Here is a 112775-nt window from a genome sequence, read left to right as displayed (position 1 = left end):
GAACCGATCTCCCGGCGTCGGGCCCGCTCGTGCTGGCCGGATCCCTGCTGACCGAGCCGACGGTGCTGGCCGGACTGGTGCGCGCCGAGCTGGGGGAGCAGGCCGGTGCGGACCCCGCTTCGGGCGGCTGGCTGCTCGCCGGCGACGGCGCGGCGGGGGCCGCCGCTCTCGCGCTCCGGGCCGCCCTGCCGGCAGGCGATCCGCGCGCCCTGGACGCCCACCGCAGGCTCATCGCACAGCGGCTCGGCTCATAGGGGGCGCGATGAGTGGCCGAAAAACGGACAGATCGCAGCATACACCACTAATAGCGAAGATCGGGCAGCGAGCGGACGGCTCGGCGGGGTCGGCGGGCGAGTTGGGCCGGCTCGCGATGACCGTGCTCCAGCCCGGCTTCGAGGGCACGGCTCCGCCCGACTGGCTGCGGAGGGCACTGGCCGAGGGCCTGGGCGGGGTGGTGCTGTTCGCCCGCAACATCGCCGATCCGGCGCAGACGGCCGAACTCAGCGCGGCGCTGCGCGCGGACAACCCCGAGGCGATCGTCGCGGTCGACGAGGAGGGCGGCACGGTCACCCGGCTGGAGGCGGGCACCGGCAGCTCCTGGCCGGGGAACCTCGCGCTGGGCGTGGCCGGCGACGTCCGGCTGACCGAGCGGGTGGCCCGCCAGATCGGCCGGCTCGTCGGCGCCGCCGGCATCACGCTCGACTACGCCCCCGTGGTGGACGTGAACGCCGATCAGCTCAACCCGGTCATCGGCATCCGCTCCTTCGGGGCGGACCCCGAGGAGGTCTCCCGGCACGCCGTGGCCTGGATCAACGGGCTGCAGGGCGCCGGGGTGGCGGCCTGCGCCAAGCACTTCCCCGGTCACGGCGCCACCCGCAGCGACTCCCACCTGGAACTGCCCACCGTCGAGGCGCCGCGCGAGGTGCTCGACCTGCGTGATCTGCCGCCGTTTCGCGCCGCGATCGAGGCGGGGGTCCAGGCGATCATGTGCGGGCATCTGCTCGTGCCGGCCCTCGACGAGGTGCCCGCCACGCTGAGCCGCGCCGTGCTGACCGGGCTGCTGCGCGATGAGCTCGGCTTCGAGGGCATGCTGGTGACCGACGCGATCGAGATGCGGGCGGTCGCCGCGCTCCACGAGCCCGGCGAGATCGCCGTACGGGCCCTGGCCGCCGGGGTCGACGCGATCTGCGTGGGCCGGTCCTCGCCGGGCGGCGAGAGCGTGTACGAACTGCGCGACGCCATCGTCGAGGCGGTCCGGGAGGGCAGGCTCGCCGAGGAACGGCTGACGCAGGCGGCGGGCCGGGTGCGCCGCCTCGCCCGCTGGCACGCCGCCCAGGCGAACGCCCGCGCCGCGGCCGCCGCCGACGCCGACGAGGGGCTGGGAGAGGCCGCGGCCGCGGCGGCGCTGCGCATGACCGGTGCGGCGGCCCGGCCGGTGCTGCGGGCGGCGCCGCTGGTCGTCCAGATATCGGCCCGGCTGACCGAGGCGGTCGGGCCTACCGTAGGATCCCGCAGGGCGGGCCTGGCCGCGGCGATCGCCGAGATCCTCCCGGGGACGCTGCGGGCCGAGATCGGCGAGGGGGACGGCCTGCCCGATCTCGCGGCTGCGGCCGGGCGGCCGGTCGTGCTCGCCGTCCACGACGCGGTGCGGCACGCCTGGATGCGGCGCCTGGTCGCGGAAGCCGTACGGGCACGCCCGGACACGGTGGTGGTGGAGACCGGGGTGCCGGGACCGCCCGCCGGGGCGGTGTACCTTGCCACGCACGGCGACTCGGCCGCCTCGATGCGCGCCGCCGCCCGCCGGCTGACCGGCGACGCACCGGCGTCGTGACCGGATCCCCCCGAAATCCACCCTGCACAGAGCCGTCTGGCGAAGGAGTTCCATGAGCGCGCGCCCCGACTCGTCCCCGGAGACCTCCGGCGCGTCCCAGCGGGCCTCCGGCCGTCCGGGCAGCCTGGTGGCCACCGTACGCGCGGTGCTGCCGTCGCTCACGCCCGCCGGTAGGTCCGTCGCCAGGCTCATCCTGGACGACCCGGCGATGGTGGCGGGCAGCACGATCACCGAGCTGAGCACGGCCTCGGGCACCAGCCAGGCCACGATCGTCAGGACCGCCCGGGCCCTGGGCTTCACCGGATACTCCCAGCTCCGCCTGGCGCTGGCCGCCGCCTCGGCGCGCGAGCGGCCGGACCGGCTCGTGCCCGGCGACCTGGCGCCGGACGATCCGCTGGCCGACGTCATCGCGAAGGTGACGCGGGCCGAGTCCGACGCGCTCGCGGACACGGCGGCGCAGCTCGACTCGGCGCGGCTCGGCGCGGTGGTCGAGGCGCTGACGCGGGCCCGGCGGGTCAGTGTGTACGGCGTGGGCGCCTCCGGCCTGGTGGCCGCCGACATGGCGCAGAAGCTGCTGCGGATCGGGGTGCACTGTCACGCCTTCACCGACGTGCACCTGGCGCTGACGGGGGCCGCGCTGTCCGGCGCGGGGGACGTCTCCGTCGGGGTGAGCTGCAGCGGGGAGACGCCCGACGTGCTCGAACCGATGCGGACGGCGCGCGCGGCCGGCGCCGCGACCGTGGCGATCACCAACAACCCGCGGTCGACGCTGGCGGCCACGGCCGATCACGTGCTGGTCTCGGCCGGCCGGGAGACGGCCTTCCGGCCGGGGGCGCTGGCGAGCCGCATCAGCCAGCTGCTGATCGTCGACTGCGTCTTCGTGGGTGTCGCCCAGCGTGCCTTCGAAGCGTCGGACGGGGCGCTGCGGGCGACGAAGGCGGTGCTCGATCGGTTTCTGAACGATCAACGTGGACGATCTCGCGCGACATATTCCCAGGTAAACCAGCTCGGTAAAAATTAACTCCGTATCTTGCTGCGCGGGCGGAAAAAATTGACGTCGCCGCTGGAGCGCCCGTATCGTCCAGGCAATCGGGAACCAGGAGCAGCCCATGAAGCGACTCGCAGCGATCGTGGCTCTGGCGACGTTCGCCACCGCCACCGCCTGCGGCACTACCGGGACCACCGGCACTACCGGGAACACGGGGGCCGCCCACACGGCGGGCGGCGGTGTCTACACCACGATCGACGGCAGCAAGCAGATCAACGCCAGCGCGCCGATCAATCCGTTCAACCCCGTGGGGTCGGTCTTCGCCGGCTACAACGGGATGGCGCTCGCCTGGCCGAAGAACGACCCGGTCGATCCCAACCGGTTCTACCCCGGACTGGCCGACAACTGGACCACGACGCCCGACCAGTCGGAGGTCGTCATCCACCTGCAGCCGGACGCCAGGTGGTCCGATGGCAAGCCGGTGACCAGCGAGGACGTCAGAGTCTCGATCGGGCTGGCCTACACCCAGGGCGGCACGGCGTACGCGCTCGACCCCAGGGCGGCGGGCGCGGCGGCCGACATCCAGGTCGTCGACGCGAAGACCATCAAGATCACCCAGGGCGCGAACCGCAGCGGGATGTTCCTCAGGAACCTGCTGTCGACCGTCGTCGTGCCCGCCCACGTCTTCGGCGGGCTGCTGCCCTCCGACTTCTGGCAGACGCTGAAGGTCGCCCAGGACGGCGCGGGCCCGGCGGCCGAGACGGCCAAGGCCGAGATCACCGGGCTCGCCGAGAAGGTCATCGCCTTCACCCCCGAGCGTGACGTGTCCGCCGGGCCGTTCGTGCTGGAGCGGGTGAACCCCGGCGCCGCGCTGCTGAAGCGCAACCCCTACTTCTACGACAGCGCCGCGATCGTGCCGGACAAGGTGAAGGTGCTCAACTACACCGGCAACGAGCAGATCTGGAACTACCTGATCGCCGGCAAGCTCGACAACGCCCCGTTCACGTCGGTGCCCTCCGCCGTGATGGAGCGCATCCGCGCGGCCGGCGGCAGCAAGGTGATCAAGGGCTACTCGCCCGTGGCCACCTCGATGGCGTTCAACCAGTCGCACAAGCCGTACGACAACGTGCACGTGCGGCGGGCGCTGGCCTATCTGATCGACCGCGCCCAGGTCACGAAGATCGCCTCCCCCGAGGGCGGCACGCCCGCCGTGACCACCTCGGGCATCCACGCCAAGGCCGCCAGGGCCTGGCTGGACGGCGGGTTCGACCGGCTCGACCCCTACCGCGTGGACGCGGCCAAGGCCGAGGCCGAGCTGCGGGCCGCCGGGATGACCAAGCGGAACGGCCGGTGGGCCCTGCCCGGCGGCAAGCCGTGGAAGGTGCGGATCCACGTCCCCGCCTCGTTCTCCGACTGGGTGGCCGCGGCCAAGTCGATCAGCAGCCAGCTCGGCGACCACGGCATCGACGCCACCGTGGTCACCGCAGCCGACTACACCCTCTATCTTGGAGAACTGGCGGACGGCAAGTACGACGTCGCGTTCTGGCTGATCGGGCTGGGGCCGTCGCCGTACAACATCTTCCAGCGGTTGTACGGCCAGGCGAACGGCTGGCAGATGTTCGGCGGCCGGCTGTCGCACGTGCCCCCGGGCACCCAGGGCAACTGGATGGGCGGCCCGGAGACCGTCGAGGCGGGAGCCGACGGCACGGTGAACCCGGGCGAGCTGACCAGCAGGCTCAGCTACACCGGCCCGGAGGAGCGCAAGCGCATCGTCGGGGTCCTCGCCCGGCTGACCAACGAGCAGCTGCCGGTCATCCAGCTCTGGGACTACGTCAACACCCAGTTCGCGAACACCTCCCGGTACACGGCCTTCCCGCCGGACGACCACGACGCGCTGCGGCTGTCGTCGGGCGTGTGGATGCAACTCGGGATGATCAAGAAGAGGCAGGCATGACGGCAACGCTCCGGGTACGCGCCCGGTCGAAGACATCGCCGACCTCGTCGGCGTCGCCGAAGGCGGTCGTCCGGCGCGTGGCGGGCCACGTCGCACGTGGCCTGGTCATGATCTGGGTCGTCGCCACGATCAGCTTCGTCATCATCCGGGAGATCCCGGGAGACCCGGTGCGCGGTCAGTACGAGAGCCTGATCCAGAAGGGCATGTCGCCCGAGCAGGCCGAGCGGGCCACGGCCGTGCTGTACGGCTTCCTGCCCACGGGCAGCCTGTGGGAGCAGTACCTGGGGTACATGAACTCGCTGCTCCACTTCGACCTCGGCCGCTCGCTCAGCACTCCGGGCGTCGAGGTGACCACGCTGATCGGCTCGGCGGCCCGGTGGACCGTGCTGCCGGTGCTGGCCGGCACGCTGCTGAGCTTCCTGCTCGGCGTCATCATGGGCGTCTACGCGGCGATCAAGCGGTCGGGCCGGCTCGGCGACGTGCTCGCGCTGTCGGGTTCGCTGCTGCACGGCGTGCCGGTCTACGTCATCGGCCTGCTGCTCACCGCGATCTTCGCGACGCTGTGGCCGATCATGCCGTCGGGCGGCCCGGTCGACGTCGAGCACGTGCCCGGGCTCAACCCCGGATACCTCGGCTCGCTGGCGCACCACGCCGTGCTGCCGGTCGTGACGTACACGCTGGCCAGCTACGGCGGCTGGATCCTCGCCATGAAGTCGAACGTGGTCGCCGTGCTCGGCGACGACTTCATCCTCGCCGCCGAGCTTCGCGGCCTCAAACGCGGGATCGTGTTCCGCTACATCGCGCGCAACGCGATCCTCCCGCTGTTCACGATCCTCGCCCTGTCGATCGGCATGCTGTTCGGCGGGTCGATCTTCATCGAGCAGATCTTCAACTACCCCGGGCTCGGGCTGCTGCTGGTCGGCAGCATCAGCAGCCGTGACTACGCGCTGATGGGCGGCACGTTCCTGGTGATCACGATCGGCATCGTCGTCGCCAACATCGTCGCCGACCTGCTCTACACGGCCATCGACCCCCGGGTCAGGAGCGGAGGGTCGGCATGAGCATCATGATCAACGCCCAGGAGGCGGCCGGCCTCCAGTCGGCCCCCGGCGGCCCGCCGGGCGTCACCCGGGCGACACTGCGCCGCAACTTCTGGCGCGGGGTTTGGCGGGTGCTGCGCCGCAAGCCGAGCCGGATGCTGGGGGTCGTCATCGTCGCCGGCTTCGCCGTGATGGGCGTGGCCGGACCGCTGCTCTACCCCGAGCACCTGCCCAGGGACGACGAGGCCCTCTACGCCCCGCCCAGCCTGCGGCATCCGTTCGGCACCGACTTCGAGGGCACCGACGTGCTCGCGCTGGTCGTCACGGGAGCACGCTACGTGCTGCTCACCGGCCTGGCGACCGCGGTCATCACGGTCGCGCTCGGCACGCTCATCGGCCTGTTCGCCGGCTTCCGGCGCGGCCGCTGGGACACCGTGCTCATGCGGATCACCGACGTCAACCTGGCGATCCCCGGCCTGCCGCTGCTGCTCGTGCTGTCCACCGTGTGGAAGTTCGAGAGTCCGCTGGAGATGGGCCTGGTGCTCGGTCTGCTGGGCTGGGGCGGGGTGGCCCGTGCCGTACGGTCCCAGACCCTGTCGCTGCGCGAGCGTGGGTTCATCGAGGCCGCGCGCGGCCTCGGCCTGCCCACGACCCACATCATCGGCCGGGAACTGCTGCCCAGCATGGCCCCCTACATCGCGATGAACATGCTGATCGCCGTCACCGGCGCCGTCTACGCCCAGGTGGGCCTGTTCTTCCTCGGCGTCCTGCCGTTCGAGTCGAACAACTGGGGCGTGATGCTGAACCTGGCCGTGTTCAACGGCGGGGCGCTCACCACCCCGGCGGCGCTGCCGTACCTGATGGCTCCGCTGCTCGCGATCCTGCTGCTGACGCTGGGCATCGTGCTCATCGTCGACGCCATGGACGAGATCTTCAACCCCCGCCTGCGGGAGGAGTAGCCATGTCCCCCGATCCGACCGCACCGACCTCCCACGCGCATTCGGCGCCGGGCGTCCGCGTGCGCGGCCTCACCGTCGTCTACAAGACCCCGATGGGCGAGCTGCCCGCCGTCTCAAACGTCGATCTCACGCTCGCGCCCGGCACGATCACCGGTGTCGTCGGCGAGTCCGGCTCGGGCAAGTCGACGCTCGCGCTGTGCCTGCTCAACGCCGTGCAGCCGCCCGGCAGGATCGCGGCGGGCAGCGTCGAGATCGACGGCCTCGGCGACGTGGTCGAGCTCGGCGGCGAGGAGCTGCGGCGGGCCCGCGGCCGGCACGTCGGGTACGTCTTCCAGGCCGCGCAGAACTCGCTCAACCCGCTCAAGACGATCGGCAAGCAGCTGCTCGACCTCGGCCGTTCCCACGGCGTGGCGGACCTGCGTGCGCTCGTACGCGACGCGAAGGACCTGCTGGCCCGCATGGGCATGGACGGCGCCCGCGTGCTCGACTCCTACCAGCACGAGCTGTCGGGCGGCATGCGCCAGCGCGTCGGCATCATGCTCGCGCTCGTGCTCAACGCCAGGGTCGTCGTGCTCGACGAGCCGACCACGGCCCTCGACATGATCACGCAGGCGACGATCCTGCGGATCGTCCGCGAGGTCCACGACGAGCGGGGGCTCACCACGCTCGTCATCACCCACGACGTCGGCGCGGTCGCCGAGGTCGCCGACGACCTCGCCGTGATGTACGGCGGGCGCGTGGTCGAGCACGGCCCGGTCAAGGAGGTGCTCGGCGACCCCCGGCACCCGTACACCCAGGGCCTGATCCGGGCGATTCCGCGCCTGTCGGGGGACATCGGCGAGGCGCGGGCGCTGCCGGGACGGCCCCCCACACTCGGGACCCTCCCGGCCGCCGGGTGCGTGTTCCGCGAGCGCTGCGACCGGCGGATGGACGTCTGCGACACCGTCGAGCCCGTCGCGCTGACCCGTGACGGCAGGACGGTCGCCTGCCACGCCGCGGCGGAGGACGCCGACCGGCGGCTCACGGCCGCCCGTCGTAAGGAGTTCGCTTGATCACCGGAACCGGCATCACCAAGACCTTCAAGCAGCGCGGGAGCGTGCTCGGCGCGCGCGAGGTCCGGGCGCTTCGCGGGGTGGACTTCGCCGTCGAGGCGGGCGGAGCGGTGTCGTTCATCGGGGAGTCCGGCTGCGGCAAGACCACGCTCGGCCGGATCATCGCCGGGCTGGAGACCTACGACTCCGGTGAGATCGTCATCGACGGCGTGCCGATGTCCGGGCTCGGCCACCGGCGGCGGCAGCCGTACTTCCGCCGGATCCAGCTCATCCACCAGGACCCCTACTCGGCGCTCAACCCCACCAGGACCATCCACCAGACGCTGGAGGCGCCGCTGGCGCTGCGCGCGAAGCAGACCGGCCGGCCGAGGTCGTGGGTGGACGCGCGGGCGACGGAGCTGCTCTCCCTGGTCGGCATCGACCCCGGTTACGTGCTGCCGAGATATCCGCACCAGCTGTCGGGCGGCATGCGCCAGCGCGTGGTGATCGCCCGGGCGCTGACGATGGACCCCGAGGTGCTCGTCGCCGACGAGGCCGTGTCGATGATCGACGTGTCGCTGCGGCTCGGCATCCTCGCACTGCTCAAGGACCTGCGCGTACGGCTCGGCGTCGGCGTGCTGTTCATCACCCACGACATCGCCACCGCACGCTACATCGGAGACGACAGCGAGCTGTACGTGCTCTACCGGGGCCAGGTCGTCGAGCGCGGGCCGACCGAGACGATCATCACCCGGCCGGTGCATCCGTACACCCAGTCGCTGCTGTCGGCCACCCCGGTCCTGCACGGGCTGGAGCTGCCCGGGGCGGAGCGGGTCGTGCCGACGGAGGCGCTCGACCCGGGCGGGAGCGACGAGGGCTGCCTGTTCGCGCCCCGCTGTCCGTTCGCCACTCAGCTGTGCGTCGAGCGGCGGCCCACGCTGAGCCACGACGGCACGACCCTCCAGGAGCACGCCTGCCTCCATCCCCGGGTCCGCAGCGTGATCCCGGTCGACGCGGTGAACCGCGCGGAGCCGGGCACGGAGCAGAGAACAGGCACGGAAGCGGACACGGGAGCGCGCGGATGAGCGGCCGGAGCCCGGTAAGGGTCGATTCGGTGCGGCCGGACGCCGCCGGCGTGGCCGAGACCGCTGCGGCCGCGCTGTGGGCGGACGCCGAGGAGGCGCCGCTGGTCGTGCGGCGGCTCGCCGACCCGCCCGGGGGGCGCCGGTGGACCGCCCTGGCCACCCCTGACCTGGACGGCGTGGTGCTCACTTCGGTCGGCGGCGTCGTCGACGGAGGCGGCGTGGCCGGTCATGTGGACCTGCTCGCCGTCCACCCCGGCGCGCAGGGCCGGGGCGTCGGCCGCGCGCTCGTGACCGCCGCCGAGGAGTGGCTGCGCGCGCAGGGCGCGACCGAGGCGCGCTTCGCCGGGAACCCGCCCTGCTACGGCTGGCCGGGCATCGACGTGCGCTACACCCCGGCGGCCTGCCTCGCCGAGAGCCTCGGCTACGAGCGCTACCGGATCGCCTGGAACATGACCGCCGACCTGCCGGTCTCCGCCGAGGCGGAGGACGCGGCCGACCTGGCCCGGCTGGCCGCCGCCGGCGTCGCCGTACGTCCGGCTCCGGCGGGGGAGCGTACGGCGGTCGCCGACTTCGTGCGGCGGCAGTGGAACGACGCGTGGGCCTGGGAGGCCGAGCAGGCGGAAGGCTGCCACTACGCCGAGCGGGACGGGGAGATCCTGGGCTTCGCCGCGTGGGGCAGCCGGCCGATGTGGTTCGGCCCGATGGGCACGGCCGAGGCGGCACGCGGGCTCGGCGTGGGCCGGGTGCTGCTGCGGCGGTGCCTCGACGACCAGGCGGCGGCCGGGCAGCGCAGCGCGCAGATCGGCTGGGTGGGCCCGATCCGCTTCTACTCGCGGGCGGTGGCCGCGCGGGTCGAGCGGGTCTTCTGGCTCTACCGCCGCCCGCTCGGCTGACGGTGACGGGCCGTGGAGCTACGTGTACATCAGCTCGGCGTGATCGCCGGGCCGGCCGGGCGGACCGCACAGATCGCGCGGGTCCCGGCCGGCGGTCAGGGCCAGGCGCAGCGAGTCGGCACCCCACAGCAGGTCCAGGAACGGCTCGCAGGTGAAATCGTCCGGATGGAGCGTGCGCAGCACGTGCAGCATGGACACGCCCGTGAACACCGGCCGCAGCGCCGCACGGTCGGTGACGTGCAGCTGGACGCCGCGCACGGGCGTGCCCGCGTGCTTGCCGAAGACCGGGGCGAACCACGTGTCGCGGAACCGGACGCCGGGCAGGCCGAGCGCGTTGAGCGCCTCGGCGAAGCGCCCGTCCACGTACGGCGCGCCGATCAGCTCGAACGGCCGGGTCGTGCCGCGGCCCTCGGACACGTTCGTCCCCTCGAACAGGCCGGTCCCCGGATAGACCAGCGCGGTGTCCGGTGTCGGCATGTTCACCGAGGGCATCACCCACGGCAGCCCGGTCTCGTCGAAGTACCGCTCGCGCCGCCAGCCGGCCAGGGGGACCACCGTCAGCTCGGCGCCGATCTCGCGGTTGGCGAACCGGGCGATCTCCCCGGCGGTGAGGCCGTGCCGGATGGGCAGCGGGGCGCGGCCGACGAAGCTCGCGAAGGCGGGGTCGAGCGGCGGGCCCTCGCTCACCGCCCCGCCGATGGGGTTGGGCCGGTCGAGCACGGCGAACGGCAGCCCCACGCGGGCCGCCGCGCCCATGAGATCGTGCATCGTCCACACGTAGGTGTAGAAGCGGGCGCCCACATCGCTCATGTCGAACGCGAGGACGTCCACCCCGGCCGACGCCACCAGCTCGTCGAGGGCCGCGCCGGTCCGCTGGTAGGTGTCGAACACGGGCAGGCCGGTGGCGGGGTCGGCCACGCCGTCGTCCCCGCTCTCGCCGGAGCCCGCCTGGCCGGTGCCGCGCAGCCCGTGCTCCGGGCTGAACAGCGCGGTCACCCGGAAACCCGCGCGCAGCAGCGCCGGTGCGGACGGAGTCAGATCGGGCAGGACTCCGGTGGGGTTGGTGACGAGCCCGATCCGCCCGCTCAGGGCCCGCTCGCCACGGGTACGGCCTGCGACCAGTTGCTCCAGGCCGGTACGAACGCCAGTCATCTGGACAGAGCTCTCCGAATCTGAGGCCATCATGACGGAACCGATGCCGAATTCCATGACGAATTCCACCACGGAATCACTCGCCACTCTCGCCACCGAACAGAGCGATCCCCGCTACAGCGGGATCGACACGCTGCCGACCGAGGACATCGCCCGTCTCATGAACGCGGCCGACGCCACGGTGCCGGTCGCGGTGGGCCGTGCCGTACCGGCGATCTCCGCCGCGATCGACGGCATCGCCGAGCGCATGATCCGCGGCGGCCGCCTGTTCTACGTGGGCGCCGGGACCTCGGGGCGGATCGCGGTGCTCGATGCCTCGGAGTGCCCGCCGACCTTCGGCACCGATCCCGAGCTGGTGCAGGGCGTCATCGCGGGCGGCGAGGCCGCGCTGCTGCGTGCCGTCGAGGGAGCCGAGGACGACGCGGCCGCGGGCGCCGCGGTGATCGGGGAGAAGGGCGTCGGCCCCGGCGATTCCGTCGTCGGGATCTCGGCGAGCGGGCGCGCGCCCTACGTCGTGGCCGCGGTCCGGGAGGCACGCCGCGTCGGCGCGCTGACCGTGGGCCTGGCCTGCAACGCCGCCACCCCGCTGACCGGCGCGGCCGACCACCCCATCGAGGTGATCGTCGGGCCCGAGGTGGTCGCGGGATCGACCCGGCTCAAGGCCGGCACCGCCCAGAAGCTGGTCCTCAACATGATCTCCACGATCACGATGATCAGGTCCGGCAGGACGTACGGGAACTACATGGTCGACGTGGTGGCGAGCAACGCCAAGCTCGTCGACCGGGCCGCGCGCATCGTCGCCGACATCACCGGAGCCGGCGTCCCCGCCGCCCGCGAGGTCCTGGAGGACGCCGGGCGCGACGTGAAGACCGCGGTGGTGATGATCAAGCGAGGGCTGGCCGCCGACGACGCTCGGGCGCTGCTCGCGGCGTACGGCGACCGGCTGGCCCCCGCGCTGGCGGGCGCGGCCCCGGGCGCGCGCGGCGATGCTTGAGCAGATCCTGCGGGCCGCCGTGCCCGCGGTCGCGTCGGCGGCCGTCGCGACGATCGCCGTGGACGGCCGGACGGCTGCGGCCTGCGCCGTCGGCGAGGCGGTCCGCTACGCCGACGCCTCCGAGCGGATCTCGGCGGACCGGCCGCCGGTCACGCTCGGCTCCGTCTTCGACATCGCCTCGATCACCAAGCCGTTCACCGCGCTGGTGCTGCTGTCCCTGGTCGCGGAGGGACGGGTGGACCTGGACGAACCGGTCGCCACATGGCTGCCGAGGCACTACGGCGAGCGCCCGCAGATCACCCTCCGGCACCTGCTCACCCACACCTCGGGCCTGCCGGCGAGCCGCCGCGTGGAGCGGGAGCCCGTCAGGCTCCGCTGGGAGCTGGTGCTGTCCACCCCAGCGGAGCGGCCGCCGGGAGCGCACCTCTACTCCGACGTCGGAATGATCACGGCCGGGAGGGTCGCCGAGATCGCGGGCGGTGCGCCGCTCGACATCCTCGTCCGGGAGCGGATCACCGGCCCGCTCGGCCTCGCCGACACCCTCTACCGCCCCGGCCCGTCGCTGCTGCCCAGGACCGTCGCCACCGAGTACAAGGCCGACCGGGGGAGCGGCTGTGTCAGGGGAGAGGTGCACGACGAGACCGCGCACGCGCTCGGCGGCGTCACCGGGCACGCCGGGCTGTTCTCCACGGCCGGAGACCTGCTGCGGTTCGGCGAGGCGCTGCGGACCGGCGGCGTCGGAGCCGTGCCCCCGGACCTGGTCGCCGAGATGGTCCGCGACCACGCGGTGCCCGGCGTGGTCTACCGGCAGGGGCTCGCCATGCGGATCGGCGACCCGGCGATCGTCGGGCCGCTGACCGACGCCTTCGGCCACTCCGGCTTCACCGGCACGTCGCTGGTCGTCGATCCCGGGCGCCGTCTCACGGTCGTGCTGCTCACCAACAACGTCCACCCGGTGCGGGGACGGCCCGGCATCAGGGAACTGCGCACGGCCGTGGCCGACGCGGCCCTCCGGCTCACGTAGCTCCCGGGACGTCGGTCAGTTGAACTGGAACGATCGCTTGGCCAGGCCGTACCAGAAGCCGTCGATGACCGAGCGCTGCTCGGCCAGGTCGTCGACGGCGGCGCCGAGGGCGACGAAGAGCGGGGCGAAATGCTCGGTGCGGGGGTGGGCGAGCCGGGCGGCCGGGGCCTTGTGCAGGAAGTCGAGGACGGCGTCGACGTCCCGCGCGGCGATCGCCCGGTCGATCCAGTCATCGAACTCCGCCGACCAGGAGGGCACCGGCTTGGAGTTGGTGTAGTCGGCCAGCCGCAGGTTGTGGGTGGTGAAGCCGCTGCCGACGATCAGTACGCCCTGGTCCCTGAGCGGCGCCAGGTCACGGCCGAGCCGGAACAGCTCGCGGGAGTCGAGCGTGGGCATGGAGACCTGCAGGACGGGGACGTCCGCCGCCGGATACATCTCGACGAGCGGCACGTAAGCGCCGTGGTCGAGGCCGCGCTCGGGGTCGTCGTGGGTCGGATGTCCGGCCGAGCCGAGCAGCCTGCGCACCTCCTCGGCGAGCGCGGGGGCTCCCGGCGCGGGGTAGCGGACCTCGAAGTACCTGTCCGGAAAGCCCCAGAAGTCGTACACGAGCGGGACGGTCCGGGTGGCGCCCAGCGTGAGCGGGGCGTCCTCCCAGTGCGCCGAGACCATCAGGATCGACTCCGGCCGGGGCAACTCGGCCGACCAGCCGGCGAGCTGCCGCTTCCACAGGGCGTCGTCCGCCAGTGGCGGCGCTCCGTGACTGAGGTACAGGGTGGGCATTCTCGCCATTCCGGGTCCTTCCGCAGTTGAGCCGTCAAGCCGGATCGGTGCCCGTTGCAGCAAAGTTGAAGGTTCAACTATTCCTGGAGCTACCGTACGTCCCTGCCGTGCGGGGTGGTCCAGTCGATCAGGGGCCCGGCCGGGACGATCCGCGACGGATTGATCCGCGGGTGGGTGCCGTAGTAGTGGCGCTTGATGTGGTCGAAGTCCGTCGTGCCGCCGAAGGCCGGGATCCGGTAGAGGTCGCGCGCGTAACCCCACAGGTTCGGATGGTCGGCCAGGCGGCGGAGGTTGGCCTTGAAATGGCCGAAGTAGACCGCGTCGAAACGGGCGAGCGTCACCCACAGCCGCACGTCCGCCTCGGTGATGTGGTCGCCGAACAGGTAGCGGCGGCCCGCCAGGCGCTCGTCGAGCTCGTCGAGCATGGCGAACAGCGCCGTCACGGCCGTGTCGTACGCCTCCTGGCTCTCGGCGAAGCCGCACCGGTACACCCCGTTGTTCACGGTCGTGTAGACACGCTCGTTCAGCGCGTCGATCTCGCCGCGCAGCGTCGCCGGATAGAGATCGACGCCGGGTGTCGCCCAGGCGCCGAACCGGGTGGCCAGGTCGATGCTGATGTCGGGGAAGTTGTTGCTGACGATCCGGCCGGTCACGCGGTCCCACAGCACCGGCACCGACACGTGGCCGTCGTACCCCGGCTCGGTCGCCTCGTACGCCTCCCGGAGCAGCCGGAAGCCGTTGACCTCGTCGGGGCCGTGACCCGGGCCGTGGCGGAAGGCCCAGCCGCGGCCGTCCCGGACGGGGTCGACGACGGACATGGTCACGACGTCCTCCAGCCCCAGGAGCGACCGCACGATCACCGACCGGTGCGCCCACGGGCAGGCGAGCGACACGTAGAGGTGGTAGCGGCCGGGCTCGGCGGGGAAGCCGCTCCTTCCGTCGGCGCTGATCCGGCCCTGGAAACGGTAGAGCGGGCGGACGAAGGAGCCGTCGGGACGGGTGGCGGCCTTGACCGTGTAGTCGCCGTGGGCGGCGAAGTCCACTGGGCTCGCGACGGGGGCTGTCAGCGTCATCGGCGGCGTCCTCTCCTCGGGATGTCGAGTCCTCGGATGTCGAGCCGAGGTTAACCCGCCGCACCGTCAGGCATCATCCCGCTGCCAGGTCACGACCAGCTCGTTGCGCTGGCCGAACCGCTCGAGGTGGCGGCCGACCACGTCCTCCACGACGGCGAGCGACTCGGCGTCTTCCGCCTCGGCCCGCATCACGAGCCGCTCCGGCTCCGGGGTAAGCACCGCCGTGCCCTTGGCGAAGGCCAGGCGCCGGACCCCGTCCGGCAGTTCCTCGACCTCGAGCTTCCGGCCCAGGTGGGAGGCGAGCTGCTTCGCGTATCGCTCGGCGGATTCGGTGGCGACGAAGGCAGTGGAGCTGGGCAAGGTACCCCCATCTGTCGGCACTTCAGGCGGTCATATCCGTCTAATAGGCATGACCGAATCCGACCGTACGCCATGTCCGGAGATTTGTCCTGTTGTGCGATTGGGCGCCGGCCCGCCGAGCTGCGTCGCCGGCGACGAACGCCTCAGCACACCGACGAGCTCCGATCAGGCCGTGCCGTTCAGTGTTCGGCGGTGGGTGCGTGGAACTCCGCGGGCCGGGTTCGTCCCAGCATGCCGAAGCGCATGGTCGCCAGGCCGAGGGCCAGGATGATCGCACCGGTGACGACGTTGTTCGCGATCGTCCCCGCGGTGTTCGCCCCGCCCCGGATGACCCACGGGGCGATGATGGTCCACAACCCGATCACGGGTGCGATCCAGGAGATGCCGTGGGTGCGGCCGAACGCCGAGCTGTAGGCGAGCGCCAGCATCGCGATCACGAGGCCCGTGACCAGGTTGTTGACGGCGATCGGGCGGTTCTGGAATCCGACGATCCATGGTGAGAGCGCGAGGTAGAGGCCGCTCAACAGGGTGAGACCGTCGGTCAGCTGCGCCGCGGGGTTCGCGGCCGCGGCCTCGTAGCGGGCCCGCAGTTCCATGATGTCGGGGTGTGTTCCGATATCGGCGCTATGCGGCATCTTGCACACCATCCTTCCGAGTGCGGATCTAAGGCCAGGCTACGCCCAACTCATCCCCTTCTTCCCAATTTGGGGGTTTCTGATTGGCGGGCGGGGAGTGACCTCCCTCACCTGATGGGCGCCCGCGTTTAGGTCCTTCCGGTACGGCAAGGGGTCCTTTTCATCGCCGAGCCGTGATGAGGAGGAACGGATCATGAGTACCGAGGACAAGTTCCGCAACAAGGCCGAAGAGGTCGGCGGCATGGCCAAGGAGGGGATGGGCAGGGCCACCGACGACGAACGGCTGGAGGCCCGCGGCCGGGCCGAGCAGAGCGAGAGCAAGATCAAGCAGGCCGGTGAGAAGGTGAAGGACGCCGCCGGCAAGGTGAAGGACGCGTTCACCGACTGACCCGCCCTATCGCCGCTCCTGCCCCGTCTCCCCGGTTCTCGCCGGGTGATCAGGCGGCGTGGGGATCCCGGACGGCGGAGGGGGCGAGGGACGCCGGTGTCGGGGGGTGTTCCCGTACGGCGCCCCCGGGACGGGGCGTCGTGGCCGGGGAAGACGGGCTCAGGCCGTCTGGGCGAAGTCGACCCGGAGGCTTGACGTCACGAGAGCCTGGACGAGTCGCATGATCAGCGCTTCCAGGAGCATCAGGGCCGCCTTGGCGAGAACGGCGGCAATGAAGTCAGACATGAGACACCTTATTAGGACGAAGCTGCGTGCAATGGGAGCATGACGCAGAAACCTCGCATATGGGCGTAGGTGAGGTTACCGTACGGTGAACACTGCATAACGCGCCGGAGATCGGATTTCGATCACCGTCTCCGGGCGATGGGGGAGGGCCTTCTCGTCCATCCGTACGTCGTCCCGATGGGGTGTGCGCGGCCGGGCGGACCGGGTCGATCCGGTCCGTCCGGCCCCTCTGGTCCGTCTGTTACGTCACCTTCCGGTGCTCTTGGTGCGCCCCGCCGTGGTCGCCGACTTGCCTGTGGTCTTGGGTTCCGCCTTCGCCGACGCCCGCTGAGCGGCCCGCGTGGCGGCCTCCCGGGCCGTCTTCTCGCCCGCCGGGGCCGGGGTCGCTCCCGGTGCGGCGGCGCCGGGTGGCGCCGGGGCCTCCGGTCGTGGCGCGCGCAGCGGAGACCATCGCTGCTCCTGCGCCCGGGTCCGCTGGGCGATCATCGTTCCGGCGCCGATCGCCGCGGCCACCGGCCAATCGATCAGACCGAACACCGCCAGCGCGCCGAGCCCTCCGTAATATGCGAGCCGTTCCGGCGGCGGGAGGAACGTCCGCGCGATGCCGACGGCCTGCCCCACGTCCTGGCGGCTCACATGCGGCAGTCCGATGTGCGGAAGGCGCAGATCCGGCGGACGCACCTGGATGCGTACGAACGGCAGGTTCACGTTGAACTGACGGCCCGCTTCCTCCGTCGCCGCGGGAGTCGCGGTCGCGGCCGGTGCACCGCGGGTCGTCGTCTGGGTCACGGTCATGCTTCCTCCCCCGTATGGCCAAGGCGCCATGGCGGGTCGGGGTGACCGACCCGGGCGGCCCACGGACGCAAAATGACCTTTCTATCCTCCACCGCCGCCGCTTGGGTTGCTCGTGGCGATAACGGTTATTTGCCCACTTTTGCAGGTACCCTTTCGCCGCCGGCCTCCACGGGGAGCCCCGGTCGTATGCGGCCCGGCGGGCCCCGGTCAGCGGGCGGCGGTCTCGGCGAGGGCGGCCAGGGCCGCGCCTCGGGCCCCCGCCATGTCGCGATCCTCCACCAGCCGCACCGTGGCCACCTGACGCTGCTCGTCCCGCAGCAGGGTGTGCTCGCGGACCTTGCCGAGGAACCACTCCCGGAAGTGCGGCGCGGCCTCCACCACGCCGCCGCCCAGGAAGTACGCCCCCGGGTCGGTGAAGTTGGCCGCGATCGTGAACAGCCGGCCGATGGCCATCGCCTGCTGCTCGAAGACCTTGAGCGCGAGCGGGTCGCCGTGCTCGCCGTACCCGCGCAGCAGCTTGGCCGCCTTGCCGATGGGCTCGACCCGGGCGAGCTCGTGCTCGGGGAACCGGGTGAGCCAGTACGGCAGCAGGTTCTTTTCTATGCCCGTCAGCGAGGCCACGCTCTCCGCGTCGCCGCTGAAACCGCAGTTGCAGACGGGGACCGGCTGCCCCTCCTCCAGCAGACCCTGCATCGGGACGTGGACGTGGCCGAACTCGCCGGCCATCCCGGCGGCGCCCTTCACCACCTGCCCGGACTCGATGACGCCGCCGCCGAGACCGGTGCCGACGATCGCCGACACCGACGAGTGCCGTGGCGCGTCGGCGCCGAAATGGACGTGATGGGCGTACAGGGCGGCGGCGTTGCCGTCGTTGTTGTAGACGACGGGCAGGCCGAGCCGTTCCTCCAGCGCGCCACGGAAGTCGAAGCCGTACCACCCGGGATCGACGAAGTTGGTCGCGCCCTTCGTGGAGATCACCCCGTCGGCGCTCGCCGGGCCGGGGGAGTCCAGGCCGACCGCGCGTACCCGCGACCTCGCGACGCCGGTGAGCTCCAGCACGTTGTCGAAGGCGTGGCGGAGCCGGTCGACCGCCACCGCGGGCCCCTCACGCACCAGGCTGGGCGTCTCGACCATCCGGTCCACCAGGAAGGCGCCCGAGGCGTCGAGGACCGTGGCGTTGTTGCTGGTGCCGCCGTTGTCGAGGCCGACGACGACCCAGGGCGCTGAGCCGGCCATGGGACTCCTTCCTTCCGCCCGGTATGTCCAGAGCGAAGACTACGAGAGTTTCCATTGGGTGGCACGGGTTTCCATCGGGCACCAGGGGGCGGCCACCCGGCGGACGACGGGATCAGGGCCATGTGCCGGAGAACATCTGACAATGATCCGAGCCCGGCGAAAGGTGAAACGTTCAGCTCGCGTTCCACGGCACGCGCGCCCGCTCGGCGTCCGGCGACACCACCTGAGCTGCGGTGAGGGCGTGGGCGGCGGAACGGGCCGGCGGAGCCGGCGGACGGGCGCCGTTGACCGGGGGCGGGGATCCGCAGAACGATCTGCGTCCGGGGTGGTCCGCGGCCGGTCGTGGCCGGCGGCGGCCCGCGAACCCGCAGAACAGCCGAGCGAGACAGCCTCCCGACGCACGCAGCCGGGGCGGCACCCGCCGGTGCCGCGCGAATCGAAGACCGCGCGAAACGAACGAGGAAGTGAGGGACGCATGAACGGTTCGCATTCCCGTCCCACACGTGGCCCGCGGCTCGCGGGCTTCGGGGGAGGTTCTCCTCGCGCCCGGGGATCGGGTACGGCGGCACGCGGGTGGCGCGGCGTGATCGCCGCTCTCGCCGCGCTGGCGGCCGGTCTCGCGGTCACGCTCGTGCCCGGGACGGCGGCGGCCGCCTCCGCGTGCGATGTTGACTACTCCACCAACCAGTGGCCGGGTGGTTTCACCGCCCAGGTCAAGGTCACCAACCTCGGCCCCGCGGTCGGCTCGTGGACCCTGACCTGGACGACGGGGCCCGGCCAGCAGATCACCAACGCCTGGAACGCCCAGGTCAGCCAGTCGGGCACGACGGTGACGGCGTCGAACGTCGCCTGGAACGGCTCGCTGGGCACGGGAGGCTCGGCCGACTTCGGGTTCCAGGGGACCTGGTCCGGCAGCCTGGCCGCGCCGACCGGCTTCGCGCTGAACGGCGTGTCGTGCGACGGGACTCCGACGCCCTCGCCGACCCCGACCCCGACCCCGACCCCGACCCCGACGCCGACTCCCACTCCCACCCCGACGCCGACGCCCACCCCGACACCTACTCCCACCCCCACCCCGACACCGACGCCTACTCCGACCCCCACGCCTACTCCGACGCCTCCGGGCGGCTGCGCGGGCGCGGTGGTCTGCACCGGCTTCGAGGACCAGCCGGGCGGCACACCGACCGGTGACTGGCAGGTGGTCACGCCGAACTGTCAGGGGACCGGCACCGCCGTCATCGACACCTCCACCGTCCACAGCGGGTCGAAATCGCTGCGGATCAACGGCGGCGGAGGTTACTGCAACCACGTCTTCGCCGCCACCACCCGTGACGTGTCGGCCGTGGCCCCGGTGGTGTACGGGCGGATGTGGGTCCGGCACACCACGGCGCTGCCGGCCACCCACGTCTCCATGATCACGATGTCCGACTCCCGCGACGGCGGCAGGGACCTCAGGATCGGCGGGCAGAACGGCGCGCTGCAGTGGAACCGGGAGTCCGACGACGCCACCCTGCCCGAGCAGAGCCCGTCGGGAGTCGCGCAGAGCTCCCCGCTGCCCACCGGCAGATGGGTGTGCCTGCGCTTCCAGATCGACACCACCCAGCAGTCGATGCGCACCTACCTGGACGACCAGGAGATCGCCGGGCTGCGCGTGGACGGCGTCCCGACCCAGGACATCGACGCCCAGTGGCTGCGCCGTACCACCGCGCCGCGCCCGACGACGTTCCGGCTCGGCTGGGAGAGCTACGGCGGCGACCAGGACACCCTGTGGTACGACGACGTGGCCCTCGGACCGAACCCGATCGGCTGCTGAACCGGTAAGACCCGGTAAGACCCGGTAAGAACCGACACAGACCCGGCCCCCCGCACCCCCCGGCGCGGGGGGTCGCCCATGCCCGGCGGAACGCCGCCGGGGGAACTTCCCGTCCGCCCGGACGTGTGCCGCCGGTGTGGCGGGTATGGGGACTAGTTCTGCCATACCGAGGACAGGAGGCTTCCGATGGCACAGACCGTGGCGGATGTGATGACGTCCAATCCGGCGACCGTGGAGGCGAACGACACCGTGTCGGCGGCGGCGCGGCTCATGCGCGACAACGACGCCGGCGGCGTCATCGTCACCGACGGCGGACACGTGTGCGGCATCATCACAGACCGTGACATAGCCATCCGCGTCATGGCCGATGGAAAGGGCCCGGACACCCCGGTACGTGAGGCCAGCAGCGAGGAGCTCACGACGGTCTCTCCGGACGCCACCGTCGACGAGGTCGTCCGGCTCATGCGGGAACGGGCCATCCGCCGGGTGCCGGTCGTCCGGAACGACCAGGCGGTCGGCATCGTCAGCCTCGGGGATCTCGCGATCGAACGGGACTCCCGGTCGGCTCTGGGGGACATCTCGGCCGCGCCGCCCAACCAGTGAACCGACGCCGTCGAACAGGAAACGGGCGGATCTCCGCCCGTTTTCGGGTACGCCGGTCCCCGGCGTGATCCCGAACCCGGGAGGGTAGGCATTCGACGGTGCCCGATTCGAGGGCATGGGGGAGATCCCGGCCCGAAGCGGGGCGGGCACGGACATGGGCGGCGAATCCGAAGGGAGAGTCCCATGACCGATGTACGACACCCGATTCCCGAGCTGATGAGGGAGAACGACGTCATCGATCTGCTCGTCCACCAGCATTCGATGATCAGAGATATGTTCGACGAGGTGGCGGAGGCGCCGGACGACGGGCGGGCGGAGGCGTTCCGGCGGCTGGTGCGGATGCTCGCCGTGCACGAGACCGCCGAGGAGGAGATCGTGCATCCCTACGCCCGGCGCAAGCTGGACGGCGGCGCCGCGGTGGTCGCGGACCGCCTGGCGGAGGAACGCGCGGCCAAGCGGCTGCTCGCGATGATGGACAGGAACGGGCCGCAGCACCCGGACTTCCTCTCGAACCTCGACGAACTGCGGATCGCGGTGCTGACGCACGCGCGTGCCGAGGAGCGGTACGAGTTCCCTCGGCTACGGGCCCGAACCTCGGCGATGGAACGCCGGGCGATGGCGCTGGGCCTGCGGGCGGCGGAGGCGATGGCCCCCACCCGGCCGCGCCCCGGGGTGGAGTCCGCGACGCGGAACCTGCTGTTCGGGCCGCCCGCGGCCATCATGGACAGAGCCCGTGACCTGATCATGAAGGCCGTCGGCAGGAAGAAGGACTGACCGGCGGTGGTACGGCCCACGCCCCCGCGGGCGTGGGCCGTACCATTACCGGTCTCCGCCGGTTCCGGGTCCGGCGCTCAGTGGGGCCGCAGGCTGTACATCGGGTGGGTGCCCTCGGACTCCAGGCGGTATTCCCGGCCGGACTTCGCGCGGTTCTCGTCGATGACACGCTCGCTCGGCGGCTCCTGGTCCCCGTGGATCTGGGCCTGCCAGCGCTGGAAGCGCTCGTGCGCCTCCTGGACGTACCCGGTGCCCAGCGTGGTGTAGTCGATCTGGGTGGCGATCACCTCGCGGATGTAGCCCTTGTTCGGCTCGAACGTCACCGGCGCCGGCAGCCGCGGGGCGAGGATCTCCTGCGGCTCCCGTCCGTCGTGCCGGCGCATCATCTCCGCCGCGATCCGCAGGTGCTCGAGTTCCATGTTCAGGTGCAGCTCCCAGATGGCCTTCACCTTGGGATCGGTCTCGGTCTCCATGAACGAGTAGTACAGGTAGCACTCGTTGTACTCGTGGTTGATCAGCTGCTCCCACCACGTCTCGCCCGGGTCGACGAGCGACTCGTAATGCGTGACGTGCTCCTCCTCGATCAGCGCGATCTCCTGGTAGAGCTGCCGGGCGATCGGCTCCATGTACATGGGTCCGACGTTCATGTAGAAGTTCATCGTCTGCTGCTCGGCCGACATGATGGTCAGCGCGTGCAGCTTGGAGATCGGAGCCGCGGTGTTCCTGTCGTACGGCTCGCGCACGTTGTCGATCGGATGCCGCTGGTGCATCTTGGTCGGCCGGCCCGGCATCACCTCGGTGAGCGCGTCGACGACCTTCTCGGCCTTCCGGTGCTCGATCATCTCGAACAGGTTGGCGTACCGATAGAGGTGGTCGAAGTCCTCCAGCAACCCGAACTGGTAGGCCTGTTTGAGGTACGGATCGGGTTCCATCCGGGCGATCCACGCGGTCAGATCGGTCGCCACCTGCTCGTAGGCGAGCGTGGTCTCCAGCACCGAGGCGAGCCCCGGCAGCAGCCAGTTGACCGCCTTCTGCTGCTGCGCCTCGATGAATCGGGTCTCGGCCAGTTGCTGCCGGTCCTCCAGGTCGGGGCAGTGCCGGGCGAGATGACGGTTGAACATGATCGCTTCGATCTCGATGCCGTTCATCGTGATGATCCGGCACCGGGTGTACGGATCGGCGTGATCCGGGTCGATCGGGGTCACGTTCAGCTCACGCCAGTTGCGTAGCTGACGGTCGAGAGGAATTCCTCGTTCCTCCAGCGGATTGAACGTCATCTCGCCTGCTCCTTCCCCCGATAGGACGTACAGGTCCTGCCCGGACAGAGCGGCATCTATCCGGGCATGTCCCTGTTGTCGGCGCAGGGCCTACCCAAGCCTGTGACCTGGGCAAACCTGTCACGAGGTATGGAGGATTCACCAGAGGACATCCGTTATCTTTTCCTTCCTCCACCCCCCGTAGATTTCGATCTCTCGCCAACCCGGCGGATTCTCACCCGGCCGGAGGCGGTGATGCACGACAAGCCGCCGGCCGCCCTGTCAGCGTGAGTCGGGACCGGCCAGACCGGCCCGGCGCAGGGCCTCGGCCATCGCACCACCCGCCGGGGCGGCGCCCGATCCGCGGCCGCTTCCGCCCTGTCTCTGGCCCTGCCCCTGACCTCGCCGCCGGCCGTCGCCCCGGCCCTGCTGCTGCCCGGCGGCCGGACGACCCCGCTGGGCGCCCGGCCCGTTCTGGCCGTTCTGGCCGCGGCCGGTGACCTCGTCGTCCAGCCGCAGCGTGAGCGAGATGCGCTTGCGCTGGATGTCGACGTCGAGCACCTTCACCCGCACGATGTCGCCCGGCTTGACCACCTCGCGGGGGTCCTTGACGAACGAGTGCGACATCGCGGAGACGTGCACCAGCCCGTCCTGGTGCACGCCGACGTCGACGAACGCGCCGAACGCGGCGACGTTGGTCACCACTCCCTCCAGCACCATCCCCGGGGCCAGATCCGCGAGCGTCTCCACGCCCTCCTTGAAGGCGGCGGTCTTGAAGGCCGGACGCGGGTCGCGCCCCGGCTTCTCCAGCTCCTTGAGGATGTCGTTGACGGTCGGCAGCCCGAAGGTGTCGTCGACGAAGTCGGCCGGCCGCAGCGAGCGGAGCACCGAGGTGTTGCCGATCAGCGCACGCAGGTCGCCGGACGTCTTGTCGAGGATGCGGCGCACCACCGGGTACGCCTCCGGATGCACGCTGGACGCGTCGAGCGGGTCGTCCCCGCCGGGGATGCGCAGGAAGCCCGCGCACTGCTCGAACGCCTTCGGGCCGAGCCGTGGGACGTCCTTGAGGCCCCGGCGCGACCGGAACGGGCCGTTGGCGTCCCGGTGCGCCACGATGTTCTCCGCCAGGGTGGCGCCGATGCCGGACACGCGGGTCAGCAGCGGGGCGGACGCGGTGTTCACGTCCACTCCGACGCCGTTCACACAGTCCTCGACCACCGCGTCGAGCGAGCGCGACAGCTTCAGTTCGGACAGATCGTGCTGGTACTGCCCCACGCCGATCGACTTGGGGTCGATCTTCACCAGCTCCGCGAGCGGGTCCTGGAGGCGGCGCGCGATCGACACCGCGCCGCGCAGCGACACGTCGAGACCGGGCAGCTCCTGCGAGGCGTAGGCCGAGGCCGAGTAGACCGAGGCGCCCGCCTCCGAGACGACGACCTTGGTGAGCCGGGGCATGCGCCGTACCAGCTCGCCCGCGAGCCTGTCGGTCTCCCGCGAGGCGGTGCCGTTGCCGATCGCGATCAGTTCGACGCCGTGCTCTGCCGCGAGCCGTGCGAGCACGTCCAGCGACTTGTCCCACTGCCGCTTCGGCTCGTGGGGATAGATGGTCTCGGTGGCGACCACCTTGCCGGTCCCGTCGACGACCGCGACCTTCACGCCGGTGCGCAGCCCGGGGTCGAGGCCCATGGTGGGCCGGGCGCCGGCGGGCGCGGCCAGCAGCAGGTCGCGCAGGTTGGCGGCGAAGACGCGGACGGCCTCCTCCTCGGCGGCCTGCCACAGCCGGGTCCGCAGGTCGATGCCGAGGTGCACGAGGATCCGGGTGCGCCAGGCCCACCGGACCGTGTCGGCGAGCCACCGGTCGGCCGGCCGGCCCCGATCGGAGACGCCGAACCGCTGGGCGATCCGCAGCTCGTAGTCGTTCGGGTCCTCGGCCTCGGGGTCGAGCGTGAGGGTGAGGACCTCCTCCTTCTCGCCGCGGAACATCGCGAGGATCCGGTGGGAGGGCAGCGACGTGAACGGCTCGGAGAAGTCGAAGTAGTCGGCGAACTTCGCCCCGGCCTCCTGCCTGTCCTCCCGCACCTGCGCCACCAACCGGCCGCGGGCCCACATCCGCTCACGCAGATCGCCGATCAGATCGGCGTCCTCGGCGAAGCGCTCGACCAGGATGGCCCTGGCCCCCTCGAGCGCCGCCGCCGCGTCGGCCACGCCCTCCCCGACGAACGCCTCGGCCGTGGCATGCGGATCGAGGTCCGGCTCGGCGAGCAGCCTGTCGGCCAGCGGCTCCAGCCCCGCCTCCCTGGCGATCTGGGCCTTGGTGCGGCGCTTGGGCTTGAACGGGAGATAGATGTCCTCCAGCCGGGCCTTCGAGTCCGCGGCCATGATCTGCGCTTCCAGGGCGTCGTCGAGCTTGCCCTGGGAACGGATGGAGTCGAGGATGGCGGCCCGCCGTTCCTCCAGCTCCCGCAGGTAGCGCAGCCGCTCCTCGAGCGTGCGCAGTTGCGTGTCGTCCAGCATGCCCGTCGCCTCCTTGCGGTAACGGGCGATGAACGGCACCGTGGCCCCGCCGTCGAGCAGGTCGACGGCCGCGGTCACCTGGCTTTCGCGCACGCCGAGCTCTTCGGCGATCCGCTGCTGAATGGACGTCGTCACTATCTTGATCCGCCTTCACATTGAGGTTCGGGGAAGATTCTGCACGCTGCGCGCTCCGAGTGTCGCCTCGCTTGCTTCGATTCGCCTGGTTCCGGTGGCTCGGATTCCGTCCGATGACTCCTCCGAGCCTGCCGTACGGCTCCCGCGCCCGCCGTACGGATGGACGGGGAGGCCGGACGCGACCCGTCGTGTGCCGGGGCGGGTTGAGGGGACGGGGGAGGGGCCGGACGGGGGTGGTGGGGGTGAGGGGAGAGCCCGGCGGTCTCGGACGCCGTGCTCTCCCGTTTCCCGGACGGTCACCGGGAGGTCTCCGCCGCGGCGGAAGGCGGGGTCGAAGGTGCGCTGGACAACGCTGATCGGAGGTCTACGCCTCCGCGGGCAGCGCTGTCGTGGGGTCGGGCACGGCGGGAGCCCGCGTGAACGGGACGGGAACGGCCGGTCGCGACCGTCGTACGGACTCGGCGTGATGCCCGAGATAGCCGGTGGGGAACGTGGTGACGCTGCCGCAGCCGCAGGCCGGGCAGCTCATGCCCGACCACGGGGGCTGGACGGGCGTGCCCTCCCGGGTCCACACCACCACGTCGTTCCCGTGCCCGTCCGACATCCGCCGCACCAGATACTCCTCCTCCCAGACGAGCAGGCAGCGCAGACATTCGAACGGCCACGTCTCATAGGTGCTGAAACCCTCCTGCACCCGACTCACCCCCCGAAGTGTGATAAATCCCCCTTTTGAGTTTCCTCGTGTCGGGGAACTCCCGCAACACGAGGGCGGTCACGCTCGGTAATGTTCTCGTCGCCCACCGTTGGCGGCGATCTGGGGGCGGGGGACGAGCCGGAGGCGGGAGGGAGCGAGGACCGCATGCCAGGCCCCGCCCGGCGGGGCACGGCAGCGGACCGGAGCTTCCTCCCGGTGAAGCGACCGCGCCGAATCGAGCCTTCCTCAGCGGTGCCCGTTACTCGGCAGATGATGCGCTAAGCCAGATCGAGGAGGCCCTCCACCGCGCCGAGCGCGAGGGTCTTGTAGCCCACCGAGTCGAACAGCACGGTGATGCGGTCGCTCTCCCGGCTCATCACGGTCCCGTGGCCCCATTCGGTGTGCCGTACCCCGGCGTGCAGCGGGTAGGGCCCCTCGTCCCCGGTGACCTCGGGGACGGACGCCTCGCCGGAGCGGCAGGTGTCGCACGCCCCGCAGATCCGCTCGTACGGCTCGCCGAAGTATTCGAGCAGGAAACGGCGGCGGCAGCCGGTGGTCTCGGCATAGCCCCGCATCATGGCCAGGCGGGAGTCGTCGAGGCGGTGCCGCATGTCGTCGAGCTCCATCGCGCGGTCGGCCGCCTCGCCCGGCGGCGGGCCGTCGCAGGCGTAGGCGATCCCGCCTCCGTGCGCCACCTCCACCGCGCCGGCCCGCTCCAGCAGATTCACCTGCGCGGCCAGCTTGACCGGCCCCACGTCCAGCAGCTCGCGCAGCCGTGCGGTCGGCACCACGCCGCCCTGCCCATCGCCGCCCCGCTCCCGGACGATCTCGGCGATGCGCCGCATCGTCTCCCGGTCGGCCCGGCCGCCGACGAAGAACTTCCGCAGGCCGAGATCCTCCGTACGGTAGAACAGCACGGCCGAGGCGGGCTCGCCGTCCCGGCCGGCCCGCCCGATCTCCTGGTAGTACGCGTCCAGGGACTCCGGCGGGGCGGCGTGCAGCACGAACCGGACATCCGGCTTGTCGATGCCCATCCCGAAGGCCGACGTCGCGACGACGACGTCCAGGCCGTCGCTCTGGAACAGCTCGTGGATCCTGCGGCGGTCCTTCGCCTTCATCCCCGCGTGGTACGGCTCGGCCCGCCTGCCGTGCTCCGACAGCATCTCGGCGTACTCCTCGGCCTGGCGCCGGGTGGCGACGTAGACCAGGCCGAGACCGTCCAGCGGGTGCTCGGCCAGTGCCCGGCGCTTGTCGCCGTCATCGGTGAACCGGCGGACCTCCAGGTAGATGTTGGGCCGGTCGAAGCCCCGGACGACCTGCTGGGCGGCGGTCATCCCCAGCGACCGGACGATCTCCTCACGCACGGTCGGCGCGGCCGTGGCGGTCATCGCGATCACGGGCGGATGGCCCAGCCGTTCGATCACCTTCCCGAGCCGCAGATACTCCGGCCGGAAGTCGTGGCCCCAGGCGGAGACGCAGTGCGCCTCGTCCACCGCGATCAGCGACGGCCGGGTCTCGGCCAGCCGGTCCACGACCTCCGGCTTGGCGAGCTGCTCGGGCGACAGGAACACGTACTCGGCCCGGCCCGCCGTGACCTGGTCGAGGCCCGCCTCGACCGACCCCGCAGAGTTGACCGCCACCGCACCGCCCGCGTCCGCGGCCAGCAGGCTCATGACCTGGTCGCGCTGGAGTGCGATCAGCGGCGAGATGACGACGGTCGGGCCCTCCAGCAGCAGGCCCGGCACCTGGTAGACGGCCGACTTCCCGCCGCCGGTCGGCATGACGAGCAGCACGTCGCGTCCCGCCAGCAGGTGCTCCATCGCCTCCCGCTGACCCGGCCGCAGCCGCTCCCAGCCGAAGGCGTCGCGGGCCGTGGCGCGCAGCCGTCCCGCCCGCCGGTGAGGCCGCCGTCCGAACCCGTTCCCCGTCCGGCCGCGGGACCAGTGCCCCGACCAGTGCCCCGCGGATCCCCGCCTGACGTTCATCGCCCACCGCTTCCTCAGCAGATCAGCCCTGCTCTACCCGTGGTGGCGAGGTCGAATCCGGGGGCCGGATCCCGGGGGTCGGTTCCGGTGGAGAGGCGGGAGCCCCCGGTCGGTCGGGAGAGGCGGGAGTAGGGTATGACTCTTTTACGGCAAGGCACTCATATCCGGCAATCTCCCATGGCGAGGGAAGATCTCGGGAGGTCATGTGGCGGAATTGCTGGGAGTGGCCGCCTCCCTGGCGGCTGTGGCGGTGCTCGTTACGCTGGCGCTGCTGGTGATCTCGCTCGCCGTGCTGGCCGCACTGGCCATGCTCGTCGCCATGACGATATGGGAGCGCCGCTCCCGTCTCCGGAGTCTCGAGCGGAGATGACGTACGGCCCGCCGGAAGGCTGCGGCGGGCCGTACGGGTCACTCCACAGCGAACGCGGTCAAACGGGCACCCGGGGCTGCGGCATGTCCTCCCGCGCCTCCTCCGATTCCTTAAGCGGCGGCCGCTGCGGGTGCTTCCTGAAGTGCCGCCCGGCCAGCCGCTCCAGGCCGCCGCGCAGCCGTTCCTGAACGCCGGCGATCGCGCCGTGCATGGTCTCCGCGCGCGCCTCGGCGTACAGGGCGTGCCCGTTGACGTCGAGGACGGCCCGGGCCCGGCAGCGCTCCTCCGGGTTGCGTGCGGGCGAGTCGCCGAGGACGACCCGGGCGTAGAGGATGGGCCTGCCGGTGAAGCGGCTCAGCGCGGCGATCCGCTCCCGCGCCTCGGTCACCGCCGCCGCGGGGACCTTTCCGTTCGTCTCCACCTTGACTGCTTCGGGCTTGAGCGTCTCGTTCATGAGGCCAGTCTGCTGATCACCGCTGTCCGGCTGCCAGGGCCGTCCGTCCCACCCGGAGGGTCCTTCCTCTTGCCGGACCAGGGACCGAGGACCCTGGCGGCGGACAATGGAACGGTGAAGGTCATTGTGCTGGCGGACACCCATGCGCCGCGCCGGTGGAAGTCGTGCCCGCCCAGGGTCGCCGAGCACCTCCGGGATGCGGACGCGATCCTCCACGCGGGAGACGTGTGCACGGCCGATGTCCTGGTCGAGCTGTCGGCCTACGCGCCCGTCCACGCGGTGCTCGGCAACAACGACGGCCCCGACGTCGAAGAGTGGGGCGCCCAGCAGACCCTGCGGCTCGACCTGGACGGCCTGACGGTCGCGATGATCCACGACAGCGGCCAGAAGGCCGGCAGGACCGCCAGGATGCGCCGCCGCTTCCCGGACGCGGACCTGGTCGTCTTCGGTCACTCCCACATCCCGATGGACCTGACCGGCGACGGGGTCCGCGTCTTCAACCCCGGCTCGCCCACCGACCGCCGCCGTCAGCCCCACGGCACCCTGGGCGTACTGGAGATCGAGAACGGCCGGTTGCTGGAGGCCCGCATCATCCCGGTGACCTGACCACCGCGACACCCGCGGATCCGACCACCACGTTAGCCGTGATCTTGCGAATTCTCGCAGCACGGCCCCCTGAGCAGGACCTCCTCACCCCGTGATCTTGCAGTTTCTCGCAGTGATATGCGCTGACCGGCGAAAACTGTACTCATGATCTTGCACTTCGCGTCAAGTGCAAGATCATGAATCGAATGAACGCAGGTCAAGTGGCTTGTGTGCGAGAAACTGCAAGATCAACGAAGGGTTTTTCCCACGTCAGAGGGCTGGTGTGCGAGAAACCGCAAGATCACGGGGGTGGGGGTGGGGGGTGGGGGTGGGATGGGTCATGGCTCCAGGCTCTGGGGGATGGAGTCGGACCGGCGGGTGGGGTGCTGGGTGCGGCCGAGGTGGTCGTAGATCTTGACCCAGCGGATGCCAGGGAACTGCTTGAGCGTCGGGATGATCTGGTCGGCGATCGTGTAGGTGGACCCGCCGCTGGTGATCTTCCCGGTGAGGCGGACCCGGGCGACCCCGTCTCGTACGGTCAGCGAGCTGAAACCGGTGGCCCCGGAGCCGACCAGGCGCAGCCCCCTGGCGTACTCGGCCCGGGTCGGCCCGGCGAACAGCCGCTGGAGGGCGCCGCGCGCCGTGGCGGGCGGGATCACCGGGCGGCGCACCGCCACCGTGTACGGCTCCCGCCCCGACGCGAACTTACGCGAGTCGAGCAGGAAGGTCTTCACCGGCACGGTCCGGAACGGCGTCTTGATGTCGATGACCACCCGGTTGGGATGGGTGAGGGTGTACATCCGGTACGACGTGCGCCGCGACAGCCCGATGCCGAAGCCGAGCACCCCCTCGAAGTCACCCGTGTTCACGACCTGGATCACCCCCGGCAGGGCATGGGTCTCACGGGTGGGCCCGTAGGTGACGGCGCCACGGCCGTCGTGCCCGACGGCGTGGCTGAAGCGGACGCGCAGGATCGCGTCGCCGGCCACCCGGACCGGCTTGCCCGAGCCGTCGGCGATCAGCGAGGAGACGTAGGCGGCGCCGCGGTGGGCGGGCAGCGGCCCGCGGAACTCGAAGACCACCCGGTCGAGCCCGGGGTGGTGGGCGGCCCGGATGCCGACGAGGGTCGAGACGGGGCGGGCGGCCGGCTGCGCGGCGGTGAGCATGGGGGCGGCGGGGACGGGGGCGGCGGCAGCGGGCGCCGCCAGGAGCGTGGCGGTGACCGCCAGCGGGACGGTCAGCGCCGTGAGGGGGCGTGCTCGGGACGGGGACATCGCTCCTCCTTCGAGGTTCCCGGGGCGGGGACGTCCGCCGGGGAGATGCCGGTCTGGCATCTGTTTCGATGGTGCGTCGCGAGTATGGCGTTTTGGAGCGGTCCAAGGTGACATTTCGGTGACCGAAAGTCCTCGCTCTCCACGCGGGCGCGGCCTCCCCTGCCGTTCCGGGATTCGTTACGCTGCCCCGGTGGCTGGTGTTGAGGAACCGCGGCACGAGTGGCGGGTGCCATGGCAGGTCGTCGCGCTGAAGATCGCCGGAGCCGTACTGTTCGGAGTGCTGGCGACGATCGGCGACCACCACCAGCTCTTCCTCGCCGGTGTCGTGGCCCTGGGGTTCGCCGTTGTGGCGGTCCGTGATCTCGTCGTGCCCGTACGGCTGTCCGCGGGCGCCGACGGGCTGGTCGTCGCCGGCCTGGCGGGCAGGGAGCGGGTGTCCTGGAACGACGTCGACCGCATCCGGGTCGACTCCCGCCGCCGCTATGGACTGACCACCGAGCTGCTGGAGATCGAAGCGGGTGATCAGGTCCACCTTTTCAGCCGCTTCGATCTCGGTGCCTCGGTGTTCGACGTGGCCGACGAGCTGATGAAATCGCGTCCCTGAGGGCACCGGCCGCGAGCGGCCGGTGCCGAGCGACCGGACCGGCCGGGCCTGCCTGCTCGGCCCGGCCGGTCCGGCCGCCGCTCACCCCGTCGAGCAGGTCGTGCCGTTCAGGGTGAACGCCGAGATCCCGTTGGAGCCGCTGTAGGCGGCCTGGAAGCCGAACATCACCGTGCCGCCGTTCGCGCCGATCGTCCGGTTCCACGAGAGGTTCTTCGCGGTCACCCGCTGCCCGGACTGGACGACCTCCGCGTTCCACGCATTGGTGATCTTCTGGTTTCCGGCGAAGGTCCACTCGAGCGTCCACCCGTCGATCGGTTTCGCCGACAGGTTGGTGATCGTCAGATCCGTGGTGAACCCGCTGCCCCAGTCGTTGAGCCGGTAGTTCACCGTGCAGCTGTCACCCGGAGGCGTCGGCGTCGGCGTCGGTGTCGGCGTGGGCGTCGGGGTCGGGGTCGGTGTCGGTGTCGGCGTGGGCGTCGGTGTGGGTGTCGGTGTGGGTGTCGGAGTCGGTGTCGGTGTGGGGGTGGGGGTGGGGGTGGGGGTCGAGTACGAGAGCCCGAAGCCGTAGTCGAACAGCGCCTGCTTGCCGTCCCCGGCGTTGATCGGCTGCTGGTCCGCACTGCGCATCCAGGTCATGGGCAGCCGGCCGGTCGGCGCGTGGTCGCCGAACAGCACGTCGGCGACGCCCCGGCCCTCGGTGCCCGGCAGCCATGCCGCGACCAGCGCGTTCCACTGGTCGATCTGCCCGGCGATGTCGAGCGGCCGCCCCGAGACCAGCACCACGACCAGCGGCACCCCGGACGCCTTCAGCCGCTGCAGAGTGGCGAGATCGGTCGAGTCGAGGCCCATCGAGCCGGTCCGGTCGCCCTGGCCCTCGGCGTACGGCGTCTCGCCCACGACGGCGATGGCCGCGCGGTAGGAGGAGTCGATGCCGCTGCCGTCACGGTTGTAGGTGACCTGCGTGCCGGAGCCGACCGCGTCGCGGATGCCCTGCAGGATCGTGGTGCCCGGCGTGATGTCGCCGGAGGAGCCCTGCCAGGAGATCGTCCAGCCGCCGCTCTGGTTGCCGATGTCGTTCGCGCTCTTGCCGGCCACGAAGATCTTGCCCCCGGTCTTGGCGAGCGGGAGCACGCCGCCGGAGTTCTTCAGCAGCACCAGGGACTTCCGTACGGCTTCGCGGGCGATGGCCCGGTGTGCGGCGCTGCCGACGGTGGAGGTGAGGGACCGGTCGGTGAGCGGCTTCTCGAAGAGCCCGAGCTCGAACTTCTTCGTCAGGATGCGGCGGTTGGCGTCGTCGATCCGCGACATCGGCACCCGGCCCGCCTGGACCTCCGACTTCAGCAGCGAGACGAACCGCTGGTAGTCGTTCGGCACCATCACCATGTCGATGCCCGCGTTGATCGAGTTGGCGACCTCGGCGGCGGTGAACCCGGGCTGCCCGTCGAGCTGGTCGATGCCCGCCCAGTCGCTGACCACGAACCCGTCGAAGCCCAGCTCTCCCTTGAGCACGTCGGTGATCAGGTATTTGTGGCCGTGCAACTTCACGCCGTTCCACGACGAGTACGACACCATGACCGAGCCGACGCCGCGCCGCACCGCGGCCTGGAACGGCGCCAGATGGAGGGCGCGCAGGTCGGCCTCGCTCAGCTCGGTGTTGCCCTGGTCCCGGCCGCCGGTGGTGCCGCCGTCGCCGACGTAGTGCTTGGCGGTGGCGAGGATCGCGGCGTTCCCCGCGTTCTGGAAGCCGTCGACGATCGTCGTCATCTGGGTGACGAGCGCCGGGTCCTCACCGAACGACTCGTAGGTGCGGCCCCAGCGGTCGTTGCGCGCCACGCACAGGCAGGGCGCGAACGTCCAGTCGATCCCGGTGCCGGCGACCTCCTCGGCCGTCGCCCGGCCGATCCGCTCGACCAGGTCGGGGTCGCGGGTCGCACCCAGCCCGATGTTGTGCGGGAAGATCGTGGCCCCGACGACGTTGTTGTGCCCGTGCACGGCGTCGATGCCGTAGATCATCGGGATGCCGAGCGGCGTGGCGAGCGCCTGCCGCTGGAAGCCGTCGTACATGTCCGCCCATGACGACGGGGTGTTGGGGGAGGGCGCCGACCCGCCGCCGGACAGGATCGACCCGAGCCGGTAGGTCGCCACGTCGGAGACGTTCCTGATCGCCGCCCGGTCGGCCTGGGTCATCTGCCCGACCTTGTCGTCGAGCGACATCCGCGAGAGCAGATCGTTCACCCGCGTGGCCACCGGCAGCCCCGGGTCCTTGTACGGTGCGTCGGCCGCCATCGCCGTGCCGCGGTCGACGGTGAAGACCACAGTGAGCGCGGCGGCGAGCGCCACCGCGAGCGTGGAGATCCACGCGAGCCTGAGCCGGGATGCCATCGGATTCCTTCCTCGTTATCCGATTTCGACGGTAAGATCGCGCAATTCGCCGGTCAAAAGTCCGACCAGCGCATTCCCCCCGACCTGGAACGACATCCGAAACTTTCAGCGGACGGCGCCGCGAGCGCTGATCGGCGTCTTTGCGCGCCGGGTGAGCGGCGGGGCGGCGGAGAAGGCCGCGAAGCGGTCCAGGGGCGACGTTTTGGGGCAGTTTGTAGGCATGGGACAGCAGCTCAGCCCGTTCGACGCCCAGTTCCTCAACTTCGAGACCGCCACCAATCTCGCGCACATCGCGGGGCTGACGATCCTCGATCCGTCCGGCGCGCCCGGGGGCGTCATCAACCGGGAGCACCTGGTCACGCTGCTGCGCGGGCGGCTCCACCTCGCGCCGCCGCTGCGCCGCCGCCTGGTCGGGGTGCCACTGGGACTCGATCACCCGTACTGGGCCGAGGACCGGGAGGTCGACTTCGACTACCACGTCCGCGAGCTCGCGCTGCCGCCGCCCGGTGACGACCACAAGCTCGCCGAGCAGGTCGCCCGCCTGCACGGCAGGCCCCTGGACCGGCGGCGGCCGCTGTGGGAGCTGTACGTGATCCAGGGCCTCGCCGGCGGTCTGGTCGCGCTGTACACCAAGGTCCACCACGCCGCGATCGACGGGGTGACCGGGGTCGAGGTGATGGCGGCGCTGATGGACTTCGAGCCGCGGTCGTGTGACCCGTCCGCCGCCGAGCCCTCCGCCGCCGAGCCGTCCGCGCCCGACGTGGCGACGCTGGCCCCCGGTCCGCTGGAGATGACGGTCAGGGGGGTCGCCCGGGTGCTGGACAACCCGCTGGCCCTGCTGCGCTTCCTCGCGGACGCGGTGCCGAGGCTGGACGAGGTGCCGGTGATCTCTCAGATCCCGGGCGCGGGGCTGGTCTCCCGGCTGATCCGCGGAATCGGCGCGGAACAACTGCCCGGCCTGCCCCGCATGCCGGTGCCGCGCACGCCGTTCTCCGGGCCGGTCTCCCAGCACCGGCGGTTCGCGTTCGGGACGCTGCCGCTCGACGAGATCAAGGACGTGAAGAACGCCTTCGGCCGTACGGTCAACGACGTGGTGCTCACGCTGTGCGCGGCCGCCCTGCGGCGCTGGCTGGCCAAGCGGGACGAGCTGCCCCGCCTGCCGCTCGTCGTCGGCATCCCCATCTCCACCAAGGGCCTCTCGCCGGCGGGGGCGCAGGACGGCGGGCCGGCCAACGAGGTGATCCCGGCGATCACCACGCTGCCGACCCACCTCGCCGACCCGCTGGACCGGCTGCACGCGGTCGGCGCTTCGATGAACCTGGTCAAGGAGCGGTTCTCCGCCGCGCCGGCGACCTGGCTGCTGGAGTTCAGCCAGGCCATGCCCGCCGCGCTGAACGCCCTGGCGGCCAGGTCGGCGTTCCGGCTGGCCTCGGCCCGCGTCCCCGCCATGAACCTGATGATCTCCAACGTGCCGGGGCCGCAGATCCCGCTGTACGTCTGCGGCGCGCGCGTCGTCGCCCAGTATCCGATCTCAGTGATCACCGACCTCAGCGGCGGCGTCAACATCACCGTGTTCTCCTACGACGGCCGGGTCGACTTCGGGATCATCGCCGACCGCGACATGGTCCCCGACGTGTGGGATCTGATCGACTACCTGCGTGACGCGCTGGACGAGCTGACGGCGCTCGCCGGCGAGCGGCGCCCGGCCGCGCGAGAGGGCGGATGACGGCGGGCGGCCCCGGCCCGTCGCCGAGGTCGTGCGACGCGCCCCCGCCCCCGGCCTCCCGCGCCCCGGGCACGCGGGTGGTCAGGCGGAGCCGGAGATCTCCCGCTCGTGTACGCGGGGATCGTCCCGGTCGGCCGTGTAGTCGTCCGGACGGGTGGCGTCCGGGCCGTCCGCCGCCTTGAGCGCCCGCGCGAGCAGCGTTCCGAGCACGGCGACGACCAGGTTGACGATCAGCGCGAGGAACCCGGCGTAGACCGTGACCTTGGTGTCGAGGCCGAGCTGCTCCAGCGGGAACCCCGATCCGGCGAAGTGGGCGTGGGTGGGGCTGGAGATGTTGTAGAGCATCCACAGGCCCGCGCCCATCCCGGCGATCCACCCGGCGATCAGGCCCGCCCGGTGGAACCAGCGGGTGAACAGCCCGAGCGCGACGGCCGGGAGCGTCTGCAGGATGATCACGCCGCCGATGAGCTGCAGGTCGATGGAGAACTGCGGATCGATGAGCAGGATGCACAGCACGGCGCCGACCTTGACGACCAGCGAGGTGATCTTGCTGACCCGGGCCTCCTGCGCGTCGGTCGCGTCCCGCCTGAGGTACTCGCGGTAGATGTTGCGGGTGAACAGGTTGGCCGCGGCGATCGACATGATCGCGGCGGGCACGAGCGCGCCGATCCCGACGGCGGCGAAGGCCACACCGGCGAACCAGTCGGGGAACATCTTGTCGAACAGCAGCGGCACGACCGTGTTGGAGTCCTTGCCGATGGGGGTGACGCCGGCCGCGATCGCCATGTAGCCGAGCAGCGCGATCATGCCGAGCAGGAAGCTGTAGGCGGGCAGCGCCGACATGTTCCGCTTGATCACGTTGCGGTCCCGCGACGCCAGCACGCCGGTGACGCTGTGCGGGTAGAGGAACAGCGCCAGCGCCGAGCCGAGTGCGAGCGTGACGTACTGGACCTGGTTGTTCGCGTTGAGCAGGATGCCGTCGCCCGGCGAGGGCGTGGCCTCGAACTTGGCCTGGGCCTTCGCCAGGATCGTCTCCCAGCCGCCCAGCTTGGCCGGGATGTAGATGATCGCCGCGAGGATCACCACGTAGATCAGCGAGTCCTTGACGAACGCGATCAGCGCCGGTGCGCGCAGCCCCGACTGGTAGGTGTAGGCCGCCAGGATCGCGAACGCGATGATCAGCGGCAGGTCACCCGTCACGCCCATCGTCTTCAGCACCGCCTCGATGCCGACGAGCTGCAGCGCGATGTACGGCATGGTCGCGACGATGCCGGTGATCGCGACCAGCAGCGCCAGCGTGGGGGAGCCGAACCTGGCCCGCACGAAGTCGGCCGGGGTGACCAGGCCGTGCACGTGCGAGACCGACCAGAGCCGGATCAGCACGAGCATCACCAGCGGATAGACGACCACCGTGTACGGCACGGCGAAGAAGCCCATGGCGCCCGCGCCGAACAGCAGGGCGGGCACGGCCACGAACGTGTAGGCCGTGTAGAGGTCGCCGCCGACCAGGAACCAGGTGATCCACGAGCCGAAGCTGCGCCCGCCGAGGCCCCACTCGTTCAGGCTGGCGAGATCGTCGGCGCGCCGCCACCGGGCCGCGACGAAGCCCACCCCGCTGACGAGCAGGAACAGCACCGTGAAGATGACGATCTCGGTGGTCATCGGCCCCTCCGCGTCATGCGGTAGACGACGGTGGTCGTCGTGACGCCGAGGACGATGAAGGCGAGTTGCAGCCAGTAGAACAGCGGGATGCCGAACACGCTGGGCTCGACGGCGTTGAACAGGGGAGTGGCGAGCGGGATCGCGACGGGGATCAGCAGCAGCCAGTACCAGCGGCTGCGGTCGGTGCGGGGCGTGGTCAAACGCACTCTCCAACCGGACGGAGACACTTTGTAGTGTCGCGCGTAAAGTGACGGGGATCACGTTAAATTCGCGAGGATCACAGCGCCGTCACCGAGCGCCGAACGGTCGGGTCGGCGCGCCGAACGACACGCGCCGACCGGCTAGCTAGGTGCGGTAGTGGGGGAGCACGACGGCCGAGGGATGGTCGGGGTCGTGCAGGATCTCCTGGTCCGACGGCACCATCGGGCTGCCCGCGGTCAGCGCGGCGCCCGTGCCGGGATTGCGGGCGATCCGGGGATAGGCCCCGCTCGCCACGTGCACCCGGATCCGGTGGCCCCGGCGGAAGCGGTGCCCCGCCGGCCACAGTTCGACCTCCACCCGGCGCACGCCGTCGGCGTCGGCGGGCACCTCCGGGGTGAGCCTGCGCACCCCCTCGCAGACGTTCATCGACGCGCCGCCGGGGTGGACGTCGCACACCCGCACGACCACGTCGGCGTGCTGGTTGGTCGAGCGGAGGAACAACTCGGCGGTGACCGGCCCGATCACCTCGGTGTCCTCGGTCAGCGCCGCCGAGGTGTAGACGAGCACGTCCCGCCGGGCCTCCAGCCGCCGGTTGTCCCGGGGCGAGGAGTCGCCGATCAGCACCGGCCCGCCGAGGACCGGGGTGGGATGGGCGGGGTCGTAGCGGTACCTGTCCGGCTCCGACGGGACCGGATTGCCGGTGGACAGCCCGAAGCCCGGCTGCAGGTGCCACCGCACCGGCCGCGTCCCCGGCGGCGGCCAGTCGGAGTGGTCGCGCCACTCGTCGGCGCCGGTCACGAACAGCCGCACGGGTGCGGGCCGCAGCCCGGACGGGTCGCCGAGCAGGTGGGCGCGGAACCAGGCCAGTGCGTCGTTGTTGGCGGCCCGCCCGTGCCGTACGTCGGTGTGATGCCAGGGGCCGATCGTCAGGTACGGCCGGCGCCCGGCGGCGCGCATCGCCGCGTAGTCCTTCAGTTGCCACGGCAGGAACACGTCGTACCATCCGCCGGTCATCGTGACCTCGGCCGTCACCCGGTCGACCGTGCCGGAGAAGTCCCTCTTCTGCCAGTACGGCGAGGCCGGATCGGCGTGGTTGGCGAGCAGTTCGCGGAAGAACGGCACCGGGCGGCCCGCCGCCGCCAGGTCCAGCTCGGTGAGCGGCAGCCCGCAGGCGTCCGGCGCGCCCGGCAGCGCGGGCGGCGCGGCGAGCCCGGACAGTAAGGCACGGCGTGCCTTGCGCGGGACGACCAGCGGGGCCACCCCGGGCAGGCGGCCGTCCAGGTGCGCGGTGAGCGTGGTCCAGATCAGCGACGACTCCAGCGCGAACGCCCCGCCGATATAGGCGGCGTCCCGGAAGCAGGAGGCGGTGACCTGGGTGGCCATGGCCTTCAGATCGGGCGTCTCGGCCGCGATGGCCCACTGGGTGTAACCGAGATAGGAGGGGCCGTGCATGGCGAGGCCGCCGCCGTACCAGGACTGGCGGCGCAGCCACTCGACGGTGGCCAGGCCGTCGGCGTGCTCGTCGGCGAGCGGGTCGAGCAGGCCGCCGGAGCCGAACCCGCCGCGGCAGCTCTGCAGGACGACCTGGAAGCCGTGCCGCGCGAACGCCCAGCCGTACATCCAGCCGAAGGGGCCGCCCCGGCCGTAGGGCGTCCGGATCAGGATCGTGGGCGGGCGGACCGCGCCTACGGGGAAGTAGTGGTCGGCGAGGAGGACGACGCCGTCCGACATGGGCACGGGGAGGTTCCGCCTGACCCGCACCCGGTGCGCCGGGTGGCGTCCCGGCCGCTGCGCCGTCCGGGACGTCGGCAGCTGGATCGGCAGCCGGAGCGGCAGGTCGACCATGAGAACTCCTTCGCGCGCCTCCTTTACTCACCGGTAACAGAATATCTATCCGCAGGGCTGCTCCGCCAGTGTGTCCCGTTGCATGATCACGGTGACCGGGGCTAATCTTCAGCCATGCGAGTTCCCGCGACCCTTCAGTGGTGGCGCCGCTGACAGGCGGCGTGGGTTTCGCATTCGCAAGCGCAAATGGACCGGCCGCCCCGAGAGGCGGCTTTTTTCGTTGTCCGCCCCTGGGGCATTCGACGAGATTCGAGCAAAAGGGGCACGACAAGTGGAGATCAGCGGATATACCACCGCCGGCGGCGTCACCGTGGAACGCGGCGTGCGCGAGGTGCCGGAGCAGGCGCTCGAGGAGATCGTGACGGCGCTCGGCGAGCACCGTGGCGGGGCGTTCTCCTCCGGCATGGACTACCCCGGCCGCTACAGCCGATGGGCGTTCGGCTACGTCGACCCCTGCCTTGAGTTCGTCGCGCGAGGGCGGCGGATCTCCGCCCGGGCGCTCAACGACCGCGGCCTGGTCGTGCTTCCCGTGGTCGCGTCCTGCCTGCTCGCCGCGGGCAAGCCGGTCAGCGAGCCCACCGACGGGTTCGTCGAGGTGTACGTCGCCGAGTCCGAGGACCTGCTGCCCGAGGAGCAGCGCAGCCGCCGGCCGACCGTCTTCACCGCGATCCGCGAGGTGATCGCGGCCTTCCGCGGCGACGACCCGCACCTGGGCCTGTACGGCGCGTTCGGCTACGACCTGGCCTTCCAGTTCGAGCCGATCCGCTACCGGCTGACCCGCCCTGACGACCAGCGCGACCTGGTCCTCCACCTGCCCGACCGGCTCGTCGTGATCGACCGGGTCCGCGAGACCAGCAGGGAGTACCGCTACGAGTTCACCGTCGACGGCGTCTCCACCCACGGCCTGCCCCGCACCGGGGAGGCCGTGCCGCTCGTCACGCCCGACCGGATCCCCGACGACCCGCGCAGGGGCGCCTACGCCGAGATCGTCGCCAAGGCCAAGGAGAAGTTCACCAGGGGTGACCTGTTCGAGGTCGTCCCCGGCCAGGTCTTCCACGGCGCCTGCGCCGACCCCGCCGCCTTCTACCGCTCGCTGCGCACCGCCAACCCCGCGCCGTACGAGTTCCTGCTCAACCTCGGCGGCGAGCACCTGGTCGGGGCGTCCCCGGAGATGTACGTGCGGGTGACCGGTGAGCGGGTGGAGACCTGTCCGATCTCCGGCACCATCGCCCGCGGCGCCGACCCGGTCGAGGACGCCGAGGCCATCCGGACGCTCCTGTCCAGCGTCAAGGAGGAGTCGGAGCTCACCATGTGCACCGACGTCGACCGCAACGACAAGTCCCGCGTCTGCGTCCCCGGCAGCGTCCGGGTCATCGGCCGCCGCCAGATCGAGATGTACTCCCGGCTGATCCACACCGTCGACCACATCGAGGGCAGGCTGCGTCCGGGGTTCGACGCGCTGGACGCCTTCCTCACCCACATGTGGGCCGTCACCGTCACCGGCGCCCCGAAGACCTGGGCGATGCAGTTCATCGAGGACCACGAGGAGACGACCCGGCGGTGGTACGGCGGGGCCGTCGGCTTCGTCGGCTTCGACGGCTCGATGAACACCGGCCTGACCCTGCGCACCGCGCAGATCCGCGACGGCGTCGCGACCGTACGGGCCGGGGCCACCCTGCTGTTCGACTCCGACCCGGAGGCCGAGGAGCGGGAGACCGAGCTCAAGGCCAGCGCGCTGCTCGCCGCCCTCGCCGCGGCCGGTCGCCGTCAGGAGCAGGCGGCCCCCGCGCCGGCCGCCGACCTGCCGGGTGAGGGCCACACGGTGCTGCTGGTCGACCACGAGGACTCCTTCGTCAACACCCTCGCCGACTACTTCCGCCAGCAGGGCGCCTCGGTGGTGACGCTGCGGCACGGCTTCCCGCTGGAGATGATCGAGGAGATCGCGCCCACGCTGGTCGTGCTCTCGCCCGGCCCCGGCTGGCCGTCCGACTTCGGCTGCACGGCCCTGGTCGACGCGCTGTACGCCAGGGGGCTGCCGGTGTTCGGCGTCTGCCTCGGCCTGCAGGCCATGGTCGAGCAGGCCGGAGGCACGCTCGAGCTGCTGCCGTACCCGGAGCACGGCAAGCGCGGGCGGGTCCGCCGCGAGGGGGAGAGCGTGCTGCTCGACGGCCTGCCCGAGGAGTTCGTCGCGGCCCGCTATCACTCGCTGCACGCCAAGCGGGCGGGCGTGCCGGAGGGGTTCACGGTCACCGCGTGCACCCCGGACGGGGCGGTGATGGCGATCGAGGACGCCGCCAACCGGCGCTTCGCCGTGCAGTTCCACCCCGAGTCGATCCTCACCACCCAGGGCGGCTCCGGCGCCAGGATCATCGCCAACGTCCTGCGCCTCGCCTCGGCGTAGCGTCCAGAACCGGAATCCCGTACGGACCGTCCATCCGGAACGTCCGTGCGGGATTCCGCGTGGGCTGCCGCGTTCCCGGGATTCCTCCTCCCTCGGGGAGTGGCCGAGATCCTCTTAAAGGATGAGAAAAGCGCAATTCTCGGGCGAGATAATCGGGAGGCGATGACTGCTATAGAGATCAAAAATCTTGTCAAGTCGTTCGGGGCCGTTAAAGCCGTCGACGACGTGTCGTTCAGGGTGGAGGCCGGATCCGTCACCGGCTTCCTCGGCCCCAACGGGGCCGGTAAGACCACCACCCTCCGCAGCCTGCTCGGCCTGGTCACACCCGACTCGGGTGAGGCGCTGGTCAACGGCAGGCCCTACACCTCGCTGAGCGAGCCCCTGACCGAGGTGGGGGCCGTGCTCGAGGCGACCAGCTTCCATCCCGGCCGCACCGCGCGCAATCACCTGCGCATCATGTGCACCGCCGCCGGGCTGCCCGCCGAGCGGGTCGACGACGCGCTCGGCCAGGTCGGCCTCGCCGACGCGGCGAACAAGCGCGTGGGCGGTTTCTCGCTGGGCATGCGGCAGCGGCTCGCGCTGGCCTCCGCCCTGCTCGGCCGTCCGAAGGTGTACATCCTCGACGAACCGGCCAACGGGCTGGACCCCGCCGGGATCGAATGGCTCCGCGGCTTCCTGCGCCACCTCGCGTACGACGAGGGTGCGGCGGTGCTGGTCTCCAGCCACGTCCTGTCGGAGGTCGAGCAGACCGTCGACAACGTGGTGATCATCGCCAGGGGCCGTCTCGTCCGGCAGGGCAGCCTGTCCGAGCTGACCAGCAACGGCGGGGAGGCCGTCCGGGTCCGGAGCGCGAAGGCGGCGGATCTCGCCCCCGCGCTCGAAGCGGCGGGCGCGCAGGTCGAGCTCGTCGACGACGGGACGCTGCGCGTACGCGGCCTGGACGCGGAGGCCATCGGGCAGGTCGCGCTCGACCGGCGGGTCGTGCTGACCGAGGTCACGCAGGAGCGGTCGGACCTCCAGAAGGTCTTCCTCGATCTGACGGAGGGACGATGATCAAGCTAGTCAAGGCGGAGCTGCAGAAGCTCTTCACCACCCGGCTCTGGTGGATCCTGCTGCTCGTCATGCTGCTGCTGGTCGGGGTGTTCCTGGCCATCTTCATCGCGGTCGCCGGAATCGAGAACAACGGCGCGTCCTTCCCCGGCCGGGACACCCCGGAGTGGGCGCAGATGGTCTGGGCGAGCGGCGTGCAGATGGGCTGGATCATGGTGATGGTCCTCGGGGTCGTCATGATGACCTCCGAGTACCGCTACCAGACGATCACCGGCACCCTGCTGACGACCCCGCGGCGCGCTCAGGTGGTCGCCGGCAAGCTGATCACCGGTCTGGTGGTCGGCGCGCTGTTCGCCCTGGCCCTGCTGGTGTTCCAGGCGATCGTGGTGATCCCCACGGTGCTGATCTCGGGGGGCGAGCTCGACCTGTCGGCCTCCCACATCCCGCAGATCAGTGTCGGCATCCTCGTGTCCATGGCGCTCTACGCGCTGTTCGGCATCGGTCTGGGGGCGCTGGTGCGCAACCAGGTCGCCGGCATCGTGATCGCCGTGGTGTGGACCTACATCGTCGAGCCGATCCTGAGCGGGATCCCGGTCCTGCAGGTCGTCGGCAAGTGGCTGCCCGGCGGTGCCGCGAGCGCGCTGATGAACATCGACATCGACACCGGGCTCGGCAGGCCCGACCTGCTCCCCGCCTGGGGCGGGGCGCTGATCCTGGTCGCGTACGGCCTGCTGTTCGCGGCCGTCGCCTCGGCCACCACGGTCCGCCGCGACATCACCTGAGCCGGCTTCGTCCGTACCGGGCCGTGGCGTGCGCCTCGGCCCGGTACGGTGTGCATGTCCGGTCTTAACCGCAACAACGGGGATCAAGGTACATGCGCAGCGTCGAACCCGAGGTCTTCCTCGTCGCCAGACCCGAGCTGGACTACGACGAGCTCGCCCGCTATCTCCAGGAGATCGGCGGCGAGAGCTGGCTGGAGCGGCTGGAGCGGGGCGAGTTCGACGCGCAGAACCTCGCCGAGTTCGCCGGCCGCCTGTGCTACCGCTCGTTCGAGCCCGGGCTGAACCCGAACGTGACCCGTGTGCGCAAGGACCAGGAAGCCTATCTGCGCAACATCCTGGCCAGCGCCCACGGCTCGGTCCTCGAACACCTCAACTTCAGCTTCGTCCTGCACAACGTCTCACGGGTGCTGACCCATGAGCTCGTACGGCACCGCCCGGGCGTGGCGATCTCCCAGGAGTCGCTGCGGTTCGTCCGGCTCTCCGACATCCCGTTCTGGTTCCCCGAGTGGGCGCGCGAGGACGCTGAGCTGATGAAGCGGGCGACCGAGCTGCTCGACCGGATGGAGGAGTTCCAGTCCTGGGCGGCCGCCCACTTCGGGCTGGACGAGGAGGGGGTGCCGTTCGCGGAGAAGAAGCACCGCACCTCGTTCATGCGCCGCTTCGCGCCCGAGGGCGTCGCCACCGGCCTGGTGTGGACCGCCAACGTGCGCACGCTGCGCCACACGATCGAGGCGCGTACGGCCGCCGGAGCCGAGGAGGAGATCCGCCTCGTCTTCGGTAAGATCGGCGAGATCATGAAGACCGAGGCCCCGGCGCTGTTCGGCGACTACGCGATCGAGGACGGCGCCTGGGTCCCCGGCTGGCGCAAGGTCTGATCGTCTGAGGCCGGAAGGAGGCCCGCCCGGCGGGCCTCGCATCCGCGGGGCGGCGGCTCAGAGCACGGCGGCGCGGACGCACAGGACGTCGGGCAGATGCCCGGCGATCCGCGTCCAGGTCTCTCCGCCGTCGCGGGAGCCGTACACCTCTCCGTCCCGGGTGCCGAAGAACACGCCCGCCTCGCTCGCGCACATCGCGTCCCTGAGCACCGAGGAGTACACGGGCTCGCCGGGCAGCCCCACCGGGAACGCCCGCCACGTGGCCCCGGCGTCGTCGCTGCGGAACACGGTGTACTCGTGCCCCAGGGGCGTACGGTCGACGTCGGCGTGCAGCGGGAAGACGTACACGGTGTCCGGCCGCTCGGGATGCACGACGATCGGGAAGCCGAAGTCGGACGGCAGGCCGGCGCCGATGTCGGTCCACGAACCGCCGAAGTCGTCCGACCGGTAGACGCCGAAGTGGTGCTGGAGGTAGAGCCGCTCCGGCCGGGCCGGATGCTGCGCGACCTTGTGCACACACTGGCCGAACTCGGGATACTGGCCGCCTTCCGGCAGGAACGGCGCCCGGATGTTCCTGTTGGCCGGCTCCCACGACGCCCCGGCGTCGAAGCTGCGGAAGAAGCCGACCGCCGAGGCGGCGACGGCGATCCGATCCGGCTCCGCCGGGTGCGGGACGATCGTGTGGAGGCAAAGGCCGCCGCCGCCCGGCTGCCAGCGCGGCCGGGTCGGATGGTCCCACAGTCCCTCAACCAGCGAATAGGTGACCCCGCGGTCCTCCGATCGGAACAGCGCGGCGGGCTCGGCCCCCGCCCAGACCACCTCCGGCTCCGACGGCGACGGCAGGAGCTGCCAGACCCTGGCCAGCGAGGCGCCGGTGCGCTCGGGGAAGGCCACGGGCGGCGTGGCGGCCTCCTCCCAGGTCTTGCCGAGGTCGTCGGACCACATGACGCTCGGTCCGAAGTGTCCGTACTCGATGCCCGCGAGCAGCCTCGGCGTCCCCTCCCGGGTGTCGACGGCCACGGACGGCACGGCGATGGTGGAGAACCGCACGGGTTCCATCTCGTACGGACCGGTTCCGACCGAGCGGGCGAGGAAGAGGCCTTTGCGGGTACCGATCGCGAGCAGGGCTTCCATCGGTTCTTCCTTTCGTCGGCCGTGGTCGCATCGACCATGTCTCGTCGCCTGTGGTCATCGTGCCAGTCAGGAGACCGGCCCGCCCGCCGTTTCCACGGGATGTCCCGGCTCGCTCGGCGCCCCGTCGTGGTGGATGCGGGACGGCGGCACCTGCGACCTCAGCAGGCGCCGTACAGTCTCGGCCACCATCGCGTCGGGCCCGCACACGTAGACCTCGTGATCGGGCCAGGAGTGCAGCCGCTCCATGACGTCCGGCAGCCTGCCCCGCATCCCGGAGAAGCCGGGATCGTCGGAGACCACGGGCAGCACCCGAAGCCGCGGGAACTCCGCCGCCATACGGACGAGGTCGGGCAGGTCGTACAGATCACCGGCGTGCCGGGCGCCGAACAGCAGATGGATGCCCGGACGGCGGCCCGAGGCGATGACGTGCTCGATGACGGCCTTGATCGGGGCCAGGCCCGTGCCGCCGGCGACGCACAGCATGTCCCTTCCGGTGTCGACGGGGACCATCGTGCCTGCCGGGGGCCCGAGCATGACCTGGTCGCCGATCCGGGTGTGCCGCACCAGCGCCGAGCTCACCCAGCCGCCGGGAACCGCCCGCACGTGCAGGCTGAGCGTGCCCTCCGCGCGCGGGGCGTTGGCGATCGAGAACGGACGCCACACGCGCGGCCAGCGCGGCGTCTGCACCGTGACGTGCTGCCCCGGGGTGAAGTCCAGCGGCTGCGCCGGGCGCAGGGTGACGACCGCGATGTCGGGGGTGCGCAGCTCGTGACCGACGACCTCGGCGAGCCACCACGGGGGACGGGTCCTCGCCTCCGCCCGGGCCGCATCGATCATCACGTCGGCGACCATGCCGTACGCCTCGGTCCAGGCGGCCTCGACCTCGGCGGTCCAGGCCTCGGCGGCGAAGTGCCGTACCGTGGCGAGCAGCGCGGCGCCGACGGCCTGGTAGTGCTCGGCGACGACGCCGTACCTGCGGTGGTCGCGGCCGAGCCGGGCGAGGAACGGCGAGAGCGCCGCGGGGTCGTCGAGCGCCCGGACGATCTTCATGAGCGCCCGGAAGACGCGATCGTCGTGCGCGCCCATGGCGGCCGGGAAGAGTGCGCGCAGGCTCGGGTTCTCGGCGAACAACCGTCCGTAGAAATACGCCGAGGCCCGGGCCGCGACGGGCTCGACGAGCGAGAAGCTCTCCTTGACGAGGCGCGCGTTCGGCGACATGAGATCGTGCTCCCACCCTGGTCGTGTTCGGTACACCTCCCTGATTCCGGGTGACGAGCGCCGGCGGCCCCGGCTCGCAGGGCGCTCACCGTGAGTGTGACACCGAAGACATGGAGTCACAACCGGTTCGTCCGCATTGCCCCGGAGCCGGGGCGGGCGCACCGTCGAGATCGCCCGCCGTCCGGGCCGCCTCGACGGCCGGAAGGGGGAGCGGCAATCATCCTCCAGGGGGACCGCCCGGGGCGGGTGCGGCCGGTACGGTTCCCCCATGCGGTGGCGAGATCCGGTGTTCGACGCGCTCTTCGCGGTCTGCGGTGGCCTGCTCGACGTGCCGGTCACCCATGTCGTCGATGGCGGGATCGAGGCCGCCTTCGTCCGGGTGCTCGCCCTGATGGCGATGGTGATCACGCCCGTGGCCTTCGGGTGTTACGTCGTCTTCCGGCGGGCCGGGGCGCGCCGGGCACGTGAGCTCGCCGCGGAGCGGCTGCGCGCCGACCGGCTCGCCGAGCGGGAGCGGATCGTCCTGGAGGTCCACCACATCGTGGCCCAGCACGTCGGCGCCATGGTGCTGCGGGCGAACGCCGCGCGGTACGTCGGGGCGGACGGGCCGGCCGCCGAGGCGCTGGCCGACATCGGCAGCACCGGCAGCCGGGTGCTGGAGGATCTGCGCGGCCTGCTCGCGTCGCTGCGGGATCCCGGAGAGCACACCCCGGCCGGCCCTCCGGAAGACGCGGATCTCGAGGGTCTCGCGTGCCGCCGCCCCGGCTGTCCCCGATACGAGCCGCACCGGTCCGGGGCCCCCGGATCCCCGCTGCGGGGGCCCGGCCGGGCCCCCGCACGGACACCCGGCGGCGCGCGGCGGAGCGCCGGGTAGGGTCTGGGGCGTGACCGCTGCCGAGGACCGGATCTGGACGCTGCCCAACCTGCTGAGCGCGCTCAGGCTGCTCGGCGTTCCCGTCTTCCTCTGGCTCGTGCTGGGCCCGAAGGCGGACGGCTGGGCGATCGGGCTGCTCATCCTCGCCGGGTTCAGCGACTGGCTCGACGGCAAGATCGCACGGGCCTGGAACCAGACGAGCAGGCTCGGCCGCCTGATCGACCCGCTCGCCGACCGGCTCTACATCCTCGCCACCCTCCTCGGGCTGGTCCTGCGCGACGTCGTCCCCTGGTGGCTGGCGCTGATCGTGCCGCTGCGCGACGTCCTGCTGCTGTGGGTCCCGCCCCTGCTGCGCCGCCACGGGTACGGCCCGGCCCTGCCGGTGCACTTCCTCGGCAAGGCGGGCACGGCCGCCCTCATGTACGCGTTCCCGCTGCTGTTCCTCGCCTCCCACGAGGGCTGGTACGCCGATATCTGCGCGATCTCCGGATGGGCCTTCGCCATCTGGGGAACTGGTCTGTATTGGTGGGCGGGGGTGTTGTACGTCGTCCAGGTGCGCCGGCTGATCAGTCCGCGCGCCGGCTGACAGAAGGGGGTGAGGCGTGAAGGCCGTCGTGATGGCGGGAGGGGAGGGCACTCGGCTGCGGCCGATGACCGCCAACCAGCCCAAGCCGATGCTCCCCATCATCAACCGGCCGATCATGGAGCACGTGCTGCGCCTGCTGAAACGGCACGGCTTCACCGAGACCGTCGTCACCGTGCAGTTCCTGGCCGCGCTCATCCGCAACTACTTCGGCGACGGCGACGAGCTGGGGATGACCCTGCACTACGCCACCGAGGAGGTGCCGCTCGGCACGGCGGGGAGCGTGAAGAACGCCGCCGACAGGCTGCGTGACGACCGGTTCCTGGTGATCTCCGGCGACGCGCTCACCGACATCGACCTGACCGACATGCTCCGCTTCCACCGGGAGAACCGCGCGCTGGTCACGATCGGGCTCAAACGGGTGCCCAACCCGCTCGAGTTCGGGATCATCATCGTGGACGAGGACGGGCGGATCCAGCGGTTCCTGGAGAAGCCCACCTGGGGGCAGGTGTTCTCCGACACCGTGAACACCGGCATCTACATCATGGAGCCGTCGGTGCTCGACGAGATCGCCCCCGGGCAGCCCGTCGACTGGTCGGCGGAGGTCTTCCCCAAGCTCCTCGACCGGGGCAGCCGGCTGTTCGGCTACGTGGCCGAGGGCTACTGGGAGGACGTGGGCACCCACGAGAGCTATCTCAAGGCCCATGCCGACGTCCTGGAGGGCAAGGTAAAGATCGACTTCGAGGCGTTCGAGCTGGCGCCCGGGGTGTGGGCGGCCGAGGGGGCCTCGGTCGACCCCGAGGCGGTGCTCAAGGGGCCGCTCTACATCGGCGACTACGCGAAGGTCGAGGCCGGCGCCGAGCTGCGGGAGTACACCGTGCTCGGCAGCAACGCGGTCGTCAAGGAGGGCGCGTTCCTGCATCGCGCGGTCGTCAGCGACAACGTCTACGTCGGCCCCGCCGCGCACCTGCGCGGCTGCGTGATCGGGAAGAACACCGACGTGATGACCGGGGCCCGCATCGAGGAGAACGCCGTCGTCGGCGACGAGTGCGTGATCGAGTCGGAGGCGTACGTGTCCTCCGGCGTGAAGATCTACCCGTTCAAGACGATCGAGGCGGGCACGGTCGTCAACACCAGCGTCATCTGGGAGTCGCGCGGCCAGCGCAGCCTGTTCGGCCCGCGCGGCGTCTCCGGCCTGGTCAACGTCGAGATCACACCTGAGCTGTGCGTGCGGCTGGCCAGCGCCTACGCCACCACGCTGCGCAAGGGGGACAGCGTCGTCACCTCCCGCGACGTCTCCCGCGCGGCGCGGGCGCTCAAGCGCGCGGTGATCAGCGCGCTCAACTCCAGCGCGATCAACGTGATCGACCTGGAGGCCGCCGCCCTGCCGGTCGCGCGGTTCCACACCTCGCGTGAGCACGTCAAGGGCGGGATAGCCCTGCGGACGACCCCCGGCGACCCGCAGAGCGTCGACATCGTGTTCATGGACGAGGAGGGGGCCGACCTGTCCCAGGCGGCCCAGCGGAAGCTGGAGCGGGTCTTCTCGCGGCAGGAGTACCGCAGGGCGTTCCCCGGCGAGATCGCCGAGCTGACCTTCCCGGCCAGGGCCGTCGACGCCTACACCCGCGAGCTGCTGCGCTGCGTCGACATGAGCGGCGTCAAGGACGCCGAGATGAAGGTCGTGGTCGACTGCGCCGGCGGCACCGCATCGCTGGTGCTGCCCAGCCTGCTCGGCCCGGCGGGCGTCGACGTGCTGACCGTCAACAACCGGCTCGACGACGCCTCACCGACCGAGACCCTCGCCGAGCGCCGCCGCGACCTGCAGCGCCTGGCCGAGCTGGTCGCCTCGTCGCGGGCGGCCTTCGGCGTGCGGTTCGACCCGGTGGGCGAGCGGATCTCCCTGGTCGACGAGCTGGGCCGGCTGATCAGCGAGGAGCGTGCGCTGCTCGTGGTCCTCGACCTGGTGGCCGCCGAGCGCGGGGGCGGCCGGGTGGCCCTGCCCGTCACCACGACCCGGGTGGCCGAGATGGTCTGCCGGTTCCACGGCGTGCAGGTCGACTGGACGGCCACGAGCCTGGACACGCTGACCAGGGCGGCGGGCCACCCCGGCACCGTGTTCGCCGCCGACGGCCGCGGCGGTTTCATCGTCCCAGAGTTCGCCCCCACGCTTGACGGTCCCGCGGTCTTCCTGCGCCTGCTCGGTCTGGTGGCGCGGACCCGGCTGTCGCTCAGCCAGATCGACGCCCGCATCCCGGAGGCCAGATTGCTCAAGCGTACGGTCCCCACGCCCTGGGCGCACAAGGGGACCGTGATGCGCTCGGTGGTCGAGGCCGCCGAGGACCGGAGCCTGGACACCACGGACGGCGTGCGGATCGTGGAGGACGACGGGAGCTGGACCCTCGTGCTGCCCGACCCGACGGAGGCCGTCACCCACCTGTGGGCCGAGGGGCACGACATGGACACCGCCCAGGCCCTGCTGGAGCGTTGGGCCGGTGTCGTGGAGCGGGCGGCGGGAGCCCAATGAGGGCGGGCGGGTACGGTCCATGTGTGGCGGGATGGACCTTGAACGTATGCTGGCTGTAGCGTTGGTCAGTCCACGCCCAGCCATGCTTCTTGACCTTGATCCTTGATCAGCGTAAGTTGCGGCATTCGCAGTCCGAGCAAGTCGTGAGAGAGGCCGAGCCGATCGATGCCCAGCGTCTACTGCACGCAGTGCGGTCATGCCAACCCCGAGGATGCCCGTTTCTGTTCACGATGCGGTTCGCCGCTGAGCGTACCGGTGCCCGCCGCGGCCGACACCACCTCGACGATCTCGCTTGAGGCGCTTGAGGCCGAGGCGGGGCAGACCCTGCTGCCGGACCGGTCGGCGGTGGAACGCCTGCCGCCGGGGACGGCGCTGCTGGTCGTCATGCGCGGGCCCAACGCGGGGAGTCGTTTTCTGCTCGACAGCGACCTCACTACGGCGGGTCGCCACCCGGAAAGCGACATTTTCCTGGACGATGTAACTGTGTCCAGGAGACACGTGGAGTTCTACCGGCGCGGCGGTCACTTCACCGTGCGTGATGTCGGCAGCCTCAACGGCACCTACGTCAACCGGGAGCGCATCGAGGAGTCCCCGCTGACGGGTGGCGACGAGGTGCAGATCGGCAAGTTCCGGCTGGTGTTCCTCACGCGTGGCCCTGGAGGGTTGTGATCGTTGAGGAGGGGGGATCATGGGCGCGCAGGCCGTACGGGCGTTCATGAGCATCGGGGAGGTGCTCGCCCTGCTGCAGGGGGAGTTCCCCGACATCACCATCTCCAAGATCCGTTTCCTGGAGGGTGAGGGGCTCATCGAGCCGCAGCGGAGCCCATCGGGCTACCGCAAGTTCACGCACCACGACGTCGAGCGCCTGCGCTACATCCTCACCGCGCAGCGCGACCACTACCTGCCGCTCCGGGTGATCAAGGATCATCTGGACGAGCAGGCCGCCCGTCCGCGCCCCGTGCCGGACGCGGCGGCCGGGGCGCCGCCCGTACGGCTGAGCCGGGAGGGGCTGATCGAGGCGGCGGGAATCGACGAGGAGACGCTCGCCGAGATGGAGAGCTTCGGCCTGGTCGCCCCCGTGGCCCGTCACTACGACGGGGAGGCGCTCGAGGTCGCCCGCAGCGTGGGCGCGCTGGCGAAGTTCGGCCTGCATCCCAGGCATCTGCGGGCCGTCAGGGCCGCCGTGGAGCGGGAGGCGGGCCTGATCGAGCAGGCGGTGGCCCCGCTGATGCGCCGCCGGGCGCCCGGCGCGATCGCGCAGGCGGACGAGACCGCCAGGGAGATCTCCGGACTTATTCAAGAATTGCACAACGCGTTACTTCGTGGCAGTGTTCGCGGCATTCAGGGGCGGTGACCGGCATACCCGGTCGGTCCCGGGTGTTACGTTGAATGCCTGGTGATATGCCGCGACGCTTGAGACGGAGCCGCCCGTGTTGCAGATGGAGGTCGTGGGGGTTCGCGTTGAGATGCCCACCAACCAGCCGATCGTCCTGTTGAAAGAGACGAGCGGTGATCGGTATCTACCGATTTGGATAGGCATGACTGAGGCGACCGCCATTGCGTTGGCCCAGGCGGAGGAGCCGCCGCCGAGGCCGCTGACCCACGACTTGTTCCGTGACGTGCTCGAGGCCCTGGGGGTGCGGTTGCGCACCGTCAACATCGTCGCGCTCCGTGACGGGATCTTCTTCGCCGATCTGGTGTTCTCGAACGGTGTGGAGGTGAGCGCCCGGCCGTCGGATTCGATCGCGCTGGCGCTGCGCACGGGGGCGACGATCTACGCGAGCGAGGACGTGGTCCAGGAGGCGGGTGTGAGCATGCCCGACGACCAGGAGGACGAGGTCGAGAAGTTCCGCCAGTTCCTGGACAAAATCACTCCCGAAGACTTCGGTCGGGCGGGCTGACGTGCTGGTCGATATCGGGAGATTACGCTTCACGACGCGCCGGACAGGGTCGTTGACTGACGATGCGCCCAGTCCTACGGTGCAAGGGAAACCACGGTTGTAATTCACGAACCCCCAGATCAGACCGTGGGATGAGAGAAAGCCGGAGGTCCGCAGTGGCGGTCAGCAGCGGCGAGGGTAAGTCGGCCGGCCAGCATGACCCGGTCCGGCAGTCGGCGCGGGAGCGCGCCGGCGAGCAGGGTCTGCTGTTCGACGAGCGGCCGACCGCGCTGCCCGAGGACATCGGATACCGCGGCCCCACGGCATGCGCCGCGGCCGGGATCACCTACCGGCAGCTCGACTACTGGGCGCGCACCGAGCTCGTCCTCCCGACGATAAGGGCCGCCCAGGGATCGGGGTCGCAGCGACTTTACAGCTTCCGCGACATCCTCGTGTTGAAAGTCGTCAAACGCCTCCTGGACACCGGCGTCTCCCTCCAGCAGATCCGCACCGCCGTACGGCACCTGCGGGATCGCGGGGTCAACGACCTGGCCCAGATCACGTTGATGAGCGACGGGGTCAGCGTCTACGAGTGCACGTCGGCCGACGAGGTCATAGACCTGCTGCAGGGCGGGCAGGGCGTGTTCGGCATCGCGCTCGGCCGGGTCTGGCGCGAGGTGGAGGGATCGCTCGCCGAGCTGCCGGGCGAACGGGCGGAAGCCGCCTCCGACGCGGAGGGAGACCATCCGGCCGACGAACTGGCCCGCCGCCGGAAGGCACGCAAGATCGGCTGACGGGCCGGCGGATGGGCCGGCCGGTTTCCGGGTACCGGTAGAGTGAACGCGGCCGACGACCACGTGCGGGAGAGTCCCCTGACCGCAGGGGCGCCGAAGGAGCAACCTCCCCGGAATCTCTCAGGCATCCGTACCGCACGGACGAGGCGACTCTGAAAAGCGGGCGCACCAGCCAGGTGGCGCCTCACCGAAGGGGAAAACCGGGGCCCGGCGCGGCGATGAACACGCGCGCGAGGCGGCCCGGTGAAGCTCTCAGGTCCGATGACAGAGGGGGAGACCGCAAACGCCTGGTCTCGACCCGCCGGGAGGCCCTGTCATGACTGATAGGTCACAACTTCGCGATCTTTCCGCTCCCCCCTTCGCCACCCGCCACATCGGCCCTTCGGACGCCGACCGGGCGCACATGCTGCGCGCCGTCGGCCACGAGTCGGTCGCCGCGCTGGTGGCGGCGGCCGTACCGGAGGCGATCCGCGCACGGAAGCCGCTCGATCTGCCCGAGGCGGCGAGCGAGACCGAGGCGCTGGCCGAGCTGCGCGCCCTCGCCGGCCGCAACCGGTCGCTCACCTCGATGATCGGCCTGGGCTACCACGACACGATCACTCCCGCTGTCATCCTGCGCAACGTGCTGGAGAACCCCGGCTGGTACACGGCGTACACGCCGTACCAGCCGGAGATCTCCCAGGGGCGCCTGGAGGCGCTGCTGAACTTCCAGACGATGGTGACGGACCTGACCGGGCTCGACGTCGCCGGGGCCTCCCTGCTGGACGAGGCGACGGCGGCGGCCGAGGCCATGACGCTGGCCCGGCGGGCCGGCCGGTCGAAGTCGGACGTGTTCGTGGTGGACGCCGATGCGCTGCCGCAGACCAAGGCCGTGCTGGCGACCCGGGCCGAGCCTCTGGGGATCACGCTCGTCGAGTCCGACCTCGCCGGCGACCTGCCCGAGTGCTTCGGCGTCCTGGTGCAGTATCCGGGCGCGAGCGGCCGGGTGGCCGGCTTCGCCGGCCTGGCCGAGCGGGCGCACGCCGCGGGCGCGCTCGTCGTGGCCGCCGCCGACCTGCTGGCGCTGACGCTGCTGACCGCCCCGGGCGAGCAGGGCGCCGACATCGCGGTCGGCTCCACCCAGCGGTTCGGGGTGCCGCTCGGCTTCGGCGGCCCGCACGCCGCCTACATGGCGGTCCGGGAAGGGCTGCAGCGGCAGATGCCGGGCCGCCTGGTCGGGGTCTCCGTCGACGCGGACGGCCGGCCCGCCTACCGGCTCGCCCTGCAGACCCGGGAGCAGCACATCCGCCGCGAGAAGGCCACCAGCAACATCTGCACGGCACAGGTCCTGCTGGCCGTCATGGCCTCGATGTACGCCGTGTACCACGGCCCCGAGGGGCTCCGGCGGATCGCGCAGCGGGTCCACCGTCACGCGGCCGTCCTCGCCGCCGGTCTGCGTGAGCGCGGGGTGACGGTCGTCCACGAGGAGTTCTTCGACACCGTGCTCGCCCGGGTGCCTGGCCGCGCCACCGAGGTCGTCGCCGCGGCCGAGGCAGCGGGAATCAACCTGCGCCACGTGGACGCCGACCACGTCGCGGTCGCCTGCGACGAGAAGACCGCAGCGGGTCACCTGCCGGCCGTCTGGGACGCGTTCGCCTCCGGCCCGGGGGAGCGCGAGGGGCACGACGCGCTGGACGATCTGGACCGGGTGACGCCCGACGCGCTGCCCGCCGGTCTGCTGCGCACCTCCGCCTACCTCACCCACCCGGTGTTCCACGCCCACCGCTCCGAGACCGCGATGCTGCGCTATCTGCGCCGGCTCCAGGACAAGGACATCGCCCTGGACCGGTCGATGATCCCGCTGGGGTCCTGCACGATGAAGCTCAACGCGGCCACCGAGATGGAGCCCATCACCTGGCCGGAGTTCGCCGGCATCCATCCCTTCGCGCCGATCGGGCAGGCGGCGGGATACGTCGAGCTGATCGAGACCCTGGAGGGGTGGCTCGCCGAGGTCACCGGGTACGACAAGGTGTCCGTGCAGCCCAATGCGGGCTCGCAGGGGGAGTTCGCCGGGCTGCTGGCCATCCGGGGCTACCACCGCTCCCGTGGCGAGACCGGACGCGACGTCTGCCTCATCCCCTCGTCCGCCCACGGGACCAACGCCGCCAGCGCCGTCATGGCCGGGATGCGGGTGGTCGTGGTGGCCTGCGACGCCGAAGGCAACGTCGACCTCGGCGACCTCGCCACGAAGATCGAAAAGCATCGTGACGCGCTGGCCGCGATCATGGTGACGTACCCCTCGACACACGGGGTGTACGAGGAGACGATCGTCGAGATCTGCGAGCGGGTCCACGCGGCCGGCGGCCAGGTCTACGTGGACGGGGCGAACCTCAACGCGCTGGTCGGCCTGGCCCGGCTCGGTGAGTTCGGCGCCGACGTCTCCCACCTGAACCTGCACAAGACGTTCTGCATCCCGCACGGCGGGGGCGGGCCCGGTGTCGGCCCGGTCGCGGTCAAGGCCCACCTCGCCCCCCACCTGCCCCGGCACGTGTCGGCCGCGCCGTACGGCTCGGCGGGCATCCTGCCCATCTCCTGGGCCTACCTCAGGATGATGGGCGGCGAGGGGCTGCGTCAGGCCACCGAGCAGGCGATCCTGTCGGCCAACTACCTCGCCCGGCGGCTCGCGCCGCACTACCCGGTGCTCTACACCGGCCGCGGCGGGCTGGTGGCGCACGAGTGCATCATCGATCTGCGGCCGATCACCAAGGAGACCGGCGTCACGGTCGACGACGTGGCCAAGCGGCTGGTCGACTACGGCTTCCACGCGCCCACCATGTCGTTCCCCGTCGCCGGCACGCTGATGATCGAGCCGACCGAGAGCGAGAACCTGGCCGAGCTCGACCGCTTCGCCGACGCGATGATCGCCATTCGGGAGGAGATCGCCCGCGTGGCGTCGGGAGAGTACGACAAGGTGGACAATCCGCTCAGGAATGCCCCGCACACCGCGGACTGCCTGACCGCGGACGAGTGGCCGCACCCGTACCCGCGTAGCGTGGCCGCCTATCCGATGCCGGGGTCGCGGGAGAACAAGTACTGGCCGCCCGTCCGGCGGATCGACCAGGCGTACGGCGACCGCAACCTCGTCTGCTCCTGCCCGCCCCTGGACGCCTACGAGGGCTGAGTTCCGTACGGTTTTGCGCATGTCGGTCCCGCCCGGCGGCCGGGACGCTAGGATCCTGGTGATCGTTTCCTGTCATCCAGATCCGATGCGAGGCCCCTCGATGACGGCCATCGACCCCGGGCGGCTCGACGATGCCCACCGGCTCGCCCAGGCTCACCAGTTGGCACGGTCCGGCGACCTGGACGGCGCGGCGGCGATCTTCGCCGAGCTGGCCGAGGACCCGGAGTCGCCGGACCGGGCGGAGGCGGGCGCCGGCCTGTCGGCCGTCGCCGAGCGCATGGCGGAGCTGCTGCTGGAGGAGGGCGAGCCGGAGCAGGCGGCGGACGTGCTGGTCCGGGCGCTGTCGGTGGAGGCGGTGGCGGACGCCGCCCGCCTGCGGGTCCTGCTCGGCATCGCCCACCTGGAGCTGGCGTGCGCCGAGTTCGCCGACGCGGTCGAGGAGGGCCGCCGGGAGGGCGCCGACGCCGGCACCGGAGCCCTCGCCATCGAACTGCTGGCCCGGACCCTGCCGCTGCGCGGCCGTGACGGCGACGCCGCCATGGTCTGGCGCTACGGGCTGGACCACCCGGACCCGGCGCTGGCCGAGCAGGTGCGGCTCCGCCTGGGCCGGGACGTCCGTCCGGCCATGTCATCGAGCCAGGAAACCGCGGAGAGCACCCGCTGAGACCTCGCGCGCCCACCCGTGATTCGCGGCTCGTGCGCGTGCACCCGACCCGTCAGCCGATCGGTCAGCGCTGCCTGCGCCGGCCGAGCGCGTAGGCCACGTTCACGGCGATGATCCCGAACCAGACGAGCATCAGACCGGGGCCTCCGGCGGTGGCCCCGGCGGCCCCGGTCAACGGGATCCCCAGGGCGAGGGAGCCGAGGGCCACCCCGACTCCGCTGTCCTTCTTCTCCTGCTGCGGCACGCCCTGCCGCTGGTGCGCCAGCTGGGCCGCGACCTCGCCCCGCACCCGCGCGGCGATCTCCACGTCGAGCTTGTCGAGGAACGAGTCGACCAGGGCGTCCTCGTACTCCGCCCCCAGATCCCGCCGGGCGGCCAGGACGGCGCGCAGGTCCTCACGGGTCGACGGCGCGACCGGCTGCGGTGGTGGCTGGCCCGGTGCGGGCGGGAAGTGCGTCGGCTGCATCTGTGCCGGTTGTACCTGTGTCTGTTGTACCTGTGTCTGTTGTAACTGGGGCGGGTAGGGCGGCGGCGGGGGATAGGGCTGCTGAGGCTGCGGCCAGGCGGGCGGGGGCTGGGCCACGGCGGGGTGGCCAGCGGTCGGGTGGCCCGGCGCGGGCGGCTGCGATGCTGATTCCGGCACGCTGCCATTCTGCCTCTTCCGCGGCTCGGGTGGTCTCCTCCAAGGGGAGGGGCGGCCGCTCCTGCTGAAGGCGGAGGCGATACCGTCGTCCCATGGAGATCGCGACCCCGTACGGCCCGGCGCTGGCCGAGGTGGACGAGGCGCCCGATCCCAGGCTGCTGCTGGTGCTGACCCACGGGTCCTCGGGCGGGATCGACGCCCCCGACCTGCTGGCCGTACGGGACGCCGCACTGAAGATCGGCGGCACCGTGGCCCGGGTCGTCCAGCCGTTCCGGCTGCGCGGCGCGCGGGCCCCCGGCTCGGCGGCGAAACAGGACGAGGCGTGGCTGGCCATCGTGGCCGAGCTGCGTGAGCGCCACCCCGGCCTGCCCCTCGTCCAGGGCGGCCGGAGCAACGGGGCCAGGGTGGCCTGCCGTACGGCACGGGCCGCCGGCGCGACAGGAGTGATCGCGCTGGCGTTCCCGCTGCACCCCCCGGGCAAGCCGGACCGCTCACGCGCGGGGGAGCTCAGGCAGGCGGCGACCCCCGTACTGGTGATCAACGGAGATCGCGACCCGTTCGGCGTCCCGGACGAGGCCGACGCGGCGCGCCTCGTGGTCCTCCCGGGCGAGGGGCACGAGTTGAAGAAAGACCCCGCCCTGGTGGGCGAGGAGGTCGCGCGCTGGCTGCCGGAACTGCTGGAAACGGCCGCGAGGGGCTCAGGCGGCGTTGACGGTCATGTCGGTGGGGCGGTGCGGGGCGATGACGCCGCCGTCGGGAAGTAGTTCGCCGGTGTCCTCGAACAGCACGACGCCGTTGCAGAGCAGGCTCCAGCCCTGCTCCGGGTGCGACGCCACCGTACGCGCGGCTTCGCGGTCCTTCGCTTCGGCACTGGGACAGGCCGGTTCATGAGGGCACATCGCCGGGGCTCCGTGTCTTTCTCGTTCGCTCGCGGGTCGTCATCGGACGGCCGGGTCAGTGATGACCCCAGTGGGCGTTGCCACCGATGTCTTCCTTCCCTACTTCGGGAGATTGAGCGTATGGGGTTGACGTTGTGACACACCGCACACTGGACGACACCAGTCTGCGGGGCGGCCGCATCAGAGCGACATAGTCCGTTCGGGCGGTTTCCGCCGCTCGGAGGGGGGCTCGCACCGCCACCCGATCAGGTCGTGAACCGGCCGGACGTCGACGAACCCCGTCTGGTCGGATCGCCCCCGAACAGGCTGTGGCACACCTGATGTGACCCAGTACACAAGAGTGCCTCACGGACGATAACGGTCCAACCTCGACACGCCGACCGTCTGGTAACTGATTCGTTATCCGCTTCTTAACCGCTTCGTCATCCGCCGAGACCGGCGATGAGGGCGTCGAGCCCCTGCTCGAACTCCCGCTTGCCCTCGGCCGTACGCGCGTTCACGACGTCGGCGTCGGGGTCGGCCCAGCCGGACTGCTGGACCTCGACGGCGACGCTGCCGAGGACGTAGGCGCGCAGGGCCCGCACAGCGGCCGGGGCCGCGTCGCCCAGCCCGGCCTCCCGCAACTGCTCGGTCTGCTCCCCGATGGAGATCAGCGCCGCGCCCTTGGGCGGCTTGACCAGGGCCAGCGACAGCACCCCGGGATGTTCCAGCAGCGCCGTACGGCTCGCGCGGGCCCAGGCCCGGGCCAGATCCTGCCAGGAGGGCGCGGCGCCCGATCCACCGGGGTCGACCCGTACGGCGGTGACGTGCTCGGCGAGCGCGTCCATCAGCGCCTCCTTGCCGCGGGGGAGGTGATGGTAGACGGCCATCGCCTCCACCTGGAGGGCGTCGCCGAGCCGGCGCATGGTCAGCCGGCGCAGGCCCTGCCCGTCGGCGATGTGCAGGGCGGCGTCGATGATGCGTTCCCGGGACAGCGGGACGGGTGGGCGTTTGGCCGGCATGGGGACCACCCTGCCACACGTCACCTTACTTTGTAAACGAGGGTGGACGGGCGGACGCGATGTGCGGGGCTCGCCGGGCAGCGCGTACGCTACCCGGAGGCGATGCGTTCGCCGGATCTGGAGGAGCTGACGATGGCGTTTTTCCGTCCGCGGGTGAGCCGGGAGGCGGAAGTCCGCTACCACGCGGACCTGGAGATCGGAAAGGGCTACCCGGCCCTGCTGGAGAAGGCCCGCGCGGCCGAGCGGCACCTGCACGCGGTGCAGGCCGCCGGGGGGTCGGTGGCCGAGCGGCGTGCGGCCGGCCTCGCCCTCGATCGCGCGCTCACCGAGGCGCTGCGCGCCGCCGAGGCCGGGCAGCGGGCCACGCTCGGGATCAAGGCGTACGACGACCGCATCGTGCGGCGCAAGGCCAGGGCCACCCCCGACGGGGCGCTGTGGACGGCCGAGGTCAGCCGCCTGCGCACGCTGCGGGAGGAGAACAAGCTGGGCCTCCCGAGGGTTCCCCGGACCTACGCGGCGGCCCGCTGAGACCACGGCTGCGCTGCGGCCCGCTGAGAGCACGGCCACGCGGCGGTCCGCTGAGAGGGCGGCCGCCGACACGCGTACGGCCCGCGCCGGGATGGCGCGGGCCGTACGCGTGAGGTGGTCGGGTCAGCTGGCCCAGTCGAGGAGCGGGCGGGTGTTGCTCGGGTGGCGGAGCTTGGACAGCGACTCCTTCTCGAGCTGGCGGATCCGCTCCCGGGTGAGGCCCAGGTGCTTGCCGATCTCGTCGAGCGTGTGCGGCTTGCCGTCGGTCAGCCCGAAGCGCAGGCTCATGATCTTCGCCTCGCGCGGCGACAGGTTGCCCAGGACGCCCTTGAGCTGTTCCGCCAGCAGCTGCCGGTCCACGACCTCGGAGGCCTCGGGGGAGTCCACGTCCTCGATCAGGTCGCCGATGCGGGTCTCGCCGTCCTCGCCGATCGTGGAGTCGAGGCTGATCGGCTGCCTGCTCGTACGGAGCAGCTCCTCGATCTGGTCCGGGGTCTTGTCCAGCTCGACCGCCAGCTCCTCGGGCGTGGGTTCCCGGCCGAGCCGCTGGTGCATGTCGCGCTCGACCCGCGACAGCTTCGACAGCATCTCCAGCACGTGGACGGGCAGCCGGATCGTGCGGGCCGAGTCGGCGAAGCCGCGCTGGATGGCCTGCCTGATCCACCACATGGCGTACGTGGAGAACTTGTAGCCCTTGGTGTAGTCGAACTTCTCGACCGCCCGGATCAGGCCGAGGTTGCCCTCCTGGACGACGTCGAGCAGCGACATGCCGCGGTCGGTGTACTTCTTGGCGACCGACACCACCAGGCGGAGGTTCGCCTCCAGCATGTGGTCCTTGGCGCGCCTGCCGTCCTCGATGATCCACTCGAGGTCGTCGCGCACGCCCGGCGGCGGCTTCTCGCCGTTCTCCAGGGCCGCTTCCAGCTTGTACTCGGCGTACAGCCCGGCCTCGATGCGCTTGGCCAGTTCGACCTCCTGGGCCGCGGTCAGCAGCGTCCGGCGGCCGATCGACTTCAGGTAGGTGTGGACGGAGTCGCCCATCACCGAGGAGGTGTCGTCGAGGTCGACGACCTCGGTCTCCTCGACGTCGGCGGCGGCCTCGGCCGCCCGCTCCGGATCGAGGTCGGCGTCCTCCGTCGTGCCCGGGGCGGCGGCAGCGGCCGTACCGGCGGTCTTGCGCGTCCTGCGCGTCCTGGTGGTCCTCGCGGCCTTGACGCTCTTGACGGTGTCGTCCGCGGCGGCGCCGTCGTCGGTCCGCTCGGCGGGGGCGGTGGTCCTGGGGCTCTCGTCGGCCGGCTGGGGGCGCTCCGCGACCTCGGCGGTCCTGCGGGTCTTCGGGGCGGCCGCCTTCTTCGCGGGGGTCATCCGTGCGGACGTCGTCTTCGGTCCGTCGTCGGCCGCGAGGTCGACGCCGGCCTCGGTCAGCTCACGCAGGATCGTACGGCCCTCGGCGGGGCTGACGCCGGCCTGCGTGAAGGCCTCGCGCAGCTCCGGCAGGGAGAGACGACCCTTGGCCCGCCCTCGCTCCAGCAGTTGGTCGAGAGTCGTCGGGGTCACCTCGTGCCCGAGCGAGGTCGCCACGGAGGTCCGGGGCATGTAGACACCTCCTCCTTGACGGAGTCCGTCATTGTGGGTGCTTGCGATTGGGCGCGGCGGTCTCTCGGCGGCTCGGCGCACCAGTAGCAATAACGCCGTCGCGCCCAGTTTGTTCCCTCACCCCGGACCACCCCCCTCCCGCGGTGATCTTGCGAATGCTCGCAGCCGTACGCGCTCAGCAGGCACGACATCCTCCGTGATCTTGCAGTTCCTCGCACATGTCATGGCTGACCAGCGGAAACGGTATTCGTGATCTTGCATTTACGGAGAAGTGCAAGATCGGCAAATGCCTTCTCGCAGGTCGGAGCGGATGGCTGCGAGTTTCTGCGAGATCACGGACGGGAGGGGCGCAGGTCGGCGGGCATCTCTGCGAGAAACTACAAGATCACGCCCAAGGGGTGGGGTGGAGTGGGGGGAGTCAGTCGATGTCGGAGGGGACGATGATGCTGACCTGCGGTTCTGGCATGGGGTCGGCGTCCCGCATGCGCTGGGTGGTCCAGTAGTCGGAGACCTGGCCGGGGTCGATGTCGAACTCCTTCGACACGACGTCGGGGTCGTCCTGGGTGGCCGGGTGCTCGGTCGCTGGACTCGCGGTCTCCTCGTCGGAGGCCGACGGGGTGGCCCGTCCCGGGCCCTGGTGCAGGACGGTCATCTGGGTCGCGGCCTCCCGCAGGCGGTTGGCCGAGGCCGCCGCGGTGACGGCGACCCCGCCGATGAGGACGGCGCCGACGACGCCTGTGGAGACCAGCATCTTCTGGGCCGGTTTCATCCGCGTCCCCCCTTCGGCACTCGTGAACCACTCCCTGACCGGATAGACGCGCGGTGGTCAGCTTTGGTTCCGCAGGGCGACCATATCCGGTTTTCCGTTCGGCAACAGCGGAATCCGGGACACAAGCCGCACAGTGCGCGGCGCGGCGTAGGCCGGCAGCCGCTCCTTGGCGAAGTCCCGCAGTTCCGCGAGGGTCACCTCCTCGTCCCGGCAGACCACCACCGCCTCGACGATCTCACCCCACTCCGGGTCGGGACGGCCGACCACCACGACGTCCCTCACCCGGGGGTGGCCGGCCAGGACCTCGGCGACGGCGCCCGCGACCACCTTCCGGCCCCCGGTGTTGATCACGTCGTCGGCCCGGCCCAGCACCCGCAACCGGCCGCCCTCGATCGTGCCCAGATCGGAGGCGACGAACCAGCCGTCCTCGAACGGCCGCTCCTCGCGCAGCCGATATCCGGAGAAGAGCACCGGCCCGCGGATCCGCACCCGGCCGTCGTCCCCGATTTTGAGATCTACATTGTCAAGGGGGACGCCGTCGTACACGCATCCGCCGCTGGTCTCGCTCATGCCGTACGTCGTGACGACGCGCGCCCCGGCCGTACGGACCGCGTCGAGCAGACCGGGGGGAGCGGCCGCGCCGCCCAGCAGGATCGTGCGGAAGGCCGCGACGTCGGCCCCGGCGTCGATCATGCGGCGCAGCTGGGTCGGGACCAGCGACACGTGATCGGCTCCCGAGGCGGCGACGTCGCCGGGGGAGAAGCGCGGGTGGATGACCGGCTCGGTCTCGCACAGCAGTGACCGTACGAGCACCTGCATGCCCGAGATGTGCGACGGCGGCAGGCAGCACAGCCACCGGTCGCCCCGCCGGGCGCCCAGCCGGGTCAGCGAGGCCCGGGCCGAGGCGGTCAGCGCCTCGGCCGGCAGCTCGACCCCCTTGGGCGCACCGGTGGACCCGGAGGTCGCGATGATCACGGCGGCGGAGGTCGGCCGCCCGTCCGGCTCACGTCGTACGCCGTCGGAGGTCACGACGTGGGTGGGACGCAGCGAGGCCAGCGCCGCCGCAAGCGCGGGCCTGGGCAGGTCGGGCGAGAGCGGCAGCACGGCCGGCCCGTCGCCCGACAGCGCGAGCCGTACGGCCTCGAACAGTTCCGGACCCGGCGGGATGAGCAGGGCGTGCACCGGCCGGGCCGCGGCCGTGCCGTCGAAGGGTTGCGCCGGGTGGTGTCCGAGACGGGTGAGCACGGTCGTAAGGTTAGTCCGGGCACTCCCGGGAGTGCCCGGCCGGTAGCTGACGTGACTGAGGAGCGAGTGTGGCGAGCGGGGTCGATTGGAAGCGGTCGGGCGAGTACGAGGACATCGTCTACGAGACCGCGGAGGGCATCGCAAAGATCACGATCAATCGGCCCGAGCGACACAACGCGTTCCGCCCCACGACCCTGTTCGAGCTGCGCGAGGCGTTCAATCTCGCGCAGGAGGACACCGAGGTCGGTGTGATCATCCTCACCGGGGCCGGTGACAGGGCGTTCTGCTCGGGCGGCGATCAGAAGATCCGCGGTGACGACGGCTATGTGGACGACAAGACCCACGGCATCGGCCGGCTGAACGTGCTCGACCTGCAGGTGCAGATCCGCCGCTGCCCCAAGCCGGTCATCGCGATGGTCGCGGGCTACGCCATCGGCGGTGGTCACGTCCTGCACGTGTGCTGCGATCTGACGATCGCGGCGGACAACGCCAGGTTCGGCCAGACCGGGCCCAAGGTGGGTTCGTTCGACGGCGGGTACGGCTCCTGGCTGCTGGCCGAGACGGTCGGGCTCAAGCGGGCCAGGGAGATCTGGTACCTGTGCCGCCAGTACGACGCGCAGACCGCCCTGCAGTGGGGCCTGGTCAACGCCGTCGTCCCGCTGGAGCGGCTGGAGGAGGAGACCGTCCAGTGGGCCCGCGAACTGCTGGAGAAGTCGCCGCTCGCGCTGCGCATGCTCAAGGGCGCGCTCAACGCGGTCACCGACGGCGCGGCCGGCATGCAGCAGTTCGCCGGTGACGCCACGCTCATCTACTACATGAGCGAGGAGGCCCAGGAGGGCCGCGACGCGTTCAAGGAGAAGCGCAAGCCCGACTTCGCGAAGTTCCCCCGCCGGCCGTGAATCCCGCGACCGCGCTGGCGACCGTCCTGGTCGACGAGCTGGTGCGTTGCGGGATGACCGACCTGGTGCTCTCCCCCGGCTCCCGTTCCGCACCGCTCGCGCTCGCGGCACACGCCCAGCCGCGGCTGCGCCTGCACGTGCGCATCGACGAGCGGTCCGCCGCCTATCTCGCGCTCGGCCTCGCCAGACGCTCCGAACGGCCGGTCGCCCTCGTGTGCACCTCCGGCACGGCGGCGGCCAACTTCCATCCGGCGGTGATCGAGGCGTCGGAGTCGGGCGTGCCGCTGCTCCTGCTGACCGCCGACCGGCCGCCGGAGCTGCGTGCCACCGGAGCCAACCAGACGATCGACCAGATCAAGATGTACGGCTCGGCCGTACGCTGGTTCGCCGAGATCGGCACGCCGGAGGAGCGGCCCGGCCAGGTGGCGTACTGGCGGTCCCTCGTCTGCCGGGCCTACCAGCGGGCCGCCGGGCCGTACGACCCCGGGCCCGTCCACCTGAACGCGGCCTTCCGCGAGCCGCTCGTCCCCGACGGAGACGTGAGCTGGTGCGAGCCGCTGGCCGCCGAGGGCGACCGCCCGTGGGTGCGGACGAGGGTCGTGCCGCCGGCGCCCGCGCTGCACATCCCGCCGACCCGCCGCGGCGTGCTCGTGGTGGGCGACGGCGCGGCCAACGTCAGGCGGTACGTCGCCGCCGCGGGCATGGCCGGCTGGCCGGTGCTGTCGGAGCCCAACGGCGGCGGCAGGTACGGCGACCACGCCGTCTCGGCCTACCACTTCCTCCTCGGCGACGAGGAGTTCGCGGCGGCCCACCGGCCGGACGTCGTGGTCACCCTCGGCCGCCCGGGGCTGTCGCGGTCGCTGCTGTCGTGGCTGGGCGGGGCCGGGGAGCACATCGTCGTGGCGGGGGACCTGACCCGCTGGCCCGACCCCACCCGCTCGGCCACCCAGGTCGCCCAGGCCGTGGAGATCCCGATCGTCTCGGGCGACGACTCCTGGCTGAGCTCCTGGCGGCACGCCGACTATCTGGCCCGCCAGGCGATCGACCGGGTGCTCGACTCCTCCGGGCTGAGCGAGCCCCGGCTGGCCAGGGACCTGGCGGAGGCGCTGCCCAACGGGGCGTTGCTGCTGTGCGGGTCGTCGATGCCGATCAGGGACCTCGACCAGACCATGCGCCCGCGCCGCGGCCTGCGGCTGATGGCGTCCAGGGGCGCCTCGGGGATCGACGGACTGGTCTCCACGGCCGTCGGCGCCGCGCTCGCCCACAACGGGCCCGCCTTCGCGCTGATCGGCGATCTTACGCTGCTGCACGACCAGAACGGGCTGATCCTCGGTCCGCGCGAACCCCGGCCGGACCTGTGCCTGGTCGTGGTCAACAACGACGGCGGCGGGATCTTCTCGATGCTGCCGCAGGCGGCGCTGGCCGAGTCGTTCGAGCGGGTCTTCGGCACGCCGCACGGCGTGGACCTGGGCCACCTCGCCGCCGCGGCCGACGTTCCGTATACGCTGCTAGAGGACATCGATGAGCTGCCCAGGGCCATCAAGGGAGACGGTCTGCGCATGGTCGAGGTCCGCACCGACCGTCACCACAACGCCGAGGTGCACGCCGCGATGCGCGAGGCCGCACACGCGGCGATGCGGAAGTGACCTTCAGGGGAGCGATCTCGAGGCGGGGTCGTCCCGTGGTCTGATCCGGCATGGTCCCCGAGAGGGATGCCGGGTGACCGGGGCGACGGCACAATGGTCGTGTCCTTGCCCCGCAGAGGAGTGACATGCACGTCGAGGAGTGGCTGCAGACGATCCCGGCCATCTGGGTCTATGTGCTCGTGGGCGGTGTCGTCGGCCTCGAAAGCCTGGGGATCCCCCTTCCCGGGGAGATCGTCCTGGTGAGCTCGGCGCTGCTGTCGGCCAAGGGCGTGGTCAGCCCGCTCATCGTCGGCGTCTGCGCGAGCACCGGGGCCATCGTGGGGGACTCGCTCGGCTATCTCATCGGGCGCAAGGGCGGCAGACCGCTGTTCGACCGGCTCGGTCGGCGCTTTCCCAAGCACTTCGGGCCGGCCCACATCGCCAAGGCCGAGCACCTCTTCCAGCGCTGGGGCGTGTGGGCGGTGTTCTTCGGCCGGTTCGTGGCCCTGCTGCGCATCCTCGCCGGCCCGCTCGCCGGGGCGCTGCACATGCCGTACTGGCGGTTCCTGGTCGCGAACGTCCTCGGCGGCATCGTGTGGGCGGGCGGCACCACGGCGGCCGTCTACTACCTGGGCATCGTGGCCGACCGGTGGCTGAAGGGCTTCTCCTGGGTGGGCCTCGTGGTGGCCGTCCTGTGCGGCGTGGCCGGCACGGTCTGGCTGAAGCGCAAGGCGGCCGCGGCCATGCGGGAGGAGGAGACCCCGGAGCCGGTGAGCGCCCGCTGAGCCCGTCCCACCGGTGACCTCGGATCAGCCGGGGCCTTTTCGATCGGGCCCGGACAGCAGCGCGTCCACCGCCGAGTCCAGCCGCCGCCGGAGCGTCGCCGAGTCCGGGGCGAGCGCGGTGAACGCGAGACCGGGGCCCGGCAGCGCGAACAGAGCCGTGTGCTCGTCGAGGCCGCCGGAGTGCGGGTGCCGTCCGGGCCGCGACTCCACAAGAGTCGCGTCGGCCAGCAGCACGGTGCCCGCGGCGTGCAGGCCCGCCGTGACGGCGGGTCCGTCCCAGCCGGGAGCCTCCGGCCCGACCACGAGTTCCTGGTCGTACAGCACGCGGCCGCCCGCCGTGGCGCGCAGGCGCTGACGAAGCGTGCCGGGCGTTTCGCCGTACCGGCCGAACAGGACCTCCTCCCGCAGCAGCAGACGGGAGTCATGATGCAGGGCGATCCGGATGTCGGTGCGGTGGCGGCAGCCGGCCGCCGGGACGACCGGCTGGGGCAGCCACACGAGCGTGCCCAGCGGGCCGACACGGATGTCGAACTCGGTCCGCGACTCCTCGTCGTACGGGCCGGGCAGCAGCAGCGTCGGGGAGACCTCGCCGAGCACGAGGGTGCTGCGAGCGCCGACGTCGACCTCCAGCCGCAGGCGGTCGCCGCCGAGCGGACCGGCGCCGCCCGCGACCAGATGGACCCAGGCGGCGGTGGCGTCGCGCCGGCTCCAGGCGGCGATCGGCGCCGACGCGCACGGGAGCGTACGGCGGAGCATGAGCGGCCAGGCGGAACGCAGCAGCCGGACGCGGGTGCCGGCCGGCGGATCGGGTTCTGTGGCCAGCCGCGCCGGCTCGGGGATCACCCGGCGTGGCCGGCCGCCGCCAGCCGTTCGCACACCCAGGCAGCGACCTCGTGCGCGGAGGGGTCGTGGACGAGGGACAGGAAGCAGACGGGGCGATCGCCGCGCCTGGCCCTGGCGTCGCGGGCCATCACGGAAAGATCGGCGCCCACTCGGTCGGCCAGGTCGGTCTTGTTGATCACCAGCAGGTCGGCGGAGGTGACGCCGGGACCGCCCTTGCGGGGCAGCTTGTCGCCTCCGGCGACGTCGAGGATGAAGATCTGGTGGTGGACCAGGCCGCGGCTGAAGGTGGCGGTGAGATTGTCCCCGCCGCTCTCGATCAGCAGCAGGTCGAGCGGCGGCAGCGTGCGGACGAGTTCGTCGACCGCCTCCAGGTTCGCGGAGATGTCGTCGCGGATGGCGGTGTGCGGGCAGCAGCCGGTCTGCACGGCGCGGATGCGCTCGGCGGGCAGGACGGCCTCGCGGAGCAGGAACTCGGCGTCTTCCGTGGTGTAGATGTCGTTGGTCACCACCGCCATCTCCAGCCGCCCGGCCAGGTGGCGGCACAGGGCGGCCACGAGCGCGGTCTTGCCCGACCCGACCGGGCCGCCGAGGCCGATCCGCAGTGGCCGGTCGGGCCCGGGCGGGCCGCCGGGACGGCCGCCGCCGTACGCGCGCTCTTCCGCACGGCGGTCCCCGGCGCGGCGGGACCGCCGGTCGTCGTCAGGACGCAAACAGACGCACCTCCCAGCGGGCGTGGGCTTCGGCGAAGACGTCGAGCAGCGGGGCGCCGGGGGAGGGCAACAGCTCGGGTGGTGCGAGCGCGTGCCCGGCCGCCGCATGGGCCAGCTCGTCCAGGTCCGGGGCGAGGCGGACGAGGATCGCGTGGACGGCGAAGGGGTCGAGGCCCAGCAGCCGGATCGCCGCGGTGGCCGGCCCGGTGACCGTCTCGTGCAGGGCCGCTGCCGCCGCCGCGCGGGGGGTGAGCCCGAGTGCGCGTGCGGTCGCGCCGAGCGCGATCGGCTGGTGCGGGCCGCCGGACGGGCCTTCGGCGAGTTCGCCGAGCCCGGGGTGCGGGCGCATGGCCAGCGCGGCGCGCAGGAGCTGACGGCCGAGCGTGCGCGAGGCGGCGCGCAGGGCGGGGGAGGGGATGCGCGCGTCGAGTTCGGCGTCCAGGAGGCCGAACGCGTCGTGCGGGCCGCCGGAGCCCTCACGCGGGGGGAACCGGGCGCAGGACGCGGCGGCGAAGGCGGCGGCGGTGGCTCCGCTGGTGGCGGCGCGGCCCGTCAGGAACGCGGCCAGGGTGGCGGTGTCGTGGACCAGGCCCGCGGCGGCCGCCGCCTCCAGCCCGCCCGAGTGCGCGTGGGCGCCGGACGGGTAGCGGCCGTCGGTCAGCAGCAGCAGCGTGGCGAGGCATGGCCGGCCGCCGCCGGGGTGGCCGGAGTCCGTCGCATGCCCGGCGTTCATCAGAACAGGAAGTATCGCTGGGTCATGGGCAGTTCCGTGGCCGGGGCGTGGTCCACCAGGCGGCCGTCGATGCGGACGCTGAAGGTGTCCGGGTCGACCTCGATGACGGGCAGCGCGTCGTTCTCCGGGAGGTCGGCCTTGGTCCGGCCGCGCATGTCCGTCACGGGGACGAGACGGCGTTCGACGGCGAGCCGGTCGGCCAGCCCGTCCTCGATCGCGGCCGGTGCGACGAACGCCACGCCGGTGGCGGCCGCCGCCCTGCTGTGCACGTTGTACCCGAGGCGCGGCAGCACCGGCTGCGGTGTGGGCACCGCCGCGTTGGGGTCGCCGAGCAGGGCGAGCGCGGCCATACCCGCCTTGTAGACGGCGGAGGGCCGCACCCCGAACAGGGCGGGCTCCCACAGCACCAGGTCGGCGAGCTTGCCCGGCTTGATCGAGCCGATCTCGTGCTCCAGGCCGTGGATCACCGCGGGGACGATGGTGTATTTGGCGACGTAGCGGCGGGCGCGGTGGTTGTCGGCGGGACCGTCCCCCGGCAGCGGCCCGCGCAGCCGTTTCATGACGTGCGCGGTCTGCCAGGTGCGGCGCACCACCTCCCCGAGCCGGCCCATCGCCTGGGCGTCGGACGACATGGCCGAGATGGCGCCCATGTCCTGAAGGATGTCCTCGGCGGCCATCGTCGAGGCGCGGACGCGGCTTTCCGCGAACGCCAGCTCGGCCGGGACGGCCGGATTCAGGTGATGGGCGATCAGGCAGATGTCGAGCTGCTCGCCTGGGGTGTTGACGGTGAAGGGCCGGGTCGGGGTGGTCGAGGACGGCAGCACGTTGGGCTCGCCCGCGATCCGGATGATGTCCGGGGCGTGCCCGCCCCCGGCGCCCTCGGTGTGGAAGGCGTGGAAGTTGCGGCCGGCCACGGTGCGCAGCAGATCCTCGACGAAGCCGGCCTCGTTGAGCGTGTCGCTGTGGATGGCGACCTGCACTCCGGCGGCCTCGGCCACGCTGAGGGCGGCGTCGATCACGGCGGGGGTGGCGCCCCAGTCCTCGTGGCACTTGAACCCGCCCATCCCGGAGCGTAGCTGCTCCCACAGCGCCTCCCGTGAGACCGTGGTGCCCCGGCCGAGGAACAGGACGTTGACCGGCCAGGGGTCGAACGCCTCCAGCATCCGCTCGACCCACCAGCCGGCCGGGGTGGCCAGCGCGGCCTTCGATCCCTCCGTCGGTCCGGTGCCGCCGCCGACCAGGGTGGTGGTGCCGGACTCCAGCGCCACCACCGACATGTCCGGAGACACGAAATGGACGTGGGTGTCGACCGTACCCGCCGTCATGATCTTCCCGTAGCCGCTGACGAGCTCGGTGGCAGGACCGACCACGAGATCCGGATGGACCCCGTCCATGATGTCGGGGTTGCCGCTTTTGCCGATCGCGGTGATCCGGCCGTCCCGCACCCCCACGTCGGCCTTGACGACCCCCCAGTGATCCAGGATCACCACCCCGGTGATCACCAGGTCGGGCGTGCCCTCGGCCCGGGGCGTGTGCGACTGTCCCTGCGACTCCCTGCCGGACTTGCCGCCGCCGAAGACCGTCTCGTCGCCGCCGACGCAACGGTCCTCCTCGATCTCGATGAACAGGTCGGTGTCGGCCAGGCGGATCCGGTCGCCGGTGATGGGCCCCAGGGACGCCGCGTACCGGCGCCGGTCGATCTCAGCCATCGAGCGCACCCCCGCACTCGCCGCGCAGCCCGCGCACGATCCGCCGGCCGCCCAGCGGGACGAGCTCCACCTCCACCGTCGTTCCCGGGTCGAACCGCACCATCGCACCGGCGAGGATGTTCAGCCGCCGCCCCCAGGCCAGGTCGCGGTCGAACCGCAGCGCAGGATTCGCCTCGGCGAAGTGATAGTGCGAGCCGACGCTGATCGGCCGATCCGCCGTGTTGGTCACGGTCATCGGCGTCACCGGGCGGCCGGCGTTGATCGTGACCGGTCCCGGGCCGTACACGATCTGACCCGGCGCCGTCTCCCGATCGCCGGAGTCGGCGCCGGGCTGCACCAGCCCGAGCATCCGCCCCAGTCCCGACGCGGGCATGAGCCCCTCCCTACCCGGCCCCGAGGCTCACCGGATCGGCTCCTGCACCGCGATCAGCTTGGTGCCGTCGGGGAAGGTGGCCTCCACCTGCACCTGGCTCAGCATCTCGGGGACCCCGTCCATCACCTCGTCGCGCCGCAGCAGACCCCGCCCGGCCTCCTCCAGGTCGGCCTTGGTACGCCCGTCACGGGCGCCTTCGAGGAGGAACGAGGCGATGAGCGCGGTCGCCTCGGGGAGGTTCAGCCTGAGCCCCCGTTCCCTGCGCTCCTGGGCGAGCCTGGCCGCCGTGTAGATCATCAGCCGTTCGCGCTCCGGCAGACTGAGGAGCATCGCGTCCTCCCCGCTTCGCCCGGGAGACCGCCCGTGCCTCCCGCCCGCGCGGCGCCCACGACACGTGGGGCCGTCACGCTCGCCCTACCCCCGGGCGGGACGGACAACCACGTCGGCGGGACGGGCGGCGATCTCGGATGCCGCTCCAAGTAGCCTGGGCGTCGTGGCCGAGCCGTACCTGACGATCAAGAACACCATCGAGCACGAGACCGAGGTCCGCCGTTCGCGGTTCATCTGCGCGATCGCGCCGGTGGAGACCGAGGAGGCCGCGCGGGAGTTCATCGCCGAGCGCAGGCGGCGGTACGCCGACGCCACGCACAACTGCACGGCGTACGTCATCGGGCCGGACCTGCGCAAGGCCGACGACGACGGCGAGCCCGGGGGCACGGCGGGCACGCCGATGCTGGAGATGCTCACCCGGCGCGGCTTCGCCGACGTCGTGGCCGTGGTCACCCGCTACTTCGGCGGCGTGCTGCTGGGCGCCGGGGGACTGGCCCGCGCGTACGGCGGCGCGGTGGGGGAGACGCTCGACCGGGCCGAGAGCGTCGAGATGGTCCCGGCGACCGTCGCCGCCGTGACGATCGACCACGCGCACGCCGGGCGGCTGGAGAACGATCTGCGCGCCTCGCCGTACCCGCTGCGCGGCGTGGACTACGGCGCGCGCGTCACGTTCGAGGTCGCGGTGGCCTGCGACGCGATGCCCGGCTTCGAGGAGTGGCTGGCCACCGCGACCGCCGGCCGCGCCGATGTCCGTTCCGGCGGCACGACCCATCTGGCCCGGGCGCGAGGCCGTACGGCGCCGCGCTGATCCCCCCGGGGCGGCTCCGGTGTGGTGGGCCGGTCGCTCAGCCTTCCAGGGCGTACCGCATGACGCGGAACTTCGCCCGGGCCTCGGCGAGCTCGGCGGCCGGGTCCGACCCGGCCATGATGCCGCAGCCGGCGAACAGCCGGGCGCGGCGGCCGGAGATCTGCGCGCAGCGCAGCGCGATGCCCCACTCGCCGTCGCCCCTGGAGTCGATCCAGCCGACGGGGCCCGAATAGCCGGCACGCTCCATGCCCTCCAGCTCCCGGATGACGCGCAGGGCCGCCCCGGTGGGAGTGCCGCCGACGGCGGCCGTCGGGTGCATGGCGGCCACCACGTCGAGCACGGAGGCGCCGTCCGACAGCCGCCCGGTGACCCGGCTGGCCAGGTGCTGCACGTTCGGCAGCATCAGCAGTTCCGGCCGCGCCGGGACGTCGAGCGTTGAGCACAGGGGGGCCAGGGCATCACGGACGGAGGCGACGGCGCAGGCGTGTTCGTGGCGGTCCTTGCCCGAGGCGTACAGCGCGGCGCCGCGGGAGGCGTCCTCGGCCGGTCCCGAGCCGCGTTCCGTCGTGCCCGCGAGGACCAGCGACTCGATCGACCGGCCGGTGTGCCGGATCAGCAGCTCGGGCGTCGCCCCGGTCAGTCCGTCCACGCTGAACGTGTAGCACTCGGGATAGCGGGCGGTGAGCCGCGACAGCAGCACCCGGATGTCGATGTCGCGCTCGGCGACGGCGACGAGGTCGCGGGCGAGCACCACCTTGTCCAGTTCGCCGCCCCTGATCCTGTGTACGGCCCTGGCCACGGCCTGCTTCCACTCCGGGACGGTCAGCGTGCCGTCGCCGTACCGGATGCGGCCCGGCCCGACGCGCGGGGTCACCGGCGCGGACGAGGTCTCGCCGATCGTGGTGAGCCAGGCCCGGCCGTCCCTGCGGGCGAGCACGACACGGGGGACGACCAGCGTGGACCCGGCCGCGTCGCCGTCGAAGGTGAACGAGCCGAACGCCACGGGTCCCGAGCCGGGCACGTCGACCTCGTCGTCGATGTGGGCGAGGTCGAAGAGCGAGCCGAGCCACTCCCTGGCCCGGTCGAAACGTTCCGGGCCCGGTGGGATCACCGTGCGTGCCGCCTCTCCCCAGCCGACCAGACCCTCGCCGTGCCTGATCCAGGCGTACGGCATGACATCCGGCAGGCGGGTAACAAGATCGCCAGGATCGCTCACCGCGACCGTGCGAACCACGAGGGGGCGGATAAGGGCGACACTCACTCAATTCACTTTACGCACGATCTGAACGTGGTTCGTCCCGGACCCCCGGCGGCGGGTCACCCGTCAGGTCTGAGTTGCTTCTGTCAAGTGTCGATAGGAACTCGGTCAGGGAATCGGCGGATTCCGCGAAGGAGATGGAGCGCGTCCACGGTGATCCCTACCTTGGGTCACCCGGAGGTGTTCATGATCAAGAAGATCACGTCGGTCCTGGCCTTTTCCGTGCTGCTCGCGCCGGGGACGGCCCACGCCGGGCGTCCGCGGGCGGCGGCGCCGCCCGCGCCGCCCAGGGTGCTGGCGGCGCTGGGAGACTCGATCAGCGCGGGGTTCAACGCGTGCGGCTGGTACGTCCCGTGCACATCGCGGTCGTGGTCGTCCGGGGACGGCTCCGAGGTGAACAGCCACTACCTGCGCCTGCTCGCGCTCGCGCCGGGGCTGAAGGGGCACAACCTCAACTTCGCGGTGCCCGGGGCGACCAGCGCCGATCTGCCCGAGCAGGCCCGGCGGGCGGCCGACGGCGGGGCCGACTACGTCACGATCCTCGTGGGCGCGCAGGACGTGTGCACGGAGTCGCCGGAGGTCATGACCCCCGTCGACACCTACCGGCGCCGGATCGACGAGGCCCTCGACGTGCTGCGGCCGACGGGGGCGCGGGTCTTCATCGCGAGCATCCCGGACCTGAAGCGGCTCTGGCGGATCGGCAAGGACGACCGCTGGGCCCGCGCGTTCTGGACGATCGGCCGGACCTGCCAGTCGATGCTGGCCAACCCGGAGTCCATGGCGAAGGAGGATCAGGCCAGGCGCGACGAGGTGCGCGACCGGGTGATGGACTACAACGAGCAGCTCCGGCAGGCCTGCCGGCGGTACGGCCCGGCCTGCCGCTACGACGGCGGCGCCGTCTTCGCCTTCCCCTTCACGCTCAAGCTGGTGAGCGGCTGGGACTTCTTCCATCCCAACGAGGCCGGTCAGCGGGCGCTCGCCCGGGTCACCTTCGCCGCCGGCTTCTTCGCGGATGCGAAGGCGTGACCGCCGTGCCGGCGGGCGGCGGTCACAACCAGCCGTGGTGGCGGGCCGTCCTGGCCGCCTCGATCCGGTTGCGGGTGCCGGTCTTGCCGATCGCCGAGGACAGGTAGTTGCGCACGGTGCTCTCCGACAGGTGGAGCCGGGCGGCGATGTCGGCGATGGTCGATCCGTCGGCGGCGGCGGACAGCACGTCACGCTCCCGGCCGGTCAGCGGACTCGGCCCGGTGCTGAGCGCGGCCGCGGCGAGCGCGGGGTCGACGACCCGTTCGCCCCGTAGCACCCGGCGGATCGCGCCGGCCAGCTCCTCGACCGGGCCGTCCTTCACGAGGAACCCCCGGGCCCCCGCCTCCATGGCCCGGCGCAGATATCCCGGCCGCCCGAACGTGGTGAGGATCAGCACCCGGCATGAGGGCAGCCGCTCCCGTAGCTCGGCGGCGGCCGCGAGCCCGTCGCGGCCCGGCATCTCGATGTCGAGCAGCGCCACGTCGGGCCGGGTCGCCAGGGCGGCGGCCGCCACCTCCTCGCCGGAGGAGACCTGGGCGACGACCTCGATGTCGTCTTCGAGGCCGAGCAGCAGGGCCAGGGCGCCGCGCATCATGCCCTGATCTTCGGCCAGCAGCACCCTGATCACGTCTCGTCCTCCCCGCGCGGGACCGTCACACGCAGCAGAAAGCCCCGGCCGGGCAGCCGGTCGGCCGCCAGCCTGCCGCCGAGCGCGGTCACCCGCTCCCGGAGGCCGGCCAGCCCGTTGCCCCGGACCCGGCCCCGGCCGGGCCCGCCGCCGTCGTCGCGGATCTCCAGCACGAGATCGTCGCCCTCGCGCAGCTCGACCGCGCAGGTGGCGGCGCCGCTGTGCCGGATGACGTTGGTGACGCCTTCTCGTACGGCCCAGCCCAGCAGGGCGTCGGTCTCCGGCGTGAGCACCGCGGCCGGGACGCGGACGTCGGCGGCGATGCCGGCGTCGGCCAGCGCCGTACGGGCGGAGTCGAGCTCCGCGGCCAGGCCACGCCCCCGGTAGCCGGTGACGGCTGCCCGCACCTCGGTCAGCGCCTGCCGCCCGATCCGCTCGATGTCGGCGGCCTGCTCCGCCGCCGCCTCACCGTCGCGAAGGGCCAGGCGGCCTACGGCCTCCGCCTTCACGACCATGACCGACAGCGTGTGGCCGAGCAGGTCGTGCAGATCGCGGGCGAAGCGCAGCCGCTCCTCGGCGACCGCGGCCCGGGCCAGGTCCTCGCGGGTGTGCTGGAGCTCACGGATCGCCTCCCACAGCCTGATCATGATTGCCGGGACGATGCCCGACATGAAGATCCCCCACACCAGGGTCAGCGAGTCACCCGGCGGCGAACCGGAGCTCAGCCGGACGGCCAGGCCGGCGGCCACGATGACGAGCAGCGCGGCCGGCAGCTCCCGGCCGCGCACCGCCGTCCCCGTCGCGACGGCCAGCATGATCAGCGAATAGGACCAGTTCTCACCGAAGGCGGCCGTCCCGGCGATCGTGACGACGGCCAGCGCGGGCAGCGCCCGCCACTGGGCGTGCCGCCGCCATCGGCCGGAGAAGGCGAGGGTCACGGTGACCAGATAGAGCGCGACCGCCGCGATCACCCCGGGCACGGCGAGCCACAGCGGCTGCGACCGCCCGTGCACGATGTCCCACACCGGACCGGCCGCCAGGACGGTCATCCAATACATGCCCTTCGCGTCGGGGCCACGTTCGCCCTCCCGCAGCGGGTTCAGCCATTCTGCGCGATCCATCGCCTCAGAGGATTTCACGCCGGACGACCGCCGGGAGTTGCCCGCGTGGATGGTTGACAGTGGGCGAGCGATCTCCCCAGGTCACCCTGCGGGTCGAGCCCGCCGGCCCCAGCGGCGGCTGGTGACCCCTTGCCCGCGGCAATCGTCCGATTAGTCTTGGTTGTGATGGATCATCACGATGCAGGGGGGCTCCGCGATATGGGCGGGACAGTGCGGGCGGTCAGCAGCAGTGGCGAATACACGTTCACCAAGCCGAATCGGAGCAGCATCACGTTACTCGCGGGGATCGGCGTGGAGGGGGACGTGCACGCCGGTGTGACGGTGAAGCATCGCTCTCGCGTCGCGAAGGACCCCACCCAGCCCAACCTCCGTCAGGTCCACCTCATCCACGAGGAGCTCTTCGCCGAGGTCGGCGGGAAGGGATTCCGGGTGGCGCCGGGCGAGCTCGGGGAGAACATCACCACCAGCGGAATCGACCTGCTCGGTCTGCCCGTGGGCACCCTGTTGCGCTTCGGGGACCAAGCGGTCGTGGAGGTCACCGGTCTGCGCAACCCCTGCGGGCAGATCGACGGCTTCCAGAACGGACTGCTGAAGGAGGTCGTCGGCCGGGACGAGGACGGCAACGTCGTCCGCAAGGCCGGGATCATGGGCGTCGTGCGCAAGGGCGGCGTGGTGCGGCCCGGCGACGCGATCGAGGTCGAGCTGCCCGCCGAACCGCACCGGCCCCTCGACCGGGTCTGACCGGCCCGCGCCACGCCGTACGGCAGGCCCGGCCGCGAACCCGGGTGCGGCCAAGGGCGGAGCGCCCCCCGTGCGACCCCGCCCGCTCCTCTGTCCGCGAACAGCGGCCCGGCGGAGATATCGGCGTGCCACACTGCCGGTATGGCAGCCTCGGACCGATCAGTGATCATCGACATCCGGACCCGCCGGGCCGGTGGGAAGCACGGTCCCGAGATATCCGACGGCGCCGATCCGCTGCTGCGCAAGGTCTACGGGCAGATCCTCCGCGACGAGCGGCTGGACCAGGACCGCACGCTCGACGACGTGGCGCGTGCGGTCGGCATGTCCAAGCAGTATCTGTCGGAGGTCGAGCGCGGTCGCAAGGAGCCGTCGTCGGAGATGCTCCGTTCGGTGTGCGACGCGCTCGAGCTGCCGATCGAGCACCTGCTCACCCGCGCCGTCCGGCGGATCACGGCATCGCGCCGGATCGCGACCCGCAGGCCGTCCGGGGCGCCGCGGGTGGAGCTGCTGGCGGCGTGAGCGCTACACCGGCTCGCGTGTGGTGATCAGCTCGTCGGCCAGGCCGTACTCGACGGCCTCACGGGCGTCGAAGACCCGATCACGGGCGGTGTCCCTGCGCAGCCGGGCGACGTCGACCCCGGTGTGGGCGCTGAGGATCTCCTCGGTCTGCGCGCGCACCCGCATCACCTCGGCCGCCTGCAGGGCCAGATCGGAGATGGTGCCCTGACCCTGCGTGTACGGCTGGTGCAGCAGCACACGGGAGTGGGCGAGCATGAACCGCCGCCCGGGCGCGCCGGCGGCGAGCAGCACAGCGGCGGCCGAGGCCGCCTGGCCCATGCAGTAGGTCGCGACCTTCGCCCGCAGGAACCGCATGGTGTCGTAGATGGCGAGCATCGCCGTCAACGATCCGCCGGGGGAGTTGATGTAGAGGTTGATCTCCTGGTCGGGGCTCTCCGCCTCCAGATGGAGCAGCTGCGCCATCACGACGTTCGCGACGCCGTCGTCGATCTCGGTGCCGAGGAAGACGATCCGCTCGTTGAGCAGCCGGCTGAAGACGTCGAACGACCGCTCCCCGACGGGGGTCCGCTCGACCACGTACGGGATCATGTACTGGCTCATGACGAGAACCCCATCGGGTTGGGCGCCGCGTACGGCGCGAGGCTGTGGAAGGAGTCGACGATCTCGTCGATGATCCCGTAGTCGCGGGCCTGCTCCGGGGTGAACCAGCGGTCCCGGTCACTGTCGGCGGCGATCTCCTCGACCGTGCGTCCGGTCTCCGCCGCCAGGATCTCCTCGGACTGCCGCTTCATGTACTCGAGGTTCTCGGACTGGATCGCGATGTCGATCGCCGTGCCGCCGATGCCGGCCGACGGCTGGTGCATCATGATCCGGCTGTGCGCGAGGCTGATCCGCTTGCCGTGGGTGCCGGAGGCCAGCAGCACCTGCCCCATGCTCGCCGCGAACCCCAGCGCGACGGTGACCACGTCGTTCGGGACCAGCTTCATCGTGTCGTAGATCGCCAGCCCGGCCGACACCGACCCTCCGGGCGAATTGATGTACAGGATGATGTCGCGCTCGGAGTCCGCTGTGGCCAGCAGCACCATCTCGGCGCACGCCCGCTCGGCCATCTCGTCGTCGACCTCTCCGGTCAACAGCAGGGTCCGCTGCTGGAACAGCTTCTCGTTCAGCCGATCTCGGTAGCTCATGCTCGGTGAAACACGCATGCCGCCTTTGTACGCGCCGCGTACCCGCCGCCCGCCGATATGTCTGCTGAGGGCAGATCGGGAGGCCGTCGCCCGCGGCTTTCGCCGGCGTCAGCCGGTCCGGCCGGCGCGGCGGTAGCCGTACATCGCGTAGAGGCCGAAGACGACCAGCCAGACGGTCAGCATGGCGACCTCGCGCGCCCCGGGGGCCGCTCCGAACGCGACGTGCCAGGACAGAGACGCGTAGCCGTTGGACGGGGTCCACTCGGCGAGGGCGCGCAGCCAGGACGGGAACCCGCTGACCGGCACCCACAGCCCGCCCACGATGGACAGGACGAGCATGGTCATGAGGTTGGCCATGGCCGCGCTCTGGCCGGTCAGCCGGTAGCCGTTGCCGAGGCCGAGCAGCGAGAACGGGATCGTTCCCGCCCACAACAGCACCACGATGGCCAGCCACCGCCCGGGCGTGAGCGTGACGTGGTTGACCAGCGCCCCGGTGAGCAGCACGGCGGCGATGCCCGGCACGACCCCGACGGCGCCGGTGACGACCTTGCCGGCGATCACCTGGGCCGGGGTCAGCGGGGTGAGGCGGAGCCGGCGCAGCCATCCGGCCGCGCGGTCCTCGGCGATGCCGCTGCCGTTGTTGAACGCGGCGCCGAGCCCGCCGTAGGCCGCCATGCTCACCATCGTGTAGATCGCGGCGTCGTGCTCGTCGCCGGGGGCCAGGCCGAGGTCGGTGAACACGAGGTACATGACGACGGGCATGATCAGGCCGAAGACGACGTAGCCGCCGTCGCGGGCGGTTCTGATCAGCTCAAACCGGATATATCCCAGCATCACATGGTCTCCTCGGCGATGGGGGCGTCTTCCGTGGTGAGGGCGACGAAGGCGTCCTCCAGGTCGGCGGGGGTCACCTCGAGGTTCCGTACGGCTCCCGCCTGCGCGAGGGCCATCACGGTCGCGTCGGGGTCGGCGCTGCGCAGGTGCGCGCGATCGCCCCGGATGTCCAGGTGGCGCACCCCGGGGAGCGCGGAGAGCCAGGCCGTCTCACCGGTCACGGTCACGCTCACGGTCGTCAGCGCCACCACCCGCTTGATCTCGTCGCTGGTGCCGTCCGCGATGACGCGGCCGCGGCCGACCACGATGACCCGGTCGGATCGTTCGTCGGCCTCGTCCAGATAGTGGGTGGAGAAGAGGATGGTCTTGCCCTGGCCGGCCAGGTCGCGCATGCCGTCCCAGAACTCCCGCCTGGCCGTGACGTCCAGGGCCGCCGTCGGTTCGTCGAGGACGACGAGATCGGGGTCGCCGACGACGGCGGTGGCGAACCGCACGCGCTGGGCCTGGCCGCCGGACAGCCTGTCCACCCGCCGATCGCGCAGCTGGGTGATCTGCGCGAGTCGGAGGACCCGGTCGAGCGGCAGCGGTGCGGGGTAGGTGCCGGCCACGAAGGAGAGCAGCTCGCGTACGGTGACCCGCCCGATCAGGCCGCCCTCCTGCGGCATCGCGCCCACCAGGCCCTGCCGTACGGCCTGGACAGGGTCGCGGCCGAACAGGGCGGCGCGTCCGGAGTCGGGCGCCAGCAGGCCGAGCAGCAGACCGATCGTCGTGGATTTGCCCGCTCCGTTCGGGCCGAGCAGGGCGACCGTCTGACCGCGGGGGATGGTGAGCGTGATCCCGTCGACGGCGCGTACCGGACCGAAGTTCCTGGTCACAGAGGAGAGCAGCACGGCCGGGCTTTCGTCGCTTCGCATACTGGAAACGGTAGGAACCGGCCGCTCGCCCGGGTAGATCGATCGATCCGCTCTCCGGCAGGACATTTGTCCTGCCGGAGGTTATTAATCTACATTGTAAAGGCGGCGGATCTTCTAAGGCCGGTGGATGACCTCGAAGTCGGCTCCGCCATTCGTCGACTCGTAGATCGTGCCGTCCATGACGGCGGCGAGCAGGTGCCGGGCGGAGACGGCGGTGAAGGCGACGGCGTGCGCGGGCAGACCGCCCCTGGCCCGCCAGGCCGTCCCATCGCCTGAGCCGGCGACATGCACCCCGCCGTCGGGGGCCACGCCGATGAGATCGCCCTGGTCGGTCACGTCGAGGAACGACAGCAGTGGGGCACCGGCCAGCAGCCGGAACGTCTCACCCGCGTCCCGGCTGACCTTCACCCCCTCGGGGGTGGTCGCGTAGACGGTGTCCGGGGCGTCGGCCCCGGCGGCGAGATCGAGCAGGTCGAGCCGGGCCGCCGAGGTGAGCCTGCCGCCCTCGCCCCGCCAGACCCGGCCGGTCTGCGCGTCGTAGCCGTAGACCCTGGGACCGGCGACCTGGAGGGCGTGGAAGTCGGCCCTGCCGGCCAGCGCCACCTGTTCCCAGGTCGTCCCCGCGTCCGTGGAGCGGATCAGGCCGAGGTGCGGTGCCCGGCCCGCGGCGATGTCGGCCGCCGAGGGGTGGCCGCTGGCGTAGAACGTGCCCGGCCCGGCGACCGTGAAGCCCATGTGGTCGGCATCACTGTCGCCGACGCGGACCAACCGGCCTCCCTCGACGGTGAACAGCCCGAAATGCCCCGCTACGTGGACCTTGCCGGTGGCCGGGTCGACGCCCAGCCCGTGCACATGGCCGACGCCCTGATCGGCCGGTGCGGCGGAGGCGGCCCGGTCGGTGGCGTACGGCGCCGCGGTCTCGCCGTCACCCGCGCCGCAGGCGGCCAGGGTCGCCGTCAGCAGGACCACGGCGGCCGCCCGCGCCCCGCGCCGCCCGCACCTGCCGCGGCCATCGGGAACCGGGTCGAATGTGTTCGTCATGTGAGCCCTCCTTCAGGCCCGGTAGCCGAGCAGGGTCATCATCCCGGCCGCACCGTGGTAGATGTTGTGGCAGTGGATCATCCAGATGCCGGGGTTGTCCGCTTCGAGGTCGGCGCTCACCGTCGCGCCGGGCAGCACGATCGCGGTGTCCTTGCGCACGCCGCTCGTCCCGAGGGCGAAGGTGTGGCCGTGCAGGTGCATGGGATGCCACATCAGGGTCCGGTTCACGAAGGACAGCCGCACCCGCTCACCGGACCGGACGGGTTCGATCACCTCAGGGTCGTACTTCCTGCCGTTGATCCCCCAGTCGTACCTGGCCATGCTCCCGGTGAGCGTCAGCGTGATCGTGCGATCCGGTGCCCTGGCCGGCAGCCGTACGGCGTCGGCCGGGATGAGCCGGTCGTAGGAGACGAGGCGGCCGTCCAGCTCACCGGGCCAGACGTCGGCCTCCGGCGCGCGGGCACCGGCGGCGGTGCGGACCAGCGCGCGGGCCACGGCACGCTTGCCCTCGGCCAGGGCCACCAGCGGAAACACCCCGTCCTTGAGGGTGACCAGCACGTCGTACCGCTCGCCCATGCCGAGCAGCAGAGCGTCGGTGTCCACGGGCGCGACGGGGAAACCGTCGGCGTGGGTCACGGTCATGACGTGGCCGGCCAGCGCGACCCGGAACGCGGTGTCGCCCCCGGCGTTGATGATCCTGATCCGCAGCCGGGTGCCCGGTCTGGCGGCATGAGTTCGCGGCGCCGTCGCGATCCTGCCGTTGACCAGGAAGTGCGGATAGTGGACGTCCCCGGCGTCGCCGCCGAGGAGATCGCTTTCTGCGTTCATCATCATGTGCGGCCACGCCGCCGAGGGCGAGGCCGTCGCGGTGGGCATCGGCATCCCCCCGTGACCCCCGTGACCCCCGTGATCCCCGTGACCCCCGTGACCGCCGGGCCCCGCCATGGAGGTGATCTCGGCCAGCACCTCGTCCGGAGTGCCGGTCACCCCGTCCAGCCAGTCGTCGAGGACGACGGTCCACTCGTCGTCATAGTCGTAGGGCTCGGCCGGATCCTCCACGATGATCGGGGCGTACAGCCCGCGATCGAGCTGGGTGCCATGGTGGGGATGGAACCAGTACGTCCCCGGATGCGACGCGGTGAACTCGTAGACCATCTCCCCGCCGGAGGGGACGGGTGGCTGGGTGACGCCGGGCACGCCGTCGGCGTCGTTGCGCAGCGCGAGGCCGTGCCAGTGCACGGTGGTCTCCTGGGGGAGCCGGTTGGTCAGGCGGGCCCGGACGACCTCCCCGGCCCGGACGCGGATCGGCTCCCCGGGCAGGCGGTCGCCGTACATCCAGGTCCGGACCACCGGGCCGCCGAGGTCGGCGCGGCCCTCACGGGCGATCAGGTGGAACTCGCGCACCCGGCCGGGACGGCGGGCGGCCTCGGCGGCGCCGACCTCGGGGCCGGAGGGCCGTACGAAAGGAGCCTGCTGGGCGGATGCGCTCTGTGTCGGATGGTTCTGCGTCGCTCGGTTCTGTGCGGGCGCGCAGGCGGTGGCGAGGGCTCCTCCGGCGGTGGCCAGACCGGCGCGCAGGAACAGCCGTCGATCAATCGATGACATGGTGGTTTGCTCACGGTTCGCGATAGGGAAAAGGGCAGACGGAAGACCGGGCCGGGCGAAGGCGTGCCCGACACGGTCGCCGGCCTCTATACGCGCAGGACCGCGACGCGGCGTAGTGACAGTGCGAACGGCGCGGCCGGCGACCCCCGCGCCGGGGGCAGCCGCCTGGGCCGCTCGCCCGGACTGCGTACGCCTTCGGGGAGGCGGCCGGGCCCCAGCAGGCGCAGCACCAGGACGACGAGGAGCGCGGCGACCGCGGCCAGGCAGAGGACGACCGGATTCGGCTGATCGGAATCCGTGCCGGAGGTCACGATCGACAGGTGCGCCGAGGTGTGCTCGGCCGCGGCGACCATGTGCTCCTCACCGCCGCCGCCGTGGACGTCATCGCAGTGGGCGCACAGCGCGGGCATCGAGGGGGCGGGGCCGCAGAGGTGGGCGGTGACGTGGCCGAGGCTCACGGCCAGCAGCGCGGCCACGAGCAGCACGAGCCGCGGCAGCATCATCGCCGCCGCCGTGCTCCCCCCGGCCTTCGCGGTCTCAGCGGTCCCTGTGGCCTCCGCGGCCGGCGTGCTCCCCATCCGCACGTCCATCACCCTATCGGCGGCCGGACGGGCTCGGGGACTCAGGGACGAGGTGCGGGCGGAGCGGCTGCCGCGTCGGACGTGATCCGGTGGGGAGTGAGTCGGCCGGGGAACGGCCCGCGGCGGAGCGCGACCAGATCGGCGAGGAGCCGTTCCCACCGTGCGCCGATCACGTCGATGTCGTAGCGGGCGGCGGTCGGCGGTCCCTGGGCGGCCAGCCTGGCGCGCAGATCGTCGTCCTCGATGACCGCGCAGATCGCGTCGGCCAGGGCGTGGATCTTCTGGGGTTTGACCAGCAGCCCGTTCACGCCGTGGGCGATCAGCTCGGCGGGCCCGGTCGGGCAGTCGTAGGCGACGACCGGCAGCCCCTTGCTCATGGCCTCGAGCAGCACCATCGGCATGCCTTCGCGGCGCGAGCTCAGCACGAACAGCGACGCCCTGGCCAGTTCGGCGCCGACGTCCTGGATCGGTCCGGCCAGCAGCACCCGATCGGTCAGGCCGCGCCTGTCGATCGCGGCCTGCAGCTTCTCCTGGCGCGGCCCGGCACCGAAGATCCGCAACGTCCAGTCCGGGTGGCGGGCCGCGACGTGTGCCCAGGCGCGGATCAGCAGGTCGTAACCCTTGACGTGGGTCAGCCTGCCGATGGTGACCGCGGTCTTCGCGGTGAGCGGGGACCGGCCGCCGTCCAGCCGGGGCACCGCGTTCGGGATCCGGGCCAGCACGGCGGGACGTGGCCTGCCCGCGCGTTCGAACGCCCGCTCGTAGGCCTTGAGATCGGCCTCGGTGAGCGTGACGACCGCGTCGAGCCTGCCGTACCCGCGGGTGATCCGGGAGCGCACCGACGGCGGGTGTCCGGAGAGATTGCCGTGTTCCTGCCCGATGGCGATGATCTCCGGCGGGGCGAACCTGGCGGCGATCAGGTTGAGGCCGGGCCGGGTGCCGATGAGCACGCCCCTGCGCCGTGACCGGATGTAGCGGACCAGCTTGAGGTCGGTCCCCAGGGTGAACGAGTGATAGGCCGCCTCGTCCCCGGGGACCAGCCTGCTCGGGAGGCGGGACAGCAGGCCCCGGCGCCGGGACACCCGGTCGTCCAGGTAGCGGATGCGGACACCGGGGGGCACCTGGAAGAACGGCTCCTCGCGAGTCCGGACCACGCTGACGATCTCGACATCATGGTCGCGGGCCAGGTGCCCGGCGAGGTTGAAGACCGTGCGGATGGTTCCGCCCATGCCGTTGGCGTGCAGCAGCAGAATGCGCACCTCGTGGTCGTCCGGCGGCGGCGCGGAGCGGGAACGCCGCCGGTCACGTGCCTCGATCGCCTTCACCAGCGCCCGGGCGGCGGCGCGGCGCACGGAGAAGCGGCGTAGTAAAGACAAGACATGCCCCGTTCATGTCGGCTGAAGATCCCCTCTTCCCTGGGACGCATCCGACAGCTCCCGAGGTTTGCGTGATTCAGATCACATCGCCTCGGGCGGCGATCGCGGCGGGTCGCCCGGGCGGGGCCTCGCCGCGCCGTGTCACAGGAGCGTCAGCTGCTCGGGACCGGGGCGGTGCGGTGGCGAGGGCCGGTCGCCGTGGGTCTGATCGCGGTGGGCCTGGGCGCCGGGGGAGTGGTGGCGGGGGGTGATGCGCCGGGCATCGCGCGGGGTGGCGCGGCCGATCCCGTGGCGCTCGGCGAGCTCGGCCACCTGCCGGCTGATCCGCTCCTGGTAGGCCCTGGGAGCGTACGCGCCCCTGCCGTACAGCTCCAGGTAACGGGGGACGAGCCGGGGGTGCTCGCGCGACAGCCAGGCCAGGAACCATTCGCGGGCGCCGGGGCGCAGGTGCAGCACGATCGGGGTGACGTGTGTGGCGCCGGCCTCCGCGATCCGCCGGACGGTGTCGGACAACATGGCGGGGGAGTCGGCGAGGTAGGGGAGGATCGGGGCCATCAGCACGCCGCACCGGACGCCGTGGTCGTTGAGCGTGGCGCAGACCTCCAGCCGCTTGCGCGGATGCGGCGTGCCCGGTTCGACCTGCCGCCACAGGGCCTCGTCGACGAAGCCGACCGAGACGGCGGTGCCGACGTCGGTCACCTCGGCGGCCTGGGTGAGCAGGTCGAGGTCGCGCAGGATCAGCGAGCCCTTGGTCAGGATGGAGAAGGGGTTGGCCGCGTCCCGCAGCGCGGCGAGGATGCCGCGCATCAGGCGGTAGCGGCCCTCCGCCCGCTGGTAGCAGTCGACGTTCGTGCCCATGGCGATGTGCTGTCCGGCCCACCTGGGTGCGGCCAGTTCCTTGCGGACGAGCTCGGCCGCGTTCACCTTCACGACGATCCTGGAGTCGAAGTCCAGCCCCGCGTCCAGATCCAGATATTCATGCGTTTTCCGGGCAAAACAGTAGACGCAGGCATGGCTGCAGCCGCGATAGGGATTGATCGTCCACTCGAACGGAACGCGGCTCGCGCCGGGGACGCGATTGATGATCGAGCGCGCGTGGATCTCATAGAACGTGACGCCCTGGAACCCCGGGGTGTCGAACGTCCTGGCGACCGCGCCGCGCGCGATCAGCGGCACGGCCTCGCCGTCCCGCTGATCGGAACGTTCCAGACCGTCGCCGCGTCGCTCGTCAGATCCTTGATCGTCAAGGCGTAGGTTGTCCCAGCGCACGACTCCATTAGAACAAGATTTCGAGCCCGATCGCAAGTTTCAACGCGAGGCAAATAGCGGCCCTGGAAACGGCTAACGATCTTGATCGATGGGCAGAAAGTCGGCACACACCTCGCGTTCTGGAGAGTTGCGCCATGGCCTGGTCGCAGGACGAAGAGCGAATGCTTGCGATGATCGAGCGGCACCTCACCGACGAAGACCCCAAGTTGGCTGCCAGGATCGAGTCCTTCAACCAGCGGGTGGAACGGAGGGAGCACGGCGCCCGGCGACGGTCGGCCGATCCGTCCGCCGACGGGGCCGGGAGCCACTGGCCCCGCCGATCCACCGTGATCATCACGTTGAGCTGGGTGCTGATCGTGGTGCTGATCACGGCCCTGCTGATCATGGCGCTCCAGCACAACGCGGCCGCCCTCGCGGGATGACCCGCCGACCGCGGCGACCGGTTTCCGCCGGCGTTCGTCGTCGAGGGGGACGAGTTCTCGTCGGTGATGATCGCGGGGCGTCGCCGAGATCACGGACACGGCGGGCGGTGACCTCGGCCACGCCCCTCTCGTGGACGACGGCCCCGGAGAACGTACCGGTCTATCCGAGGGCCCTGAGGAAGGCGGCCGCGACGGGAGCGGCGACCGCGCCGCCTCCACCACCGCCCTCGACCACGACGGCGAAGGCGAGATCGCCCCGGTAGCCGGCGAACCAGGCGTGCGAGTCGAGCTTGGGACCGGTGCCGAACTCGGCGGTGCCGGTCTTGCCGGCGGTCCCGGACGGCAGCCTGGCGCCGCGCGCGGTGCCCTTGGTCACGACCGCCTTCATCATCGAACGGAGCTGCTCGGCGACCCCGCCGGGCAGCGGCTTGGGCGAGGACTTCTGCTTGAGGGACGGCACCAGCGTGGGCGGACGCCACGACCCGTCGGCGATCGCCGCGGCCACCCCCGCCATCACCAGCGGGCTCGCGGTGATCCTGCCCTGGCCGAAGGACTCGGCCGCGAGCTCGGCGTCGCTGGTGGCCTTGGGCATGCTGCCCTTCGTCGCCGGCACGCCGATGTCCAGCGGCTGGTTGAACCCGAAGTCGCCCGCCAGGTCGTACAGCTTCTGCGCGCCGAGCTTGGCGGCGGCCAGCGGCGCGAACGTCGTGTTGCACGAGTGGGCGTAGGAGTCGAGGAACGACAGCGACCCGAACGCCTCGTGGTCGGAATTGCGGATCTTCAGGCCGCCGACGTTCGCCTCACGGGGGCAGCTCACCGTCGACGACGGGGTGAGGCCGGCGGCCAGCAGCCCCGCCGCCGTGACGGCCTTGAACGTCGACCCCGGCGGATAGCGGCCGTCCAGCGCCCGGTTGAAGCCGCCCTTGTTGTTGACGACGGCGAGGATCTCACCGGTCGAGGGCCGGACGGCCACCAGGGAGGCGGGCTTCTCCAGGTCGCGTACGGCATCGGCCGCCGCCCGCTGCACGCGGGGGTCGAGGCTGGTGCGCACCTCCTCGCCCGGTTTGCCCTTGAGCGTGTGCAGGGTCTCCCGCTCGTCACCGTCGACCGCCTGGATCTCCGTCGTCGGGGTGCCGGCGAGCCGCCGCTGGAAGGTCTCCTGCAGCCCGCCGCGCCCCACCGCGTCGCCCACGCGATAGGCGGCGCCCAGCTTCTTGACGTCCTTGGCGGTGGCCTTGTCCAGGAACCCGACGAGTTGCTGCACAGAACCGCCGTCGTCGCCGTCGTCGATGCGCGCACCGCTCGCGTCGGTGATGGCGCCCCTGGCCGGCCAGGTCGTCTTGATGGCCAGACGGTTGGTCCCGGTCAGCGCGGGATGGACGGCGGACGGAGACCAGTCGACCTTCCAGTGGCGGTCCTCGACCACGAGCTTCAGCTCGCCCTCGTAGGTCCACTCGCCCATGTTCTTCAGCGTCACCGTGGTCGTGTAGGAGGCGGTGGAGCGGTCGTCGACCGGGTCGCTCACGCGCATGCCGCTCACGGCGACCCCCGTCGCGCCGAGGTTCTTCGTCAGCTCGGCATAGGCCGCGTCGAACTTCGGAGCCGGGGCCGCGAGCTCGGCCTTCATGGCCGCGAGATCGCCACGCGACCAGGCGGACGTGAACCGCTGCGCCGTCTCCAGCGGCGTACCCCTGGTGTGCAGCAGGTAGTAGGCGCCCCCGGCCCCGGCTGCCGCCACCACCACGACCGCCGCGGATATGATCACGACCGTACGTCCTCGCGGCACCGCGCGACACCCCCTGAGGTCCGGATCGATCTCCGAGCCTAACGGGACCAGGCGGACATCCGCATCCCGGCGGTGGTCAGGTGGCCGCCTTGACGCTCGCCGCGTACATCGGGACGTACTCCTGCCCCGACAGCCGCTGGATGGCCTCCATGATCCGGTCGGTGACCTCGCGGCGGTCACGCGCCCTGCCGGGGTCGCCGCTGAACGTCATGGGCTCGCCGATCCGTACGCCGATCCGGTGCAGGCGCGGCACGGTGGCCCCGGGCGGCAGCACCTTGTCGCTGTCGATCATCGCGACCGGGATCACCGGGGCGTGGGTGGTCAGCGTGAGCCAGGCCACGCCGATCTTGCCACGGTACAGGCGGCCGTCGGGGGAGCGGGTGCCCTCGGGGTAGATGCCGAACAGATCGCCGGCCTTCAGCACCTCCGCCGCCGAGTCGAGCATGGCCTGGGCGGCCGAGGCGTTCTCCCGGTCGATGGAGACGGTTCCCATGCCGCGCATCCACAGGGCGGTCAGCGGGTTGCCGGTGAAGTATTCGTTCTTGGCCACGAACCGCACCGGGCGGGGCAGCACCGCGGGCAGGAGGAAGGAGTCGAGCACGGACAGGTGGTTGGAGGCGAGGATCGCCGGCCCGTTCGCGGGGACGTTGCGGGCCCCCTCCACCTGTGGCCGCCACAGCAGGCGCATCACCGGAACACTGATGATCTTGCTGGCGCGGTAAAGCACGGGCTCTCCTCGGTCGGGCACGTGCGATCAACCTTAAGCCGCCGCGGACGTCCGTGTGCTGTGGGCCACCTGCAACGCGCCGGGCCGAGATTTGTACGGCACGCCCAACGGGGCGGCCGCGTGGAGGATGAGACGCGAACGCCCCGCGAGAACCAGGTCTCGCGGGGCGTCCGCGCTAAGGCCGATGTGGCGGTCGCCTCCTCGGCGAGAGGCACAACACGGCTCCAGCCGAACGGTATTCCGTGAAGGCGATAATTGCGGCCCGGGGGACACAGACCACATCGACCGGTACCGACTCTAACCGACTCTCGGCCGTTGTTATTCCATCGGTCCCTCATGACTTGGCATATCGCCGGGGAGACTTTCCGGCCGGCCTGGCCGTACGACCAGGCCACCCGGGGGATCGACCGGCCGCGGCGGCTCCGACGGCGCACCGGAAGTTCGACGGAGATTCCGTGCCGATCCGGCTCAATGCAGCTTACGGAAGAACTCGCGGACGTCGGCGACCAGAAGATCTGGGGCCTCCATCGCGAGGAAGTGGCCGCCCCGGCCGAGCTCGGTCCAGTGCACGATGTTGTGGTCGCGCTCCGCCCAGCGGCGGATGGTCACGTCATGGGCGGAGACCAGCACGCCCGTCGGCACCGTCCCGCGCCAGGCCGCCGCCTGGTCGTCCGGGACCTGGTCGTCCGCGCCCGTGTCCCGATCCCCGCCGTACGCCGCGCCGTCCGCCGCGCCGCCCTGACTCCAGTCGGTCGCGGAGATCTCCTCGTAGTAGATCTGCGCGGCCGATCCGGCGGTGCCGGTCAGCCAGTACAGCGAGACGTCGGTCAGGATGCGGTCGCGATCGACGCTGTCTTCTGGCAGCCCCTCCGGGGGGTCGGTGAGCTCCTTGAACTTCTCCACGATCCAGGCGAGCTGACCGACGGGGGAGTCGTGCAGCCCGTACGTCACGGTCTGCGGCCGCTTGGAGTTGCACTGCAGGTAGCCGTCGTTGTGGTTCTGCATCCGATCCCAGCGTTCCTGCTCCACCTCCGACAGGCCGTCCAGCTCGCCTTCCTCGCCGGCGGGGAAGGTGATCAGGGCGTTGACGTGGACGCCGATGACGTGGTCCGCGGCCTGCCTGCCCAGATGCGGGGCCACCCACGCGCCGGTGTCGTAGCCCTGGACGCCGTACCGCTCGTAGCCGAGCCGCGCCATCAGCCGCGCGAGCACCGCGGCCATCTTCGCCGTGTTCATGCCGGGACCGGCCAGCGGCGTGGAGAACCCGAATCCCGGCAGCGACGGAATCACCAGGTGGAACGCGGGGGCGGCGTCGGCGCCGTGCCCGCGGGGGTCGGAGAGCGGGCCGATGACGTCGAGGAAGTCCACGACGCCGCCCGGCCAGCCGTGCAGCAACAGCAACGGCGTGGCGTCGGGCTCGGGGGATCGTACGTGCAGGAAATGGATGTTCTGTCCCTCGACGGCGGTGACGTACTGCGGGTGCTCGTTGAGCGCGGCCTCGTGCGCCCGCCAGTCATAGCCCGTACGCCAGTATTCGGCGAGTTCCTTCAGGTACGCCACCGGAACCCCGCGGCTCCACCCCACGCCCGGCAACTCGTCCGGCCAGCGGGTCCGGGCGAGCCGCGCGGCCAGGTCGTCGAGCTGAGCCTGCGGGACATCGATGCGGAAGGGGCGAATGTGCACGTTATCTGCCATATGCGCGACGCTACGAGCCTGTTAGGACGGGTTCGTTCCTAAGAATTCGGCAATGTTGGTGACATGTTGGAGACTTCGGCACGGCTGCTGCGGCTGCTGTCGCTTCTGCAGACGCGGTGTGAATGGTCCGGCAAGGAGCTCGCCGCCCACCTGGGCGTCACCACCCGCACGGTGCGCAGGGACGTGGAACGGCTGCGCGACCTCGGTTATCCGGTGCACGCCGACCGGGGCACGGCCGGTTACCGGCTCGGGTCCGGCGCGTCGCTGCCGCCGCTGCTGCTCGACGACGACGAGGCGGTGGCCGTGGCACTCGGGCTGCGTACGGCCGTCGGCATCGAGGAGACCTCTTCGCGGGCGTTGGTCAAGCTCGAGCAGGTCCTGCCGCCCCGGCTGCGCCACCGGGTGAACACGCTGCAGACCGCGACCGTCAGGGTCGGCGGCCCCGGACCCCGGGTGGACCCGGACACGCTGATGACGATCGCCGAGGCCTGCCGCCGCCGTGAGCGGCTGCGCTTCGACTACACCGGCGCCAGCGGCGGCCGGTCACTGCGAACGGTCGAGCCGCAGAGCCTGGTCAGCTTCCACCGGCACTGGTACCTCGTCGCCTGGGACGTCGAACGCGACGACTGGCGCAGCTTCCGGGTGGACCGGATGGACCCCCGCACCCCCACCGGCCCGCGGTTCCCGCCCAGGCAGCCCCCCGACGGCGACGTCGCCGCCTATCTGGCGCGGCGGCTCTCCTCGGGCACCTGGCCGTTCCAGGCGACCGTCACCCTGCACGAGTCCGCCGAGTCGGCGGCCGAGCGGGTGTGGCCGGGCATGGGAGTCGTCGAGGCCGTCGACGACCACAGTTGCCTGCTGCATGTCGGCGCCGACACCCCGTCGGCACTGGTCTGGATGATCACTTCGGTGGACGCCGACTTCACGCTCGTCAGCGGCCCGCCCGAGCTCGCCGCCGCCCTCCGCGTCCAGGCCGCGCGCTGCCTGCGCGCCGTACGATCCGCAGTGCCGCCGCACTGATCGCCACCGGCGATGTGCTGTTGGAGGCCCTAACCGGCCTATCGATCAGATTGGGAGCATACCGTGACGTCCCGCCGTACCACCTGACCGCCAGCGTCCCGAACCGAGCAAGGAGGGACATCGTGCGCGCCAGGCCCAGACGACGCCTTGAGCTCGGCGGTGCCACCTCACAGTTCTCCCTTGCGCCAGGCGTCGGCCTCGGCCCACAGCACGTTCTCGTCCGGCACCGGCGGTAGAGCGTGGTCGGCCCAGTCGTGCAGTAGCCGGGCGAGGAGGTCCGCGTGCTCGGGGCGTGCCAGCCCGTGGACGGCGAAGTAGGCGACGATCGGGTGGCCCGGGTCGCAGCGCGCGCACAGGTGCACCTCGCCGACCCCGCGCACCAGGCGGCCCGACGCGTTCGTCCAGGTGTGCGGCAGGCGCAGGACGGCGAGGACCTCACCGGTACGGCAGCGGGGGCAGGTCCCGCCGGAGGCAGGCGTGCGGCTCATACGCCGCCGATCGCAGTGGCTCCCAGCAGTGCCTTGACGTCGCCGTAGAACGCCGGCCCGGGGGTGACCTGGAAGGGGACGAGGTCGAGCAGCAGGTTCTCGGCGTTGCGGCGGTGCAGGCGCAGGTGTACCGGCGCGCCGCCGGGATGGGTGGCGAGGATGTGTTTGAGCTCCCGGACGAGCCGGGCATTGAGCAGACCTTCCTGGATCGAGATCACGACCGGCTGCTCGGCACCGGTCGTGGAGACGTCGAGGAGGGTGATCTCCTCGACGTGGACGCTCACCGTCTCGTCGCGTACGTTGATCCGGCCGCGCAGGGAGATCACGCGGTCCTCGGCCAATGCGTCGCCGTACAACGTGTAGGTCTTGGGGAAGACCAGGCACTCCACGGCGGCGTCATGGTCCTCGAGGGTGACGATCGCCCACGGGTCGCCCTGCTTGGTGACCTTGCGCTGCAGGCCGGAGATGATGCCGCTGATCCTGACCGGCCCGTCCTGCCGTCCGGAGGCCAGCAAACCTGCGATCGTGGTGTCGCGGCCCGCGTCCAGGACGCGTTCGGCGCCGTCGAGGGGGTGGCTGGAGACGTACAGTCCGAGCATCTCGCGTTCGTACGCCAGCAGGGTGGGTCTGTCCCACTCTCCCTGCGGGACGGCGATCGAGAAGGCGCCGCTGTGGCCCTGCTCGCCGAAGAGCGTGTTCTGGCCGTGGGCCTCGTTGCGCTTGACGTCGCTGATCGTGTCGATGGCCTGCTCATGCACCGCGACCAGGCCCTTGCGGGGGTGGCCGAGGCCGTCGAACGCCCCGGCCTTGGCCAGCGAGTCGATCACGCGCTTGTTGCAGACGATGGACGGGACCTTGGTGAGGAAGTCGTCGAAGTCCCCGTAGGGACCCTTGGCCTCGCGGGTGGCGACGATGGCGTCCACCACCGCGGCGCCGACGTTGCGTACCGCGCCGAGGCCGAAGCGGATGTCGGAGCCGACAGCGGCGAAGTCGAGCCTGCTGGCGTTGACGTCGGGCGGCAGCACCTTGATGCCGAGGCGGCGGCAGTCGGACAGGTAGACGGCCATCTTGTCCTTGTCGTCGCCGACGGAGGTGAGCAGGGCGGCCAGGTACTCGCTGGGGTGGTTGGCCTTGAGATAAGCCGTCCAGTACGAGACCAGGCCGTAGCCGGCGGTGTGCGACTTGTTGAAGCCGTACCCGCTGAAGGGCACCAGCACGTCCCAGACGGCCGTGATCGCCTCTTCGGAGAAGCCGCGGCCGCGCATGCCGGCCGAGAACCTGTCCCACTCGGCGTCCAGGACCTCTTTCTTCTTCTTGCCCATGGCGCGGCGCAGCAGGTCGGCGGCGCCGAGGGAGTAGCCGGCGAGCTGCTGGGCGATGGCCATGACCTGCTCCTGGAAGACCACCAGGTGATAGGTGTCGCCGAGGATGGGTTCGAGCACCTCCGCCAATGACGGATGGATCGGCTCGACCTTCTGTTTGCCGGTCTTGCGCAGCGCGTAGTTGGTATGGGCGTTCATCTCCATCGGGCCGGGCCGGTAGAGCGCGTTGACGGCCGCGATGTCGGTGAACGTGGTGGGCTGCATGAGCCTCAGCAGCACCCGCATGCCACCGCTGTCCAGTTGGAAGACGCCGAGCGTGTCACCGCGGGCCAGCAGTTCGTACGTCTTGGCGTCGTCGAGCGGGACTTCGAAGATGTCGATGTCGATGCCCGTGTTGGCGCGTACGTTCGCGATCGTGTCGCCGATCACCGTCAGGTTGCGCAGGCCGAGGAAGTCCATCTTCAGCAGGCCCATGTCCTCGGCCTGGGTGAAGGGGAACCCGGTGACGACCGGGCCGCCGGCCTTGGGCCTGACCAGCGGGATCACGTCGATGAGCGGCTCGCTGGACAGAATGACGCCCGCGGCGTGGACGCCGGTGCCGCGGGTGAGGCCCTCGATGCCGGCCGCGGTGTCGATCACGCGTTTGACATCGGGGTCCTGCTCGTACATGGCACGCAGCTCGGCCGCCTCGCCGTGGCGGGGGTGGCTCTTGCCGTGGATGGCGGCCAGCGGAATCTCCTTGCCGCCGACCGCGGCGGGGAACGCCTTGGTGATGCGGTCGCCCAGCGCGTACGGCAGGCCCAGCACGCGGCAGGCGTCCTTGACGGCGGCCTTGGCCTTGATGGTGTTGAACGTGACGATCTGGCAGACACGGTCCTCGCCGTACTTGCGGGTGACGTAGTCGATCATCTCGTCCCGCCGCCGGTCATCGAAGTCGAGGTCGACGTCCGGCATGGTGATGCGCTCGGGGTTGAGGAAGCGTTCGAAGATGAGCTTGTGCTCGATCGGGTCGAGCTGGGTGATGCCCGTGCAGTACGCGACCATCGATCCGGTGGCCGAGCCCCGTCCCGGCCCCAGGCCGATGCCGTGATCGCGGGCGTACCGGCAGATGTCGGCCACCACCAGGAAGTAGCCGGGGAAGCCCATGGCGTCGATGACCGACAGCTCGTAGTCGATGCGGTCGAGCACCTCCCGCGGCGGGTCGCCGCCGTAGCGGTGGCCGGCGCCGGCGAGGGTCTCCTTGCGCAGCCAGCTCGACTCGGTCTCCCCCTCGGGCACCGGAAAGCGCGGCGTCAGGTCCCGATGGGCGAACACCTCGCCGTAGTCACCGACCCGTTCGGCGATCAGCAGCGTGTTGTCGCACGCGCCGGGCACCTCGCCGTCCCACAGCGCCCGCATCTCACTGGAGGGCTTGATGAAGTAGCCACTGCCGCCGAACCGGAAGCGGTCGGCGTCCGCCAGCCGCTTGCCCGTGCCCACGCACAGCAGCGCGTCGTGCGCCTGGGCCTGGCCCTCGGTGACGTAGTGGGAGTCGTTGGTGGCCAGCGGCGGCAGGCCGAGCCGCCTGCCCAGTCTCAGCAGGTCGTCGCGGACCCGGCGTTCGATGGCCAGGCCGTGGTCCATCAGCTCCAGGTAGTAGTTCTCCTCGCCGAAGAGGTCGCGGTAACGGGCGGCGGCCTCGACGGCCTGCTCGTACTGGCCGAGCCGGAGCCGGGTCTGCACCTCTCCCGACGGACAGCCGGTGGTGGCGATGATGCCCGTGCCGTGCTCGGCGAGCAGCTCGTCATCCATGCGCGGATATTTCTGGACGTGTCCTTCCAGCCAGGCCTGGGACTGGAGCCGAAACAGGTTCCGCAGACCTCGCGCGTCGGCCGCCCACATCGTCATGTGCGTGTACAGACCGCGGCCGGAGACGTCGCCGCCCTCGCCGGTGTCGTCGTTCGAGCGGCGCAGCGCCAGGTTGTCGCTGTAGTACACCGGCTGCCGATGGAACCGGGAGGCCGGGGCGACGTACGCCTCGATGCCGATGATCGGTTTGACGTCGGACCCGCGCGCTGACCGGTAGAACTCGTACGCCCCGTGCACGTTGCCGTGATCGGTCATCGCCACGGCGGACATCCCCTGCCGGGACACCTCCTGTAGCAGCGGGCCGATCTTCGCGGCGCCGTCGAGCATGCTGTACTCGGTGTGCACATGCAGATGGACGAAGGACCCCACCGGCTGACCACCCCTCCTGGTTGTAGGCTCTTGGACGGCTCGCGCAATTCGACCCGAGGGCAGGTGGGGTTGTCCAACAATCGACACGCCGATCCATCACAACCACCGGTTGTCGCTGAAGGTGGAGGGGACCTCGATCTCGGTGCGGTGCGCGCGTTCGTCGCCGTCATCGAGGAGCGGTACTTCAGCGAGGCCGCGGCCCGGCTGGGGATCACCCAGCAGGCGGTCTCCAAGCGGATCGCGCGGCTGGAGTCCGATCTCGGCCTGCGGCTGTGCTCCCGCTCCCGCAACGGAGCCGAGCCGACCGATGACGGCCTGGCGTTTCTGCCGCACGCCCGCGCCCTGATCGGGATCGCCGACCGGGCGCGGGAGGTGCTGCGGGGGCGGCGGCGCGCGCTGCGGGTGGACGTCCTGGACACCCGGCTGGCCCCGGTCATCGACTTGATCAGAACCTTCCACGAGCGGAGCGAAGACGTGGACGTCGAGCTCATCACCTCCAACGGCCTCAGGACCGCTCGCACCACGCTCGCCCGGGGATCGGTGGACGCGGCCTTCTGCCGCGTGAGCGGCCCGCTGGAGGACCTCGGCAGCGTGCCGGCCGACCTGGAGCCGCTGCACCTGCTCGTCGCCCGCGGCCATCCGCTCGCGGGCCGGCAGGCGATCCGTACGGCGGAGCTGGCCGGATCCACCGTGTGGATGCCCGGCAACGCTCCGGGCAGCGAGTGGGCCGACTACTACCGTCTGCTCGGCGCCGCATTCGACATCGGGATCGACACCTCGGGGCCCGACTTCGGCTGGGAGCACTTCGTGGCCGACGTCGCCGCCGGCAGGGGAGTGAGCCTGGTCGGGGAGGGGACGCTCATACCGCGGCATCCGGACACCAGGCGGATCCCGCTGGTCGACCCGACGCCCGTCTATCCGTGCTCGCTGCTCTTCCACCGGCGCAACCGCCACCCGGTGCTGGAGGCGTTCATCGGTTTCGTCGCGGCCCGCCACTGTCGCTTCGACCCGGACCGTCAGTGGCTTCCGGAACCCGACCGGGACTCGTTCAGCTGATCGGCCATCGGCCCCACCCGGAACCCGCCCCCGGCGATTACGGCGGCATCGGCCTTGGGCGCATGACGCACAGAGCGGCCGCCTGGTCGTTACGCACGCATCCTGGCCGCCCGATGCGCCATAGTCGAACGTCACGGACATTTGGGGTAATCCACATTTATTACTCGTATTTTCGTTGAATTAATCGGCGCATGAGGTTGTCATTTATCTACTGGGCATGAGATTATTCAGATAGATTTTCGAATGCTCAGGACTCGCCGGGAGGGAGCTCGTAGAGCGGGGTTCCGTGGAGCCAAAGGGGGGGCGTGTGGGTCTCGTGACGTCGGGACGGTCGAGGCGGATGGCGCTGCGTTTGGCGGAGCCGAGGCCGATCGAGCCGGTGGAGCCGGCCATCCTCCTGGGGTTGTCCGGTCCGGGTACGCTGCCTTCTCGCGATCCTTCCCCGCTGGGGCCGCCTTCGCCGGAAGGGGAGGACCGGGCCGGACGCGGGCGGAAGCACCGGCGGAGGCGGATACAGAGGTGTGGGCGGAGGGCTATCTCTTCGCACGCCGGCCCGGCCGCGCCACTGCGATGAGGGCGGACGACAATGCCGGGACCGCCGCCAGTACGAAGCACAGCGCCAGCGGCAGGCCGTCGACCATGAGACCGACGGCCGCCACGCCCAGGGAGTCACCGATATTGAAGGCGGTGTTCACCCAGGCGCCCGCCTGGGTCCGGTGCTCCGGTGGGACGAATTCGTCGGCGAGGAGATAGGCGGTTGTCAGGGCAGGTGCCACGAACAGGCCGATGAGGCCCGCCATCGCGCCCAGGGCGTAGAGATTGGGCGAAGCCCCGGCGGCGGCGAGGGCGAGACCGAGCACGGTGGACAGCACCGGTAGCCGTACGACCCCGGACACGCGCCAGGAGACCGTGCCATAGGCCAGGCCGCCGACCGCGCTGCCCGCCGACAACGCGGCCTGGGCCCATGCCACCGCGGCGGTTTGATGGTGTCGTTCGGCGAAGACCACCATGAGCAGGCTCAGCGCCCCCAGACACAGACCCACCGCGGCCGACGTCGCGATCGGCAGGGTCAGCGCGCCCGTGCCGAGCCTTCGCCGGGTCGGCACCGGCTCCGCCCCGGGTTCGGCCGGCCGGGTCGACGCCCTCGATGGGGTGCGCAACGCCGGTGACGACACGAAAGCGAAGACGCCGATCGCGATCAAGGCCGCGCTCAGGACGACTCCGGCCGCAGGGGTGGCCAGGGCCGCCAGCAGTCCGGCCAGAAGTGGCCCGACGACGAACACCAGCTCCTCGGCAACGGTGTCCAGGCTGTAGGCGCGCTGCAACGCCTGCCGGTCGGGGAGTAGATCGCTCCACAGCGTGCGCATGACAGGCCCCAGCGGGGGAGCGCAGCCGCCCGCCGCGACGGCCAGAGTTCCCAGCAGCCACCCGGAGGCCCCGGGTTGCCAGGTGAGAGCGGCCAGGCAGACCAGCAGCAGCGCGTACGGGACGGTCAGCGCGGGCAGCACCCTGCGCGGTCCGTAGCGGTCGATCAGCCCGGCCCGCAGCGGGGAGAGCAGGGAGTAAGCGAGCCCCTCAAGGGCGATGACGGTGCCGGCGACGGCGTATGAGCCGGTGGCGGCGGTGAGCGCCAACGTCAGAGACAGGAAGACCATCCCGTAGGACAGCCTGCCCAGCAGTGCCGCGCCGAAGGCACGCCCGGCCGAGGGGAGACGGAGGACAGCAAGGTATGACAAGGGCCGCGTAGGCGAAGACATGGGGATGTTCCTCATGAAAGCAGCGCGGATCACGGCGCTGCGAACAGCACGGACACCGAGGTGCCGCACCTGATCGATGCGGCTGGTCCGGTGTCCTAGGCGCGGGGGAGGAACATGGCCGTTACCCTAGCAGCCGGGCAGTCGTACGGAAGTGCCCGCGGGTGGGAGCATTGATTTGAAGAGCATCTAACTTGACACCTATCGAATTGAGGTTCATGCTTGCGATGTGGCGTTGATTAGATATTCATCTAATCAGGGCGTGGTGACCGCCACCGCCGGTCCGTACAGAGGAGGAGCATCATGTCCCGTGTCCAACTCGCCCTGCGCGTCTCCGATCTGGAAGGCTCGATCGCGTTCTATTCCAAGCTGTTCGGCGTGGAGCCGGCCAAGCGACGTCCCGGCTACGCGAACTTCGCCATCGCAGAGCCTCCGCTGAAGCTCGTGCTCCTCGAAGGCGAGCCCGGCCAGGACACGCGCCTGGACCACCTCGGGGTGGAGGTCGGCGGCACCGACGAGGTCACGGCCGCCACCGAGCGCTTGAAGGAGGCGGGCCTGGCCACCTTCGAGGAGAACGACACCTCCTGCTGTTACGCCCTGCAGGACAAGGTCTGGGTTCAGGGGCCCGGCCGCGAGCCGTGGGAGGTCTATGTGGTCAAGGCCGACGCCGACACCCTCGGCAAGTCCGCAGCGGCGGAGTCGTCCGCGGCCTGCGTCTGCGGCCCGGAGGCCGAACCCGACCGGGCCCGGGCCGCCACCGCGACGGCCGGCGGGAACTGCTGCTGACGGACGCGGATCGCTGCCGAAGACCCTTCGCGGGCGATCGGCTTACGGTCCGCGGCATTGACGACCGGGAGGAGGCTCAGCGGGAGATTCCGGTCGGATGCGGTCGGCACCTCCAGGACGGCCAGGGACTCCGAAGACGACCGGGTCAGCGCGCCGCTGGGGGAATGTTCAGCCGGTCGACGGCCTCGCGGCGGCGGCGTTCCGGACGGCGGTCATAACGTGCGGTGGTGGCGGGGGACGCGTGGCCGACCAGGGCCTGGGCGGTGGCGAGATCGACCCCGGCGTCGAGGAGTTCGCCGATGAACGTGCGGCGGAAGTCATGGGGCGTCCGCTTCGACGTACCGGCCGAGGACAGGCGGCGGGAGACGATGTCGGCGACCGCCTGTCCGGTCATGTGGGCGTGCCGCAGCCGCCCCGCCTTGTTGATCGGGCAGAACAGCGGGCCGGCCGCCCGGCCTCGCACCTCCAGCCACAGCTCAAGCCGTTCGACCGCCTCGGCCGTGAGGTAGACCAGACGCTCCTTGTCGCCCTTGCCGCGCACGCGCAGGGATCTCGCGTCGAGGTCGAGGTCCGCCAGCGTGAGGCCGGCGATCTCCGCCCGACGGCAGCCGGTCGAGTACAGGGCCGCGAGCAGGGCGCCGTCCCGCCTCCCGGCGGGGGAGGGGTCCTCGTCGCATACGGTGAGCGTCGCGGTGAGGATCTCGGCCTGGACGTGCCTCCCGGCGGGCACCCTGGTGTGGGCGTAGGCCGGCAGGTCGGCCGCCCGCTGGAAGTCCTCGCCGCTCATCAGCCCGAGCCGCCACGCCTCCTTGAGCACTCGGCGCAGGGCCACCAGGTGCTTGTTCACGTGTGCCGGCGACCACCCCTGCTCACGCATCAGCGTGCGCAGCTTGACCGTGTGCTCGTACCGCAGCAGTTCCCAGGGCTGGCCCGCTCCGGTGGCCTGCGGGTCGCCGGTGATGAGGCGGGCGATGCGATCGAGGCAGCCCCGCATCGTGCGCCGGGACTCGGGGCTGGGCAGGCCGTCGAGGTACACGTGATAGGGATCTCGTGCTGCCTGCGCGGGGGACTTGCGCTCAGGTACGGCAGGCGGCGTGGCAGGCACGTTCACACCAGCCGATCATAATCTAAATCTACAAAGTAAAGGGTCGGGGATTGGTGATCAAACCCTCCAACATCCCAAACCCCTCACCTGAGCGGCGGCCCGCGCCTCCAACCTGAGTCGAACGGATCACTCTTCCCGCCGAGCATGTCGCGGCACTCGCGGGGGAGAGGCCGGGATGCGGCTGTCGATCCGGTTCTTACGTGTTCACGCGTGCGCTGAACCGCTCGTGAGCGGCCTGCTTGGAGATCCCCATCGCCTCACCCACCTCCGCCCACGAGGCCCCGGCCTCCCGTGCTTGGGTGACAGCCTGGTCGAACAGTGTGCGCTGCCAGCTCTCCACGTGAGACAGCAGGGTGAGAGCGGCGAGAGGGCGCTCGACCGCCAGCTTCACGATCTGCTCGGACAGCAGGTTCGACTTGATCACCAACCAGCTTGGGGGAGCGGCGGCGAGCAGCGCGGGGGCGTGCATGCTCCACCATCGACCCTCCGCCTCCTTGACTCCCTCCGGAGTGGGGGGAAATCGGCGCCGGTCGGTCCATCCGCAAGAACATGCCGCCTGGTAGCCGATGAAGGTCTTGGTGAAGGCGCTGGCGGACGAGGCCGGCTCGCCTCTGGGGAGCACCGGTGCGGCGAAGCCCTCGTGGTCGGGGATGTCGGGAAACCTCAACGTCATAGTCGTCAAGGTTTCCTGACGGATGCCGTGGGCGCAAGAGCCCTGGCGAAATCACGGAGATCATCTCGTCATCACCGAGCGATGATCTCCGTTCCGTACGGTCGTCCAGGGTCGCCCTGAGATCACCGTCGTCGGTTTCCCGGCCCGCAGCACGCTCGGGCCCAGGGCCCGAGCGGTCAGGCCCCTCGCTGCGGTAACGCCCGCCTCGGGCCAGCAACCGTACGGATGCCGGGCCACGCGGACTAGGGTCGTCATTCGTGATCGAGTCTTCCTCCCTGGACGCCACCCGGGCGGCCTACAACGCCGTCGCCACCCTTTACGCCGAGCTGTTCCGCGACTCAGTCGAAGGCATGCCGCTGGACCGCGCCCTGGTCACCGCGTTCGCCGAGTCCGTACGGGCCGCGGGCGCCGGGCCGGTGGCCGACCTCGGATGCGGCCCCGGTGGCGTCACGGCGCGTCTGGCCTCCCTCGGCGTGACCGCCTTCGGCGTCGACGCGTCGCCGGCGATGATCGAGCTGGCCCGTCAGGAGTACCCGGACCTGCGGTTCGACGAGGGTTCGATGTTCGCGCTGGACATCGCGGACGGCACACTGGGCGGCGTGCTCGCCTGGTACTCCATCATCCACACGCCTCCGGAGGACCTGCCGGTGATCTTCGCGGAGTTCGCACGGGTGCTGGCGCCGGGCGGTCACCTGCTCCTCGGGTTCTTCGCGACAGGCGATGACTCACCACACCCGGCCGAGCCGTTCTATCACAAGGTCTCCCTCGCCTACCGGCTCTCCATCGACCACGTCGCGGGTCTGGCGTCCAAGGCCGGCCTCACGGAGGTCGCCCGGCTACGTCGCGAGCCGGGCGAGAACGAGAGGTTCCAGCACGGCCGTCTCCTCGCCCGCAAGCCGACAGAGCCGTAGGTCCGGCCGACAGGTCGACGAACGCCGGATCGGGTGCCGCCGGAGGACGTCCAGGCATGGTCCCGGGAGACGGTGAAACCGGTCCACGTTTTTGCCGTGAACGCCGATCCGGGATTTGACCCTGACGTTGCGTCAGGCTTCACGATGAACACATGACCGACTACTACCAAGCGTTCGATATGAGCCCCGTCCCTCCGCCCGGGCCCGACGTGACACCACCGGAAATCTTCCGGGGCATCTACGGCATGCCGATGTTCGTCACCGTGCCGACATCTGACCTGGCCGCGTCCGTGGACTTCTGGGTCCGCGGGCTCGGTTTCGTCGACCTGTTCACGGTTCCCGGCCAGATCACGCACCTGCGGCGGTGGGCGTTCCAAGACGTTCTGCTCGTCCCGACCGGAGCCCCGCCGGCCCCTCCAACGGTGAGCATCAGCTTCTCCTGCGTACTGAGCCAGGTCGACGAGATCGCGCAGGCGTGCACCGCGCTGGTGCCCGGATGCACGACGGGACCGCGACAGACTCCATGGAGCACCGTAGATCTGGAGGTCATCACACCGGAGAACGCTCGCGTGATCATGACCGCGGCCCGTCTCCTCGACCCTGACAGCGCCGAGGCACACAGCCTCGAAGCAGCCGGCTTCATCATCCCCAAGGGGGGAAGCCGCGCAGATCGGACGCGCATGTCAGACTCGCCGGCGTGACCGACACCGCGATGGACGACACCGCGATGGACGATGCCGCGGGACCCGGCGGGCTGACCGTCGGGGCCGCGGCATCGCACGTGGGAGTCACCGTGCGTACCCTCCATCATTGGGACGCGATCGGGCTCGTCCGCCCGTCCGGGCGAACCTCCGGCGGTTACCGGCTCTACTCGGCGGCGGACGTCGCACGTATCCACCGGGTGCTCATCTACCGCGAACTCGGTCTGCCCCTCGACGACATCGGTGAACTTCTCGATGCTCCGACGGTCGACATGACCGTGCCGCTGAGACAACAGCGCGCCCAGCTCCTCGATCGCATCTCCCGTTTGCGGGCAATGGTCGATGCGGTCGATCGCATGATCGAAGCCGCGAGCGCCGGCATCCTGCTCTCCGCGGAGGAACAGGTCGCGATCTTCGGGCAGCGCTGGAAGCCGTCATTGGTCGCGGGCGCGCGTGATCGATGGGGCGACACGGCTCAATGGGTGCAGTACGCCGAGCGCGCCGCGGGCATGACCCCCGAGGACTGGCGGCAGATCGCCGTCAGCGTCGCAACGCTCGAGGACGACCTGGCAGCAGCCAAGCGCGCCGGTGTCAGGCCAGGTGGTGCCGAAGCCAACGCTCTGGCGGAACGACACAGGGCCTCCATCGGCGCGTACTTCGACTGCACCCCTTCGATGCATGTCTGCCTGGGAAGGAAGTACGCCGCCGATCCCGGCTTCGCAGCCTACTTCGACGCAATCGAGCCAGGTCTGGCCGGCTGGCTCCGTGACATCATCGACGCCAACGCCCGCGATCGAGGCATCGACCCGGATTCGGTGACGTGGACCTGACCCGCATCGAGGCCGAGGCTCTCCCACCCGGCCGTTCTCGTGGTCGTCCGGACCACCGGCGGGCCGGGGTAACGCCCCGAGCCCGCCGGAGCTCGAGCCGGTCGGTGACGCCGGTCAGTGGAACTGCCCGGGCTCGTAGTCGCCGGCCGGCTGCCGGGTGAGGATGTTCAGCCGGTTCACCATGTTCATGAAGGAGACGAGAATCACCAGGGCGGTGAGCTGCTCGTCGTCGTAGTGCTTGGCGGCGTTCGCCCAGACCTCGTCGCCGACCCCACCGGCCGCATCCGCGACCCGGGTCCCCTCCTCCGCGAACTCCAGCGCGGCGCGCTCGGCCTCGGTGAAGACCGTGGCCTCCCGCCACGCCGCCACCAGGTTCAGCCGCACCGGGGTCTCGCCCGCGGCGGTGGCCTCCTTGGTGTGCATGTCGATGCAGACGGCGCAGCCGTTGATCTGGCTGACGCGAAGCGCCACCAGCTTCTGTGTCGTGGCCGGCAGCGGCGAGTCCTTGATCGCCTTGCCCGCTGACATCACGTACTTCACGATCTTGGGGGCGGTCGTGCCGGTGGCGTAGTTCAGGCGCGCGTCCATGTGTGCTCCTCCGTGGTCGTCAGTGGCTACACCCTCTGAGACGAGGCAGCCCGACCCCCTGTGACATGGACGAATGTGACGTGCGTCTCTCTGTAAGCCGAGCCGGCCCCACGTGGTGGACGCGCATCAGATGGATCGGCCTCGTGGGTCGCGCTGTCAGATCACGGACGAGGCGTCCGGTCAGGGGCGGGTTCGGATGTTGACCGTCTTGAGACGGGTGTAGGCGTCGACGCCGGCGTGGCGGGGACCGTTCCAGTCGGGTGAGAAGTGGCGGTTCACATCGACCTCGCCGCAGTCGAGGGCGTCGGCGAAGCGGCAGGCACGTTCGATGTCCCGAGTGAAGACGGTGCCGCTGAGGCCATGAGCGGCAGCGCCGTTCGCGAGGGCGAGCGCTTCCTCCTCTGAGGAGAACGGCGTGGCGGCCAGCACCGGGCCGAACACCTCATGCCGCTCGGTCTCGCCGCCCGGCCGGACCCGGCCGAGGACGGTCGGCGGCACGTACGTGGCCCGGCTGCTGCACGGGACGGACGGTGCGCCGACCACCGTCGCGTCGCCGGACGAGACGGCTCGGGAGACGAGCTCTCGGACCCGGTTCGCGTGGGTCACGCTGATCAGCGGGCCGATGAGCGTGGCGGGGTCGAGCGCGTCGCCGACGCGCAGGTTCGCCGCGGCCTCCGCCACGCCCTTGACCACGTCGTCGTAGACCGGTTCCTCCACGAGGAGCCGATTGCCCGCCACGCGGCCCTCGCCCGTGTTGACGAACGCCGCCATCGTCGCCCAGCGCACCGCCTGGTCCAGGTCGGCGTCCGCGAAGACGATCACGGGGGACTTGCCGCGGAGGTTCAGGTGGGTGGGAGTGCGGTTGCGGGCGGCCGACTCCATGACACGGCGACCGGTCTCGGGACCGCCGGTCAGGCTGACCAGGTCGACGCGGGGGTCGGTGACGAGCTGTTCGCCGACGGTCTCGCCGGAGCCGAGCACGATGTTGAGGACACCCGCCGGGAGCCCCGCGCGGGTCAGGACCCGGCCGAGTTCGACGAGCGTGACGACGGCCTCCTCCGGAGGCTTGGCCACGATCGAACATCCGGCGGCGAGGGCCATCGCGATCCGCCGGCCGCCGGTCATCAGCGGCCCGTTCCACGGCAGCAGTTCGACCACCACGCCCGCCGGCGCGCGCAGGCGCATCGTGAGCAGTTCCGGGCCGCTCCCGGGCAGCGGTTCAGGGGGGAACGCGCTGCGCCGTACATCCCCGGGCATTGCCCGCGCGACCGCCGCGGCGTGGGAGAAGGCGCCCGCGGCCTCGTACACGTCGTTCATGAGCACGCCGCCGATCGCCCTGCCGGTGTCGAGTGCCTCCAACACGGCCAGGCGCCGCGCATCGGCGCGGATCGCCGTCGCCGCTGCCTCCAGCAGTTCGGCCCGGACCGCGGCGGGCATGCGCCGCCACTCGCCCTCGTCATGGCTGCGGCGTGCCGCGGCGAGGGCCGCCTCGACCTCGGCCGCCGTTGCCTCGGCGTAGCGAGCCGGAGTCTCTCCCGTCGACGGATCGACCACCGGGTGAGTGCCGCCCTCCCGGGATTCACGGCCGTCGATGAGCTGGGGGAGCGGGTCGGAGCCGAGCCAGGCGGGGTCGTAGCGCATGGGGCCAGCGTGACCTCCACGGGGTCGGGCGGCATTGTGTCCCTGGCATGGAGTACCTCCGAGTTGTTGTGCTCGGAGGCGGATGACCCGGCTGATCGGTGAACCTAGCGTTCGATCACATGGCACTCGCTCAGGACCCCGACCTCCCCTCAGTGGCGTTTGCGATCCAGTCCCCGACGACATTCCGCTCGGTGCTCGGCGGCGTCGCCGAGCACCGCCTGATATCGACAGCGAAGGAGCCGTTGTGCCCAATCCCGTGATTTTCGTCGATCTTCCGACGCCCGACCCGGAGGCGACGTCGGCCTTCTACGAGAAGCTCTTCGGCTGGCAGGTGAACCGCCGTCCCGCCGGGGAGTTTCACGAGATCCTCCCCGGGGTCAAGCCCAACCTCGGCATGCACCGTGAGGAGACCCCGGTGACCGGGCCGGTGCCGCGTGTCTACGTGATGGTCGACGAGCCGCCGGTCTTCCTCGCCCAGGCCGTGGCGTTGGGGGCCACGGTGCTGTGGGAGGAGACGTACTGGGAGGAGTTCGGCGGTCGCCACGCCGCCTTCCGTGATCCGTGGGGCATGGAGATCGTGCTCTGGCGCGACAAGGGCACCTACTACAACTCCTGACAGATCAGTGAGGGAATGGAGATTCCGTGGCTAACACTCTCGTTTTCGTCGACCTGCCGACCTGTGACATCGAGGCGACGTCGGCGTTCTACAAGGACCTGTTCGGCTGGCAGATCAACGGCCGCCCGCAGGGGGTCTTCCACCAGGTCGTCCCCGGCGAGGGCCTGCACCTGGGGCTGTGGAGCGAGCTGGAGCAGCGGCCGGACCCGGCACCGCGGCCGCCTCAGCGGCGCTCCGGGCTGCAGCCTCGTGTCTACATCCTCGTCGACGCCCCTCCACAGGAGTACCTCAACAGGGCGGTGATCCTCGGTGCCACCGCGCTGTGGGAGCAGACCTACTGGGAGGAGTTCGACGGCCATCACGCGTCGTTCCTCGACCCCTGGGGCAACCAGATCGTCCTGTGGTGGAAGCCCGCAGAAGACTGAGGGCTCCGATGTCGTGTCATCTCTTCGACGGGCCGGCCGGGACCGGGTCGGCCGTCCGGGTCATGGTCTGATCAGGCGGCGGCGCTGCTCCTCGTCGAGAGCGATGTCGATCGCGGTCCACGCCATGGCGGTACCGCCGTCGAGCAGGGCACGATCCGCGGCCGGCCGTACGGCGAACGCCGCGAACTCCTCCTGGTGCTGCCCCACCGGTCCCGAGTCAATCGAGATGAGCGGCTGGATGGAGGGCAGGGCCAGTGAGACGTTGGCCATGTCGGTTGAGGCGGCCGTTCGCTCGTCGGCCGTGGTCACCTCAGGAAATATCCGGCCGAGTGCCTCCGCATTCCGCCGGTAGGACTCCAGGAGAGGCACATCATGGCGGAACTCCGAGTAGGCGGGCGAGGCCGTGCCTATCGACAGCCGCGCGCCGGTCGCGATCGCACCCGCCTCGAAGCAGGCCCGCACCCGTGCTTCCAGAACCGAGAGCTCGGCGAGCGTCCGCGCCCGCACGTAGTAGTCGGCGGACGTGTGCGCGGGCACGATGTTGGGCGCCTGCCCGCCCTCGGTGACGATGCCGTGGATCCGCTGGTCGGCCGGCACGTGCTGGCGGAGCAGGCCGATGGCGACCTGGGAGATCGTCAGCGCGTCGGCGGCGTTGATTCCGTCCTCGGGGCAGGCCGAGGCGTGCGCGGGCCGCCCTTCGTATTCGACGTGCAGCTGCGCCCGGGCGAGCACGGGCGGGTCGAGCCGTTCGCGCGGCGCCGGGTGGACCATCATCGCCGCGTGCACGTCGTCGAACGCGCCGCGTTCGATCATCAGGACCTTGCCGCCGCCGTTCTCTTCCGCGGGGGTGCCCAGCACCTTGACGGTGATCCCGAGGTCGTCGGCGACCCGGGCCAGGGCGAGCCCCGCGGCCGCCGCGGCCGCGGCGATGACGTTGTGGCCGCAGGCGTGACCCACACCGGGCAGCGCGTCGTACTCGGCGCAGATGCCGATCACCAGCGGCCCGCTGCCCGCTGTGGCGACGAACGCCGTGGGCAGGTCGCACACTCCGGTCCGTACGGCGAAGCCCCACGAAGACAGCTCTCCGGCCAGCCAGGCACAGGCCCGCTCCTCCTCGAATCCCAGCTCGGGATTGGCGTGCAGCCGGTGGCTCAGTGCGATGAGACGATTCGCCTCCTGGCCGATCGCCGCCTTCGCGACGGCCTTCATTCGATCACGCATGGCAGAGATTCTCACGCAAATAAGGCTGTCCTAAAAGGGCATTAAGTGATATTAAATATTCCATATTTGTGGCTAACGGGGTAAATACCGGGAGGTCGCGTGGACCATCTGATTGCCCTGGGAAGTCCGGACAGCCCGACGAAGCGGCCGAGCCGCCTGCGCCACCGTGCCCCCGTGACCACCGTCGAGGAGTTCGCGGCCGGGCTCAACGCGCTGGCCCTCGGCGGTGACGGATGGCGGTCGATCCTGGCGCGGATCGCCGAGCAGACCGGCCGGGAGGCCCGCCTGATCGGCGTGCACGGCGGCGTGTTCGGCGCCACCGACGGAGGCGACGCGACGATGAGCCCGGCCGAGGTGGCTTGCGTCTTCGCCGGACCCCAACCGGCCACGGTCACCTTGGCGGACGGATGGACGGCCACGGCCCTGGCCGTGTGGGCCGGGCAGCGCCGGGTGGGCCTGCTGCTGCTCGCGGAACCCGTCGACGATCGGACCCTGACCTACCTCAACGCCTCCACGACGGCCGTGGCGATCGAGGCGGTACGGCGCGACGCGGCGGCCGCGGCGACGGCCGAGACCGCCAGCCGGCTCATCGACGAGCTACGCTACGGCGCGCTGCGGGGCGCCGGCGAGCTGACCCGCACCGCGGCGAGGTTCGGGCTCCGGCTCGACGGGCCGCACGCGGCGGCGGTCTTCGCCTACGACGGGCCCAATCGACGAACGTGGTCCACCGCTTTGTCCTGGCTGGAGATGCCGGTGCGGCAGGAGGACGGCGAAGGCTGGACCGTGCTCTCCGGCGACATCCCCCGGGAGGTCACGCGGATCCGCGTCCGGCTCCAGGGCATGGTCGGCGACGGGACCGTGCTGGCCGCGACCGGGCCCCTGGTGTCGGATTGCCGGGAGACCGCCCGGTCCTTCCGGGACGCCGAGACCGTGCTCGGCCTGCTCAGGCGGAGAGCGGGGGAGGCCGAGCTGCTGCACGCCACCCTCGGCCCGGCGCAGCTGCTGCTCGCCCTGCCTCCAGAACAGCTGAACGTGTTCGTCGAGCAGCAGCTCGGGCCGATCCTCGACCGGCCGGAGCTGCTGCTCACCCTGGACGCGTGGCTGGCCACCCGGGGCAGCCGGGCGGCGGTCGCCGACCTGCTTCATCTGCACCGCAACTCCGTCGGCTACCGCGTCGGCCAGCTCCGCCAGCTGCTCAACGCCGACCCGCTGGATCCGGAGACCGCCCACCGTCTCCGGACCGCGCTGACGGCCCGCGAGCTACTGCACGTTTTCGCCGAGAGAACCTCTTGATTGATCCGGTCTGGCCAACTTATGCTCTGATTGTCAGACCAACAGACCAACAGACCAAGAGGACTTGGGGCGGCCAGATGGGGATCACTCGGATGAACCACGCGGTGCTGTACGTGCGGGACGCCCGCCGGACCGCGGACTTCTACCAGCGATTGCTGGACTTTAAGGTGATCATCGAGGGTCCGGCCGGACAGTACGTCTTCCTGCGCGCGCCCGACTCCGACAACCACCACGACCTGGCCCTGTTCACGATCGGATCGGCCGCCGGCGACTCCCCGGCGGGGCGGAGCACCGTGGGGCTCTACCACATCGCCTGGGAGGTGCCCACCCTGGAGGAGCTGGCCGCGGTCCAGGAGCGGCTGGCCCGCGAGGGTGTGCTCATCGGCGCCAGCGACCACGGCGCGAACAAGAGCCTGTACGCCAAGGACCCCGACGGTCTGGAGTTCGAGGTCATGTGGCTGGTCCCCGCCGAGTTCTGGGGCGAGGAGGAGCACGAGGCGATCATCCGGCCGCTCGACATCCCGGGTGAGCGGCAGCGCTTCGCCGCTCTGATGGGGGGTGGCGGATCGTGACCCGCGCCAGGTTCGGCCCCGTGCCGGCCCGCCGGATGGTCTCCGAGGAGATCCGCGACGCGCTGCTGGAGAGCATCGAAACCGGCGCACTGGCCCCGGGTGCGCGGCTCCCCTCCGAGCGGGTGCTCTGCGAGGAGTTCGGCGTGGCCCGCACCTCGGTGCGGGAGGCGGTGCAGAGTCTGCTCGCGCTTGGCCGCGTGTACAAGGTCGGCAACCGGTTCCATGTCGCGGAGAAGCTTCCGGAGATCAGCTTCGATCCCCGCAAGAGCCGGGTGCGCGAGTTGTTCGAATGCCGCAGGGTCATCGAGGTCTCGATCGCCCGCTTCGCCGCGTCCCGGGCGACCTCCGCTGAACGCGACGAGCTGCTGCGGATCGCCGATTCGTTCACTGAGGAGATGTCGTTGGAGGAGTTCCGCGGTTCCGACCGGCTCTTCCACTGGACCGTCGCCCGTGCCTGTGGCAATCCGACCCTGCAGGAGCTGTACGGCAAGGTCCTCGACGGCGTCTTCGCCTCCGAGGAGTTCCGTACGCTGCTGGACTCCTCCACCAACGCGGAAGCCGTACGTGAGGTGATCGCCGAGGCGTGCGTCGCCCACCGGCGCATCGCCGAGGCCATCCAGGCCGGCGACGAGGACTGCGCGGCCCAGGCCGCCGAGTTCCACCTCAGCGAGGTCGAGCATTCCATGATCGCCCGGATGGTCTGAACCCCCCGACGACGGAGAGAGCATGACCGAACACGTTTGGCGCTTCGACGACGACGCCTTCAAGGAGATCAAGCCGGGCTTCAGACGCCGCATCTACACCGGCGACGACCTGATGCTGACCCTGTGGCGGATCCGCGAGGGCGTCGGCCCCACGCCGTACGACTGTCACCCCGACAACGAGCAGTTCGGCGTCATCATCAAGGGCCGGCTGGACTTCCGCATCGGCTCGGACGAGCGACGGGTGCTGGGGCCCGGCGACGTCTACTGGGCCCCCAAGAGCTTCCTGCACGGGGACAGCCGTTTCATCGGCGACCCCGAGCACGGAGAGACCTGGATCCTCGACATCTTCACCCCGCCCCGCGAGGACTACCGGAACGGATAGGAGACCCCCATGAATCTTGGCAGCCTGCTGATCGGCTCCTCCGCCGTCGAGACGATGAAGGAGTGGTACCGCGCCGCGTTCGACGTCAAGGAGAACGAGATGGGCGCCTTCACGTTCGGCTCGACGCAACTGTTCATCGAGGAACACAGCGAGGTCAGCGGACCGACGAAGGAGCCCGCGCGGGTCATCCTCAACCTGGACGTGGCGGACTGCCGCGCGATCGAGGCGCACCTGAGGACGCTGGGCGTCACGTGGGTGCGCGAGGTGGAGCAGATGCCGTTCGGCCTCATCGGCACCGTCGCCGACCCCGACGGCAACTACGTCCAGATCATCCAGTGGGGCGCCGAGCCCGAGTCGCACAAGGACTGAATCGCCCTCCGCGTGTCCTTTGGAGGCAGGGCGATGAACACTTCGGCACGGGCCGCCCTCGCGATCGTGCCGGCGTCGGCGCCGCCGCTCACCGCCTGCGGTGGCGGCGGCTCCGGAGCCGAGCACGGCGGCTCCGCCACCGCGACCAAAGGGCAGCCGGACGTCATCGGGGATGGGAAGGTCGCCATCGGGGTCATGCGCCCCGGCGACATCCATGACAACGGCTACTACCAGAGCTTCGTCGACGACGCGAACGAGATCGCCCAGGCCGACGGCTGGAAGATCCGCACGATCGACGAGCTCAATCCGGCCGACGCGGTCGACCAGAAGCGCGATCCGGCCGGCCTAACCCGTATGACATGAATCGTCCGGACAGCCCGGACCCTGAAGGGCAGGACACGTGAAGAAGTGGTTCCAGTCCATCCTGGCGATGACCGTCGTGTCAGGTCTGTTTGCGACAGGCTGCGGCAGCACGCTCTCGGCCTCCGCCAGCGGGACGGCCGGTCGCCAACCCGACGTCAACGGCGACGGCAAGGTCGCCATCGGGCTCATGAGC

At 71.2% G+C, this 112775-nt stretch carries 111 protein-coding genes and 1 riboswitch (1 of these 112 running past the window's edge); of the genes, 56 read left to right on the top strand and 55 right to left on the bottom strand.

All coding sequences use genetic code 11. The features are described from left to right. The 9 genes from AP234_RS06485 to AP234_RS06445 all read left to right on the top strand — a co-directional run. Window positions 1-254 carry the final stretch of a BadF/BadG/BcrA/BcrD ATPase family protein gene (locus tag AP234_RS06485; RefSeq protein ID WP_055478605.1) on the top strand. Its footprint begins 784 nt before the window's first position, so the window shows 254 of its 1038 coding nt (coding positions 785-1038); its start codon lies off the left edge, out of view; its stop codon occupies window positions 252-254. A gap of 8 nt (window positions 255-262) precedes the next feature. After that, window positions 263-1831, top strand: coding sequence for a beta-N-acetylhexosaminidase (gene nagZ, locus AP234_RS06480; protein ID WP_083501834.1), 1569 nt, complete (start codon window positions 263-265; stop codon window positions 1829-1831). A gap of 52 nt (window positions 1832-1883) precedes the next feature. Further along, window positions 1884-2852, top strand: a complete 969-nt coding sequence (locus AP234_RS06475) for a MurR/RpiR family transcriptional regulator (RefSeq protein ID WP_083501833.1) — start codon at window positions 1884-1886, stop codon at window positions 2850-2852. 88 nt (window positions 2853-2940) lie between these two features. Then, window positions 2941-4773: an ABC transporter substrate-binding protein gene (locus tag AP234_RS06470; protein WP_055478604.1), complete on the top strand. Its 1833-nt coding sequence runs from the start codon at window positions 2941-2943 to the stop codon at window positions 4771-4773. Next, the gene (locus tag AP234_RS06465) at window positions 4770-5834 is read left to right on the top strand and encodes an ABC transporter permease (protein WP_083501832.1); all 1065 of its coding nucleotides are present in this window, start codon (window positions 4770-4772) and stop codon (window positions 5832-5834) included. Before AP234_RS06470 ends, AP234_RS06465 begins: the two co-directional genes overlap by 4 nt. Beyond that, the gene (locus tag AP234_RS06460) at window positions 5831-6772 is read left to right on the top strand and encodes an ABC transporter permease (protein WP_235557989.1); all 942 of its coding nucleotides are present in this window, start codon (window positions 5831-5833) and stop codon (window positions 6770-6772) included. Before AP234_RS06465 ends, AP234_RS06460 begins: the two co-directional genes overlap by 4 nt. 2 nt (window positions 6773-6774) lie before the next feature. Beyond that, on the top strand, window positions 6775-7824 hold the full coding sequence (locus AP234_RS06455) for an ABC transporter ATP-binding protein (protein ID WP_055478603.1): 1050 nt from the start codon (window positions 6775-6777) through the stop codon (window positions 7822-7824). Continuing rightward, a complete protein-coding gene (locus AP234_RS06450) occupies window positions 7821-8888 on the top strand; it encodes an ABC transporter ATP-binding protein (RefSeq protein ID WP_083501831.1) in 1068 nt (355 codons plus the stop codon). Before AP234_RS06455 ends, AP234_RS06450 begins: the two co-directional genes overlap by 4 nt. Further along, window positions 8885-9781, top strand: a complete 897-nt coding sequence (locus tag AP234_RS06445) for a GNAT family N-acetyltransferase (protein WP_055478602.1) — start codon at window positions 8885-8887, stop codon at window positions 9779-9781. The genes AP234_RS06450 and AP234_RS06445 overlap by 4 nt, the downstream gene beginning before the upstream one ends. A gap of 18 nt (window positions 9782-9799) precedes the next feature. Here AP234_RS06445 and AP234_RS06440 read toward each other — a convergent pair whose 3' ends face one another. Continuing rightward, window positions 9800-10933 carry an exo-beta-N-acetylmuramidase NamZ family protein gene (locus AP234_RS06440; protein ID WP_055478601.1) on the bottom strand — a complete coding sequence of 378 codons (1134 nt, stop codon included), beginning with the start codon at window positions 10931-10933 and terminating at the stop codon, window positions 9800-9802. Between the two features lie 55 nt (window positions 10934-10988). Between AP234_RS06440 and murQ the strand changes: the two genes are divergently transcribed. Both murQ and AP234_RS06430 read left to right on the top strand, forming a co-directional pair. Next, window positions 10989-11927 (top strand): N-acetylmuramic acid 6-phosphate etherase, encoded by a 939-nt coding sequence (gene murQ, locus AP234_RS06435; protein ID WP_083501830.1) that lies wholly within the window; start codon window positions 10989-10991, stop codon window positions 11925-11927. Continuing rightward, window positions 11920-12951, top strand: coding sequence for a serine hydrolase domain-containing protein (locus tag AP234_RS06430; RefSeq protein ID WP_055478600.1), 1032 nt, complete (start codon window positions 11920-11922; stop codon window positions 12949-12951). The genes murQ and AP234_RS06430 overlap by 8 nt, the downstream gene beginning before the upstream one ends. A 15-nt stretch (window positions 12952-12966) precedes the next feature. On the opposite strand, the gene AP234_RS06425 is transcribed toward AP234_RS06430, so the two are convergent. The 4 genes from AP234_RS06425 to AP234_RS06410 form a co-directional block, all read right to left on the bottom strand. Next, window positions 12967-13740, bottom strand: a complete 774-nt coding sequence (locus AP234_RS06425; protein ID WP_055478599.1) for a DODA-type extradiol aromatic ring-opening family dioxygenase — start codon at window positions 13738-13740, stop codon at window positions 12967-12969. An 80-nt stretch (window positions 13741-13820) separates the two neighbouring features. Continuing rightward, window positions 13821-14804, bottom strand: a complete 984-nt coding sequence (locus tag AP234_RS06420) for a glutathione S-transferase C-terminal domain-containing protein (protein ID WP_083501829.1) — start codon at window positions 14802-14804, stop codon at window positions 13821-13823. A 66-nt stretch (window positions 14805-14870) separates the two neighbouring features. Further along, a complete protein-coding gene (locus tag AP234_RS06415; RefSeq protein ID WP_055478598.1) occupies window positions 14871-15164 on the bottom strand; it encodes a DUF2218 domain-containing protein in 294 nt (97 codons plus the stop codon). Between the two features lie 179 nt (window positions 15165-15343). Further along, a complete protein-coding gene (locus AP234_RS06410; RefSeq protein ID WP_055478851.1) occupies window positions 15344-15799 on the bottom strand; it encodes an SPW repeat protein in 456 nt (151 codons plus the stop codon). A gap of 193 nt (window positions 15800-15992) precedes the next feature. Between AP234_RS06410 and AP234_RS06405 the strand changes: the two genes are divergently transcribed. Continuing rightward, window positions 15993-16187 (top strand): CsbD family protein, encoded by a 195-nt coding sequence (locus AP234_RS06405; RefSeq protein WP_055478597.1) that lies wholly within the window; start codon window positions 15993-15995, stop codon window positions 16185-16187. A gap of 159 nt (window positions 16188-16346) precedes the next feature. On the opposite strand, the gene AP234_RS39125 is transcribed toward AP234_RS06405, so the two are convergent. The 3 genes from AP234_RS39125 to AP234_RS06395 form a co-directional block, all read right to left on the bottom strand. After that, the gene (locus AP234_RS39125) at window positions 16347-16472 is read right to left on the bottom strand and encodes a hypothetical protein (RefSeq protein WP_268778015.1); all 126 of its coding nucleotides are present in this window, start codon (window positions 16470-16472) and stop codon (window positions 16347-16349) included. Between the two features lie 246 nt (window positions 16473-16718). Beyond that, window positions 16719-17267: a hypothetical protein gene (locus AP234_RS37805; RefSeq protein ID WP_055478596.1), complete on the bottom strand. Its 549-nt coding sequence runs from the start codon at window positions 17265-17267 to the stop codon at window positions 16719-16721. A gap of 207 nt (window positions 17268-17474) precedes the next feature. Then, the gene (locus tag AP234_RS06395) at window positions 17475-18503 is read right to left on the bottom strand and encodes an ROK family protein (RefSeq protein WP_055478595.1); all 1029 of its coding nucleotides are present in this window, start codon (window positions 18501-18503) and stop codon (window positions 17475-17477) included. Window positions 18504-18978: 475 nt separating this feature from the next. On the opposite strand from AP234_RS06395, the gene AP234_RS06390 reads away from it, so the two are divergent. The 3 genes from AP234_RS06390 to AP234_RS06380 all read left to right on the top strand — a co-directional run bounded on the left by AP234_RS06390 (window position 18979) and on the right by AP234_RS06380 (window position 21693). Continuing rightward, window positions 18979-20316, top strand: coding sequence for a cellulose-binding domain-containing protein (locus tag AP234_RS06390; protein ID WP_083501828.1), 1338 nt, complete (start codon window positions 18979-18981; stop codon window positions 20314-20316). 186 nt (window positions 20317-20502) lie between these two features. Then, window positions 20503-20919, top strand: coding sequence for a CBS domain-containing protein (locus AP234_RS06385; protein ID WP_055478593.1), 417 nt, complete (start codon window positions 20503-20505; stop codon window positions 20917-20919). A 183-nt stretch (window positions 20920-21102) separates the two neighbouring features. Continuing rightward, window positions 21103-21693, top strand: a complete 591-nt coding sequence (locus AP234_RS06380; protein ID WP_055478592.1) for a hemerythrin domain-containing protein — start codon at window positions 21103-21105, stop codon at window positions 21691-21693. 77 nt (window positions 21694-21770) lie between these two features. On the opposite strand, the gene AP234_RS06375 is transcribed toward AP234_RS06380, so the two are convergent. The 4 genes from AP234_RS06375 to AP234_RS06360 form a co-directional block, all read right to left on the bottom strand. Next, the gene (locus tag AP234_RS06375; RefSeq protein WP_055478591.1) at window positions 21771-22970 is read right to left on the bottom strand and encodes a hypothetical protein; all 1200 of its coding nucleotides are present in this window, start codon (window positions 22968-22970) and stop codon (window positions 21771-21773) included. A 261-nt stretch (window positions 22971-23231) separates the two neighbouring features. Continuing rightward, window positions 23232-25598: a Tex family protein gene (locus AP234_RS06370; protein ID WP_055478590.1), complete on the bottom strand. Its 2367-nt coding sequence runs from the start codon at window positions 25596-25598 to the stop codon at window positions 23232-23234. A gap of 364 nt (window positions 25599-25962) precedes the next feature. Beyond that, complete coding sequence (locus AP234_RS06365; RefSeq protein WP_055478589.1) at window positions 25963-26301, bottom strand: hypothetical protein; 339 nt, start codon at window positions 26299-26301, stop codon at window positions 25963-25965. Between the two features lie 269 nt (window positions 26302-26570). Further along, on the bottom strand, window positions 26571-28277 hold the full coding sequence (locus AP234_RS06360; protein WP_083501827.1) for a RecQ family ATP-dependent DNA helicase: 1707 nt from the start codon (window positions 28275-28277) through the stop codon (window positions 26571-26573). Between the two features lie 205 nt (window positions 28278-28482). Here AP234_RS06360 and AP234_RS37080 point away from each other — a divergent pair, with 205 nt between their 5' ends. Next, window positions 28483-28647: a hypothetical protein gene (locus AP234_RS37080; protein WP_160330386.1), complete on the top strand. Its 165-nt coding sequence runs from the start codon at window positions 28483-28485 to the stop codon at window positions 28645-28647. Window positions 28648-28705: 58 nt separating this feature from the next. Here AP234_RS37080 and AP234_RS06355 read toward each other — a convergent pair whose 3' ends face one another. Further along, on the bottom strand, window positions 28706-29101 hold the full coding sequence (locus AP234_RS06355; RefSeq protein ID WP_055478588.1) for an HPF/RaiA family ribosome-associated protein: 396 nt from the start codon (window positions 29099-29101) through the stop codon (window positions 28706-28708). 114 nt (window positions 29102-29215) lie between these two features. Here AP234_RS06355 and AP234_RS06350 point away from each other — a divergent pair, with 114 nt between their 5' ends. Then, a complete protein-coding gene (locus AP234_RS06350; RefSeq protein ID WP_055478587.1) occupies window positions 29216-29707 on the top strand; it encodes a metallophosphoesterase family protein in 492 nt (163 codons plus the stop codon). A 317-nt stretch (window positions 29708-30024) separates the two neighbouring features. On the opposite strand, the gene AP234_RS06345 is transcribed toward AP234_RS06350, so the two are convergent. Further along, a complete protein-coding gene (locus tag AP234_RS06345; protein WP_055478586.1) occupies window positions 30025-30960 on the bottom strand; it encodes an AMIN-like domain-containing (lipo)protein in 936 nt (311 codons plus the stop codon). Window positions 30961-31150: 190 nt separating this feature from the next. Here AP234_RS06345 and AP234_RS37800 point away from each other — a divergent pair, with 190 nt between their 5' ends. Then, window positions 31151-31564: a PH domain-containing protein gene (locus AP234_RS37800; protein ID WP_055478585.1), complete on the top strand. Its 414-nt coding sequence runs from the start codon at window positions 31151-31153 to the stop codon at window positions 31562-31564. Window positions 31565-31645: 81 nt separating this feature from the next. Here the strand turns inward: AP234_RS37800 and AP234_RS06335 are convergent, their stop codons facing one another. Next, the gene (locus tag AP234_RS06335; protein ID WP_083501824.1) at window positions 31646-33946 is read right to left on the bottom strand and encodes a glycoside hydrolase family 3 N-terminal domain-containing protein; all 2301 of its coding nucleotides are present in this window, start codon (window positions 33944-33946) and stop codon (window positions 31646-31648) included. 220 nt (window positions 33947-34166) lie between these two features. Here AP234_RS06335 and AP234_RS06330 point away from each other — a divergent pair, with 220 nt between their 5' ends. Then, the gene (locus tag AP234_RS06330) at window positions 34167-35672 is read left to right on the top strand and encodes a WS/DGAT/MGAT family O-acyltransferase (RefSeq protein ID WP_055478584.1); all 1506 of its coding nucleotides are present in this window, start codon (window positions 34167-34169) and stop codon (window positions 35670-35672) included. A gap of 81 nt (window positions 35673-35753) precedes the next feature. Here AP234_RS06330 and mctP read toward each other — a convergent pair whose 3' ends face one another. The 3 genes from mctP to AP234_RS06315 form a co-directional block, all read right to left on the bottom strand. Next, window positions 35754-37334, bottom strand: a complete 1581-nt coding sequence (gene mctP, locus AP234_RS06325; RefSeq protein ID WP_055478583.1) for a monocarboxylate uptake permease MctP — start codon at window positions 37332-37334, stop codon at window positions 35754-35756. After that, on the bottom strand, window positions 37331-37534 hold the full coding sequence (locus AP234_RS06320; RefSeq protein ID WP_152990270.1) for a DUF3311 domain-containing protein: 204 nt from the start codon (window positions 37532-37534) through the stop codon (window positions 37331-37333). Before AP234_RS06320 ends, mctP begins: the two co-directional genes overlap by 4 nt. Window positions 37535-37679: 145 nt before the next feature. Beyond that, window positions 37680-39380: a CocE/NonD family hydrolase gene (locus tag AP234_RS06315; protein ID WP_200926247.1), complete on the bottom strand. Its 1701-nt coding sequence runs from the start codon at window positions 39378-39380 to the stop codon at window positions 37680-37682. A gap of 271 nt (window positions 39381-39651) precedes the next feature. On the opposite strand from AP234_RS06315, the gene AP234_RS06310 reads away from it, so the two are divergent. From AP234_RS06310 to thyX, 4 genes are all read left to right on the top strand, one after another. Further along, complete coding sequence (locus AP234_RS06310) at window positions 39652-41781, top strand: anthranilate synthase component I (RefSeq protein ID WP_055478581.1); 2130 nt, start codon at window positions 39652-39654, stop codon at window positions 41779-41781. A gap of 162 nt (window positions 41782-41943) precedes the next feature. Continuing rightward, the gene (locus tag AP234_RS06305) at window positions 41944-42834 is read left to right on the top strand and encodes an ATP-binding cassette domain-containing protein (protein ID WP_055478580.1); all 891 of its coding nucleotides are present in this window, start codon (window positions 41944-41946) and stop codon (window positions 42832-42834) included. Continuing rightward, a complete protein-coding gene (locus tag AP234_RS06300) occupies window positions 42831-43613 on the top strand; it encodes an ABC transporter permease (protein WP_055478579.1) in 783 nt (260 codons plus the stop codon). Before AP234_RS06305 ends, AP234_RS06300 begins: the two co-directional genes overlap by 4 nt. A 92-nt stretch (window positions 43614-43705) precedes the next feature. Continuing rightward, window positions 43706-44488 (top strand): FAD-dependent thymidylate synthase, encoded by a 783-nt coding sequence (gene thyX, locus AP234_RS06295; RefSeq protein WP_055478578.1) that lies wholly within the window; start codon window positions 43706-43708, stop codon window positions 44486-44488. A gap of 57 nt (window positions 44489-44545) precedes the next feature. Here thyX and AP234_RS06290 read toward each other — a convergent pair whose 3' ends face one another. Continuing rightward, entirely contained in the window at window positions 44546-45622 is a 1077-nt protein-coding gene (locus AP234_RS06290; RefSeq protein ID WP_055478577.1) for a WD40/YVTN/BNR-like repeat-containing protein, read from the bottom strand. 66 nt (window positions 45623-45688) lie between these two features. Then, complete coding sequence (locus AP234_RS06285) at window positions 45689-46840, bottom strand: globin domain-containing protein (protein WP_055478576.1); 1152 nt, start codon at window positions 46838-46840, stop codon at window positions 45689-45691. Window positions 46841-47108: 268 nt separating this feature from the next. On the opposite strand from AP234_RS06285, the gene AP234_RS06280 reads away from it, so the two are divergent. From AP234_RS06280 to AP234_RS06240, 9 genes are all read left to right on the top strand, one after another. After that, window positions 47109-47714, top strand: coding sequence for a histidine kinase dimerization/phosphoacceptor domain-containing protein (locus tag AP234_RS06280; protein WP_083501823.1), 606 nt, complete (start codon window positions 47109-47111; stop codon window positions 47712-47714). A 10-nt stretch (window positions 47715-47724) separates the two neighbouring features. Continuing rightward, a complete protein-coding gene (locus AP234_RS06275; RefSeq protein WP_055478574.1) occupies window positions 47725-48300 on the top strand; it encodes a CDP-alcohol phosphatidyltransferase family protein in 576 nt (191 codons plus the stop codon). A 16-nt stretch (window positions 48301-48316) separates the two neighbouring features. Further along, window positions 48317-50821, top strand: coding sequence for a sugar phosphate nucleotidyltransferase (locus AP234_RS06270; RefSeq protein WP_055478573.1), 2505 nt, complete (start codon window positions 48317-48319; stop codon window positions 50819-50821). Between the two features lie 165 nt (window positions 50822-50986). After that, a complete protein-coding gene (locus tag AP234_RS06265; RefSeq protein ID WP_055478572.1) occupies window positions 50987-51490 on the top strand; it encodes an FHA domain-containing protein in 504 nt (167 codons plus the stop codon). Between the two features lie 19 nt (window positions 51491-51509). After that, window positions 51510-52175: a transcriptional regulator FtsR gene (gene ftsR / locus AP234_RS06260; protein WP_055478571.1), complete on the top strand. Its 666-nt coding sequence runs from the start codon at window positions 51510-51512 to the stop codon at window positions 52173-52175. A 76-nt stretch (window positions 52176-52251) separates the two neighbouring features. Beyond that, window positions 52252-52722, top strand: a complete 471-nt coding sequence (locus tag AP234_RS06255; protein WP_152990269.1) for a bifunctional nuclease family protein — start codon at window positions 52252-52254, stop codon at window positions 52720-52722. Window positions 52723-52877: 155 nt separating this feature from the next. After that, window positions 52878-53495 carry a MerR family transcriptional regulator gene (locus AP234_RS06250; RefSeq protein ID WP_055478570.1) on the top strand — a complete coding sequence of 206 codons (618 nt, stop codon included), beginning with the start codon at window positions 52878-52880 and terminating at the stop codon, window positions 53493-53495. Window positions 53496-53551: 56 nt separating this feature from the next. Then, window positions 53552-53641: riboswitch (glycine riboswitch) on the top strand. Window positions 53642-53811: 170 nt separating this feature from the next. Next, entirely contained in the window at window positions 53812-56655 is a 2844-nt protein-coding gene (gene gcvP, locus AP234_RS06245) for an aminomethyl-transferring glycine dehydrogenase (protein WP_055478569.1), read from the top strand. A gap of 100 nt (window positions 56656-56755) precedes the next feature. Then, a complete protein-coding gene (locus AP234_RS06240; RefSeq protein WP_055478568.1) occupies window positions 56756-57319 on the top strand; it encodes a hypothetical protein in 564 nt (187 codons plus the stop codon). A gap of 64 nt (window positions 57320-57383) precedes the next feature. On the opposite strand, the gene AP234_RS34665 is transcribed toward AP234_RS06240, so the two are convergent. Next, on the bottom strand, window positions 57384-57785 hold the full coding sequence (locus AP234_RS34665; RefSeq protein WP_055478567.1) for a hypothetical protein: 402 nt from the start codon (window positions 57783-57785) through the stop codon (window positions 57384-57386). A 269-nt stretch (window positions 57786-58054) separates the two neighbouring features. Here AP234_RS34665 and AP234_RS06230 point away from each other — a divergent pair, with 269 nt between their 5' ends. After that, on the top strand, window positions 58055-58726 hold the full coding sequence (locus AP234_RS06230; RefSeq protein WP_235557988.1) for an alpha/beta family hydrolase: 672 nt from the start codon (window positions 58055-58057) through the stop codon (window positions 58724-58726). Here the strand turns inward: AP234_RS06230 and AP234_RS06225 are convergent. Continuing rightward, window positions 58661-58861, bottom strand: a complete 201-nt coding sequence (locus tag AP234_RS06225; protein WP_055478566.1) for a DUF5999 family protein — start codon at window positions 58859-58861, stop codon at window positions 58661-58663. The genes AP234_RS06230 and AP234_RS06225 overlap by 66 nt on opposite strands. A 422-nt stretch (window positions 58862-59283) precedes the next feature. Beyond that, window positions 59284-59862 (bottom strand): TetR/AcrR family transcriptional regulator C-terminal domain-containing protein, encoded by a 579-nt coding sequence (locus AP234_RS06220; RefSeq protein ID WP_055478565.1) that lies wholly within the window; start codon window positions 59860-59862, stop codon window positions 59284-59286. Between the two features lie 132 nt (window positions 59863-59994). On the opposite strand from AP234_RS06220, the gene AP234_RS06215 reads away from it, so the two are divergent. Next, on the top strand, window positions 59995-60390 hold the full coding sequence (locus tag AP234_RS06215) for a hypothetical protein (RefSeq protein ID WP_055478847.1): 396 nt from the start codon (window positions 59995-59997) through the stop codon (window positions 60388-60390). A 123-nt stretch (window positions 60391-60513) separates the two neighbouring features. On the opposite strand, the gene AP234_RS06210 is transcribed toward AP234_RS06215, so the two are convergent. The 3 genes from AP234_RS06210 to AP234_RS06200 form a co-directional block, all read right to left on the bottom strand. Continuing rightward, window positions 60514-61986 (bottom strand): RNA polymerase sigma factor, encoded by a 1473-nt coding sequence (locus tag AP234_RS06210; RefSeq protein ID WP_055478564.1) that lies wholly within the window; start codon window positions 61984-61986, stop codon window positions 60514-60516. Window positions 61987-62404: 418 nt separating this feature from the next. After that, window positions 62405-62755 (bottom strand): hypothetical protein, encoded by a 351-nt coding sequence (locus AP234_RS06205; protein WP_055478563.1) that lies wholly within the window; start codon window positions 62753-62755, stop codon window positions 62405-62407. 57 nt (window positions 62756-62812) lie between these two features. Beyond that, entirely contained in the window at window positions 62813-63937 is a 1125-nt protein-coding gene (locus tag AP234_RS06200; RefSeq protein ID WP_055478846.1) for an AMP-binding protein, read from the bottom strand. 131 nt (window positions 63938-64068) lie between these two features. Here AP234_RS06200 and menB point away from each other — a divergent pair, with 131 nt between their 5' ends. The 3 genes from menB (at window position 64069) to AP234_RS06185 (ending at window position 67309) form a co-directional block, all read left to right on the top strand. Then, a complete protein-coding gene (menB, locus tag AP234_RS06195) occupies window positions 64069-64899 on the top strand; it encodes a 1,4-dihydroxy-2-naphthoyl-CoA synthase (RefSeq protein WP_055478562.1) in 831 nt (276 codons plus the stop codon). Beyond that, window positions 64896-66545 (top strand): 2-succinyl-5-enolpyruvyl-6-hydroxy-3-cyclohexene-1-carboxylic-acid synthase, encoded by a 1650-nt coding sequence (menD, locus tag AP234_RS06190; protein ID WP_055478561.1) that lies wholly within the window; start codon window positions 64896-64898, stop codon window positions 66543-66545. The genes menB and menD overlap by 4 nt, the downstream gene beginning before the upstream one ends. Before the next feature lie 125 nt (window positions 66546-66670). Further along, complete coding sequence (locus AP234_RS06185; RefSeq protein ID WP_055478560.1) at window positions 66671-67309, top strand: DedA family protein; 639 nt, start codon at window positions 66671-66673, stop codon at window positions 67307-67309. Between the two features lie 24 nt (window positions 67310-67333). Here AP234_RS06185 and AP234_RS06180 read toward each other — a convergent pair whose 3' ends face one another. The 6 genes from AP234_RS06180 to AP234_RS06155 are packed head-to-tail and all read right to left on the bottom strand — an operon-like array spanning window position 67334 to window position 72007. Continuing rightward, a complete protein-coding gene (locus AP234_RS06180; protein WP_152990268.1) occupies window positions 67334-68185 on the bottom strand; it encodes an urease accessory protein UreD in 852 nt (283 codons plus the stop codon). Further along, window positions 68149-68862 carry an urease accessory protein UreG gene (gene ureG, locus AP234_RS06175; RefSeq protein ID WP_083501820.1) on the bottom strand — a complete coding sequence of 238 codons (714 nt, stop codon included), beginning with the start codon at window positions 68860-68862 and terminating at the stop codon, window positions 68149-68151. The genes AP234_RS06180 and ureG overlap by 37 nt, the downstream gene beginning before the upstream one ends. After that, window positions 68852-69595 (bottom strand): urease accessory UreF family protein, encoded by a 744-nt coding sequence (locus AP234_RS06170; RefSeq protein WP_055478559.1) that lies wholly within the window; start codon window positions 69593-69595, stop codon window positions 68852-68854. Before AP234_RS06170 ends, ureG begins: the two co-directional genes overlap by 11 nt. Next, on the bottom strand, window positions 69595-71304 hold the full coding sequence (locus AP234_RS06165; protein ID WP_055478843.1) for an urease subunit alpha: 1710 nt from the start codon (window positions 71302-71304) through the stop codon (window positions 69595-69597). Before AP234_RS06165 ends, AP234_RS06170 begins: the two co-directional genes overlap by 1 nt. Beyond that, a complete protein-coding gene (locus AP234_RS06160; RefSeq protein WP_235557987.1) occupies window positions 71297-71677 on the bottom strand; it encodes an urease subunit beta in 381 nt (126 codons plus the stop codon). Before AP234_RS06160 ends, AP234_RS06165 begins: the two co-directional genes overlap by 8 nt. 27 nt (window positions 71678-71704) lie before the next feature. Beyond that, window positions 71705-72007 carry an urease subunit gamma gene (locus tag AP234_RS06155; protein ID WP_055478558.1) on the bottom strand — a complete coding sequence of 101 codons (303 nt, stop codon included), beginning with the start codon at window positions 72005-72007 and terminating at the stop codon, window positions 71705-71707. A 163-nt stretch (window positions 72008-72170) separates the two neighbouring features. On the opposite strand from AP234_RS06155, the gene AP234_RS06150 reads away from it, so the two are divergent. Next, window positions 72171-72815, top strand: coding sequence for a YigZ family protein (locus AP234_RS06150; protein ID WP_055478557.1), 645 nt, complete (start codon window positions 72171-72173; stop codon window positions 72813-72815). Between the two features lie 37 nt (window positions 72816-72852). Here AP234_RS06150 and AP234_RS06145 read toward each other — a convergent pair whose 3' ends face one another. Next, the gene (locus AP234_RS06145) at window positions 72853-74076 is read right to left on the bottom strand and encodes an isochorismate synthase (RefSeq protein WP_055478556.1); all 1224 of its coding nucleotides are present in this window, start codon (window positions 74074-74076) and stop codon (window positions 72853-72855) included. 150 nt (window positions 74077-74226) lie between these two features. Between AP234_RS06145 and AP234_RS06140 the strand changes: the two genes are divergently transcribed. Then, window positions 74227-75099: an SGNH/GDSL hydrolase family protein gene (locus AP234_RS06140; protein WP_235557986.1), complete on the top strand. Its 873-nt coding sequence runs from the start codon at window positions 74227-74229 to the stop codon at window positions 75097-75099. Window positions 75100-75121: 22 nt separating this feature from the next. Here the strand turns inward: AP234_RS06140 and AP234_RS06135 are convergent, their stop codons facing one another. Together AP234_RS06135 and AP234_RS06130 are read right to left on the bottom strand one after the other, a co-directional pair. Then, window positions 75122-75727, bottom strand: a complete 606-nt coding sequence (locus AP234_RS06135) for a response regulator (RefSeq protein ID WP_055478555.1) — start codon at window positions 75725-75727, stop codon at window positions 75122-75124. Further along, window positions 75724-76848 carry a histidine kinase gene (locus AP234_RS06130; protein WP_055478554.1) on the bottom strand — a complete coding sequence of 375 codons (1125 nt, stop codon included), beginning with the start codon at window positions 76846-76848 and terminating at the stop codon, window positions 75724-75726. The genes AP234_RS06135 and AP234_RS06130 overlap by 4 nt, the downstream gene beginning before the upstream one ends. A 198-nt stretch (window positions 76849-77046) precedes the next feature. On the opposite strand from AP234_RS06130, the gene AP234_RS06125 reads away from it, so the two are divergent. Both AP234_RS06125 and AP234_RS06120 read left to right on the top strand, forming a co-directional pair. Then, the gene (locus AP234_RS06125; RefSeq protein ID WP_083501818.1) at window positions 77047-77589 is read left to right on the top strand and encodes an MOSC domain-containing protein; all 543 of its coding nucleotides are present in this window, start codon (window positions 77047-77049) and stop codon (window positions 77587-77589) included. A 141-nt stretch (window positions 77590-77730) separates the two neighbouring features. Next, window positions 77731-78108 carry a helix-turn-helix domain-containing protein gene (locus AP234_RS06120; protein WP_083501817.1) on the top strand — a complete coding sequence of 126 codons (378 nt, stop codon included), beginning with the start codon at window positions 77731-77733 and terminating at the stop codon, window positions 78106-78108. Window positions 78109-78111: 3 nt separating this feature from the next. Here the strand turns inward: AP234_RS06120 and AP234_RS06115 are convergent, their stop codons facing one another. From AP234_RS06115 to AP234_RS06075, 9 genes are all read right to left on the bottom strand, one after another. Then, complete coding sequence (locus AP234_RS06115) at window positions 78112-78708, bottom strand: ClpP family protease (protein ID WP_055478552.1); 597 nt, start codon at window positions 78706-78708, stop codon at window positions 78112-78114. Continuing rightward, complete coding sequence (locus AP234_RS06110; protein WP_055478551.1) at window positions 78705-79313, bottom strand: ClpP family protease; 609 nt, start codon at window positions 79311-79313, stop codon at window positions 78705-78707. Before AP234_RS06110 ends, AP234_RS06115 begins: the two co-directional genes overlap by 4 nt. Window positions 79314-79403: 90 nt before the next feature. Next, window positions 79404-80129, bottom strand: coding sequence for an ABC transporter permease (locus tag AP234_RS06105; protein WP_055478839.1), 726 nt, complete (start codon window positions 80127-80129; stop codon window positions 79404-79406). Further along, entirely contained in the window at window positions 80129-81043 is a 915-nt protein-coding gene (locus AP234_RS06100; RefSeq protein WP_055478550.1) for an ABC transporter ATP-binding protein, read from the bottom strand. Before AP234_RS06100 ends, AP234_RS06105 begins: the two co-directional genes overlap by 1 nt. A gap of 114 nt (window positions 81044-81157) precedes the next feature. Next, window positions 81158-82084, bottom strand: coding sequence for a F510_1955 family glycosylhydrolase (locus AP234_RS06095; RefSeq protein ID WP_055478549.1), 927 nt, complete (start codon window positions 82082-82084; stop codon window positions 81158-81160). 12 nt (window positions 82085-82096) lie between these two features. Then, the gene (locus tag AP234_RS06090; protein ID WP_055478548.1) at window positions 82097-83689 is read right to left on the bottom strand and encodes a multicopper oxidase family protein; all 1593 of its coding nucleotides are present in this window, start codon (window positions 83687-83689) and stop codon (window positions 82097-82099) included. An 86-nt stretch (window positions 83690-83775) separates the two neighbouring features. Continuing rightward, on the bottom strand, window positions 83776-84267 hold the full coding sequence (locus AP234_RS06085) for a hypothetical protein (RefSeq protein ID WP_152990267.1): 492 nt from the start codon (window positions 84265-84267) through the stop codon (window positions 83776-83778). A gap of 44 nt (window positions 84268-84311) precedes the next feature. Continuing rightward, window positions 84312-85646, bottom strand: a complete 1335-nt coding sequence (locus AP234_RS06080; protein WP_055478546.1) for a glycosyltransferase family 4 protein — start codon at window positions 85644-85646, stop codon at window positions 84312-84314. A gap of 141 nt (window positions 85647-85787) precedes the next feature. After that, on the bottom strand, window positions 85788-86915 hold the full coding sequence (locus tag AP234_RS06075) for an Rv2578c family radical SAM protein (RefSeq protein ID WP_200926245.1): 1128 nt from the start codon (window positions 86913-86915) through the stop codon (window positions 85788-85790). A 134-nt stretch (window positions 86916-87049) separates the two neighbouring features. On the opposite strand from AP234_RS06075, the gene AP234_RS06070 reads away from it, so the two are divergent. Beyond that, the gene (locus AP234_RS06070) at window positions 87050-87337 is read left to right on the top strand and encodes a DUF3040 domain-containing protein (protein WP_055478545.1); all 288 of its coding nucleotides are present in this window, start codon (window positions 87050-87052) and stop codon (window positions 87335-87337) included. Between the two features lie 160 nt (window positions 87338-87497). On the opposite strand, the gene AP234_RS06065 is transcribed toward AP234_RS06070, so the two are convergent. The 3 genes from AP234_RS06065 to AP234_RS06055 all read right to left on the bottom strand — a co-directional run bounded on the left by AP234_RS06065 (window position 87498) and on the right by AP234_RS06055 (window position 91545). Further along, window positions 87498-89102, bottom strand: coding sequence for a penicillin-binding transpeptidase domain-containing protein (locus tag AP234_RS06065; RefSeq protein ID WP_235557985.1), 1605 nt, complete (start codon window positions 89100-89102; stop codon window positions 87498-87500). Window positions 89103-89199: 97 nt separating this feature from the next. After that, on the bottom strand, window positions 89200-89850 hold the full coding sequence (locus AP234_RS06060) for a lysophospholipid acyltransferase family protein (RefSeq protein ID WP_235557984.1): 651 nt from the start codon (window positions 89848-89850) through the stop codon (window positions 89200-89202). 468 nt (window positions 89851-90318) lie between these two features. After that, complete coding sequence (locus tag AP234_RS06055) at window positions 90319-91545, bottom strand: epoxide hydrolase family protein (protein ID WP_055478543.1); 1227 nt, start codon at window positions 91543-91545, stop codon at window positions 90319-90321. A 63-nt stretch (window positions 91546-91608) separates the two neighbouring features. On the opposite strand from AP234_RS06055, the gene AP234_RS06050 reads away from it, so the two are divergent. Then, window positions 91609-92565: a helix-turn-helix transcriptional regulator gene (locus AP234_RS06050; RefSeq protein ID WP_055478542.1), complete on the top strand. Its 957-nt coding sequence runs from the start codon at window positions 91609-91611 to the stop codon at window positions 92563-92565. A 167-nt stretch (window positions 92566-92732) separates the two neighbouring features. Here AP234_RS06050 and AP234_RS06045 read toward each other — a convergent pair whose 3' ends face one another. Both AP234_RS06045 and dnaE read right to left on the bottom strand, forming a co-directional pair. Then, window positions 92733-93053, bottom strand: coding sequence for a DUF6300 family protein (locus tag AP234_RS06045; protein WP_055478541.1), 321 nt, complete (start codon window positions 93051-93053; stop codon window positions 92733-92735). After that, the gene (gene dnaE / locus AP234_RS06040; protein WP_083501816.1) at window positions 93050-96592 is read right to left on the bottom strand and encodes a DNA polymerase III subunit alpha; all 3543 of its coding nucleotides are present in this window, start codon (window positions 96590-96592) and stop codon (window positions 93050-93052) included. The genes AP234_RS06045 and dnaE overlap by 4 nt, the downstream gene beginning before the upstream one ends. Window positions 96593-96739: 147 nt before the next feature. Between dnaE and AP234_RS06035 the strand changes: the two genes are divergently transcribed. Next, window positions 96740-97648, top strand: a complete 909-nt coding sequence (locus AP234_RS06035; protein ID WP_200926244.1) for a LysR family transcriptional regulator — start codon at window positions 96740-96742, stop codon at window positions 97646-97648. A gap of 533 nt (window positions 97649-98181) precedes the next feature. Here AP234_RS06035 and AP234_RS06030 read toward each other — a convergent pair. Beyond that, window positions 98182-99405, bottom strand: coding sequence for an MFS transporter (locus AP234_RS06030; RefSeq protein WP_055478539.1), 1224 nt, complete (start codon window positions 99403-99405; stop codon window positions 98182-98184). A gap of 300 nt (window positions 99406-99705) precedes the next feature. On the opposite strand from AP234_RS06030, the gene AP234_RS06025 reads away from it, so the two are divergent. Further along, entirely contained in the window at window positions 99706-100188 is a 483-nt protein-coding gene (locus AP234_RS06025; RefSeq protein ID WP_055478538.1) for an ArsI/CadI family heavy metal resistance metalloenzyme, read from the top strand. A 145-nt stretch (window positions 100189-100333) separates the two neighbouring features. On the opposite strand, the gene AP234_RS06020 is transcribed toward AP234_RS06025, so the two are convergent. Then, window positions 100334-101299 (bottom strand): tyrosine-type recombinase/integrase, encoded by a 966-nt coding sequence (locus tag AP234_RS06020; RefSeq protein WP_055478537.1) that lies wholly within the window; start codon window positions 101297-101299, stop codon window positions 100334-100336. A gap of 190 nt (window positions 101300-101489) precedes the next feature. Continuing rightward, on the bottom strand, window positions 101490-101966 hold the full coding sequence (locus tag AP234_RS06015; RefSeq protein WP_055478536.1) for a hypothetical protein: 477 nt from the start codon (window positions 101964-101966) through the stop codon (window positions 101490-101492). A 257-nt stretch (window positions 101967-102223) separates the two neighbouring features. Here AP234_RS06015 and AP234_RS06010 point away from each other — a divergent pair, with 257 nt between their 5' ends. The 3 genes from AP234_RS06010 to AP234_RS06000 all read left to right on the top strand — a co-directional run bounded on the left by AP234_RS06010 (window position 102224) and on the right by AP234_RS06000 (window position 104408). Next, entirely contained in the window at window positions 102224-102877 is a 654-nt protein-coding gene (locus tag AP234_RS06010; protein WP_055478535.1) for a methyltransferase domain-containing protein, read from the top strand. Window positions 102878-103029: 152 nt separating this feature from the next. Beyond that, on the top strand, window positions 103030-103578 hold the full coding sequence (locus AP234_RS06005; protein WP_055478534.1) for a VOC family protein: 549 nt from the start codon (window positions 103030-103032) through the stop codon (window positions 103576-103578). Continuing rightward, window positions 103575-104408, top strand: coding sequence for a MerR family transcriptional regulator (locus AP234_RS06000; protein WP_235557983.1), 834 nt, complete (start codon window positions 103575-103577; stop codon window positions 104406-104408). The genes AP234_RS06005 and AP234_RS06000 overlap by 4 nt, the downstream gene beginning before the upstream one ends. Window positions 104409-104522: 114 nt before the next feature. On the opposite strand, the gene AP234_RS05995 is transcribed toward AP234_RS06000, so the two are convergent. Continuing rightward, window positions 104523-104996 (bottom strand): carboxymuconolactone decarboxylase family protein, encoded by a 474-nt coding sequence (locus tag AP234_RS05995; RefSeq protein WP_055478533.1) that lies wholly within the window; start codon window positions 104994-104996, stop codon window positions 104523-104525. A gap of 180 nt (window positions 104997-105176) precedes the next feature. Then, window positions 105177-106637 carry an aldehyde dehydrogenase family protein gene (locus AP234_RS05990; protein ID WP_055478532.1) on the bottom strand — a complete coding sequence of 487 codons (1461 nt, stop codon included), beginning with the start codon at window positions 106635-106637 and terminating at the stop codon, window positions 105177-105179. Between the two features lie 244 nt (window positions 106638-106881). On the opposite strand from AP234_RS05990, the gene AP234_RS05985 reads away from it, so the two are divergent. After that, window positions 106882-107253 (top strand): VOC family protein, encoded by a 372-nt coding sequence (locus AP234_RS05985; protein WP_062415211.1) that lies wholly within the window; start codon window positions 106882-106884, stop codon window positions 107251-107253. Between the two features lie 26 nt (window positions 107254-107279). After that, window positions 107280-107678 (top strand): VOC family protein, encoded by a 399-nt coding sequence (locus AP234_RS05980; RefSeq protein WP_055478530.1) that lies wholly within the window; start codon window positions 107280-107282, stop codon window positions 107676-107678. A 60-nt stretch (window positions 107679-107738) separates the two neighbouring features. Here AP234_RS05980 and AP234_RS05975 read toward each other — a convergent pair whose 3' ends face one another. Then, entirely contained in the window at window positions 107739-108899 is a 1161-nt protein-coding gene (locus AP234_RS05975; RefSeq protein WP_200926242.1) for a M20 family metallopeptidase, read from the bottom strand. A 99-nt stretch (window positions 108900-108998) separates the two neighbouring features. Here AP234_RS05975 and AP234_RS05970 point away from each other — a divergent pair, with 99 nt between their 5' ends. The 6 genes from AP234_RS05970 to AP234_RS05945 all read left to right on the top strand — a co-directional run bounded on the left by AP234_RS05970 (window position 108999) and on the right by AP234_RS05945 (window position 112582). Next, window positions 108999-110192: a helix-turn-helix domain-containing protein gene (locus AP234_RS05970; protein WP_055478528.1), complete on the top strand. Its 1194-nt coding sequence runs from the start codon at window positions 108999-109001 to the stop codon at window positions 110190-110192. Window positions 110193-110284: 92 nt separating this feature from the next. Beyond that, complete coding sequence (locus AP234_RS05965; protein ID WP_235557982.1) at window positions 110285-110764, top strand: VOC family protein; 480 nt, start codon at window positions 110285-110287, stop codon at window positions 110762-110764. Beyond that, on the top strand, window positions 110761-111468 hold the full coding sequence (locus AP234_RS05960; RefSeq protein ID WP_055478526.1) for an FCD domain-containing protein: 708 nt from the start codon (window positions 110761-110763) through the stop codon (window positions 111466-111468). Before AP234_RS05965 ends, AP234_RS05960 begins: the two co-directional genes overlap by 4 nt. 22 nt (window positions 111469-111490) lie before the next feature. After that, window positions 111491-111850, top strand: a complete 360-nt coding sequence (locus AP234_RS05955) for a cupin domain-containing protein (RefSeq protein WP_055478525.1) — start codon at window positions 111491-111493, stop codon at window positions 111848-111850. A 9-nt stretch (window positions 111851-111859) separates the two neighbouring features. Continuing rightward, window positions 111860-112219, top strand: a complete 360-nt coding sequence (locus AP234_RS05950) for a VOC family protein (protein ID WP_055478524.1) — start codon at window positions 111860-111862, stop codon at window positions 112217-112219. 33 nt (window positions 112220-112252) lie between these two features. Then, window positions 112253-112582, top strand: a complete 330-nt coding sequence (locus AP234_RS05945; RefSeq protein ID WP_055478523.1) for a hypothetical protein — start codon at window positions 112253-112255, stop codon at window positions 112580-112582. Window positions 112583-112775: the final 193 nt, after the last annotated feature.

This window comes from Sphaerimonospora mesophila (assembly GCF_001417795.1).
GTDB classification, from domain to species: Bacteria; Actinomycetota; Actinomycetes; order Streptosporangiales; family Streptosporangiaceae; genus Sphaerimonospora; species Sphaerimonospora mesophila.
The sequence above is the reverse complement of the archived record's forward strand: the minus strand, read 5'-3'. Positions and strand labels throughout refer to the sequence as shown.

What these genes read in the sequence shown, in the direction of transcription:
- nagZ (WP_083501834.1), top strand. Translation starts at nt 263, where the DNA reads ATGAGTGGCCGAAAAACGGACAGATCGCAGCATACACCACTAATAGCG.
- AP234_RS06475 (WP_083501833.1), top strand. Translation starts at nt 1,884, where the DNA reads ATGAGCGCGCGCCCCGACTCGTCCCCGGAGACCTCCGGCGCGTCCCAG.
- AP234_RS06470 (WP_055478604.1), top strand. Translation starts at nt 2,941, where the DNA reads ATGAAGCGACTCGCAGCGATCGTGGCTCTGGCGACGTTCGCCACCGCC.
- AP234_RS06465 (WP_083501832.1), top strand. Translation starts at nt 4,770, where the DNA reads ATGACGGCAACGCTCCGGGTACGCGCCCGGTCGAAGACATCGCCGACC.
- AP234_RS06460 (WP_235557989.1), top strand. Translation starts at nt 5,831, where the DNA reads ATGAGCATCATGATCAACGCCCAGGAGGCGGCCGGCCTCCAGTCGGCC.
- AP234_RS06455 (WP_055478603.1), top strand. Translation starts at nt 6,775, where the DNA reads ATGTCCCCCGATCCGACCGCACCGACCTCCCACGCGCATTCGGCGCCG.
- AP234_RS06445 (WP_055478602.1), top strand. Translation starts at nt 8,885, where the DNA reads ATGAGCGGCCGGAGCCCGGTAAGGGTCGATTCGGTGCGGCCGGACGCC.
- AP234_RS06440 (WP_055478601.1), bottom strand. Translation starts at nt 10,933, where the DNA reads ATGACTGGCGTTCGTACCGGCCTGGAGCAACTGGTCGCAGGCCGTACC.
- murQ (WP_083501830.1), top strand. Translation starts at nt 10,989, where the DNA reads ATGACGAATTCCACCACGGAATCACTCGCCACTCTCGCCACCGAACAG.
- AP234_RS06430 (WP_055478600.1), top strand. Translation starts at nt 11,920, where the DNA reads ATGCTTGAGCAGATCCTGCGGGCCGCCGTGCCCGCGGTCGCGTCGGCG.
- AP234_RS06425 (WP_055478599.1), bottom strand. Translation starts at nt 13,740, where the DNA reads ATGGCGAGAATGCCCACCCTGTACCTCAGTCACGGAGCGCCGCCACTG.
- AP234_RS06420 (WP_083501829.1), bottom strand. Translation starts at nt 14,804, where the DNA reads ATGACGCTGACAGCCCCCGTCGCGAGCCCAGTGGACTTCGCCGCCCAC.
- AP234_RS06410 (WP_055478851.1), bottom strand. Translation starts at nt 15,799, where the DNA reads ATGCCGCATAGCGCCGATATCGGAACACACCCCGACATCATGGAACTG.
- AP234_RS06405 (WP_055478597.1), top strand. Translation starts at nt 15,993, where the DNA reads ATGAGTACCGAGGACAAGTTCCGCAACAAGGCCGAAGAGGTCGGCGGC.
- AP234_RS39125 (WP_268778015.1), bottom strand. Translation starts at nt 16,472, where the DNA reads ATGTCTGACTTCATTGCCGCCGTTCTCGCCAAGGCGGCCCTGATGCTC.
- AP234_RS37805 (WP_055478596.1), bottom strand. Translation starts at nt 17,267, where the DNA reads ATGACCGTGACCCAGACGACGACCCGCGGTGCACCGGCCGCGACCGCG.
- AP234_RS06395 (WP_055478595.1), bottom strand. Translation starts at nt 18,503, where the DNA reads ATGGCCGGCTCAGCGCCCTGGGTCGTCGTCGGCCTCGACAACGGCGGC.
- AP234_RS06390 (WP_083501828.1), top strand. Translation starts at nt 18,979, where the DNA reads ATGAACGGTTCGCATTCCCGTCCCACACGTGGCCCGCGGCTCGCGGGC.
- AP234_RS06385 (WP_055478593.1), top strand. Translation starts at nt 20,503, where the DNA reads ATGGCACAGACCGTGGCGGATGTGATGACGTCCAATCCGGCGACCGTG.
- AP234_RS06380 (WP_055478592.1), top strand. Translation starts at nt 21,103, where the DNA reads ATGACCGATGTACGACACCCGATTCCCGAGCTGATGAGGGAGAACGAC.
- AP234_RS06375 (WP_055478591.1), bottom strand. Translation starts at nt 22,970, where the DNA reads ATGACGTTCAATCCGCTGGAGGAACGAGGAATTCCTCTCGACCGTCAG.
- AP234_RS06360 (WP_083501827.1), bottom strand. Translation starts at nt 28,277, where the DNA reads ATGAACGTCAGGCGGGGATCCGCGGGGCACTGGTCGGGGCACTGGTCC.
- AP234_RS06355 (WP_055478588.1), bottom strand. Translation starts at nt 29,101, where the DNA reads ATGAACGAGACGCTCAAGCCCGAAGCAGTCAAGGTGGAGACGAACGGA.
- AP234_RS06345 (WP_055478586.1), bottom strand. Translation starts at nt 30,960, where the DNA reads ATGTCCCCGTCCCGAGCACGCCCCCTCACGGCGCTGACCGTCCCGCTG.
- AP234_RS06335 (WP_083501824.1), bottom strand. Translation starts at nt 33,946, where the DNA reads ATGGCATCCCGGCTCAGGCTCGCGTGGATCTCCACGCTCGCGGTGGCG.
- AP234_RS06330 (WP_055478584.1), top strand. Translation starts at nt 34,167, where the DNA reads ATGGGACAGCAGCTCAGCCCGTTCGACGCCCAGTTCCTCAACTTCGAG.
- mctP (WP_055478583.1), bottom strand. Translation starts at nt 37,334, where the DNA reads ATGACCACCGAGATCGTCATCTTCACGGTGCTGTTCCTGCTCGTCAGC.
- AP234_RS06315 (WP_200926247.1), bottom strand. Translation starts at nt 39,380, where the DNA reads ATGGTCGACCTGCCGCTCCGGCTGCCGATCCAGCTGCCGACGTCCCGG.
- AP234_RS06305 (WP_055478580.1), top strand. Translation starts at nt 41,944, where the DNA reads ATGACTGCTATAGAGATCAAAAATCTTGTCAAGTCGTTCGGGGCCGTT.
- AP234_RS06300 (WP_055478579.1), top strand. Translation starts at nt 42,831, where the DNA reads ATGATCAAGCTAGTCAAGGCGGAGCTGCAGAAGCTCTTCACCACCCGG.
- thyX (WP_055478578.1), top strand. Translation starts at nt 43,706, where the DNA reads ATGCGCAGCGTCGAACCCGAGGTCTTCCTCGTCGCCAGACCCGAGCTG.
- AP234_RS06290 (WP_055478577.1), bottom strand. Translation starts at nt 45,622, where the DNA reads ATGGAAGCCCTGCTCGCGATCGGTACCCGCAAAGGCCTCTTCCTCGCC.
- AP234_RS06285 (WP_055478576.1), bottom strand. Translation starts at nt 46,840, where the DNA reads ATGTCGCCGAACGCGCGCCTCGTCAAGGAGAGCTTCTCGCTCGTCGAG.
- AP234_RS06280 (WP_083501823.1), top strand. Translation starts at nt 47,109, where the DNA reads ATGCGGTGGCGAGATCCGGTGTTCGACGCGCTCTTCGCGGTCTGCGGT.
- AP234_RS06265 (WP_055478572.1), top strand. Translation starts at nt 50,987, where the DNA reads ATGCCCAGCGTCTACTGCACGCAGTGCGGTCATGCCAACCCCGAGGAT.
- ftsR (WP_055478571.1), top strand. Translation starts at nt 51,510, where the DNA reads ATGGGCGCGCAGGCCGTACGGGCGTTCATGAGCATCGGGGAGGTGCTC.
- gcvP (WP_055478569.1), top strand. Translation starts at nt 53,812, where the DNA reads ATGACTGATAGGTCACAACTTCGCGATCTTTCCGCTCCCCCCTTCGCC.
- AP234_RS06240 (WP_055478568.1), top strand. Translation starts at nt 56,756, where the DNA reads ATGACGGCCATCGACCCCGGGCGGCTCGACGATGCCCACCGGCTCGCC.
- AP234_RS34665 (WP_055478567.1), bottom strand. Translation starts at nt 57,785, where the DNA reads ATGCAGCCGACGCACTTCCCGCCCGCACCGGGCCAGCCACCACCGCAG.
- AP234_RS06230 (WP_235557988.1), top strand. Translation starts at nt 58,055, where the DNA reads ATGGAGATCGCGACCCCGTACGGCCCGGCGCTGGCCGAGGTGGACGAG.
- AP234_RS06225 (WP_055478566.1), bottom strand. Translation starts at nt 58,861, where the DNA reads ATGTGCCCTCATGAACCGGCCTGTCCCAGTGCCGAAGCGAAGGACCGC.
- AP234_RS06220 (WP_055478565.1), bottom strand. Translation starts at nt 59,862, where the DNA reads ATGCCGGCCAAACGCCCACCCGTCCCGCTGTCCCGGGAACGCATCATC.
- AP234_RS06215 (WP_055478847.1), top strand. Translation starts at nt 59,995, where the DNA reads ATGGCGTTTTTCCGTCCGCGGGTGAGCCGGGAGGCGGAAGTCCGCTAC.
- AP234_RS06210 (WP_055478564.1), bottom strand. Translation starts at nt 61,986, where the DNA reads ATGCCCCGGACCTCCGTGGCGACCTCGCTCGGGCACGAGGTGACCCCG.
- AP234_RS06205 (WP_055478563.1), bottom strand. Translation starts at nt 62,755, where the DNA reads ATGAAACCGGCCCAGAAGATGCTGGTCTCCACAGGCGTCGTCGGCGCC.
- AP234_RS06185 (WP_055478560.1), top strand. Translation starts at nt 66,671, where the DNA reads ATGCACGTCGAGGAGTGGCTGCAGACGATCCCGGCCATCTGGGTCTAT.
- AP234_RS06170 (WP_055478559.1), bottom strand. Translation starts at nt 69,595, where the DNA reads ATGAACGCCGGGCATGCGACGGACTCCGGCCACCCCGGCGGCGGCCGG.
- AP234_RS06165 (WP_055478843.1), bottom strand. Translation starts at nt 71,304, where the DNA reads ATGGCTGAGATCGACCGGCGCCGGTACGCGGCGTCCCTGGGGCCCATC.
- AP234_RS06160 (WP_235557987.1), bottom strand. Translation starts at nt 71,677, where the DNA reads ATGCCCGCGTCGGGACTGGGGCGGATGCTCGGGCTGGTGCAGCCCGGC.
- AP234_RS06155 (WP_055478558.1), bottom strand. Translation starts at nt 72,007, where the DNA reads ATGCTCCTCAGTCTGCCGGAGCGCGAACGGCTGATGATCTACACGGCG.
- AP234_RS06130 (WP_055478554.1), bottom strand. Translation starts at nt 76,848, where the DNA reads ATGGATCGCGCAGAATGGCTGAACCCGCTGCGGGAGGGCGAACGTGGC.
- AP234_RS06125 (WP_083501818.1), top strand. Translation starts at nt 77,047, where the DNA reads ATGGGCGGGACAGTGCGGGCGGTCAGCAGCAGTGGCGAATACACGTTC.
- AP234_RS06120 (WP_083501817.1), top strand. Translation starts at nt 77,731, where the DNA reads ATGGCAGCCTCGGACCGATCAGTGATCATCGACATCCGGACCCGCCGG.
- AP234_RS06115 (WP_055478552.1), bottom strand. Translation starts at nt 78,708, where the DNA reads ATGAGCCAGTACATGATCCCGTACGTGGTCGAGCGGACCCCCGTCGGG.
- AP234_RS06110 (WP_055478551.1), bottom strand. Translation starts at nt 79,313, where the DNA reads ATGCGTGTTTCACCGAGCATGAGCTACCGAGATCGGCTGAACGAGAAG.
- AP234_RS06105 (WP_055478839.1), bottom strand. Translation starts at nt 80,129, where the DNA reads ATGCTGGGATATATCCGGTTTGAGCTGATCAGAACCGCCCGCGACGGC.
- AP234_RS06100 (WP_055478550.1), bottom strand. Translation starts at nt 81,043, where the DNA reads ATGCGAAGCGACGAAAGCCCGGCCGTGCTGCTCTCCTCTGTGACCAGG.
- AP234_RS06095 (WP_055478549.1), bottom strand. Translation starts at nt 82,084, where the DNA reads ATGACGAACACATTCGACCCGGTTCCCGATGGCCGCGGCAGGTGCGGG.
- AP234_RS06090 (WP_055478548.1), bottom strand. Translation starts at nt 83,689, where the DNA reads ATGTCATCGATTGATCGACGGCTGTTCCTGCGCGCCGGTCTGGCCACC.
- AP234_RS06085 (WP_152990267.1), bottom strand. Translation starts at nt 84,267, where the DNA reads ATGGGGAGCACGCCGGCCGCGGAGGCCACAGGGACCGCTGAGACCGCG.
- AP234_RS06070 (WP_055478545.1), top strand. Translation starts at nt 87,050, where the DNA reads ATGGCCTGGTCGCAGGACGAAGAGCGAATGCTTGCGATGATCGAGCGG.
- AP234_RS06055 (WP_055478543.1), bottom strand. Translation starts at nt 91,545, where the DNA reads ATGGCAGATAACGTGCACATTCGCCCCTTCCGCATCGATGTCCCGCAG.
- AP234_RS06050 (WP_055478542.1), top strand. Translation starts at nt 91,609, where the DNA reads ATGTTGGAGACTTCGGCACGGCTGCTGCGGCTGCTGTCGCTTCTGCAG.
- AP234_RS06045 (WP_055478541.1), bottom strand. Translation starts at nt 93,053, where the DNA reads ATGAGCCGCACGCCTGCCTCCGGCGGGACCTGCCCCCGCTGCCGTACC.
- AP234_RS06030 (WP_055478539.1), bottom strand. Translation starts at nt 99,405, where the DNA reads ATGTCTTCGCCTACGCGGCCCTTGTCATACCTTGCTGTCCTCCGTCTC.
- AP234_RS06025 (WP_055478538.1), top strand. Translation starts at nt 99,706, where the DNA reads ATGTCCCGTGTCCAACTCGCCCTGCGCGTCTCCGATCTGGAAGGCTCG.
- AP234_RS06015 (WP_055478536.1), bottom strand. Translation starts at nt 101,966, where the DNA reads ATGACGTTGAGGTTTCCCGACATCCCCGACCACGAGGGCTTCGCCGCA.
- AP234_RS06005 (WP_055478534.1), top strand. Translation starts at nt 103,030, where the DNA reads ATGACCGACTACTACCAAGCGTTCGATATGAGCCCCGTCCCTCCGCCC.
- AP234_RS05995 (WP_055478533.1), bottom strand. Translation starts at nt 104,996, where the DNA reads ATGGACGCGCGCCTGAACTACGCCACCGGCACGACCGCCCCCAAGATC.
- AP234_RS05990 (WP_055478532.1), bottom strand. Translation starts at nt 106,637, where the DNA reads ATGCGCTACGACCCCGCCTGGCTCGGCTCCGACCCGCTCCCCCAGCTC.
- AP234_RS05975 (WP_200926242.1), bottom strand. Translation starts at nt 108,899, where the DNA reads ATGCGTGATCGAATGAAGGCCGTCGCGAAGGCGGCGATCGGCCAGGAG.
- AP234_RS05965 (WP_235557982.1), top strand. Translation starts at nt 110,285, where the DNA reads ATGAACCACGCGGTGCTGTACGTGCGGGACGCCCGCCGGACCGCGGAC.
- AP234_RS05955 (WP_055478525.1), top strand. Translation starts at nt 111,491, where the DNA reads ATGACCGAACACGTTTGGCGCTTCGACGACGACGCCTTCAAGGAGATC.
- AP234_RS05950 (WP_055478524.1), top strand. Translation starts at nt 111,860, where the DNA reads ATGAATCTTGGCAGCCTGCTGATCGGCTCCTCCGCCGTCGAGACGATG.
- AP234_RS05945 (WP_055478523.1), top strand. Translation starts at nt 112,253, where the DNA reads ATGAACACTTCGGCACGGGCCGCCCTCGCGATCGTGCCGGCGTCGGCG.